The 115,343-nt window shown below is 72.9% G+C and carries 81 protein-coding genes and 2 pseudogenes (1 of these 83 running past the window's edge); 56 read left to right on the top strand and 27 right to left on the bottom strand.

Annotation, left to right across the window (positions count from 1 at the left end; genetic code table 11):
• The 3 genes from AB0399_RS02245 to AB0399_RS02235 form a co-directional block, all read left to right on the top strand.
• On the top strand, positions 1–113 hold the 3' end of the coding sequence (locus AB0399_RS02245) for a response regulator transcription factor (RefSeq protein WP_329363989.1). 547 nt of this gene lie to the left of the window's left edge; the window shows 113 of its 660 coding nt (coding positions 548–660); its start codon lies off the left edge, out of view; it ends in the stop codon at positions 111–113.
• A 94-nt stretch (positions 114–207) separates the two neighbouring features.
• Positions 208–711, top strand: a complete 504-nt coding sequence (locus AB0399_RS02240; protein WP_366409969.1) for a DUF485 domain-containing protein — start codon at positions 208–210, stop codon at positions 709–711.
• 41 nt (positions 712–752) lie between these two features.
• Positions 753–2,396, top strand: a complete 1,644-nt coding sequence (locus tag AB0399_RS02235) for a cation acetate symporter (RefSeq protein ID WP_366409968.1) — start codon at positions 753–755, stop codon at positions 2,394–2,396.
• Between the two features lie 40 nt (positions 2,397–2,436).
• Here the strand turns inward: AB0399_RS02235 and AB0399_RS02230 are convergent, their stop codons facing one another.
• Together AB0399_RS02230 and AB0399_RS02225 are read right to left on the bottom strand one after the other, a co-directional pair.
• Positions 2,437–3,402: a sucrase ferredoxin gene (locus AB0399_RS02230; protein ID WP_366409967.1), complete on the bottom strand. Its 966-nt coding sequence runs from the start codon at positions 3,400–3,402 to the stop codon at positions 2,437–2,439.
• A gap of 185 nt (positions 3,403–3,587) precedes the next feature.
• Positions 3,588–6,035, bottom strand: a complete 2,448-nt coding sequence (locus tag AB0399_RS02225; protein ID WP_329363982.1) for a DNA topoisomerase IV subunit A — start codon at positions 6,033–6,035, stop codon at positions 3,588–3,590.
• 429 nt (positions 6,036–6,464) lie between these two features.
• Between AB0399_RS02225 and AB0399_RS02220 the strand changes: the two genes are divergently transcribed.
• From AB0399_RS02220 to AB0399_RS02210, 3 genes are all read left to right on the top strand, one after another.
• Positions 6,465–7,844 carry a pitrilysin family protein gene (locus AB0399_RS02220; RefSeq protein ID WP_329363980.1) on the top strand — a complete coding sequence of 460 codons (1,380 nt, stop codon included), beginning with the start codon at positions 6,465–6,467 and terminating at the stop codon, positions 7,842–7,844.
• Positions 7,841–9,226, top strand: coding sequence for a pitrilysin family protein (locus AB0399_RS02215; RefSeq protein WP_366409966.1), 1,386 nt, complete (start codon positions 7,841–7,843; stop codon positions 9,224–9,226). Before AB0399_RS02220 ends, AB0399_RS02215 begins: the two co-directional genes overlap by 4 nt.
• Positions 9,227–9,536: 310 nt before the next feature.
• Positions 9,537–10,211 carry a GntR family transcriptional regulator gene (locus tag AB0399_RS02210; RefSeq protein ID WP_329363976.1) on the top strand — a complete coding sequence of 225 codons (675 nt, stop codon included), beginning with the start codon at positions 9,537–9,539 and terminating at the stop codon, positions 10,209–10,211.
• A 317-nt stretch (positions 10,212–10,528) separates the two neighbouring features.
• On the opposite strand, the gene AB0399_RS02205 is transcribed toward AB0399_RS02210, so the two are convergent.
• Complete coding sequence (locus AB0399_RS02205; RefSeq protein WP_328470289.1) at positions 10,529–10,810, bottom strand: HPr family phosphocarrier protein; 282 nt, start codon at positions 10,808–10,810, stop codon at positions 10,529–10,531.
• Between the two features lie 184 nt (positions 10,811–10,994).
• On the opposite strand from AB0399_RS02205, the gene AB0399_RS02200 reads away from it, so the two are divergent.
• The 4 genes from AB0399_RS02200 (at position 10,995) to AB0399_RS02185 (ending at position 16,564) form a co-directional block, all read left to right on the top strand.
• A complete protein-coding gene (locus AB0399_RS02200) occupies positions 10,995–13,832 on the top strand; it encodes a GNAT family N-acetyltransferase (RefSeq protein WP_366409965.1) in 2,838 nt (945 codons plus the stop codon).
• Positions 13,833–13,986: 154 nt separating this feature from the next.
• Entirely contained in the window at positions 13,987–14,598 is a 612-nt protein-coding gene (locus AB0399_RS02195; RefSeq protein ID WP_328470292.1) for a DUF5998 family protein, read from the top strand.
• The gene (locus AB0399_RS02190) at positions 14,598–15,806 is read left to right on the top strand and encodes a nucleotide pyrophosphatase/phosphodiesterase family protein (RefSeq protein ID WP_329363971.1); all 1,209 of its coding nucleotides are present in this window, start codon (positions 14,598–14,600) and stop codon (positions 15,804–15,806) included. Before AB0399_RS02195 ends, AB0399_RS02190 begins: the two co-directional genes overlap by 1 nt.
• A gap of 110 nt (positions 15,807–15,916) precedes the next feature.
• On the top strand, positions 15,917–16,564 hold the full coding sequence (locus AB0399_RS02185; RefSeq protein WP_328470297.1) for a thymidine kinase: 648 nt from the start codon (positions 15,917–15,919) through the stop codon (positions 16,562–16,564).
• A 212-nt stretch (positions 16,565–16,776) separates the two neighbouring features.
• Here AB0399_RS02185 and AB0399_RS02180 read toward each other — a convergent pair whose 3' ends face one another.
• The 6 genes from AB0399_RS02180 to AB0399_RS02155 all read right to left on the bottom strand — a co-directional run bounded on the left by AB0399_RS02180 (position 16,777) and on the right by AB0399_RS02155 (position 25,281).
• Positions 16,777–19,866 (bottom strand): glycoside hydrolase family 38 C-terminal domain-containing protein, encoded by a 3,090-nt coding sequence (locus AB0399_RS02180; RefSeq protein WP_366409964.1) that lies wholly within the window; start codon positions 19,864–19,866, stop codon positions 16,777–16,779.
• A 100-nt stretch (positions 19,867–19,966) separates the two neighbouring features.
• Complete coding sequence (locus tag AB0399_RS02175; protein WP_366409963.1) at positions 19,967–21,112, bottom strand: glycoside hydrolase family 99 protein; 1,146 nt, start codon at positions 21,110–21,112, stop codon at positions 19,967–19,969.
• Entirely contained in the window at positions 21,112–21,963 is an 852-nt protein-coding gene (locus tag AB0399_RS02170; RefSeq protein WP_329363962.1) for an NAD(P)-dependent oxidoreductase, read from the bottom strand. The genes AB0399_RS02175 and AB0399_RS02170 overlap by 1 nt, the downstream gene beginning before the upstream one ends.
• Entirely contained in the window at positions 21,963–22,889 is a 927-nt protein-coding gene (locus tag AB0399_RS02165) for a carbohydrate ABC transporter permease (RefSeq protein WP_329363961.1), read from the bottom strand. The genes AB0399_RS02170 and AB0399_RS02165 overlap by 1 nt, the downstream gene beginning before the upstream one ends.
• Positions 22,886–23,893, bottom strand: a complete 1,008-nt coding sequence (locus AB0399_RS02160; RefSeq protein ID WP_329363959.1) for a sugar ABC transporter permease — start codon at positions 23,891–23,893, stop codon at positions 22,886–22,888. The genes AB0399_RS02165 and AB0399_RS02160 overlap by 4 nt, the downstream gene beginning before the upstream one ends.
• Positions 23,890–25,281 (bottom strand): sugar ABC transporter substrate-binding protein, encoded by a 1,392-nt coding sequence (locus tag AB0399_RS02155; RefSeq protein ID WP_366409962.1) that lies wholly within the window; start codon positions 25,279–25,281, stop codon positions 23,890–23,892. Before AB0399_RS02155 ends, AB0399_RS02160 begins: the two co-directional genes overlap by 4 nt.
• 205 nt (positions 25,282–25,486) lie before the next feature.
• Here AB0399_RS02155 and AB0399_RS02150 point away from each other — a divergent pair, with 205 nt between their 5' ends.
• From AB0399_RS02150 to AB0399_RS02115, 8 genes are all read left to right on the top strand, one after another.
• Positions 25,487–26,281, top strand: a complete 795-nt coding sequence (locus AB0399_RS02150) for an IclR family transcriptional regulator (protein ID WP_328470311.1) — start codon at positions 25,487–25,489, stop codon at positions 26,279–26,281.
• Between the two features lie 332 nt (positions 26,282–26,613).
• Positions 26,614–27,906: an enolase C-terminal domain-like protein gene (locus tag AB0399_RS02145; protein ID WP_366409961.1), complete on the top strand. Its 1,293-nt coding sequence runs from the start codon at positions 26,614–26,616 to the stop codon at positions 27,904–27,906.
• A complete protein-coding gene (locus AB0399_RS02140) occupies positions 27,903–28,571 on the top strand; it encodes a ThuA domain-containing protein (RefSeq protein WP_328470315.1) in 669 nt (222 codons plus the stop codon). Before AB0399_RS02145 ends, AB0399_RS02140 begins: the two co-directional genes overlap by 4 nt.
• A complete protein-coding gene (locus tag AB0399_RS02135) occupies positions 28,556–29,629 on the top strand; it encodes a Gfo/Idh/MocA family oxidoreductase (RefSeq protein WP_329363954.1) in 1,074 nt (357 codons plus the stop codon). The genes AB0399_RS02140 and AB0399_RS02135 overlap by 16 nt, the downstream gene beginning before the upstream one ends.
• A 232-nt stretch (positions 29,630–29,861) precedes the next feature.
• On the top strand, positions 29,862–32,960 hold the full coding sequence (locus AB0399_RS02130; RefSeq protein ID WP_366409960.1) for a glycoside hydrolase family 38 C-terminal domain-containing protein: 3,099 nt from the start codon (positions 29,862–29,864) through the stop codon (positions 32,958–32,960).
• 161 nt (positions 32,961–33,121) lie between these two features.
• Positions 33,122–35,479, top strand: a complete 2,358-nt coding sequence (locus AB0399_RS02125) for an ROK family protein (protein WP_366409959.1) — start codon at positions 33,122–33,124, stop codon at positions 35,477–35,479.
• A 280-nt stretch (positions 35,480–35,759) separates the two neighbouring features.
• Positions 35,760–39,404, top strand: coding sequence for a glycoside hydrolase family 3 C-terminal domain-containing protein (locus AB0399_RS02120; protein ID WP_366409958.1), 3,645 nt, complete (start codon positions 35,760–35,762; stop codon positions 39,402–39,404).
• A 193-nt stretch (positions 39,405–39,597) separates the two neighbouring features.
• Positions 39,598–43,605, top strand: a complete 4,008-nt coding sequence (locus tag AB0399_RS02115; RefSeq protein ID WP_366409957.1) for a sugar-binding domain-containing protein — start codon at positions 39,598–39,600, stop codon at positions 43,603–43,605.
• Positions 43,606–43,674: 69 nt separating this feature from the next.
• On the opposite strand, the gene AB0399_RS02110 is transcribed toward AB0399_RS02115, so the two are convergent.
• Entirely contained in the window at positions 43,675–46,308 is a 2,634-nt protein-coding gene (locus tag AB0399_RS02110) for a fibronectin type III domain-containing protein (RefSeq protein ID WP_366409956.1), read from the bottom strand.
• Between the two features lie 65 nt (positions 46,309–46,373).
• Entirely contained in the window at positions 46,374–48,749 is a 2,376-nt protein-coding gene (locus AB0399_RS02105; protein ID WP_366409955.1) for a glycoside hydrolase family 95-like protein, read from the bottom strand.
• A gap of 242 nt (positions 48,750–48,991) precedes the next feature.
• Here AB0399_RS02105 and AB0399_RS02100 point away from each other — a divergent pair, with 242 nt between their 5' ends.
• Positions 48,992–50,347, top strand: a complete 1,356-nt coding sequence (locus tag AB0399_RS02100) for a glycoside hydrolase family 27 protein (RefSeq protein ID WP_366409954.1) — start codon at positions 48,992–48,994, stop codon at positions 50,345–50,347.
• 75 nt (positions 50,348–50,422) lie between these two features.
• Here AB0399_RS02100 and AB0399_RS02095 read toward each other — a convergent pair whose 3' ends face one another.
• Positions 50,423–51,430, bottom strand: a complete 1,008-nt coding sequence (locus tag AB0399_RS02095; protein ID WP_328470333.1) for a sugar phosphate isomerase/epimerase family protein — start codon at positions 51,428–51,430, stop codon at positions 50,423–50,425.
• A gap of 88 nt (positions 51,431–51,518) precedes the next feature.
• On the bottom strand, positions 51,519–52,664 hold the full coding sequence (locus AB0399_RS02090) for a Gfo/Idh/MocA family oxidoreductase (RefSeq protein ID WP_366410001.1): 1,146 nt from the start codon (positions 52,662–52,664) through the stop codon (positions 51,519–51,521).
• Between the two features lie 244 nt (positions 52,665–52,908).
• Between AB0399_RS02090 and AB0399_RS02085 the strand changes: the two genes are divergently transcribed.
• Complete coding sequence (locus tag AB0399_RS02085) at positions 52,909–54,114, top strand: ROK family transcriptional regulator (RefSeq protein ID WP_328470335.1); 1,206 nt, start codon at positions 52,909–52,911, stop codon at positions 54,112–54,114.
• A gap of 108 nt (positions 54,115–54,222) precedes the next feature.
• The gene (locus AB0399_RS02080; protein WP_366409953.1) at positions 54,223–55,050 is read left to right on the top strand and encodes a sulfurtransferase; all 828 of its coding nucleotides are present in this window, start codon (positions 54,223–54,225) and stop codon (positions 55,048–55,050) included.
• Positions 55,051–55,173: 123 nt separating this feature from the next.
• On the opposite strand, the gene sepH is transcribed toward AB0399_RS02080, so the two are convergent.
• The 3 genes from sepH to AB0399_RS02065 all read right to left on the bottom strand — a co-directional run bounded on the left by sepH (position 55,174) and on the right by AB0399_RS02065 (position 59,293).
• Positions 55,174–56,220 carry a septation protein SepH gene (gene sepH / locus AB0399_RS02075; RefSeq protein WP_329363937.1) on the bottom strand — a complete coding sequence of 349 codons (1,047 nt, stop codon included), beginning with the start codon at positions 56,218–56,220 and terminating at the stop codon, positions 55,174–55,176.
• A 516-nt stretch (positions 56,221–56,736) separates the two neighbouring features.
• Positions 56,737–58,089 (bottom strand): D-arabinono-1,4-lactone oxidase, encoded by a 1,353-nt coding sequence (locus tag AB0399_RS02070; RefSeq protein ID WP_366409952.1) that lies wholly within the window; start codon positions 58,087–58,089, stop codon positions 56,737–56,739.
• A complete protein-coding gene (locus AB0399_RS02065) occupies positions 58,016–59,293 on the bottom strand; it encodes an MFS transporter (protein WP_329363935.1) in 1,278 nt (425 codons plus the stop codon). The genes AB0399_RS02070 and AB0399_RS02065 overlap by 74 nt, the downstream gene beginning before the upstream one ends.
• Before the next feature lie 158 nt (positions 59,294–59,451).
• Here AB0399_RS02065 and AB0399_RS02060 point away from each other — a divergent pair, with 158 nt between their 5' ends.
• Positions 59,452–60,621, top strand: coding sequence for a ferrochelatase (locus tag AB0399_RS02060; RefSeq protein ID WP_366409951.1), 1,170 nt, complete (start codon positions 59,452–59,454; stop codon positions 60,619–60,621).
• A 14-nt stretch (positions 60,622–60,635) separates the two neighbouring features.
• Entirely contained in the window at positions 60,636–61,502 is an 867-nt protein-coding gene (locus AB0399_RS02055) for an inositol monophosphatase family protein (RefSeq protein WP_366409950.1), read from the top strand.
• A 131-nt stretch (positions 61,503–61,633) separates the two neighbouring features.
• Here the strand turns inward: AB0399_RS02055 and AB0399_RS02050 are convergent, their stop codons facing one another.
• Positions 61,634–61,807, bottom strand: coding sequence for a hypothetical protein (locus AB0399_RS02050; RefSeq protein ID WP_328470349.1), 174 nt, complete (start codon positions 61,805–61,807; stop codon positions 61,634–61,636).
• 286 nt (positions 61,808–62,093) lie between these two features.
• Here AB0399_RS02050 and AB0399_RS02045 point away from each other — a divergent pair, with 286 nt between their 5' ends.
• The 4 genes from AB0399_RS02045 (at position 62,094) to AB0399_RS02030 (ending at position 65,602) form a co-directional block, all read left to right on the top strand.
• Positions 62,094–62,747, top strand: coding sequence for a response regulator transcription factor (locus AB0399_RS02045; RefSeq protein WP_328470351.1), 654 nt, complete (start codon positions 62,094–62,096; stop codon positions 62,745–62,747).
• 5 nt (positions 62,748–62,752) lie between these two features.
• Entirely contained in the window at positions 62,753–64,015 is a 1,263-nt protein-coding gene (locus AB0399_RS02040; protein WP_366409949.1) for a HAMP domain-containing sensor histidine kinase, read from the top strand.
• A 447-nt stretch (positions 64,016–64,462) separates the two neighbouring features.
• Positions 64,463–64,762 carry a DUF4193 domain-containing protein gene (locus AB0399_RS02035; protein ID WP_103884889.1) on the top strand — a complete coding sequence of 100 codons (300 nt, stop codon included), beginning with the start codon at positions 64,463–64,465 and terminating at the stop codon, positions 64,760–64,762.
• A 12-nt stretch (positions 64,763–64,774) separates the two neighbouring features.
• Positions 64,775–65,602, top strand: coding sequence for a hypothetical protein (locus AB0399_RS02030; protein WP_366409948.1), 828 nt, complete (start codon positions 64,775–64,777; stop codon positions 65,600–65,602).
• Between the two features lie 62 nt (positions 65,603–65,664).
• Here the strand turns inward: AB0399_RS02030 and AB0399_RS02025 are convergent, their stop codons facing one another.
• Positions 65,665–66,132 carry a DUF3093 domain-containing protein gene (locus AB0399_RS02025; RefSeq protein ID WP_329363928.1) on the bottom strand — a complete coding sequence of 156 codons (468 nt, stop codon included), beginning with the start codon at positions 66,130–66,132 and terminating at the stop codon, positions 65,665–65,667.
• 228 nt (positions 66,133–66,360) lie between these two features.
• Here AB0399_RS02025 and AB0399_RS02020 point away from each other — a divergent pair, with 228 nt between their 5' ends.
• From AB0399_RS02020 to AB0399_RS01995, 6 genes are all read left to right on the top strand, one after another.
• Positions 66,361–66,966, top strand: a complete 606-nt coding sequence (locus AB0399_RS02020) for a PaaI family thioesterase (protein WP_328470359.1) — start codon at positions 66,361–66,363, stop codon at positions 66,964–66,966.
• Positions 66,963–67,487, top strand: coding sequence for a dUTP diphosphatase (gene dut / locus AB0399_RS02015; RefSeq protein WP_329363926.1), 525 nt, complete (start codon positions 66,963–66,965; stop codon positions 67,485–67,487). The genes AB0399_RS02020 and dut overlap by 4 nt, the downstream gene beginning before the upstream one ends.
• A 2-nt stretch (positions 67,488–67,489) precedes the next feature.
• Positions 67,490–68,260 (top strand): DUF3710 domain-containing protein, encoded by a 771-nt coding sequence (locus AB0399_RS02010; protein WP_329363925.1) that lies wholly within the window; start codon positions 67,490–67,492, stop codon positions 68,258–68,260.
• Positions 68,261–68,559: 299 nt separating this feature from the next.
• Positions 68,560–69,312, top strand: a complete 753-nt coding sequence (locus AB0399_RS02005) for an ABC transporter ATP-binding protein (protein ID WP_366409947.1) — start codon at positions 68,560–68,562, stop codon at positions 69,310–69,312.
• Positions 69,313–69,501: 189 nt separating this feature from the next.
• Complete coding sequence (locus AB0399_RS02000; protein ID WP_328470367.1) at positions 69,502–69,900, top strand: OB-fold nucleic acid binding domain-containing protein; 399 nt, start codon at positions 69,502–69,504, stop codon at positions 69,898–69,900.
• Between the two features lie 4 nt (positions 69,901–69,904).
• Positions 69,905–70,723 (top strand): DUF3159 domain-containing protein, encoded by an 819-nt coding sequence (locus AB0399_RS01995; RefSeq protein WP_366409946.1) that lies wholly within the window; start codon positions 69,905–69,907, stop codon positions 70,721–70,723.
• A 169-nt stretch (positions 70,724–70,892) separates the two neighbouring features.
• Here the strand turns inward: AB0399_RS01995 and AB0399_RS01990 are convergent, their stop codons facing one another.
• Together AB0399_RS01990 and AB0399_RS01985 are read right to left on the bottom strand one after the other, a co-directional pair.
• On the bottom strand, positions 70,893–71,570 hold the full coding sequence (locus tag AB0399_RS01990; RefSeq protein WP_329363920.1) for a TrkA family potassium uptake protein: 678 nt from the start codon (positions 71,568–71,570) through the stop codon (positions 70,893–70,895).
• The gene (locus AB0399_RS01985; protein WP_329363918.1) at positions 71,567–72,235 is read right to left on the bottom strand and encodes a TrkA family potassium uptake protein; all 669 of its coding nucleotides are present in this window, start codon (positions 72,233–72,235) and stop codon (positions 71,567–71,569) included. Before AB0399_RS01985 ends, AB0399_RS01990 begins: the two co-directional genes overlap by 4 nt.
• Positions 72,236–72,482: 247 nt before the next feature.
• Between AB0399_RS01985 and AB0399_RS01980 the strand changes: the two genes are divergently transcribed.
• The 3 genes from AB0399_RS01980 (at position 72,483) to AB0399_RS01970 (ending at position 78,587) form a co-directional block, all read left to right on the top strand.
• The gene (locus AB0399_RS01980; RefSeq protein ID WP_329363916.1) at positions 72,483–74,549 is read left to right on the top strand and encodes an APC family permease; all 2,067 of its coding nucleotides are present in this window, start codon (positions 72,483–72,485) and stop codon (positions 74,547–74,549) included.
• Positions 74,550–74,789: 240 nt separating this feature from the next.
• Positions 74,790–76,139 carry a class I SAM-dependent RNA methyltransferase gene (locus tag AB0399_RS01975; protein WP_366409945.1) on the top strand — a complete coding sequence of 450 codons (1,350 nt, stop codon included), beginning with the start codon at positions 74,790–74,792 and terminating at the stop codon, positions 76,137–76,139.
• Positions 76,140–76,697: 558 nt separating this feature from the next.
• Positions 76,698–78,587 (top strand): exo-alpha-sialidase, encoded by a 1,890-nt coding sequence (locus AB0399_RS01970; RefSeq protein WP_366409944.1) that lies wholly within the window; start codon positions 76,698–76,700, stop codon positions 78,585–78,587.
• On the opposite strand, the gene AB0399_RS01965 is transcribed toward AB0399_RS01970, so the two are convergent.
• Together AB0399_RS01965 and AB0399_RS01960 are read right to left on the bottom strand one after the other, a co-directional pair.
• Positions 78,556–79,671 carry an acetylxylan esterase gene (locus AB0399_RS01965; RefSeq protein WP_366409943.1) on the bottom strand — a complete coding sequence of 372 codons (1,116 nt, stop codon included), beginning with the start codon at positions 79,669–79,671 and terminating at the stop codon, positions 78,556–78,558. The genes AB0399_RS01970 and AB0399_RS01965 overlap by 32 nt on opposite strands.
• A gap of 270 nt (positions 79,672–79,941) precedes the next feature.
• Positions 79,942–80,619, bottom strand: a pseudogene (locus AB0399_RS01960) (FCD domain-containing protein); the annotation flags it as partial.
• Between the two features lie 227 nt (positions 80,620–80,846).
• On the opposite strand from AB0399_RS01960, the gene AB0399_RS01955 reads away from it, so the two are divergent.
• The 7 genes from AB0399_RS01955 to AB0399_RS01925 all read left to right on the top strand — a co-directional run bounded on the left by AB0399_RS01955 (position 80,847) and on the right by AB0399_RS01925 (position 89,340).
• Positions 80,847–82,451 carry an ABC transporter substrate-binding protein gene (locus AB0399_RS01955; protein WP_366409942.1) on the top strand — a complete coding sequence of 535 codons (1,605 nt, stop codon included), beginning with the start codon at positions 80,847–80,849 and terminating at the stop codon, positions 82,449–82,451.
• 79 nt (positions 82,452–82,530) lie between these two features.
• A complete protein-coding gene (locus AB0399_RS01950; protein WP_328470385.1) occupies positions 82,531–83,481 on the top strand; it encodes an ABC transporter permease in 951 nt (316 codons plus the stop codon).
• A gap of 1 nt (position 83,482) precedes the next feature.
• Entirely contained in the window at positions 83,483–85,696 is a 2,214-nt protein-coding gene (locus tag AB0399_RS01945; RefSeq protein WP_366409941.1) for a dipeptide/oligopeptide/nickel ABC transporter permease/ATP-binding protein, read from the top strand.
• Entirely contained in the window at positions 85,693–86,691 is a 999-nt protein-coding gene (locus AB0399_RS01940) for an ABC transporter ATP-binding protein (protein ID WP_328470389.1), read from the top strand. Before AB0399_RS01945 ends, AB0399_RS01940 begins: the two co-directional genes overlap by 4 nt.
• Positions 86,688–87,617, top strand: coding sequence for a dihydrodipicolinate synthase family protein (locus AB0399_RS01935; RefSeq protein ID WP_366409940.1), 930 nt, complete (start codon positions 86,688–86,690; stop codon positions 87,615–87,617). Before AB0399_RS01940 ends, AB0399_RS01935 begins: the two co-directional genes overlap by 4 nt.
• Positions 87,614–88,516, top strand: coding sequence for an ROK family protein (locus tag AB0399_RS01930; protein WP_329363904.1), 903 nt, complete (start codon positions 87,614–87,616; stop codon positions 88,514–88,516). The genes AB0399_RS01935 and AB0399_RS01930 overlap by 4 nt, the downstream gene beginning before the upstream one ends.
• An 80-nt stretch (positions 88,517–88,596) precedes the next feature.
• Positions 88,597–89,340, top strand: coding sequence for an N-acetylmannosamine-6-phosphate 2-epimerase (locus AB0399_RS01925; RefSeq protein WP_366409939.1), 744 nt, complete (start codon positions 88,597–88,599; stop codon positions 89,338–89,340).
• Between the two features lie 87 nt (positions 89,341–89,427).
• Here the strand turns inward: AB0399_RS01925 and AB0399_RS01920 are convergent, their stop codons facing one another.
• A complete protein-coding gene (locus AB0399_RS01920) occupies positions 89,428–90,117 on the bottom strand; it encodes a DUF1697 domain-containing protein (RefSeq protein ID WP_366409938.1) in 690 nt (229 codons plus the stop codon).
• 176 nt (positions 90,118–90,293) lie between these two features.
• Here AB0399_RS01920 and AB0399_RS01915 point away from each other — a divergent pair.
• The 13 genes and pseudogenes from AB0399_RS01915 to AB0399_RS01855 all read left to right on the top strand — a co-directional run.
• Positions 90,294–91,436, top strand: a pseudogene (locus AB0399_RS01915) (ATP-binding protein); the annotation flags it as partial.
• A gap of 1,301 nt (positions 91,437–92,737) precedes the next feature.
• Positions 92,738–93,112, top strand: a complete 375-nt coding sequence (locus tag AB0399_RS01910; protein WP_366409937.1) for a nucleotide pyrophosphohydrolase — start codon at positions 92,738–92,740, stop codon at positions 93,110–93,112.
• A gap of 132 nt (positions 93,113–93,244) precedes the next feature.
• On the top strand, positions 93,245–93,703 hold the full coding sequence (locus tag AB0399_RS01905) for a DUF6099 family protein (protein WP_366409936.1): 459 nt from the start codon (positions 93,245–93,247) through the stop codon (positions 93,701–93,703).
• A gap of 35 nt (positions 93,704–93,738) precedes the next feature.
• Complete coding sequence (locus AB0399_RS01900; protein WP_328470401.1) at positions 93,739–94,659, top strand: LLM class F420-dependent oxidoreductase; 921 nt, start codon at positions 93,739–93,741, stop codon at positions 94,657–94,659.
• Positions 94,660–94,792: 133 nt separating this feature from the next.
• A complete protein-coding gene (mmuM, locus tag AB0399_RS01895; RefSeq protein ID WP_366409935.1) occupies positions 94,793–95,668 on the top strand; it encodes a homocysteine S-methyltransferase in 876 nt (291 codons plus the stop codon).
• A gap of 165 nt (positions 95,669–95,833) precedes the next feature.
• Positions 95,834–97,375: a 3' terminal RNA ribose 2'-O-methyltransferase Hen1 gene (locus AB0399_RS01890; RefSeq protein ID WP_366409934.1), complete on the top strand. Its 1,542-nt coding sequence runs from the start codon at positions 95,834–95,836 to the stop codon at positions 97,373–97,375.
• On the top strand, positions 97,372–100,029 hold the full coding sequence (locus tag AB0399_RS01885) for a polynucleotide kinase-phosphatase (protein WP_366409933.1): 2,658 nt from the start codon (positions 97,372–97,374) through the stop codon (positions 100,027–100,029). The genes AB0399_RS01890 and AB0399_RS01885 overlap by 4 nt, the downstream gene beginning before the upstream one ends.
• Positions 100,030–100,282: 253 nt before the next feature.
• Positions 100,283–101,524 (top strand): arginine deiminase, encoded by a 1,242-nt coding sequence (locus tag AB0399_RS01880; RefSeq protein ID WP_366409932.1) that lies wholly within the window; start codon positions 100,283–100,285, stop codon positions 101,522–101,524.
• Positions 101,525–101,613: 89 nt separating this feature from the next.
• Positions 101,614–102,612, top strand: coding sequence for an ornithine carbamoyltransferase (gene argF / locus AB0399_RS01875; protein ID WP_329363889.1), 999 nt, complete (start codon positions 101,614–101,616; stop codon positions 102,610–102,612).
• 94 nt (positions 102,613–102,706) lie between these two features.
• Positions 102,707–105,061 carry a DUF4139 domain-containing protein gene (locus AB0399_RS01870; RefSeq protein ID WP_366409931.1) on the top strand — a complete coding sequence of 785 codons (2,355 nt, stop codon included), beginning with the start codon at positions 102,707–102,709 and terminating at the stop codon, positions 105,059–105,061.
• 3 nt (positions 105,062–105,064) lie between these two features.
• Complete coding sequence (locus tag AB0399_RS01865; RefSeq protein WP_366409930.1) at positions 105,065–106,882, top strand: mucoidy inhibitor MuiA family protein; 1,818 nt, start codon at positions 105,065–105,067, stop codon at positions 106,880–106,882.
• Between the two features lie 331 nt (positions 106,883–107,213).
• Positions 107,214–107,957: a polysaccharide lyase family 7 protein gene (locus tag AB0399_RS01860; RefSeq protein ID WP_329373823.1), complete on the top strand. Its 744-nt coding sequence runs from the start codon at positions 107,214–107,216 to the stop codon at positions 107,955–107,957.
• 219 nt (positions 107,958–108,176) lie between these two features.
• The gene (locus AB0399_RS01855) at positions 108,177–110,114 is read left to right on the top strand and encodes a phosphocholine-specific phospholipase C (RefSeq protein WP_366409929.1); all 1,938 of its coding nucleotides are present in this window, start codon (positions 108,177–108,179) and stop codon (positions 110,112–110,114) included.
• A 90-nt stretch (positions 110,115–110,204) separates the two neighbouring features.
• On the opposite strand, the gene AB0399_RS01850 is transcribed toward AB0399_RS01855, so the two are convergent.
• From AB0399_RS01850 to AB0399_RS01835, 4 genes are all read right to left on the bottom strand, one after another.
• On the bottom strand, positions 110,205–111,038 hold the full coding sequence (locus AB0399_RS01850) for a methyltransferase domain-containing protein (RefSeq protein WP_366409928.1): 834 nt from the start codon (positions 111,036–111,038) through the stop codon (positions 110,205–110,207).
• A gap of 37 nt (positions 111,039–111,075) precedes the next feature.
• Complete coding sequence (ccrA, locus tag AB0399_RS01845; protein ID WP_366409927.1) at positions 111,076–112,431, bottom strand: crotonyl-CoA carboxylase/reductase; 1,356 nt, start codon at positions 112,429–112,431, stop codon at positions 111,076–111,078.
• 6 nt (positions 112,432–112,437) lie between these two features.
• Complete coding sequence (locus AB0399_RS01840; protein ID WP_366409926.1) at positions 112,438–114,789, bottom strand: type I polyketide synthase; 2,352 nt, start codon at positions 114,787–114,789, stop codon at positions 112,438–112,440.
• On the bottom strand, positions 114,786–115,343 hold a 558-nt coding region (locus AB0399_RS01835; protein ID WP_366409925.1), incomplete at its 5' end, for an acyl carrier protein. The genes AB0399_RS01840 and AB0399_RS01835, both read right to left, overlap by 4 nt.

The raw sequence follows: 115,343 nt of genomic DNA, 5'->3' as shown, positions 1-115,343 counted from the left end.
TGCACGTGAGCATGGCCACCGTAAAGACGCACATCAACAACCTGTTTGCCAAGACCGGGGCACGCGATCGGGCTCAGGCCGTGGGATACGCCTACCGGCACGGGATCACCTGATGGTGTGAAGGTTTCGGCTTGTTGGGCCTGGATCTTCCCGCTCTGTCCATGATTGGCCGCACGGCCGACCGGCCGGTGGATCGAGGAGAGTTCGGTGGACGAGCACGGCGGGGGAGACCCGGGGACGCTGGGGGTGGACAGCCCGTGGCGGCAGACCGCGGTGGCACGGCAGTGGCTGCCGGAGCCGGATGCCGGTCCGGGCGCGGACAGAGAACAGGCCGAGGCGCCCGCGGAGGTGCCAGGGGCGCCTCGCGAGGACGAGGCGGCGATCCGGGCGGCGGTGTACGTGGAGGTCCAGCGCAGCGCGACGTTCGGGGAAGTGCGGGACAGCTACCGGGGGTTCGCGTTTCCGGCGGTGGCGGCGTTTGTCACCTGGTACCTGGTCTACGTGGTGGCGGCGACCACCGCGCCGGGGCTGATGGCCCGGCGGGTGGCGGGTGAGCTGAATGTGGCGATGGTCGCGGGGCTGGCGCAGTTCGCGACGACTTTCCTCCTGACGTGGGCGTATGCGCGGCACGCGCGGCTGCGGCGGGACCGGGCGGCACTGGACCTCCGGTGGACGTTGGCCACCAGGACCGGGCAGGAGCGGGTGCGGTGACAGGGCAGTTGACGAGTCGGCCGGCGGGACAGCCGACGGGCGTGGCGTTTCTGGCGGACGGGACCGGGGATCACCAGGGGCTGGCGATCGTCCTGTTCACGGTGTTCGTGTCGGTGACGCTGGCGATCACGGCGTGGGCGGGGCGGCGGCGCACCTCGTCGGAGGAGTTCTTCGCCGGCGGGCGGCTGTTCACTCCGGCGGAGAACGGCTTCGCGATCGCCGGGGACTACATGTCGGCGGCGTCGTTCCTCGGCATCTCCGGGCTGATCGCGCTGTTCGGGTACGACGGGCTGCTGTACTCGGTCGGGTTCTTCGTGGCGTGGCTGATCGTGCTGATGCTCGTCGCCGAGCTGGTGCGGAACGTCGGGCGGTACACGCTGGCGGATGTGCTGTCGGCGCGGATGCGGCACCGGCCGGTGCGGATCGCGGCGGGGACGGCGTCGGTGACGGTGTCGATCCTGTACCTGGTGGCGCAGATGGTCGGCGCGGGCAGTCTGGTCGGGCTGCTGCTCGGCGGGACCGGGTCGGCCAGGACCTGGACGGTGATCGGGGTCGGGGCGCTGATGGTGGTCTATGTGTCGTTCGGCGGGATGCGGGCGACCACGTGGATTCAGATCGTGAAGACCGTGCTGCTGATGGGCGGGACGGTGGCGCTGACGGTGATGGTGCTGGTCAAGTTCCATGGAAACGTGGACTGGTTGCTGCGGTCGGCGGTGACGGGCAGCGGGCAGGGTGACGCGTTTCTCGCGCCGGGGCTGAAGTACGGCGCGAGCGGCACGTCGCGGCTGGACTTCATCAGCCTGGGGCTGGCGCTGGTGCTGGGCACGGCCGGGCTGCCGCACATCCTGTCGCGGTTCTACACGGTGCCGACGGCGCGTTCGGCGCGGCGGTCGGTGGTGTGGGCGATCGGGCTGATCGGGGCGTTCTACCTGATGACGATCGTGCTGGGCTTCGGGGCGGCGGCGATGGTCGGTTCGGACACGGTGCGGACGTCGAACGAGGCGGGCAACACGGCGGTGCCCCTGCTCGCGGAGGCGCTGGGCGGCGGATCGGGCACGACCGGCGGCGCGGTGCTGTTCGCCGTGGTGGGGTCGGTGGCGTTCGCGACGATCCTGGCGGTGGTGGCGGGCATCACGCTGGCGTCGTCGGCGTCGGTGGCGCACGACCTGTATGCGACGGTGCGGCGCAGGCCCCGCCATGCGGCCAGGCGTGACGCGGGCAATCCCGGCGGGCACATGGAGGAGGACGAGGTACGGGTGGCGCGGTTCGCGGCGGTCGGGATCGGTGCGGTGGCGATCGCGCTGAGCCTGCTGGCGCAGGATCAGAACATCGCGTTCCTGGTCGGGTTGGCGTTCGCGGTGGCGGCGTCGGCGAACCTTCCCTCGTTGCTGTACTCGCTGTTCTGGCGGCGGTTCACCACCAAGGGCGCGGTGTGGTCGATCTACGGCGGACTGGTTCCGGCACTGACCTTGGTGGTGCTGTCTCCGGTGACGTCCGGGCAGGCCGACTCGCTCTTCCCCGGGGTGGACTTCCACGTCTTCCCGTTGGAGAACCCGGGGCTGGTCTCGATCCCGCTGGGCTTCTTCGCCGGCTGGCTGGGCACGGTGCTGACCCGGGAGCCCGCGGATGAGGCGGCGTTCGCGGAGACGGAGGTGCGGTCGCTGACGGGAGCGGGCGCGGTGTAGCCGGCCGGAGGGCTGGTGCAGGGAGCCGCGGGGGCCGGCGTCAGCCTCCGGGTACGGCTACGGCGGGGTCGATCGGTTCGACGGATTCGACGTCCATGCGGGCCGGGGTGCCGAGCGCGGCGCCGCAGCTCTCCGGACGCGGGGGAGTGGCGGCGTGCTGGGCGACCAGGACCCGCCAGGCCCGCCCGTCGGTGTGGTGGACGTGTACGGTCCAGGCGGTTCGTGCGTCGGGGCCGGAGCCGGATACGGGTTCCGGCTCGACGGGGTCGGTGCCGCGCACGGTCAGCGCTGCCGCGCGGTCCTCGTCGATCAGGGCGCGGACCGCCAACTCGGCCGCCTGGCCGGGCCGGGACCAGGTGGAGCGGCCGCGGCAGCCATCGAGGGCGACCCGGCCGGAGTGCGCGGCGCTGAGCGCGTCCTTGGCGGTGGCGGCGTCGAGCCGGCCGTAGGAGTAGCCGTGCGGGAGGACCAGCATGGTCGGGGCGAAGCGGTGGCCACCGAGGTGCGTGGTCTCCCAGACGTCGAGGCCGCCGTCGGTGGCGAGTTCGGCCGCGAGCGGGCGGCCGTGGAGGGCGCAACAGCGGTCGCGGGTGCCGTTGGTGCAGATGAGGGCGATGGGTGGGCCGTCGTAGCGGATGCCGAAGTCGGCGGGGTGGCCGGCGCCGAGGGCCGGGAAGTCCAGGGTGGCCAGTTCTGCGGGATCGGCGAGGGCGGCGGTGCGAATCCATGAGCGGTCGGGCGCGGTGTGGGCGGCGATCACTTGGCGGCGGTGCGGCTGATGGGTGTCGGCGTGCCGGCCAGGGCGGCGGATGAGGCCGAGCCGGACGCCGGTGCCGTCGGCGAGGCGTTCCAGTTCGCGGCCGAGCGCCGGGTCGAGGTGGCTGGACCGAAGGGCCTTGGCTCCCCACGGACCCGGCTGCTCGATCAGCAGCCAGGTCCGTGCGGTCGCCGCGGTGGCGGCCACCGGTTCGGCGAGTTCGATCGAGGCACGCGTGCAGAGGCTCACCCCGCCGAGCCTAGTGCGCCCGGCGGGGCGGACCCGTACGCGTACCGCCGGACCCCGTAGCCGTAGGTCCGCGCCCGCGCCCGCTTCCGTACCCGTACCCGTACCCGTACCCGCGCCCGCCCGCTTCCGCACTTGCACCCGCTTCCGCACCCGGGCCTCGTGGGGGCCCGGGCGCGGGACTTCCGTCAGGCCGGGCCCGCGATGGACGTGACCGGCTTCGCCAGCGGGACACCGGAGCCGTCGCGGCGCGGGTCCTTCGGCGGGAGTTCGGCGGGCGCGCCCGTCGAGGTGGCCGCGCGGGCGGGGGCGGGGCCTGCCCAGGCGAGCGACAGCCCGCTCTCGCCCCGCAGGAAGCGCTGGCAGCGCACCCCGCCGGTGGCCCGGCCCTTGCGCGGGTACTGGTCGAACGGCGTCAGCTTCGCGGTGCCCTCGCCGGCGCCGTCCAGGGTGCCCTCGGAACGGGCCACGGTGAAGACCACCGCGTCCACGGCCGGGTCCACCGCGGTGAAGGAGATCACCTGGGCGCCGTCCGCGAGCTTGATGCCGGCCATGCCGCCCGCCGGGCGGCCCTGCGGACGCACCTGGGCGGCCGGGTAGCGCAGCAGTTGGGCGTCGTCGGTGATGAAGACCAGATCCTCCTCGCCGGTGCGCAACTCCACCGCGCCGACGATCACGTCGCCCTCCTTGAGGGTGATGACCTCCAGGTCGTCCTTGTTCGACGGGTAGTCCGGCACGACCCGCTTGACCACCCCCTGCGCGGTGCCGAGCGCCAGCCCGGGCGAGGACTCGTCGAGCGTGGTCAGGCACAGCGCCCGTTCCCCGTCGTCGAGCGCGAGGAACTCCGTCAGCGGCGCCCCGCCGGCCAGCGACGGCGGGCCCGCGGTGTCCGGCAGCATCGGCAGGTCGATGACGGTCAGCCGCAGCAGCCGCCCGGTCGAGGTCACGACGCCGAGGTCGGAGCGCGCGGTGGTCGGCACCGCCGACAGGATCACGTCGTGCTTGGCCCGCTTGCCCGAGCCGTCGGTGAGCGGCTCGCCCACCCCGGTGCGGGCCAGCAGCCCGGTCGAGGAGAGCAGCACCCGGCACGGGTCGTCGGCGACCTCGAGCGGCACCGCGGCGGCCGGCGCGCCCGCCGACTCCAGCAGCACGGTGCGCCGTTCGGTGCCGTACTTCTTCGCGACCGCGGCCAGCTCCGCCGACACCAGCTTGCGCAGTTCCGCGTCCGACTCCAGGATGCGGGTCAGCTCGGCGATCTCCTCGTTGAGCCGGTCGCGTTCGGCCTCCAGCTCGATCCGGTCGAAGCGGGTCAGCCGGCGCAGCGGGGTGTCGAGGATGTACTGGGTCTGGATGTCGGACAGGCCGAACCGGTCCATCAGCCGTTCCTTGGCCTGCGCCGCGTTGTCGCTGGACCGGATGATGGAGATGACCTCGTCGATGTCGACGAGCGCCACCAGCAGGCCGTCCACCAGGTGCAGCCGGTCGCGGCGCTTGGTGCGCCGGAACTCGCAGCGCCGCCGCACCACCGTGAAGCGGTGGTCGACGTAGACCTCCAGCAGCTCCTTGAGGCCGAGGGTGAGCGGCTGGCCGTCCACCAGGGCCACGTTGTTGATGCCGAAGGAGTCCTCCATCGGCGTCAGCTTGTAGAGCTGTTCGAGCACGGCCTCGGGGTTGAAGCCGTTCTTGATCTCGATGACCAGCCGCAGGCCGTGCTCGCGGTCGGTGAGGTCCTTGACGTCGGCGATGCCCTGGAGCTTCTTCGCGCCGACCATGTCCTTGATCTTGGCGATGACCTTCTCGGGCCCGACGGTGAAGGGCAGTTCGGTGACGACCAGGCCCTTGCGGCGCGGGGTGACGTCCTCCACCGCGACGGTGGCACGGATCTTGAAGGTGCCGCGGCCGGTCTCGTACGCGTCGCGGATGCCGGACAGCCCGATGATCCGGCCGCCGGTGGGCAGGTCGGGACCGGGGACGTGGCGCATCAGCGCGTCGAGGTCCGCGTTCGGGTACCGGATCAGGTGCCGGGCGGCGGCGACGACCTCGCCCAGGTTGTGCGGCGGCATGTTCGTGGCCATGCCGACCGCGATCCCGGACGAGCCGTTGACCAGCAGGTTCGGGTAGGCGGCCGGCAGGACGTCGGGTTCCTGCTCCTGGCCGTCGTAGTTGGGCGCGAAGTCGACGGTGTCCTCGTCGATCGACTCGACCATGAGCTGGGCCGGGCCCGACATGCGCGCCTCGGTGTAGCGCATCGCGGCCGGCATGTCGTCCAGCGAGCCGAAGTTGCCGTGCCCGTCGACCAGCGGCAGGCGCTGCGAGAAGGGCTGCGCCATCCGGACCATCGCGTCGTAGATCGACGCGTCGCCGTGCGGGTGCAGCTTGCCCATCACCTCGCCGACCACACGGGCGCACTTGACGAAGCCGCGCTCGGGGCGCAGGCCCATCTCGTTCATCTGGTAGACGATGCGGCGGTGCACCGGCTTCATGCCGTCACGGGCGTCGGGCAGCGCGCGGGCGTAGATCACCGAGTAGGCGTACTCAAGGTAGGAGCCCTTCATCTCGTCCACGACGTCGATGTCGAGGATGCGCTCCTCGAAGTCGTCGTCCGGGGGCGGGCTCTTCGTCGTGCGGCGGGCCATCTCGGCGGCGCTCCTTTGCCTTGCGTGGTGCCTTCGGGTGCGTTGCGTGTGCCTTGCGTGCTGCTGCGGTGCTGCGGTGCTGCGGTCCTGTGTCTGTCGTGCCGCGGTGCCGCGTGAGTCGTGCCGCGGTCCCGCTTCGGTGCTGCGTCTGTCGTGCCTCGGTCGTGCCTCGGTCGTGCCTGGGTCGTGCGTCCGTCCTGCGTGTGCCTGCTCGTCAAACGTCCGCCCGCGTGCCTCGCGGTCGTGCACGGGCGGCGGGCGTACGCCGCGATGCGGCGCGGTCCATTGTGGACCGCGGCACCGACAACACCGACCGCGACCCGGCACGAGCGCGTTCCGGGCGGGAACTTCGCGCGGCGCGGGCACGCTTGCCTAGAGTGGCAGCACTCTACGCAGTCACGCAGCAGCGACCGGAAGGACAGCTTGCCCATGGGTCACACGGCCACGCCGGAGGCACACTCCAGCGGCCTGACAGCCACCGAGCACCGCTTGGCGAACGGCCTGCGAGTGGTGCTCTCCGAGGACCACCTCACGCCGGTCGCCGCGGTATGCCTCTGGTACGACGTCGGTTCACGCCATGAGGTCGAGGGCCGCACCGGTCTCGCCCACCTCTTCGAGCACCTGATGTTCCAGGGCTCCGCCAGCGTCAAGGGCAACGGGCACTTCGAACTCGTCCAGGGCGCGGGCGGTTCGCTCAACGGCACCACCAGCTTCGAGCGCACCAACTACTTCGAGACGATGCCCGCCCACCAGCTCGAACTGGCCCTGTGGCTGGAGGCCGACCGCATGGGCAGCCTGCTGACCGCACTGGACCAGGAGAGCCTGGACAACCAGCGGGACGTGGTGAAGAACGAGCGCCGCCAGCGGTACGACAACGTGCCCTACGGCACTGCCTTCGAACGGCTCAGCGCGCTCGCCTTCCCCGACGGCCACCCGTACCACCACACGCCGATCGGCTCGATGGCCGACCTCGACGCGGCCTCCCTGGAGGACGCCCGCGCCTTCTTCCGCACGTACTACGCGCCCGGCAACGCGGTGCTGTCCGTGGTCGGCGACATCGACCCGGAGCAGACCCTCGGCTGGATCGAGCGGTACTTCGGCACCATCCCCGCGCACAACGGCAAGCCCGAGCCGCGCGACGGCTCGCTGCCCGACGTGGTCGGCGAGAACGTCCGGGAGGTGATCGAGGAGGACGTGCCCTCCCGCGCCCTGATGGCGGCCTACCGGCTGCCCCAGGACGGCACCCGTGAGAGTGATGCTGCCGACCTGGCGTTGACGGTGCTGGGCGGCGGCGAGTCCTCCCGGCTGCACAACCGGCTGGTACGGCGGGACCGTTCCGCCGTCACCGCCGGGTTCGGCCTGCTGCGGCTGGCGGGGGCGCCCTCGCTCGGCTGGCTGGACGTCAAGGCGTCCAGCGGTGTCGAGCTGGCCGCCATCGAGGCGGCCGTCGACGAGGAACTGGCCCGTTTCGCCGAACAGGGCCCCACCGCCGAGGAGATGGAGCGGGCGCAGGCCCAGCTGGAGCGCGAGTGGCTGGACCGGCTCGCCACGGTGGCCGGCCGCGCCGACGAACTGTGCCGCTTCGCCGTGCTGTTCGGCGACCCGCAGCTCGCCCTCACCGCGGTGCAGCGGGTGCTGGACGTGACCGCGGAAGAGGTCAAGGCGGTCGCCGCGGCGCGGCTGCGCCCGGACAACCGGGCCGTCCTCGTCTACGAGCCCACCGCGGCCGCCGAGCAGGACGACGACCAGGACGACGACCAGGACGAGCGGAACCAGCAGGACGAGCAGGGAGAAGGTGCCGAGGCATGAGCGACACCGCCGCCACCATGACGTTCCACCCGCAGCCGCAGGCCGGGGAGCCCAAGCCGTGGGCGTTCCCCGCGCCCGAGCGGGGCACCCTGGCCAACGGCCTGACCCTGCTCACCAGCCACCGCCCCGGCCAGCAGGTCGTCGCGGTCGAGGTGCTGCTCGCGGCCCCGCTGGCCGCTGAGCCGAAGGACCTCGACGGCGTGGCCACCATCATGGCCAGGGCGCTGTCGGAGGGCACCGACCAGCACTCCGCCGAGGAGTTCGCCGCCGAGCTGGAGCGCTGCGGCGCGACGCTCGACGCGCACGCCGACCACCCGGGGGTGCGGGTCTCCCTCGAAGTGCCCGCGTCCCGGCTGGACAAGGCGCTGGACCTGCTCGCCGAGGCGCTGCGGGCGCCGGCCTTCCCGGACGACGAGATCAAGCGGCTGGTCGCCAACCGGCTCGACGAGATCCCGCACGAGCTGGCCAACCCCGGCCGCCGCGCCGCGATGGCGCTGTCGAAGGAGCTGTTCCCGGCCGAGGCGCGCAACTCGCGGCCCCGCCAGGGCACCGAGGAGACCGTGCGGCGGATCGACGCGGCCGCCGTGCGCGCCTTCTACGCCGCGCACGTACGGCCGGCCACGGCCACCGCCGTGGTGGTCGGCGACCTGACCGGCATCGACCTGCCCGCGCTGCTGGACGGCACGCTCGGCCGCTGGACCGGCACCAAGGCCGAGCCGCCGGCCCGCGCGGCGATCACCTCCGACGACACCGCCCGGGTGGTGATCGTGGACCGGCCCGGCTCGGTGCAGACCCAGCTGCTGATCGGCCGGACCGGTCCGGACCGGCAGGCCCGGGTGTGGGCGGCGCAGGTGCTGGGCACCTACTGCCTCGGCGGCACCCTCACCTCCCGGCTGGACCGGGTGCTGCGCGAGGAGAAGGGCTACACCTACGGGGTACGCGCCTTCGGCCAGGTGCTGCTCTCCTCCGCCGACGGCACCGGTGCCGCGCTGCTGGCGATCAGCGGCTCGGTCGCCACCGAGGTGACCGGCCCGGCGCTCGCCGACACCTGGCGGGTGATCCGCGAGCTGGGCGAGGGCGGGCTGACCGACGCCGAGCGCGACGTCGCGGTGCAGAACCTCGTCGGGGTGGCGCCGCTGCGCTACGAGACCGCCGCCGCGGTGGCGGGCACCTTCGCCGACCAGGTCGAGCAGGAGCTGCCCGACGACTTCCAGGCCGCGCTGTACGCCCGGCTCACCGAGACCGGCACGGTGGAGGCGACGGCCGCGGTGGTCAACGCCTTCCCGCTCGACCGCCTGGTGGTGGTCCTGGTCGGCGACGCGGCCGCGATCACCGAGCCGGTACGGGAGCTGGGCATCGGCCCGGTGACCGTCGTCTCCTGACCCACCGGCCCCCGGCCCACCGCACCGACCGGAACCCCGGCCCGCCCGCGCGGCGCGCCGGGGTTCCGGCACTCCCGGGCCCGCACGGCGCGTGCCCGTACCGCCGCACCCCTCCGCGCCCCGCCGCACCCCCGCTCCTCCGTAACCCCTCGTACGGGCCCCCGCTTCTCCGTTCCGTGGTCCGCGGCCGGCTGTCCAAAAACGATCCAAGAATTCAGGGGCTGCTTTCCCGCCCGCACTCGTGCTGGAATAGAGTCGCGACAGAATGAATTCGGGGACGGAACGGAGTTCTTACGATGCGGAAGCGGATGTGAACGGCACGGAGGGCACCGGTCGGCGTATCTCGGCCCAGGTGGTGTGTACGGCGATCCGCGACGACATCGTGGGCGGTTTCTATCCGCCCGGGAGCCGGCTGACCGAGGAGTTGCTCGCGCAGCGCTACGGGGTGTCGCGGGTGCCGGTGCGCGAGGCGCTGCGCACGCTGGAGTCCGAGGGCTTCGTCCGCACCCGCAGGCACGCCGGCGCCTCGGTGGCCGAGCCGACCGAGCAGGAGGCCGCGGACCTGCTGGAGATCCGCGAGCTGCTGGAGCCGCTGGGCGCGGCCCGGGCCGCGCAGCGGAGGGGCGAGTCGCATCTGAAGGTGCTGCGCGGCCTGGTCCGGCTCGGGCAGGAGCGGGCGGTGCAGGGCCAGTTGTCGGACCTGCCGTCGCTCGGCGGCTGGTTCCACGAGACGCTGGCGCAGGCGTCCGGCAGCCCCACGCTGGCCGCGCTGCTCACCCAGCTGCGGCACAAGATCGCCTGGGTGTACGCCGACGACGGCACCGCGCGGGCCGCGCAGGCGTGGGAGGAGCACGCGGCGATCGTGGACGCGGTGGCCCGCGGTGACGCCGAGCGCGCCCGCCGGCTGGCCGCGCTGCACGTGGAGCGGGCCACCGCGGTGAGAACCCTGAAACACTCCGTACACGCGGGGCGCCGCCGCGCTTAACAATCACACCGTATACAAGAACGTGAATTGTTGTTTCGGGTATTCCGGAATAGCGGGGCCGGGCATTCCGTGGGGGCTGTCCGGGTCCGCCGGGTTCCGCTGCGCGGGATTTCCGTACGGTGGTCGGTATTCCCGCGCGGCGACCGGCGCGCCGCGGGCGTGAAAAGGCGTGCCCGAAAGAGCCGCGGGAAAGGCGCGCGGGTGAGCCGCGTACGGAAGGGCCGCGTACCGAAGGTCCGCGTACCGAAGCCAGGCGCGGCCGGGGCGGTCCCGGGTCCAGACCGCCCCGGTGGGTCCCGGGTCGGACGCTCCCAGGCTCAGACGGTCTCGGGCAGCTCTTCCAGACCCTCGGCGACCAGCTTCGCCAGCCGGTCCAGCGCCGCGTCGGCGCCGTCGGCCTGCGAGGCCAGCACGACCTCCTCGCCGCCCTGCGCGCCCAGGCCGAGCACGGCCAGCATGGAGGCGGCGTTGACCGGGTCGCCGCCGGCCTTGGCGATGGTCAGGGGCACTCCGGCGGCCGTCGCCGCGCGGACGAAGATGGACGCGGGACGGGCGTGCAGGCCCTCAGCCCAGCCGACATTGACGTGCCGCTCAGCCATGGTGAAGTCCTTCGGGTCGGTGCGGTCTGCGCAGGTGGTTCCAGTTGTCTAGACCAGTTAAGCACGCCCGCGGTGCTGCTCCCGCACGTCGGCCCGCGCTTGAACGGGTCCCCCCAGACTGCCCCCTGCGCGTCGGCGGCGCGAGCAGACACCCCACGCCGGTGCGGCCGCATACGCTGGGGCCATGAGCGAGCAGCCGTACCCCGTCCACTGGGAGGCTGACGTCGTCCTGCGCGACGGCGGCATCGCCCGCATCCGGCCGATCGGCCCGGAGGACGCCGGACGGCTGGTCGACTTCTACGAGCAGGTCTCCGACGAGTCGAAGTACTACCGGTTCTTCGCGCCCTACCCGCGGCTGTCCGACCGGGACGTGCACCGCTTCACCCACCACGACTACGACGACCGGGTCGGCCTCGCGGCCACCGTCGGGGGCGAGTTCATCGCCACCGTCCGCTACGACCGCACCGACGAGCAGGGCCGGGCCGCCTCCGGGCCGGCCGGCACCCGCGCCGAGGTCGCCTTCCTCGTCCAGGACGCGCACCAGGGCCGCGGCGTCGCCTCCGCGCTGCTCGAACACATCGCGGCGGTCGCCCGCGAACGCGGCATCCTGCACTTCACCGCCGAAGTCCTGCCCGCCAACCGCAAGATGGTGAAGGTCTTCACCGACGCCGGCTACACCCAGCAGCGCAGCTTCACCGACGGCGTGGTCCACCTCGACCTCGACCTCGAACCCACCGTCGAGTCGGTGCGCGTGATGCGGGCCCGCGAGCACCGCGCCGAGGCCCGCTCCGTCCAGCGGCTGCTGCGCCCGGAGTCCGTGGCGGTGGTGGGCACCGGGCGCCGCCCCGGCGGCCTCGGCCGTACGCTGCTGCGCAACATCGCGGCCGGCGGCTTCACCGGCCGGCTCTACGCGGTCAACCACGCCTTCCCCGAAGGCGGCACCGACGTCGGCGGGGTGCCCGGCCACCGCTCGGTGCGGGAGATCGCCGAGGGCGGTGCGAGCGTCGACCTCGCGGTGATCGCGGTGCCCGCCGAACGGGTGCCCGAGGCGGTGGCCGACTGCGGCGCCGCCGCCGTGCGCGGCCTGGTCGTGGTCAGCGCCGGCTACTCCGAGACCGGACCCGAGGGCAGGGCCCGGCAGCGCGAACTGGTCCGGCAGGCCCGCGCGCACGGCATGCGGGTGATCGGCCCGAACGCCTTCGGGGTGCTCAACACCGCGCCCGACGCCCGGCTGAACGCCTCGCTGTCGCCGGACATGCCGCGCCGCGGCCGGCTCGGGCTGTTCACCCAGTCCGACTCCATCGGTATCGCGCTGCTGTCCGGGCTGCACCGCCGGGGCCTGGGCCCGTCCACCTTCGTCTCCGCGGGCAACCGCGCCGACGTCTCCGGCAACGACCTGCTGCAGTACTGGCAGGACGACCCGGACACCGACGCCGTGCTGATGTACCTGGAGTCGTTCGGCAACCCGCGCAAGTTCACCCGGCTCGCCCGCCGCACCGCCGTCGACAAGCCCGTGGTCGTGGTGAAGGGCGCCCTGCACTCCGGGGCGGTGCCGGCCGGCCACGAGGTGCCGGTCACCCGCATCCCCGACTCCACCGTGTCCGCGCTCTTCCGCCAGGCCGGCGTGATGCGGGTCGACACGGTCACCGAACTCCTCGACGCCGGGCTCTTCCTGGCCCTCCAGCCGCTGCCGGCCGGCGACCGCGTCGCCGTCCTCGGCAACTCCGAGTCGCTCGGCCTGCTCACCTACGACGCGGCGCTCACCGCCGGGCTGCGCCCCGCCGCCCCGATCGACCTCACCACCGCCGCCGGCCCCGACGACTTCGCCGCCGCGCTGACCGCCGCGCTCGCCGACCCCGGCAGCGACGCGGTGGTGGTCACCGCCATTCCCCGGGTCGGCACCGACCTGCTGACCGCCGATCCGAGCGATCCCAGCGACGGGAGCACCCGCCCCGCCGCGGCCGATCCGGGCGATCCGGGCGATCCGGGCGATCCGGGCGACCCCGAGGCCGGCGACGACCCGGCGCTGGCCGCCGCCCTGCGCGCGGCCGCCGCCGGCGCGGACAAGCCCGTCGTCGTGGTCCACCTCGCCCTCGACGCCATGGCCGACCGGCTCGGCGCCCCCGCGGAGGGGCCCGGCGCACCCGTCGGCCGTATCCCCGCCTACCGCGCGCCGGACCGGGCGGTCGGCTCGCTCGCCGAGGCCGCCTCCTACGCCGCGTGGCGGGCGAGCGTCGCGGAGCCCGGCCGGGTGCCTGACCTGGACCGGATCGACGAGGCCGGCGCGGCCGAGGACGTACGCCGGCTGCTGCCGCCGGGGGCGCCCGCGGGAGAGGGCGTCACCCTCGACGACGCCGACACCGCGACGCTGCTCGGCCGCTACGGCATCGAGGTCCGCCGGGCCCGGCCCGCGCCCGACCCGGACACCGCCGCCGAGGCAGCCGCCGCGCTCGGCTACCCGGTGGCGCTGAAGACCACCGCGCCCCACCTGCGCCACCGCGCCGACCTCGGCGGCGTACGGCTCGACCTCGCCGACGAGGGCGACCTGCGGCGGGCGTACGGCGAGCTGACCGCGCGGCTGGGCGGACCGGCGGAACTGCGCCCGGTGGTGCAGGCGATGGCCCCGCGCGGGGTGGACACGGTGGTACGGGCCGGGGTGGACCCGGCGGCCGGGGCGGTGCTCTCCTTCGGCCTGGCCGGCGCGCCCTCGGAACTGCTCGGCGACATAGCGCACCGGCTGGTTCCGGCCACGGACCGGGATGCCGCGGAGCTGGTGCGCTCCATCAAGTCCGCGCCGATGCTCTTCGGCTGGCGTGGCGCCGAACCGGTGGACACCGCCGCGCTGGAGGAACTGCTGCTGCGGGTGTCGATGCTCGCCGACGACCTGCCGGAGGTGGTCGCGGTGGACCTGGAGCCCGTGGTGGTCTCCGCGCACGGCCTGAGCGTGCTGGGCGCCCGGGTGCGGCTGGCCACCCCGCCGGCCCGCACCGACCTGGGCCCGCGCGCGCTCACCTCGTACTGAACGCGGCGGCCGGGCGGACCCGGGCGGAGCGCGGGCGGCGCGGCGCGGCGGACCGTGAGCGGCGTGCGGCGGGAACCGGGTCCGCGACCGAGTTCGCGGTCACCTCACGACCCGGGTCGCGATCGCGTTCTGACCGCCCCGGAGCGCGCATAGGATGGACGGCATGGCGAAGACCGGTACGACGACACAGGGCCTGCGCACAGCCATCGAGCGCAGCGGCTACTACCCGGCTCTGGTGGCCGAGGCCGTCGAGGCCGCGGTGGGGCGCGAGCCGGTCACGTCGTACCTGGTCCACCAGGAGACCACCTTCGACGCCAACGAGGTGCGGCGGCATGTGACGGTGCTGGTGCTCACCGACAGCCGGTTCATCGTCAGCCACACCGACGAGCAGGCCGCCGACGACACCTCGCCGAGCCCCTACGCCACCACCTCCACCGAGTCGGTGAAGATCGGCCGGATCTCGTCGGTCGTGGTCAGCCGGGTGGTGGCCAACCCCGAGTCCTACACGCCGGGTGCCCCCGGCACCCCGGGCACCCTGCCGCGCGAGGTCGTGCTGACCATCGGGTGGGGCGCGGTCTCCCGGATCGACCTGGAGCCGGCCGCGTGCGGTGACCCCAACTGCGAGGCCGACCACGGGTACACCGGCTCCTCGACCGTCGACGACCTGTCGCTGCGGGTGAGCGAGGCCGGCGACGGCCCCGACACGGTCCGGCAGGCCCTCGCCTTCGCCCAGGCCCTCTCCGAGGCGACAGCGGCAACGGACTGATGGGCGGACCGCACCCCGGCACGCCGTACCCCGACGCGTACGACCCCGAGCCGCTCGACCCCCGCACCGCCCCGGTCCCCGCCTACGGCACGGGCGCGCTGTGCGACGTGATCCCGGCCGCGCTCGCCGGGTTCGGCATCCCCGGGATGCCCGCCACCGGCCTCGCCCTCGAACCGGCCGACCGGGTCTGCGTGTTCCTGGTGGACGGGCTCGGCTGGGAGCTGATCCTGCGCCACCCCGACGAGGCGCCGTACCTGACGTCGCTGCTGGGCAGCTCGGTCGGCGGCAGCGGGCGCCCGCTCACCGCCGGCTTCCCGTCCACCACCGCGACCTCGCTCGCCTCCGTCGGCACCGGCCTGCCGCCGGGCGCGCACGGCCTGGCCGGGTACACCACGCTCAACCCCGGCACCGGCGAGCTGATGAACCAGCTGCGCTGGCAGCCGTGGACCTCGCCGAACGTCTGGCAGCCGCACCCCACCGTCTTCCGGCTCGCCGAGGCCGCCGGCATCGCCACCTGCCAGGTCTCCTCGCCGACCTTCGCGCAGACCCCGCTGACCAAGGTCGCGCTCTCCGGCGGCACCTTCCACGGCCGGCTGGCCGGCGAGGAGCGGATGGACCTGGCCGCGGACCGGCTCGCCGCCGCCGACCGCGCGCTGGTCTACACGTACTACAGCGAGCTCGACGGCATGGGCCACCGGCACGGCGTCGACTCCGACGCCTGGCGCGGGCAGCTGGCGATGGTCGACCGGCTGGCGCAGCGGCTCGCCGAGCAACTGCCGCCGCGCAGCGCCCTGTACGTCACCGCCGACCACGGCATGATCGACATCCCGTTCGACGAGGAGTCCCGGATCGACTTCGACGAGGACTGGGAACTGCGCGCCGGGGTCGCGGTGCTGGGCGGCGAGGGCCGGGCCCGGCACGTGTACGCGGTGCCCGGTGCGGCGGCCGACGTGCTCGCGGTGTGGCGCGAGGTGCTGGGCGACCGGATGTGGGTGGCGAGCCGCGCGGAGGCGGTCGCCGCGGGCTGGTTCGGGCCCGACCCCGAGCGGCGGGTGCTGGGCCGGATCGGCGACGTGGTGGCCGCGGCCTGCGACGACATGGCGATCGTGGCGAACCGCACCGAGCCGGGGGAGTCGAAGATGATCGGCCTGCACGGCTCCATGACCCCCGTCGAGCAACTGGTGCCGCTGCTCCAAGTACGCTCCTGAAGCGTTCGCCTCCGCCGTTCGTCTCTGCCGTTCGTCTCTGCCGTCCGCCTCCGCCGTCCGCCTCCGCCGTCCGCCTCCGCCGTCCGTCCCGAAAGGCCGTCGTCCTTCCCATGTCCGAGCTGGTCTTCTTCTCCGGAACGATGGACTGCGGCAAGAGCACCCTCGCGTTGCAGATCATCCACAACCGCACCGCCCGCGGCCTGCAGGCGGTGATCTTCACCCGGGACGACCGGGCCGGCGAGGGCAAGCTCTCTTCCCGGCTCGGCCTGGTCACCGACGCCGTCGAGGTGGCCGACGACATGGACCTGTACGGCCATCTGGTCGGCGTGATCAGCCGCGGCGGCCGGGTGGACTACGCGGTCGTCGACGAGGCGCAGTTCCTCGCCCCCGGGCAGATCGACCAGTTGGCCCGGGTGGTGGACGAACTCGACCTGGACGTCTACGCGTTCGGGATCACCACGGACTTCCGCACCCGGCTCTTCCCGGGCTCGCAGCGGCTGATCGAGCTCGCCGACCGGATCGAGGCGCTCCAGGTCGAGGCGCTGTGCTGGTGCGGCGCCCGCGCCACCCACAACGCCCGCACGATCGGCGGCGTCATGGTAGTCGAGGGCGCCCAGGTGGTGATCGGCGACGTGGACCGTGCGGCGGAGGTCGGCTACGAGGTGCTGTGCCGCCGCCATCACCGGCGGCAGATGACCAGCGCGTCCGCCGCCGCGGGCACCCTGTCGCCTGACGTGCTGCCGGTCAACCACTCCTGACGGCGGCCCGTTCGGTCGCCGGGAACGCGCGGACGACAAGGGGGCGGGTCCGGGCGGCCGCCGGCGAGGACGGCCGCCCGGACCCGCTCGCGGCCGGGGCGGTGCCGGTGTCAGGCGTCGGACACCGGCCCGGACCGCGCGACGACGGTACGATCAGCGGTCACCGGCACCGTGATCGCCCGTGCGCCGTCAGGGGGGGCGGAAAGCGGGGGTCAGGCCCGGCGCAGCCGGACCGTCAGGATCTGGAACGGCCGCAGCTCCAGCGGCAGCCCGCCGTCGGCCGTGGCCGGCAACTCCTCCGCCGGGGCCTCCAGCAGGTCCGTGAGGTGCGCCGCCGCCACCGGGAAGTCGGCGCGCAGCGTGCCGCGGGCCGATCCGCCGCGCGACTCGTACAGCCGGACCACCACGTCCCCCGACCGGTCGTCCGCGAGCTTCACCGCCTCCACCACGATGTCCGGGTTGTCCACGGCGATCAGCGCGGGCCCGCCCGCGGGCGCCGAACCGGCCGGCCGCAGCGGCAGGTTGAGGGCGTAGCCGGCCGCGATCGCGCCGTCCACGTCGGTGCCGACCACCAGGCCGTAGGCGAAGGAGTGCCGGCCGCGGTCGGCCTGCGGGTCGGGGCTGTGCGGGGAGCGCAGCAGGGACAGCCGCAGCGTGGTGGTGGTGCCGCCGTCCGCGCGGACCTGCCGGGACACGTCGTGGCCGTAGGTCGAGTCGTTGACGACGGCCGCGCCCCAGCCGTGCTCGCCGACGTGCACCCAGCGGTGCGCCCACAGCTCGAACCGGGCCGCGTCCCAGCTGGTGTTCTCGTGGGTGGGCCGGCGCACATGGCCGAACTGGATCTCGGCGCTCTCGTGCTCCGCGTGCACCCGGATCGGCCAGGCCGCCTTGAGCAGGGTGTCCCGCTCCTGCCAGTCGATGTCGGTGCGGACGGTCAACTGGTCGCTGCCCGCGGTCAGTTCGAGATGCTGCACCAGGTGCGAGGCGCCGAAGGAGCGTGTCACGCGGACCGAGCCGAGCAGCGGCCCGGCCTCGGCGACCTCGACCGCGTCGGCCTGCGTGAGGTCGCGCACGGTGTCGCGGTAGTAGCTGTCGATGTTCCAGGCGCTCCACAGGTTCGGGTCGTCCGGGTGGAGTTGGAGCAGGTTGCCCGGCCGGTCCGGGTCGATCGCCTCGCGCGCGGCGCGCTGGTCGTACACCGAGCGGACCAGGCCGCTGCCGTCGATCAGGACCCGCAGCACTCCGTTGTCCAGGGTGATGCCGTCGCCGTCCTGGCGCACCTGGACCGGCGCGGTGCCGGCGGCGGCCACCGCGCGGCCGGCGCCGAGCGCGGGCGCCTCGACCAGCACTGCGCGCCGCCCGTCGGCGAGCGGCTGGCCCTCGTCGGTGGCGCCGGCCGGCACCACCGCGACCTCCCGGCGGGCGTACGGGCCGGCGTTGAAGAACGCCAGGCCGTCGCCGCCGGCCAGCGCGGTGCCGATCAACCCGGCCAGTTCCGCCTGGAGTTGGGCGTGCACCGCCTCGGCCTCCTGGTGCACCCAGGCGATGGAGGAACCCGGCAGGATGTCGTGGAACTGGTGCAGCAGCACCCGCTGCCAGATCGACTCCAACTCCTGGTACGGGTAGGGGGCGCCGGTGCGGACCGACGCGGCGACCGCCCACAGCTCGGCCTCCCGCAGCAGCGCCTCGGCCCGCCGGTTGCCGTGCTTGGTGCGGGCCTGGCTGGTGTAGGTGCCGCGGTGGTTCTCCAGGTACAACTCGCCCCGCCACACCGGCGGTCGGGGGTACTCGGCGCGGGCCGCCGCGAAGAACGCGTTCGGGTCCGCGACCTCGACCTTCACCGAGCCCTCCAGGTCGCGCAGCCGGCGGGCCTTCTCCATCATCTCGCGGGTGGGGCCGCCGCCGCCGTCCCCGAAGCCGAACGGTGCGAGCGACCGGGTCGCCGCGCCCTTGTCGGCGAAGTTGCTCTCCGCGTGGGCGAGTTCGGCGCCGGTCAGGCTCGCGTTGTAGGTGTCGACCGGCGGGAAGTGGGTGAAGATCCGGGTGCCGTCGATGCCCTCCCAGTCGAAGCTGTGGTGCGGCAGCCGGTTGGTCTCGTTCCAGGACAGCTTCTGGGTGAGGAACCACTTCGCGCCCGCGAGCACCGCCAACTGCGGGTAGGCGGCGGTGTAGCCGAAGGAGTCCGGCAGCCACACGCCGTCCTGCGCGAGGCCGAACTCCTCGGCGAAGAACCGCCGGCCGAAGACGAGTTGCCGGGCCAGCGCCTCGCCGCCGGGCAGGTTGCCGTCGGCCTCCACCCACATGCCGCCGACCGGCGCCCAGTTGCCGTCGGCCACCGCCTTCTTGATCCGCTCGAAGATCTCCGGACGGCGCTCCTTGATCCACGCGTACTGCTGCGCGGAGGAGCAGGCGAAGACCAGCTCCGGGTACTCCTGCGCGAGCGTGGTCATGTTGGTGAAGGTGCGGGCGCACTTGCGGACCGTCTCGCGGATCGGCCACAGCCAGGCGGAGTCGATGTGCGCGTGGCCGACCGCGGCGATGGTGTGCGCGGAGGCGTGCGCCGGGCGGGCCAGCACGTCGGCGAGCCGGTCCCGGCCGAGCTGCGCGGTGCCGGCCACGTCGGCGACGTCGACCGCGTCCATCGCGTGCTGGAGCGCGCGCAGGATCTCGTGCCGCCGCGAACTGCCCACCGGCAGCTCGCGCATCAGCTCGTCCAGCACCTCCATGTCGTGCGTCAGGTGCCACACCGCGTCCTCGCGCACCGCGATCTCGGCCACCCGCAGCTCGTACAGGTGGTCGGTGCCGGCGGTCTCCTTGGAGCCGAGGTGGGTGCCCCGGCCCGCGGAGCCCACGATCATCGGGTTGGCGGCCAACTCCACCAGCAGGTCCACCGGTTCGCCGCCGGTGGCCGACTCGGCCAGCAGCACGCTGCGGTGGTACGGGTGCAGCCCCTGCAGCGGCGTGCCGGAGGCGTCGTGCACGAAGCCCTCCGCCTGTCCGCCGGGCCCCTTGGTCAGGTCGAAGCCGAGGTCGAAGACGGCCTCCACCCGGCGGCCCGCCCACTCCTGCGGCACCCGGCCGGTGGCCTTCAGCCAGGTCGTCGACCACGGGCCGCCCCAGCTGTCGCCGATCCGCACCGGTTCGTACGCCGCCGCCAGCGCGTCGGCGACCGGCACGGGTTCGCCCGGCACCTGCCAGGCGGCCAGCTCCAGGGTCAGCGGGTGGCTGTAGAGGGCGGGCCGCACCACGTGCGAGAGGAACTTGGTGATCCGCTGTTCGACGATGGGACGGTCGTCATGCACAGGAGTGCTCTTTCTGCTGGGGTATCGGCAGGGAGTCGGTCGTGCAGCGGGGGCGGGCGGCGGCGCCCGCCCCCGTCCGGGCCGGTGGCGGGAGCGGGGCTCAGCCGCGGCGGTGCCGGGCTCGCTCCGCCTCGAACCGCGCGGCCCACTGGGCGGTGCGGTCCAGGTACGCGGTCTGCGCGGACCGGCCGTGCCGCCCGTAGGCGCCCTCGTAGTCGAGGTAGTCGAACGTGCCGGGGGTCTGCGCGGTGGCGGGCTCGATCATGCTGCCCTCGTGCCACTCGTTGAACGACGTGATGCTCACCCAGTCCGGCGGCGCGTCGCCGTTGCCGGAGGACAGGGCGTACGCCCACTCCTGGTCGTAGGTCGCGCCGTCGGCGCGGTCCAGGATCGGGGTGGTGCTGCCGGGCTTCGCGCGGTGGTCGATGTAGCCCGGACCGAGCGACGGCGCCCACACCATGCCGCGTTCGGCGCAGAACGCGGCCACCTCGGTCCAGTCCGGCTCGTTGTGGGTGGCGATCGCGTCGTAGGTGTACGCGCCGCCGAAGTCGCTGATCCGGGTCAGGTCCCAGGTCTGCGCCATCACGATCGCCTGGTCGTCCACCTGGTGCAGTGCCGACCAGTCCACCGTGAGCAGGCTGTTGAAGATGTAGTACGCGGTGCGGTGGCCGTGCTCCGGGTCGCGGTGGAAGGCCGGGTGGTGGCCGTACTTGCCGCTGATGTACCGGATGTCGGCGACCACGGAGTCCGCGTCGCGGCCGTCGTACGGCTCGATGTGCCAGGCGACCTGGAGGCCCTCCTTGGCGGCGGCCTCCAGCACCACCTCGGCCCGCTGGTCCTCGTAACTGCCCTGCCCCCACCAGCTGCTGACCAGCACGCCGGTGCCGGCCTGCCGCAGCCAGCGCATGTGCTGGGCGACCGTGCCGTGCAGGTCGCCGGAGTCGTAGGGGCCTTGCACCGGGTAGTAGTTGGAGCCGATGTCCTCGGGCGGGGTGACGTCGCCCTGCTGCCAGTGCCGCCAGTCGCCGTAGAAGTCCGGGTTGCCGTACCACGGGTAGTAGAAGATGTGGGTGTGCCGGGAGACCGGCCTCGATCCGTGGGCCGCGCCGGGTCCGGGTCGCCCGGCCGGTGCCGGGGTGGCCGCCTGAGCGCTGTGGCCGCTCAGGCCGACCAGCGCGGCGGCGCCGGCGGCGGCGGCACCGGTGAGCAGGGTGCGGCGGGAGGGGGGCGTGAGTTCGGGTGACATCAGCTCTCTCCTTCGGTCGTACGCCAGGTGCGCCGGGGGGTGAACCCCAGCAGATCGGTGCAAGCGGTCGTGTCGAAGAGCGTGGCGTGCCCCGTGACGGCGGAGCGCAGGGGCACACCGGGGTGGTGCGTGGCCATCAGCGCGGCCGAGGGCAGCGCCGAAGTGGTGTCGGGCGCGGTCACGTTGACCACGTGCGCGCCGGTGATGTCGGCCTCCAGGGCGATCCGGATCGCGGTGGCCGCGTCGAGGGTGTGCAGCCAGCCCCACAGGTCGTGCCGCTGCCCGGCCGGGTCGGCGGCGCAGGCGCGGACGAACTCGTCCAGCCGGTCGCCGGCCCCGGTGAAGGGGAAGCGCATGCTCACCACGTCCGTGCCGTGCCGGCGGTGCGCGGTGCGGGCCACCTCCTCCAGCACCACCTTGGACAGCCCGTACGGGTCGCGGACCAGGCTCGGGTGCTGCTCGTCGAGCGGCACGTACGCGGGCGAGGCCGGGACCGGCGACCAGGCCAGGCCGACCGCGGACATGCTGGAGGCGGCCACCACCCGGCGCACCCCGGCCCGGCCGGCCTCTTCCAGGACCCGGTGCGCGGTGTGGCAGTTCTCCGCGAACAGGGCACTCGGGTCGGGCACGTTGGGGTGCGGGATGGCGCCGAGGTGGACCACCGCGTCGACGCCGTCCATCGCCTTGCGCACCAGGTCCGGGTCCTGGAGGTCGCCGGTGTGCACCCGTACCGCGCGCGGCTCGTCCACCGGCAGCAGGTCGGTGAGCACCACGTCGTGGCCGGCGCCGAGGAGTTCCGCGACGGCGTGGCCGCCGATGTGCCCGGCGGCCCCGGTGACGAGGACCAGCATCAGCCCTTCACCGCCCCGACCAGGCCGTTGACGAAGTAGCGCTGGAGGGAGAGGAAGAGCAGCACCACGGGCACGACGACGATCAGGGCGCCGGCCATCATCTCGTTGTAGTGCGGCACGTTCTCCGACGACAGCGTCTGCAGGCCCAGCGGCAGGGTGTAGGAGCTCGGGTTGTTCAGCGAGACCCGGGTGAGCAGGTACTCGTTCCAGGTCGGGATCGCGGTCAGCAGGCCGACGGTGATCAGCGCGGGCCGGGTCAGCGGCAGGTAGATCCGGGTGAAGACGTGGAACTCGTTGGCGCCGTCCACCCGCGCGGACTCCCGCAGTTCCTTCGGCACCGCCGAGAACGCGCCGGTCATCAGCAGGATCGACAGCGGCGCGCCGCCGTTGACGAAGGGCAGCACCAGACCCATGTGCGTGCCGAGCAGGTGGAGCTTGTTCTCCAGCAGCACGATCGGCAGCATCACGGTGACGCCCGGCACGAACAGCAGCGAGATGAAGAGCTTCTGCAGTATGCCGCGGCCGGGGAAGTCCAGCACCGCGAAGGCGTAGCCGGCCGCCGCGTACACCACCAGCGTCAGCACCACGGTCAGCGCGGTGACTTCGAGGCTGTTGACGAAGTACCGGAAGAAGTGGAGCTGGTTCCAGGTGCTGGTCAGGGTGTGGAGGGTCGGCGAGTGCGGGATCAGGTGGCCGCCGCGCACCACCTCGATGTTGTTCTTGAACGCGGCCGAGATCATCCACAGGAAGGGGTAGAGGCTCACCAGCCCGTAGACCGCCAGCAGGACGCCGATGACGACCTTCGCGCTGATCCGGCGGGCCAGCTTGCCGCCGCCGGAGCGGGGTCCGGCAGCGGGCCCGGGCCGGCCGGAACCGTTCTTCGCGGGGGCGGTGTCGTCGGCCGGTCCGAGGGGAATCGTTGTCATGTCCTGCTCCGCAGTACTCGGAGGTTGATCAGGGCGATCACCAGCGCGGCGGCGAACAGCAGCCAGCCGAGCGCACTGGCCAGGCCCAGGGTCGGGTCGAGTTGCATGAGGAAGGCCAGCCGGTACGACTCCAGGCCGAGCACGTTGGTGTGGTCGCCGGGGCCGCCGTTGGTCATCACCAGGAAGGTCTGGAAGCCCTGGAGCGAGTCGCGCAGGTTCAGCAGCACCACGATCAGGGTGATCGGCCGGACCAGCGGCCACACCACCGAGAAGTTGGTGCGCCACCAGCCGGCGCCGTCCAGTTGCGCGGCCTCCAGCACGCTGCGGTCGATGGTCTGCAGCCCGGTGAGGTACATCAGCATCGCCACCGGCACCGCGCCCCACACCGTCACCACGATCATGGTGGGCAGCGCGGTGTGCGGGTTGCCGAGCCAGCCCTGCGGCTGGGCGAGCGAGCCCATGCCGACGCTCTTGAGCAGCGTGTTGATCGCGCCGTCCGGCTGGAGGATGTACTGCCAGGCGAAGAACACCGCGATGCCGCTGGTCACGTAGGGCACGAAGTACACCGAGCGCAGCAGGGTCTGCATCCGGCGGGCGGAGTTGAGCAGTACCGCCAGCGGGAAGGACACCAGGACGGTCAGCACCGGCACCGCGATCATCACGTACAGGGTGTGCACGGCGGCGTGCTGGACCCGGGGCGCGTACCGCGGGTCGGCCCACAGCAGGTCCTTGTAGTTCTGGATGCCGACCCAGGTCCAGTGCGCGGCGAAGCCGTTCCACTGGGCGAAGCTCAGCAGGAAGCCGTAGCCGACGGTGTACAGGCCCATGACCGCGAAGAGCACCACGGCCGGGGCGACGAACAGCCAGCCGGAGAGGGCTTCGTGGCCGCCGCGCCGGCTGCGGCGGCGGGCCTTGGTGGCGGGGCCGGCGCCCGGCCGGGGGTCACCGGGACCCCCGGCCGCGGCTGCCTCCGCCGTCAGTGCGGGACGGGGAGCGGTGGTCACTTCGCCAGCTTCCAGAAGGAGTTGTTGAGCTTCGCCATCGCCTTGCCGGTCGCCTCCACGCTCTTCTGGTGCAGCGGGGTCAGGTCGGCGAGGATCTCGCTGATGGAGTCCTGGTCGTAGCCGGGCGGCCGGAAGCTGGCGTCACTCGGGTCGTAGGTGTTCTCCGGAGTGCCGGTGAAGGTCGCCGTCAGGCCGGCCAGGGTCGGGCCCATCACCTTGGCGGCGTCGGCGCCGAGCTGGGTGGCGGGCACCTCGGTGGCGTCCTTGGCGAACTGCGAGGCGACCGACGGCTGGGAGAGGAACTTCATCCACTTCTCGGCGTTCGCGGTGTGCGAGCTGGTCGAGGTGACGGTCAGCCCGGTCAGCGCCAGCGGGGCGAGCGCGGGCTTGGGCACGGCGCCGTCGGACGGGCCGGGGATGCCGAAGGCCATCACGTCGTCGGGGTTCATGCCGTTCTGCTGGAGGAAGGCCAGCGTGAAGGTGCCGCCGATGTCCCAGGCGGACTTGCCCTGCGCGAACGCCTGGTCGGCGGAGTCGATGTCGAGGATCTGGGTGCCGGGCATCCAGTAGGGCTGCAGCTTGGCGTACTCGCTGAGCGCCTTCTGGCCGTCGGGCGAGGAGAAGTCCTCGGACGCGTTCTGACCCCAGAGCGCCTGGTACTTGGCCTTCCCCAGCTCGGCGAAGGCCAGCGGCTGCATCGTCCAGGTCATGCCGGTCGCCTTGACCTTCAGGCCCAGGCTGACCCCGCCGGTGGTGGGGCTCTTCGTGGTGGTCGCCTTCAGGTCGGCGAGCCACTCCTCGTAGGTGGCCGGGGGCTTGGTGATGCCGGCCGCGGCGAGCACCTTCTTGTTGCCCATCACGATGCCGAAGGTGCCGGAGGTGAAGGGCACGCTGAAGCGCTGGCCCTTCTGGACGCCGTGGTCCTTGGAGTCGGCGGGCAGCGACTCCCGGTAGAACTCGGGGGTGACCGTGCCGGAGCCCTGCACGCCCTTCTGGTACAGGCCGCTCCAGCTCGCGTCGACGTCCTTGGAGATGTCCTTGGCGATGCCGGTGGAGCCCAGCGCGAAGTCCTCGCCGTCGGAGTGCGTCTCCAGCACGTCGGGCAGGTCATGGGTCTTCGCGGCGGCCTGCACCTTGGTGGTGTAGGCGTCGTCCGGGCCGTACGCCTGGATCTTCACGGTGATGCCGGTCTGCTTCTTGAACTCGGCGGCGGCGTTGCGCAGGCCCGCGACGTGGGACTGCTTGAAGGTCCACATCTCCAGGGTCTTGCCGCCCCCGGACGACCCGCCCGACCCGCCGCAGGCGGCGACCGGCGCCAGCGACATGACCGTCACGACGGCCGCTGCGGCGAATCGGGTCCGGCGGTTCTTGGTGCTGCTTCTCGTCACAGATCCTGCAACAGGTCCGACAAATGGTATCCGCATAGCCCCTGCCTAGGGTTCGATCGTTCAGAAGACCGAATGACGTTGGAGTCCCTGAACTTACGGTGGTGTTTGATATAGCGTCAAGGCGTGCGTTGCGATTGGGTGTGCACCCAGGGGCCGTCAGGTGTCGGCGCAGGGGAGCGCGGGGAGCGGAGGATCGGTGGAATCGGTGGCAGCAACAGCGCGCGGGCGCGGGCCCGAACGCAAACCTGAAGAGGTCAAGTCCGCGGCGCGGGTGCTCGAGGTGCTCGAACTGCTCGGCGCCGACGGCGCCCGGATGTCGCTGGCCGAGATGGCCGCGGCGATGGCCGTGCCCAAGAGCAGCCTGCACGCGATCCTGCGCACCATGCAGGCCCGCAGATGGGTGGATCTCGACCCGTCGGGGACCCGCTACAGCCTGGGCCTGAAAGCCCTGTTGACCGGGACCGCGTACCTGGAGGGCGACGACGTCACGAGCCTGGCCGGGCCGGTGCTCGACGCGCTCGCGGAGGAGACCGGCGAGTCCGTCCACCTGGGCAGGCTCGACGGCACGCACGTCGTCTACCTGGCCAAACGCGAGTCCCGGCACGCCTTGCGGATGTACTCCGCGGTCGGCCGCCGGCTGCCGGCGCACGCCACCGGCCTCGGCAAGGCGGTGCTCGCGCAGTACGACCCCGCCGAGGTGCAGCGCCGATTGGCCTGGCCGCTGGAGCGGTTGACGCCCGACACCGTCGTGGACCCCGACGAACTCCTGGCGCAGCTCGGCGAGGCCAGGCTGCGCGGCTGGGCGATGGACGACGGCGAGAACTCCGTCGACATCCGCTGCGTCGCGGTCGCGCTCGGCAGCGGCCAGGGCGAGGACGCGATCAGCTGCTCGGCGCCCAAGAGCCGGATGGACGACGCGCGGATGGAGGAGATCGCGCAGGCCGTCACCGAGGCGGCGCACTCGCTGAGCACGCTGCTCAAACGGCTCGGCCAGCAGTGAGGACCGGGCCCGGGAGCCGTCCGGGCCCTGATCCGCGGCTCGCGCCGTAACCGCCGCCGTCGCCCCACCCGGCCCTGCCGGGACCCTCCCGCCCCGGCCCAACCGCCTTGCCGCCGTGGCCCGTTGCGCACCAGCCGGTCCGAGTTTGTCAGACCTCTTGACAAACTCGGACCGGCTTTCATACGTTCGTGAGTCGGTACGGCATTCTGTTATCTGTACGTGCCGTGCGTGACGTCGTCGTCCTCTCCAAGGGATAGCACACGCTGCTGTCCGGAACCGGTCGGCGACGGCTTCGCGCTGACCGAACCGCCTTCCTGCACGTGGGAGTTCGCATGGCTTTGCCTGATGCCGGCCCCGCTCCGCTCGCCCCCGCACCCTGGGTCGACGAGCGCGGTGCCAAGATCCGCATCACGGCCGTCCGCACGTTCCTGACCGCCCCCCACGGCTGTCCTCACCTCATCGTCCGTATCGAGACCAACGACCCGGGCCTGTACGGGCTGGGCTGCGCGAGCGATCCGCAGCGCACCCTCGCGGTGCGCTCGGTGCTCGACGACTACCTCGCCCCGCTGCTGGTCGGCCGGGACCCCGACGACATCGACGACATCCACCGCCTGCTGCTCAACAGCGCCTACTGGCGCGGCGGCTCGATCAACGGCAACGCGCTCGGCGGCATCGACGTCGCGCTGTGGGACCTGAAGGCCAAGCGGCTGGGCGCCCCGCTGTACTCGCTGTTCGGCGGCAAGGTCCGCACCTTCGCCGAGGCGTACACCCACGTCGACGGCCTGGACGCGGCCGAGCTGGCCGACAAGGTGCAGGCCGCCCGCGAGCGCGGCTACCGCCATGTGCGCATCCAGGCCGCGGTGCCCGGCGCCGACACCTACGGCGCGCACGGCGGCGGCACCGACCCGGAGGCGGTACGCACCCGGCGCGCGCCCTGGGACGGCGCCGGCTACCTGCGCTACGTGCCGGAGGTGCTGCGCCAGGTGCGCGAACGCGTCGGCGACGACGTGGAACTCCTGCACGACGTGCACGAGCGGCTCGACCCGCGGCAGGCCAGGGAGTTCCTGCGGCGGGTGGAGGACGCCCGGCTGTACTTCGTGGAGGACCTGCTCGCGCCGGAGGACGCCGGCCACTTCAAGCGGCTGCACGACGTCTCGCCGGTGCCGCTGGCGGTCGGCGAACTGTTCCACGACCCGGCCCAGTTCGCCGACCTGATCGCCGGCGGCGACGGCCCCGACATCGACTTCGCCCGGATCAGGGTGCCCACCCTGGGCGGGCTGACCCCGGCCCGCAAGATCGCCGTGCTGTGCGAACTGCGCGGGGTGCGGCTGGCGCCGCACGGCCCGGCCGACGTCAGCCCGATCGCCCAGGCCGCCACGCTCGCCATGGACATCTCCAGCCACGCCTTCGGCGTGCAGGAGGCCGCGGTCTTCAGGCCGCCCGTCCACGAGGTCTACCCGGGCACCATCACCGCCACCGACGGCGGCCTGGTGCCCCACGAAACCCCCGGCCACGGCGTCGACTTCGACGAGGCCGCGGCCGCCCGGCACCCCGTGCCGGAACCCTTGGCCCACGACCGGTGGGCCCTGCTGCGCAACACCGATGGGAGCGTGCAACGCCCGTGACCGATCCGAACCGTCCGCACCGCAGGGCCCTGGTGGTCAGAGGCGGCTGGGAGGGCCACTCACCCGTCCAGATCAGCGACCTGTTCGTGCCGTTCCTGAAGGACAGCGGCTTCCAGGTCGACACGGCCGAGTCGCTGGAGGTCTACGCCGACGCCGAGCGGCTGGCCGCCACCGACCTGGTGGTGCAGTGCTGGACCATGGGCGAGATCACCGCCGAGCAGACCAAGGGCCTGGTCGCGGCGGTCCGGGCCGGCACCGGCTTCGCCGGCTGGCACGGCGGGATCGTCGACTCCTTCCGCGGCGACGTCGACTACCACTTCCTGACCGGCGGCCAGTTCCTGCACCACCCGCACGGGTTCGTGGACTACACCGTGCACCTCGTGCCGGAGCGCGCCGACCACCCGCTGCTCGCCGGGCTCGGTGACTTCGCCGTGCACACCGAGCAGTACTGGGTCTCCACCGACCCGGACATCGACGTGCTGGCCACCACCGTCTTCCCGGCCGGCGAGGAACGCGACCACCCGGTCGTGATGCCGACCGTCTGGACCCGGCAGCAGGGCGCCGGCCGGGTCTTCGTCAACGCCATCGGCCACAAGGCCGACGACTTCGACGTGCCCGAGGTGCGGGCACTCACCGAGAGGGGACTGCTGTGGGCGAGCCGCTGAGGGTCGGCATGGTCGGTGCGGGCAAGATCAGCGGCCAGTACCTGGACACCATCGCGAAGCTGGACACGCTGCGGCTGACCGCCGTCACGGACCTGGACGCCGGCCGGGCCGCCGAGGCCGCCGAGCGCTCCGGCGCCCAGGTGGCCGGCAGCGTCGCCGAACTCGTCGCGCGCGACGACGTGGACGCGGTGCTCAACCTGACCATCCCCGCCGTGCACGCCGAGGTCGCGCTCGCCGCGATCGCCGCGGGCAAGCACGTCTACGGCGAGAAGCCGCTGGCCACCACCCGCGAGGAGGCCGCCGCGATCCTGGCCGCCGCGCGGGCGGCGGGAGTCCGGGTCGGCAGCGCGCCCGACACGGTGCTCGGCACCGGCACCCAGACCGCCCGAAAGGCCGTCGACGACGGGCTGATCGGCCGCCCGGTCGCGGCGACCGCGTTCATGACCACCGCCGGCCACGAGGCGTGGCACCCGGACCCGGAGTTCTACTACCGGCCCGGCGGCGGCCCGTTGCTCGACATGGGCCCGTACTACCTGTCCGCGCTGGTGCACCTGCTCGGCCCGGTGGTCAAGGTCACCGGCGCCGCGTCCACGCCGCGCGCCGAACGCGAGATCGGCAGCGGTCCGCGGGCCGGGGAACGCTTCGCGGTCGAGGTGGACACCCACGTCACCGGGGTGCTCGAACACGCCGGCGGGGCGCTGTCCACGCTCGTGATGAGCTTCGACATCCACGCCGCGCACCTGCCGCGGATCGAGGTGCACGGCACCGCAGGGTCGCTGTCGGTGCCCGACCCGAACGGCTTCGACGGACCGGTCGAACTCTTCGCGGCGGGCGGCTCCTGGCAGCCGCTGCCGGTGTCGGCCGGCTACCGGGGCGCCGGGCGCGGCACCGGGCTCGCCGACCTCGCCGACGCGGTCGCGGGCGGCCGCCCGCACCTGGCGTCGGCCGAACTCGCCGAGCACGTCCTGGACGTGATGCTCACCCTGCTGGACTCCGCGCACGCCGGCCAGGCGCTGCCGGTGGCCAGCAGCTGCGAGCGGCCCGCGCCGGTCGCGTAGCGCAGCGGCGGGGCGGCGGGCGCGGCCACCAGGGACCGCGCCCGCCGCCTTTTGCCGTCCGCATTGTCAGGCGAATTATCTTCCGGATCGGGGTCGCAATGACCTGGAAATAGCCTGACAATTACGTTCTCGCAGGTCACGACCTGCGAGAAGGCTGAATTCGTGAGAGGCGTTGACTTGATAACACACATGGTTTTACATAGCGGGAACCCGCTGGACAGAAAGGCTGCCCATGCATGACCGGATCGCCTCGGGCGAGGAGCGGATAGCCGCGTTCCTCACCGAGAAGCTGCGCCCAGCGCTGTATCCGCAGCGGCTGCCCATGGACATCGGCGCCTGGCACATCCCGGGCGAGCCGGTTCCGGCGGAGGTGGCGCTGCGCGCCGAGTACACCCCGTTCGCGGTCGGCGAGCCCTGGGGCAAGCCCTGGGCCACCACGTGGTTCCGGGTGCACGCCACCGTGCCCGAACGCTGGGCGGGCCGCCGGGTCGAGGCCCTCGTCGACCTCGGCTCCGACCCCGACGGCGGCCGCGCCGAAGGGCTCGTGCACGACGAGCGGGGCCTGCCGCTGCAAGGGCTCCACCCGCACCTGCCGGCCGTGCCGGTGGCGGTCAGCGCGGTCGGCGGCGAGCCGGTGCGCCTGCTGGTCGAGGCCGCCGCCAACCCGCAGATCGAGGGCGGCAGCGGGGCCGGCAGCCGCTACGGCGACCCGGCCACCGCCGGCGACACCCCGCTGTACCGGCTGCGCCGCGCCGACATCGCGGTCCGCGACGAGGATGTCTGGCAGCTGATCCACGACTTCGAGGCGCTGGACGGCCTGATGCGCGCGCTGCCCGACGCGCTGCCGCGCAAGCACGAGATCCGCGCCGCCCTCGAAGCCGCCGTGGACGCGGTCGACCCGCGCGCCGTCGCGCGCACCGCGGGCCGCGCCCGTACGGTGCTCGCCCCGGCGTTGAGCCGGCACGCGCACGACTCCGCGCACACCTTCGCCGCGGTCGGCCACGCGCACATCGACTCCGCCTGGCTGTGGCCGGTGCGCGAGACCGTACGCAAGTGCGCCCGCACCTTCAGCACCATGGCCGCGCTCACCGAGGAGTACCCGGGACTGGTCGTCGCCGCGTCCTCCGCGCAGCACTACGCCTGGATGAAGGAGCACCACCCGCACGTCTTCGAGCGGATACGCAAGGCCGTCGCGGACGGCAACTGGGTGCCGGCCGGCGGCATGTGGGTCGAGGCCGACGCCGAACTGCCCGGCGGGGAGGCGCTGGCCCGCCAGTTCGTGCACGGCCGCCGCTTCTTCCGCGACGAACTCGGCGTCGACGGCGACGGGGTCTGGCTGCCCGACGTCTCCGGTGCCTCCGCCGCCTTCCCGCAGCTCGCCGCGCTGGCCGGGGCCCGCTGGGTGGCCGCCCGCCGCCCCGAACCGGGGCTGGCCGCCGCGCCCCCGCACCACACCTTCCGCTGGGAGGGCATCGACGGCACCCGCCTGTTCACCCACCTCGTGCCGGGCGCCGCCGAGGGCACCAGCCTGACCGGGCCCGAACTCACCGGCACCGTCGCGTCCTTCGCCGAACTCGGCGCCGCCGGCAGCTCGCTGCTGCCCTTCGGCCGCGGCGACGGCGGCCCCGACCGGGCCATGCTGGAGCGGGCCCGCCGCTTCGCCGACCTCGAAGGCGCCCCCCGCGTCACGCTGAGCACCCCCGCCGCGTTCTTCCGCGCCGCCGAGCAGGAGTACCCGCAGGCACCGGTCTGGCGCGGCGAACTCGACCTCGCCGCGCACCGCGGCGCGTACACCAGCCAGGCCCGCACCAAGCGCGGCAACCGCCGCAGCGAGGCCCTGCTGCACGAGGCCGAGCTGTGGTCGGCGACCGCCGCCGTACGGCACGGAATTCCCTACCCCTACGCCGAGTTGGAGCGACTGTGGCGGCAGGTGCTGCTCCAGCAGTGCCACGACATCCTGCCCGGCACCTCCATCGCCTGGGTGCACGAAGAGGCCGAGCAGGCCCACCGCGACGTGCAGCGCCGGCTGGAGCGGCTGATCCGGCGGGCGACCGGCGGCCCGGGCACCGACCCGGACGGCACCGGGGTGCTCAACTCCGGCCCGCGCGAGCGCCGCGAGGTCGTCGTGCTCGGCCCGGACGCCCGCCCGCTGCCCGGCGGGCAGCAGCTCGCCGACGGCCGCACCGCCGTCCTCGCGCAGGCGCCCGCCCTCGGCGCCGGCCGGGCCGGACTGCCGCTCGGCGACCTGTCGCCGGTCACCGTCGAAGCCCTCGCCGACGGTGGCCACGTCCTGGACAACGGCCTGCTGCGGATCGTGGTGGACCGGGACGGCCTGGTGCGCTCGGCCGTCGAGTCGGGCACCGGCCGGGAGGCCATCGCGCCCGGCGCGGCCGGCAACCTGCTCCAGCTCCACCGCGACGAGCCCGCCGACTGGAGCGCGCTGCGGCTCGACCCGCGCGGCGGGCGCGACCTCGACACCGCCGAGTCGGTCGAACTGCTCGACGCCGGACCGCTGCTGGCCACCGTCCGGGTGGTGCGCGGCACCGGCCGCTCCACCGTCGTCCAGCACCTCGGCCTCGGCGCCGGCAGCCATGCCCTCACCATCGACACCGAGATCGACTGGCGCGAGCAGGACACCATGCTCAAGGCCGCCTGGCCGCTGGACGTGCACGCCGAACACACCAGCGCCGAGACCCAGTTCGGGCACGTCACCCGGCCCACCCACGAGAACACCGGCTCCGACGCGGCCCGCCGCGAGGCCGCCGCCCACCGCTGGCTGCATGTCGGCGAGCACGGCTGGGGCGTGGCGCTGGCCTCCGACGCGACCTACGGCTACGACACCACCCGCCACACCCGGCCCGACGGCGGCACCACCACGGTGGTGCGCAGCACCCTGCTGCGCGCCCCGCACAGCCCCGACCCGCACGCCGACCGGGGAGTCCAGCGCTTCCGGCACACCCTGCGGCCGGGCGCCTCCGTGGCGGACGCGATCACCGAGGGCTACGCGCTCAACCTCCCGCTGCGCACCGGGCCCGACACCCCCGAGCCGGTGGCCGACCTGCCGCTGGTCGCCGTCGACCACCCGGACGTGCTCATCGAGACGGTCAAGCTCGCCGACGACCGCGGCGGCGACGTCGTGGTCCGGCTCTACGAGTCGCGCGGCGGCCGCGCGCGCACCACCCTCACCGCGGGCTTCCCGGTCGCCGCCCTGACGGAGACCGACCTGCTCGAAGCGCCGCTCGCCGCCCTTTCCCCCGCCGACCCGCTCACCTTGCGCCCGTTCCAGATCCTCACCCTCCGCATCACGCCCAAGGACCGGCACCGTGCCTGACGCAACCCCGCCCCCCACGCCCGCCGTTCCGCCGCGCCGCGCCGCTCAGCCGAGACGCGCCACCCGGTGGCGGCGGCCGAGCGGCCCGCCACCGCCCGGCTCGACGTGCGCGGCAACCGCGCCGGCGGCGTACCGCGCCGGCATTCCCGCGGAGGTGCGCCGTGGCTGACCTCGACGTGGTGCAGGAGAGCGGACCGGTGGCGGTGCTGCGCGAGTGGGCTCGCGGCGGCGGCCCCCTGGCGGTGCGGGCGCGGGTGGTGCTGCTCGCGATCGAGGGACTGCGGGACGCCGAGATCGCGCGGCGGCTGGGCGTGTCCCGGCAGACCGTGGGCACCTGGCGGCACCGCTGGCAGAGCGCCGGCCTCGCCGGGCTGGAGCAGCGCCCGCGCACCGGCCGCCCGGCCACCGTGGACGAGGCGGAGGTCGTCGCCCGGGCGCTGCTGGCCCCCGGCGGCTCCGGCGCGAGCCGGGCGATCGCCCGCGAACTGGGCCTGTCGCACGCCACGGTGGCCTCGATCCGGCGCCGCTGGGCGGTGGGCGGCGACATCACCCGCGGCCCGCGGGTCCCCGCCCGCCCGCCGCTGCCCGGCGCCGACATCTGGGTGATGGGCGTCTACGTGGACGACCGCCGCGCGGTCCTGCTGGCCGGTACCCGCCCGGACGTGCCGCCGTCGGCCGCCGTCGCCACGGTGCTCGGCGAGGACGTGCTGTCAGGGCTGGCCGGCGCGATGGACGCGCTCCACCCGGGCGGGTCACCGTCAGGCGGGACGCACCCGGACGGGACACCCGCGGACCCGCACCACCTGGACGGGACGCTGCCGGACGGGCCCCGCACCGGCGCCGACCGCGACCCGGAACTCGCCGGCTACCTCGCCGAGGCCACCGCCCACCACCCCGACATCGCCCTGCACGCGGTGACCTTGTGGGACTCCGCCCCCGCCGACTCCGCCTCCGCCGACTCCGCCTCCGCCGACGCCGTTCCGGCCGGGGCCGCGATCGGCGGGGTGACCTCGCACCGGTTGCCCGCCAACGCCTCCTGGCGCAGCTTCCTGCGCGCCATGGCCGCGCTGGACAGCACCAGCCACCCCGAGTCCTCGCGCCGCGTCTACCTCGACCTGGTCGCGGAACTCGGCCGCGGCGGCACCCCCGTACGGTGGCTGCGCGAGAGCGTCGCCGGCCATCTGCGCAGCAGCGTGGCCGTACCGCCGGCGCAGGCCGCGCCGTCCGCCGCGCCTTCCACCTCCAAAGCGGCGGCCACGGCGGCCCCTTCGAGCGCGGCCGCCCCCGCGGAGCCGATCGCCTCCAGCGGGGTGAACCAGATCGACCTCGGCTCGTTCAACGAGTGCGTGGTGATCGAGTCGGTGCGGCTGTCGGGCACCATCACCCGCGGCGAGATCGCGCACCGCACCGGCCTGACCCAGCAGTCCGTCTCGCGGATCGCCCGTTCGCTGATCGACCGCGGCATCCTCGTGGAGGACGCGCAGCGCCGGGCCACCTCGGGCAAGCCGCGCACCCCGGTCCGGCTGTGCGGCACCGCCGCGCACGCGCTCGGCCTGCACATCGACCCCGAGGTGCTGACCGCCGTGGTGATCGACCTCGACGGCGCGATCGTCTGCACCTGCACCCGGCCGGTCGGCGCGGAGGGCGACCCGACCGAATTCGTCGCGCAGGTCGTCGCGTTGGGCCGCGAGGCGCTGGAGAAGGCGCAGGGCTCGGTGCCGGAGGAGGGCTTCCTCGGCATCGGCGTGGCGGTGCCGGGCCCGGTGGACATCGCCTCCGGTACGGTGCTGGGTCCGCCGCTGCTGTCGGCGTGGAACGACATCCCGCTGCTGTACCTGCTCAAGGACCACTTCCCCTGCCCGGTGATCATCGAGAAGGACTCGCTGGCCGCGGCGGCCGGCGAGCGCTGGATCGGCCGCGACCGCAGGGCCCGCGACTTCGCCTACCTGTACCTCGGCACCGGGGTCGGCTCCGGCCTCTACCTCAACGGCGACCTCTACCGCGGAGTGAGCGCCAACGCGGGGGAGTTCGGCCAGCTGTGCGCGATATCGCTCGGCCGCACCGGTCCCGACGGGCGGCCCGAGATGGTGCCGGAGTGCAACCCGCCCGGTTCCGTACCGGAGTTCGCCGCCCGGCACGGCTTCCCCGCCTCCGGCGCGGCCGCCGGCAGCACCGCGGCGTACCGCGAGGTCGGGCGGGCCGCGGCGGCCGGCGACGCGGCGGCCACCGCCGCGCTGCGGGAGGTGGCCGGCGCGGTCGGCCGCGGCGCCCTGGGCCTGGTCGACCTGCTCGACATCGACCTGATCGTGCTGGGCGGGCCGTTCTTCACCGAGGACACCGCCGGCTTCTACCTCGACGAGATCCACCGGGTGGTCAACGACTTCCCGACCGCGCGCCGGCTGCGACGGGTCGAGGTCGAGCCGTCCGTGCTCAGCGCCGAGGCCGCCGCGGTGGGCGCCGCGTCCACGATCTTCCACGCCACCTTCACCCCGCGGCTGCGCACCCGCGCCCGGGCGTAGGGACGTCCGGCGCCCGGCCGGAAGCCGGCCGTCCGGGCGCGGCGCCCGCCGCCGGGCGGAGCCCGTTCATCGTTGTTTCGTCGTCATCAGTCAAAACAATGCCATCCTGTCCGGTCAGAACTCTTGACTCGACGTCAAACCTGGCAACAAACTGCCGCATTGAGAACGCAAGGCCCGGACTTTCTTCGGACTTGCACCAAAGTTCGTCGCAAGGGTCGTAGCCGGCCCGGGTGTTCCGCTTGATCACGCTTGATGACACTCCCCGGACGACGGAGGCAGGATGGACAAGCGAAGGCGTCGGCGCGCAGGCCTGGCCGCGGTGTGCGCGATGGCGTGCGCGGTGGGGCTGAGTGCCACCTACGGCGGCACCGCCGTGGCACAGGCCCCGCATGCGGCCGCGAGCACGCCGATCTACCTGGACACGCACTACTCCTTCCAGGAGCGGGCCGCCGACCTGGTGTCGCGGATGACGCTCCAGGAGAAGGTGCAGCAGCTCAGCACCAACAGCGGCCCGGCGATACCGCGGCTGGGGGTGCAGCAGTACACGTACTGGAGCGAGGGGCAGCACGGCGTCAACAGCCTCGGCGCCGACCAGAACAACGGCGGTGCGCAGGGCGGGGTCCACTCCACCAGCTTCCCCACCAACTTCGCCTCGTCCATGTCCTGGGACAAGAGCCTGATGTACCAGGAGAGCACCGCGATCTCCGACGAGGCCCGCGGGTTCGTCGACAAGTCGCTCTTCGGCACCGGCCAGAACAACCTCGGCCCGTCGGCGGACGACTACGGTTCGCTGACGTACTGGGCGCCGACGGTCAACCTCGACCGGGACCCGCGCTGGGGCCGCACCGACGAGGCGTTCGGCGAGGACCCGTACTTCGTCGGGCAGATGGCCGGGCAGTTCATCGACGGCTACGAGGGCAACAACCCGGACGGCACCTCGCAGACCGGCTACCTCAAGGTCGCCGCCACCGCCAAGCACTACGCGCTGAACAACGTCGAGGACAACCGCACCGGGATCAGCTCCGACGTCAACGACACGGACCTGCGCGACTACTACACCGCCCAGTTCCGCGACCTGATCGAGGACGCGCACGTCGCCGGCCTGATGACGTCGTACAACGCGATCAACGGCACCCCGTCCACGTCGGACACCTACACCACCAACGAACTCGCCCAGCGCACCTACGGGTTCGACGGCTACATCACCTCCGACTGCGGCGCGGTCGGCACCAACTGGAAGCAGTTCCCCGGCGGCCACGACTGGGCGCCGCCCGGCTGGACCACCGACCACGACGCGAACAACCCGACCTGGACCCAGACCGCCACCGGCAAGACCATGTCCGGCCAGGCCGGCGGCCAGGCGTACTCCCTGCGGGCCGGCACCGACCTGAACTGCACCGGCGACGAGGCCACCACCGCCAACATCGAGCAGGCCATCGAGGCCGGCGCGCTGAGCGAGGGCGTCATCGACAACGCGCTGGTGAAGGTCTTCACCGTCCGCATGGAGACCGGCGAGTTCGACCCGGCCGGCAGCGTGAAGTACACCTCGATCACCAAGGACCAGATCGAGAGCCCGGCCCACCAGGCGCTGGCCACCAAGGTCGCCGACAACTCGCTGGTGCTGCTGAAGAACTCCGCGCCCGCCACCGGCACCAGCCCGCTGCTGCCGGTCGACCCGGCGAAGGCGAAGAAGATCGTCATCCTCGGCGACATGGCGAACACCACCACGCTGGGCCTGTACTCCGGCGAGCCGGACCACACCACCAGCCCGGTGCAGGGCATCACCGACGAGGTGAAGGCCGCCAACCCGGGTGCCGACGTGGTCTTCGACGCGGCCGGCAGCTCCTCGACGGCCACCGCCGCCGCGACCCTCAGCGACCAGACCAAGGCCGACATCCAGTCCGCCGACCTGGTGGTGCTCTTCGTCGGCACCAACAAGGCCAACGCCGACGAGGGCAAGGACCGCACCAACCTCGACATGCCCGGCAACTACGACTCGCTGATCGACCAGACCGCCGCGCTCGGCAACAAGAAGCTGGCGCTGGTCATCCAGTCCGACGGTCCGGTGAAGATCGACGACGAGCAGGGCAAGGTCTCCTCGATCGTCTTCAGCGGCTTCAACGGCCAGTCCCAGGGCGCCGCGCTCGCCGACGTGCTCTTCGGCAAGCAGAACCCGGCCGGGCACCTCAACTTCACCTGGTACAAGGACGACTCGCAGCTCCCGGACAAGTCCGACTACGGCCTGACCCCCGGTGAGACCGGCGGACTCGGCCGCACCTACCAGTACTTCACCGGCACCCCGACCTACCCCTTCGGGTACGGCCTGAGCTACAGCTCCTTCTCCTACACGCACGTCACCGCCGACCACTCGCAGATCACCCCGGACGGCTCGGTGAAGATCGGCGTCGACGTCAAGAACACCGGCAAGACCGCCGGCGCGACGGTCGCCCAGCTCTACGCCGCCACGCCGTTCACGGTCAAGGGCGTCCAGCTGCCGAAGAAGCGGCTGGCCGGCTTCGCCAAGACCGGCGTCCTCCAGCCCGGTCAGAGCCAGCACCTGACGATCTCCGTCAAGGCCGCCGACCTGTCGAGCTGGGACGCGAAGAACTCCCGGCAGACGGTCTACAACGGCCGCTACCAGTTCCAGGTCGCCGCGGACTCCTCGCACGTCGCCGGCACCGCGAACGTGCGGATCAGCGGACGGCTCACCCCGAAGGTGCAGACCGTCACGGTGCAGCCGGAGAACGTCGTCTACAACGCGGGCGACACCTTCAGCCTGACCGGCAAGAACCAGTGGATCAAGGACGACACCGACCACTCCAAGGAGCAGCGCGACACGTCCATCACCGCGGACAACGTGGTGGAGGCGGTCAACAACGACCAGTCGTTCGCGGACCTGAAGCACACGGGCGTCAGCTACCGCAGCAGTGACCCGAAGGTCGCCACCGTCGACAAGAACGGCACCGTGCACGCGGTCGCCGACGGCGTCGCCACCATCTCCGCGAAGGTCGGCGGGGTCACCGGGTCCGCCCCGATCGTGGTGCGCAACTCGCTGACGCTCCAAGCGGTGCCGATCGCCGCGGCCGGCAGCACGCTGACCGCGACCACCACCTACACCAACGGCAGCGCCGCGGCGGTCAGCGGCATCACCGTCGGGCTCAAGGCGCCCGACGGCTGGACCGCCACCGCCACCACCCCGGCCACCTTCGACCAGGTCGGCCCGGGCCAGAAGGCCACCACCACCTGGTCGGTGAGCATCCCGGCCGGCACCGACCCGGCGTCCTTCACCCTGGACGCCACCGTCGGCACGCCCGGCGGCGACCACACCGCGCAGACACCGGTCACCGTGCCGTACGCCTCGCTGACCGCTGCCTACAACAACGTCGGGATCAGCAGCGACGACAACACCAAGGCGGCCAGCTTCGACGGCGGGGGCGCCAGCTACTCCAGCGACGCCCTGGTGGCGGCCGGCTGGACTCCCGGCAAGAGCACCGACCACGACGGGGTGAGCTTCCCGTGGCCCGCCGCCGCGGGCACCGGCGCCCCCGACAACGTGGTGGCCGGCGGCCAGGCGATCGAGATCACCGGCAGCGGTACCAAGCTCGGCTTCGTCGGTTCGAGCGCCTTCGGCAGCTCGTCCGGCAGCGGCACCATCCTCTACACCGACGGCACCACCCAGACGTACGCGCTGGCACTCGCGGACTGGTGGTCGAAGACCGCCTCCCAGGGCAGCGACATCGCCGCCAGCCTGCCGTACCTCAACAACGGCGGAGGGCAGTCGCAGCAGCCCGTGCACACGTACGCCGCGACGGTGAACCTGCAACCCGGCAAGACCGTGCAGGCCATCACCCTGCCCGACGTGAGCCAGACGGCGGCCAACAACCAGTTGGCGATGCACGTCTTCTCCGTGGCCATCGGCGGCTGACCCGCCGGCGCGGGGGGCCGGCCGCCCGTCGGGACCGGCCCCCCGCGCATGCCTCGCACACCCGCGTACGCCTGAGGCCGCGCGTGCTCCTTGACGCGCGCGTGCCCCCGCCCGCGTGCTCCCACGCCCTCAAGTCCTCATGTCCCCATGCCCTCATGCCGGCGCCCGCCCCTGGGCGCCCATGGAAGGAACCATGAACAACCAGCATGAACAGCGCAGTTCGGCCCTGGTGCCGACCCGCCGCCAGCTGCTCACCCTCGGTGCCGCCACCGCCGCCGCGGTCGGCCTCCAGCGGATCGGCGCCGCCCAGGCGGCCGCTCCGGGCGACGGCGGTTTCGCCGCGCCCAGGACCGGCGGCGCCCAGGTGCTCCAGTCGCTCAACGGCACCTGGGACTTCCTGCCCGCGGCGGCCGGCGCCGCCTACCCGCCGGCCGACTCCGGCTGGGCCGACATCCCCGTGCCGGCCGAATGGAACATGGCGGCCGGGCCGTTCGCCACCGGTTGGGACGCCTACGACCTCTTCGAGACCCCCGACGACTGGAACACGGTGGACACCGCCTGGTACCGGCGGACCGTCCGCGTACCGGCGGCGGCCAAGGGGCAGCGGATCGTGCTGCGCTTCGAGGCGGTCAACTTCGAGGCGACCGTCTGGTTCAACGGCGCCCAGGTCGCCCACCACCAGGACGGGCTGCTGCCGTTCGAGGCCGACGTCACCGACCACGCGGTCTTCGGCGGCAGCAACACCGTTCACCTGCTGGTGCGTTCACCCGGCTCGGCCCGGCAGTCCGACGGCTACCACTTCCCTGGGGGCTCCTGGTGGGGCCAGGAGGCGGCCGGGATCTGGCAGGACGTGTGGCTGCTGGCCCGCAACCCCGTCTCCACCGCCGACACCGCGATCGTCACGTCGGTCACGGACAAGAAGCTCACCGCCACCACCGTCCTGCGCAACGACTCCGCCGCCGACGCCACCGTCCGGGTGGACCACACCGTGTGGGACGGCGCCCGCCAGGTGCTGCGGCTCAGCCGCCAGGTCACCGTGCCGGCCGGCGGCACCACCGCCGTCGAGGAGTCCGCCGGCTGGAGCAAGCCCCGGCTGTGGAACCCGGCCGACCCGCACCTGTACGAGCTGCGGGTCGACATCCGCGCCTCCGGCACCGGCCCGGTGCTCGACTCGACCACCCAGCGGTTCGGCTTCCGCGAGGTCACCGTCGACGGCCCGGCGCTGCTGCTCAACGGCGAACCGCAACTGCTGCGCGGCGACTCCTGGCACTACATGGGCTCCGTCCAGAACAGCCGCGCCTACGCCGAGATGTGGATGCGGATGGCGATGGCCGCGGGCGTCAACTACATGCGCCTGCACGCCATGCCGTACCCGCCGGTCTACTACGACGTGGCCGACGAACTCGGCATGATGATCGTCGGCGAGTCCGGCATCTACGGCTCCTCGGGCAACTACGCGATGGGCGCCGACGACTTCTGGGCCAACTGCGCCACCCACCTGAAGGACCGGGTGGTCCGCGACCGCAACCACCCCTCGATCATCGCCTGGAGCGCGGAGAACGAGATGCTGGCCGCCTTCGGCCAGAGCTACGTGCCGCAGGTCGCCGCGCTCAAGCCGCCGGTGCTCGCCGAGGACACCAGCCGCCCGGTCTACTTCGAGGGCGACGGCGACCCGCAGGGCGCCGGCGACCTGCGCAGCACCCACTACCCGGTGGAGATCACCACCAAGAACACCACGATCCCCGAGTCCGGCCGGGTGCTGGCCGTCGGCCAGCCGCGCGGCGACGAGTGGGACCGCAAGAAGCCGTTCCTGATCAGCGAGTTCAGCTCGATGTACTACGCCAACCCGTCCGACGTCAGCGCGCTCGGCGGCCCGGCGGCGTACGCGGACCTGGACGGGTTCTGGTCGGCGCACGCGCTGACCGTCCGCGCCCAGATCGAGGGCTTCCGGTACGCGGGCATCACCGCGATCTCGCCGTGGAACACGGTCTGGTACGGCATGCAGCCGCTGCCGTTCGACGGCACGTCGGTGCCGAAGCCCGATCCGAGCGGGTCCGGGCCGCGGCTGAAGCGGGTCGGGCCGTTCGCGGCGACCCTCAACCCCGGCTTCCAGAAGGGCCTGCCCGACTGGCGGCCGAACCCCATCCACGGCTCCGTGGCGCGGGTCTTCCAGCCCGTCGCCGCGCTCGCGCTGGACTACCGCACCCACTACTTCGGCGGCAGCACGCTGGCGAAGGACCTGATGGTCTGCAACGACACCGCCGGAAAGGTGAAGTTGACGGTCGGCTGGACGCTGAGCGGCAAGGGCATCCCGACCGGCAAGGGCTCGGCGAAGGTGACGGTCGCGGCCACCGACCGCGGCAGCGTGACCGCGAAGCTCGCGCTGCCCAAGGTCAAGAAGGCCACCGCGGCCACCTTGCGGATCACCGTCTCGGGCGACGGGACGTTCACCGACGACATCGCGCTGACCTTGTACCCGGCTCCCGCGGGCAAGCTCGGCACCCCGCTCAAGGCGGCGGTGCTGGAGGGGACTTCGGGTGCCGCCACCACCAAGGCGCTGACCGCGCTGGGTGTGACGGCCCGCACCGTCGCCGACTTCGGCACGCTGCCCGACCCCGCCTCCGGCGAGGTGCTGGTGGTCGCCGAGGGCGCCGAACCGGCCGCCGACACCGACGCGGGCAAGAAGGTCACCGCGTTCGTCGCCGCCGGCGGCCAGGTGCTGGTGCTGGCGCAGAGCGCGTTCCCGCAGATCCTGCCGTGGCCGCAGTTCAGCACGAGCAGCCCGCAGACCGTCACCCACGTCGCCGCGCCGCACCACCCGGTGCTGGCCGGCATCGGCGCCGACGACCTGCGCTGGTGGCAGACCGCCGACGAGACCGTGGTGTCCACCGTGCTGCTCAAGCCGCGCTTCGGCAGCCTGCTCTCGCTCGCCGACGCCGGGTCCGCGCTGGCCGCCACCGCGCTCGCCGAGACCAGGTTCGGCAAGGGCCGCTACCTGATCTGCCAGTACCCGGTGGTGGCCGCGCAGGCCGCCGAGCCGATCGCCGCCGCGCTGCTGCGCAACCTGCTCGGGTACGTCGCCCGGCCGGCCGCGGCCACCGGGCGGTTCGGGGTGCTCGCCGCCGACGACAAGAGCGCGGCGGCGGTCACCCTCAAGGCAGCCGCGGCCGATCTGACGGTGCTCGGCACGGTCGACGCCGACGCCCTCGCGGCGCTGGACATCCTGCTGGTGGACGCCTCGCCCGGCAACGACGCGCCGCTGGCGTCGCTCAAGGCCGCCGCTTCCGCGGTCACCGCGTGGACCGGCCAGGGCGGCACCCTGTGGATCAGCGGTGCCACCCCGGACACCTGGGCGTCGGTCGCGCCGTTCCTGCCGTCCGGCGCCAAGCTCACCGCCGTGGACGCCGACCACGCGCACGGCGCCGTGACCACCGGAAACTCCGCCCTGACCACCGGCGTCAGCAACGCCGACCTGGACTGGCCGGGTGCGGGCGCGCCCTTGGTGGCGTACACCGTGCAGGCCAAGGGCGGCACCAGCGCGGTGGACACCCGGGCGGTCGCCTGGAGCCTGTTCAGCGCGGGCAACGAGCAGACCAAGTACGGCAAGGCGGCACACAGCACGCTCGGCTTCACCGCCGGCAGCGCGCTGTGGCAGACGGCCGCGGGCCAGGGGTCGGTGATCGTCGACCAGTTGCTGTGGCCGGACAAGAACGCCCTGCCCACGCAGGTCGGCCTGGCCGCGCTGCTGGCCGCGAACGTCGGCACCGCCTTCGCCGCGGGCGCCGGCTCGGGCGAACTGCCCACCGACGGCTGGAAGGGCTTCACCAACCCGGCCGGCGGAACCCCCGCCAACGCCTACGACCGCAACCCCAGCACCCGCTGGACCAGTTCGACGGCCCGCCAGCCCGGCATGTACTACGGCCTCGACCTGGGGGCGTCGCACACCATCGACAAGATCGTGTGGGACGCGTCGGCCTCCAGCGGCGACGTACCCAGCGGCGCCGACCTGCTGGTCTCCACGGACAACTCCACCTGGACCACGGTGCTCAGCCTCGCCGACACCGCTCCGTACACCTCGGGCGGCGTGATGACGCTGAACTTCGACCCGGTGGACGTCCGGTACTTCAAGGTCGTCAACACCAAGGCCGCCGGGAACTACCTGTCCGTGCACGAGATCTACGTGTACACGGCGACGCAGTGACCCGGTGAAGCGGTGAGCCGGCCGGACGGGTCGTGGGGCCCGTCCGGCCGGCTCGGTATCCGCCCTGGCCTACGCGGCCGGGGTCGTGCCGGTGACCGTCGCGGCCGGGCCGGTGCCCGCGCCGGTGACGGCGGCGACGCCGACCGTGTACGGCGTGCCGGGCGTCAGATCGCCGAGCACGCGGAACATCGCGTGCGCCGACGGCTGGGTGACCAGCACGTCCCGGCCGGCCACGTCGACCGTACGGCTGCCCGAGGGGTCGGTGACCGTGATCCGGTAGCCGATGACGGGGGAGTCGCCGACGACGGTCGGGGGCGTCCAGTCCAGGGTCGCGGCGGTGGCCTGGGCCTTCAGCTTGAGTCCGGTCGGAGCCGCGGCCGGCGCGGTGGCGGCCTTCGGGGCCAGCGGCGCCGACGGCAGCGAAGGCGCGCTGTCGCCATGGGAGTTCACCGCCGTGACCGTCACGGTGTAGGGGACACCGTCGGTGAGGCCGGTGAGCCGGACCAGCGCCGTGGCGGCGAAGTCGGCGGCGGAGACGAAGGCGGTCGCAGCCGTGTGCCCGGCGGGGTCCGCGGCCGTCACCCGGTACCCCAGCAGCGGCGAACCGCCGTCCGCCCAGGTGGGGTTGAAGGCGGTGTACAGCGTGCCGGAGGCACCGACGGCCGTCGCGACCCGGGTCGGCGCCACCGGCACCGACACCGGGGCGAACCGCCGTGCGAGGACGCTCCGGTAGGCGGGCTCCAGGCCCGCGTCGGCGACCACGCCGGCGGGGGCGTCGGACGCCGAGGCGATCAGGTGGTTGCCCTGCGTCACCACGCCCTTGTTGCTGCCGTCGGCGTCACCCTGCTCCCACCAGTTGCCGGAGATGAGGGTCGGGTCGTTGTTGTGGAGGGCGTCGCGGTAGTCGACGTGGGTGCTGGCGACGTTGGCGTACGACGCGCCGTAGAGCACGTTCCCCGACACGGTCTCGTAGGTGCAGCCGTTGTCGGTGTAGACGCTCTTGCCGAGGCCGAACTGCGTGTGGATGACGTTGCCGGTGACCTTCTCGCCGGTGGCCATCGAACTGCCGGTCAGGCCCTGGGTGTAGATGCCGCCGCCGTCGTCCAGGCCCTGCATGTAGTCGGTGATGAGGTTGTCGCTGACGGTGTTGTCGTGGCTGTCGTTGGGCGTGGCGGGCGAGCCGATCTTGTCCGGCCAGCCGCCCCAGCCCATCGAGATCCCGGAGTAGCCGACGTGGTCGATCTGGTTGTGGGAGATCAGGTCGTGCTGCGTGTAGCCGTTGACGATGGGCACACCGCCGGTGAACTCCCTTGGCAGCGCGTAGAGATGGTTGTCCGTCAGCTGGACGTCGCGGGTGACGTCGGCGTCGTCGGTGGGCAGCGCCTGGTCCACGCCGCCGACCTCCACGCCGTTGCCCGAGATGTCGGTGAAGACGCTGCCGCGCACGGTGGTGTGCTGCGTGCCGTCACCCAACTCCAGTCCGGCCGCGCCGAGATGGACGAACGCGTCGTCGCTGAAGTCGAGGTCGCGGCCGTGGTCGATCGCGACGTTGCCGGGTTCCTTGGTCCAGGCGCCGAACGGGCACTGCCCGCCGGCCTGGAAGCCGCACAGGCCCTCGGTGGCGTAGCCGGTCGGGCCCGAGATGGTGTAGCCGGCCTGGATCTCGGAGAAGCCCTCCGGGGAGGAGGGGGTCAGCCAGGTGGCGTAGGAGAACTGCAGGCCGCGGAAGGCCACGTCGTGCAGGGGCGCGGCGGCGGTGCCCCGCCCGTCGACGAGCTTCTCCAGCGCGGGCGCCTCCACGTCGGCGCGGTGCAGGTCCTCGCCCTTGCGCGGCATGTAGTACACGGTGTGCGCGGCGCGGTCGAGGTACCACTCGCCCGGGGTGTCCAGGAGTTCCCTGGCGTTCTCCATGTACGTCACGTGGGCGCCGTTGGTGAGCGCGCCGGGGCCCACCATGCTGACGGTGCGGCCGGGGATGTCCGGGAACTCCACCCGCTTGTTGGAGTTGTCCCAGCACGGCTGGACCATGGTGACGGTCGTGCCGGACGCCGAGGCGACGTCGCAGCGCGGCTGCGTCCACTGGCCGAGGCCGTCGCGCACCATGTTCCACAGCGTCTCGCCGCTGGTGTAGACGAACTCGGCGCCGGCGATGTCGGGCCACTTCGCGAGGGTGTCACTGGCGGCGGTGTAGCCGGTGGCGGTCTTGGTGAGGGTGACCGGGACCTGGCCGGCGGCGCGGGTGGCGCGCACGCCGTCGACGTACAGCTGCCGGGTGTCGGAGAGCCCGCGGGGTGCCGGGGCGGCCCACAGGCCGCTGTGCCCCGTGACCTGGTGCCAGCCGGTGACCTGCTTGCCGCCGCTGATCACGGCCTTGCCGCTGCCCTGCCAGACCACCTGGTGGCCGCCTGACCCTGAGTCGCGCGAGTCGAGCGTGAGCGGATGGTCCAACCGGTAGGTGCCGTCAGCCAGATGGACGGTCAGATCCGCGGCCAGGTGGTGGTCCCGCTGCCGGACGAGGTCCTGGGCGCGCGCCAGGGTGCGCACGGGGTGGCGCGCGTCGCCCGCGGCGTGGTCGTTGCCGTGGGGCGCGACGTAGACGTCCTGGGAGGGGGGAGCGGCGTCGGCCGCCGGGCCGGTGGCGGCGATGCCGCCGATCGCCACCGCGGTGGCGGCGAGTATCGGCCACAGTCTTCTTCTGAGCACGGTCATCGTCCTTCGGGTCGGGAGCGGGGAGTGCGACGGCGCCTTGTCCGCGCCGCGCGGGGCGATCACGCCGGCAGGCCCCAGCGCGGGGCGGGGGCGTTGGCGGGGACCGGGGCGAGGCCGGTCGAGGGGCGGGTGCCGCGCGGGTGGACCCATGCCTCCTGGCCGCGGGCCAGCTCGATCCGCAGGGTGCCGCCGCCGAGGTCGGTGTACGGCAGCGCGCGGCCGGCGCCGTCGCTCACCTCCAGCGGGCCGGCGATGTCGGTGCGCAGCACGCAGGGCGCCCCGGCCTCGCTGCGCAGCCGGGCCCATCGGGTGGTGCCGCCCTGGCGGGACGCGCTGAGCAGGAAGGCGCCCTGGGTGCGGAAGTCGTGCAGCGCGACGTCCTTCCAGGTCGAAGGGACCGCCGGGAAGAGCCGGATGACGCCGCCCCAGCTCTGGCAGAGCATGTCGTGCAGGGACTGCGCGGCCGACAGCGGCGTCTCGATGACCGGCCCCGACTCCTTGTAGAGGGTGTTGGGCTGGACGTAGAGCCGCAGCAGGTCGGAGAGGTACCCGGCCGCCGCGTCGCCGTCGAGCATCTGCGCGGAGAAGGAGGCCGCGCCGGTGTAGCTGTAGCCCTGGAGCGCGCCGGTGAAGCTGATCCAGTGGTCGACCGAGGTCCTGATCAGGTCCCGGTTCTCCGGCTGCTCCCAGTTGACGAGGTACAGCGGGTAGACCGACAGCATGTGCGAGTAGTGCCGGTGCGACATCGCGAACGGCTGCCCGGCGCCGATCATGAAGCCGTCGGCGTCGACGGGCGGCGGCACGAGCCGCAGCAGCACCTCGCGCCAGCGCGGCGCCAGCGGGTCGTCGACGCCGAGGGTCTGCGCGGACTCCAGCAGCGTGGTGCAGCCCCAACGGATCAGCGCCAGGTCGAAGTTGGTGTCGGGGGTGTCCACGCCGTACTCCGGCGAGAAGGTCTTCGGCAGGTGCAGCCGGCCGTCGCTGCCGGGCTCCAGGAAGTGCAGGTAGTAGTTGACCGACTTGCGCAGCAGCGGGAAGACGACGTCGCGGAGGATCGACTCGTCCATCGTGTGACGGTAGGAGAGCCACACGTTGTGCAGCGCCCAGGTGAGGTTGCCGATCTCGGGTGTGGGCGGGTCCTGCCCCGGGATGCCGCCGCCGGTGCCGCCGGGGCCGCTGTCCAGGCCGTGGCTGAGGGTGATGTCGTTGGAGCGGGCGATGACCAGGGAGTCGGAGCGGTAGGCGGGCGCGGTCTGCGCCTTGACGTTCTCCCGGAACTCGCTCAACGAGCGGGTCAGCCCGTCCAGTTCGAGGTGGTTGGAGCCGTGGATGAGCCAGTACTCCAGCTGGACGTTGAGGTTCCACCAGGACGCGGGCCACGGCGTCGGCTCCAGCCAGGGGCCGGTGGTCGCCATCACCGGGGCGTCGCGGCGCGCGGCCGAGGCGACCTTGTACAGCTGTATCCAGTAGAAGCTCTGCAACCGCGCGTCCGGGACGGACAGGAAGCTCTTGCGGTAGTAGGCGTGCCACCACGCCCGATGGTCCGCGGTGAGCGCGGACATCGGCAGCGGCGCCGTCTCGCGCACGCTGCGCAGCGCCGCCTGGGTGGCGCCCGTACCGGGGAAGGAGTGCGCGACGGCCGCGTACAGGGTGCGGGCCCCGCCGCGTCGGACCTCCCGCCACGCGGTGACGTGCCGGCCGCCGGAGAGCAGGGACTGCACCGCGGCCCGCTCCGTGCCGTGGTCGCTCACGACGGCGGGCGGGTTGCCGGTGTAGCCGTCGGGCAGCGGCTTGAAGGCGGCCCGCGGGCTGATGGCGTCGGCGGGGTGGAACGTCCAGACGAGGTCGCGCTCCCCCGTGGACGATGTCACCTCGACGGCCAGTACCGAACGGGAGTTGTGGACGATCGCCCGCAGCCGCAGCGTGCCCGCGGTGGTGGTGACCGTGCCGGACAGCTCGCTGTTCCACAGGTCGAGCCGCCAGTCGACGGCGGTGACGGTGCCGACCGGCTCCAGCGTGAAGTACCCGATGGGTAGCCGGGCCAGGCCGAAGATGGAGCCGAACTCGGGGCGGTGGTCCTGCACTTCGCTGTGCTGGACGTTGAAGCGGATCGCGTTCGCGCCCGGTTCCGCGTAGATACCGGAGCCCAGGAAGCCGTTGCCGAGGAACGGTCCCTCCTCCCAGGTGGCGGGCATCTTCTGCCAGACCAGGTCGGAGTCGGCGAGGATCTCGGTCCAGGGCCGGTCGCCGTGCGTGTCGACGGACAGTCCCGCGGCGGCGGCCGGGCCGGGCGCGTCCGCGGACCCGGTCGCGGTCGCCGGTTCCGCCGCTGCCGCAGTTCCGCTCACCCCGGCGCTGACCCCCGCGCCCACCGCGGCACCCGCCAGCGCACCGCCCAGCACCCTGCGGCGGGACACCCCGCCCTTGTCCTGCATAACGCCTCCTGAGTATCTGAGTGGAGTTCATGTATGCACACACTCATCGGATCTATTCGCAGCGGGACGCTAAGGCGGCGCGGGTTCTACGTCAAGGAGGTGCGCAGAGGTCCTTCCCTACTTGCTTGGTGAGAGGTAGTCATCGGATCAATCTGTTGACGCGTGCACGGCAGGGGTGTATCACCAATCCTGTTCACCACCGTGAACCTGATTCAGTGACCTGAGTCCCGAGGAGCCGCACGATGCGTCTGACGAGTCGTCACCTGATCCCCGCGCTGGCCCTGATCCTGGCGGGCACCGGAACGCTGCTCGCCGCCCCGGCGAGCGGCGCGACGGATGCCGCCGCCCACCCGCCGGCCGCCCACCCGCCGGCCGTCCGCACCGCCGCCGTCCCGCCGATGGGCTGGAGCAGTTGGAGCTTCATCCGCAGCAAGCCCACCGCGCGGAACATCGAGGCGCAGGGTCTGGCCATGCACACCAGCGGCCTGCAGGCGCACGGTTACCGCTACGTCAACATCGACGCCGGCTGGTCGGACCACCTCGACGACTACGGCCGCTGGGCCTGGAACACCGCGAGCTTCCCCGACGGCATCCCCGCCGTCGCCTCGTACCTGCACCGCCTCGGCCTGAAGTTCGGCATCTATCTCACGCCCGGCATCCCCAAGGCGGCCGTCGCCGCGAACCTGCCGATCGAGGGCACGCCGTACCACCTCGCCGACATCGCGGACACCACGCAGCCCGGCAACACCCACGACGACTCCTGGCGGATCGACTTCAGCAAGCCGGGCGCGCAGGAGTACGTCCAGGGCTACGCGAACCTCCTCGCGTCCTGGGGCGTGGACTACATCAAGATGGACTTCGTCGGCCCGGGCGGCGGCCTCGTCCCCGGCGACCAGCGGCCCGACATGGCGGCCTGGCACCAGGCGATCCAGCACACCGGCCGCTCGATCGATCTGGAGCTGTCCAACTCGCTCAGCATCGCCGACGCCGACTTCTGGAAGGCCAACAGCAACGGCTGGCGGATCGACGGCGACATCGAGTGCTACCACTGCACGACGGTCGGGCTGACCGACTGGCCGCACGTGCTCAAGCGGTTCACCGACGAACCCGCGTGGGTGCCCTACGGCAGCCGCGGGGGCTGGAACGACCTGGACTCCCTGGAGCTCGGCAACGGCGCCGACGACGGCCTCACGCCCGACGAGCGACAGACCACGATGACCCTGTGGGCGATCTCCGCCGCGCCGCTGCTGCTCGGCACCGACCTCACCAAGCTCGACCCGGACGACCTCAAGGCGCTGACCAACGACGAGGTGCTCGCGGTGGACCGGGCCGGGCACCCCGCCCGGCCGGTGTCGCAGGCGACGCCGCAGCAGGTGTGGTTCAGCAGGAACGGCGACGGCAGCTACACGGTGGCGCTGTTCAACCTCGCCGACAGCCCCGCGCAGGTCACCGCCGACTGGAGCGACCTGGGAGCCCACGGCCGGCGCGGCCGGGTCCGCGATCTGTGGACGCACCAGAACCTGGGCGTCGAGCAGGGCGGCGTCTCAGCGACCCTGCCCGCCCACGGGTCGCGCTTGCTGAAGGTGTTCGTCGACTGACGGCTGGGTGCGCCTGTCGCCGCCCCCCTGACCAGGACGGCGGCAGGCGCACCGGTACTCGGGTTGCCCGCGGGGTCAGGACGACGAGCTGAACGCCGAGTCGAAGGACGACTCCGGCGGCTCGATCGCGGCCAGCGCCCTGACGTGCGCGAGCGCCTGCGGGGCGCCCAGCAGGCGGTCCATCCCGGCGTCCTCCCACTCCACCGAGATCGGGCCGTCGTAGCCGATGCTGTTGAGCATCCGGAAGACCGGCTCCCACGGCACGTCGCCGTGGCCGGTGGAGACGAAGTCCCAGCCGCGCCGCGGGTCGCCCCACGGCAGGTGCGAACCGAGCCGGCCGTTTCGCCCGTTCAGCTGCTTGACCGACTCCTTGCAGTCCACGTGGTAGATGCGGTCCTTGAAGTCGTAGAGGAAACCGACCGGGTCGAGGTCCTGCCACACGAAGTGGCTCGGGTCGAAGTTCAGCCCGAACGCCGGGCGGTGGCCGATCGCCTCCAGGGTGCGGACCGTGGACCAGTAGTCGTAGGCGATCTCGCTCGGGTGCACCTCGTGGGCGAAGCGCACCCCGACCTCGTCGAAGACGTCGAGGATCGGGTTCCAGCGGTCGGCGAAGTCCTGGTAGCCGCGGTCGATCATCTCCGGCGGGACCGGCGGGAACATCGCCACGGTGTGCCAGATCGACGAACCGGTGAAGCCCACCACGGTCTTGACCCCGAAGGCCGCGGCGGCCCGCGCGGTGTTCTTGATCTCCTCTGCGGCGCGCTGCCGCACGCCCTCGGGCTCGCCGTCGCCCCAGATCCGGGCCGGCAGGATGCCCTTGTGCCGCTCGTCGATCGGGTGGTCGCACACCGCCTGCCCGGTGAGGTGGCAGGAGATCGTCCAGCTGCGCAGCCCGTGCTTCTCCAGGGTGTCGCGCAGCCGCGGCAGGTAGGAGTCGTCGCTCAGCGCCGCCTCCACGTCGAAGTGGTCGCCCCAGCAGGCGATCTCCAGGCCGTCGTAGCCCCACTCGGAGGCGAGCCGGCACACCTCGGTGAACGGCAGGTCGGCGAACTGGCCGGTGAAGAGGGTGACGGGTCGGGCCATGGCGTGGGTCCTCCTGCGGTCGGTCGTGAGGGTCGTGAGGGTGGTGGGAGTCGTGACGTTCGTGAAGCCGGGGCGGGGGCGGCGCGGGTCAGGACGCGACCGGGATGTGCACGCCCAGTGCCGCGGCGCTGGACTCCACGGCCGCCAGCACCCGCTGCACCTGGAGCCCGTCGGCGAACGACGGCCGCGGGTCGGTCCCCTCGGCCACCGCCGTGACGAAGTCCCGCACCTGGTGGGTGAAGGAGTGCTCGTAGCCGATCAGATGGCCCGGCGGCCACCAGGCGGCCATGTACGGGTGGGTCGGCTCGGTCACCAGCAGCTTGCGGAAGCCCGCGGTGGCGGCGTCCTCGGTGCGGTCGTGGAAGGCCAGTTCGTTCATCGACTCGGCGTCGAAGGCGAGGCTGCCCAGCGAGCCGCTGATCTCGATCCGCATCGCGTTCTTGTGCCCGGTGGCGAACCGGGTCGCCTCGAACACGCCGATCGCGCCGCCCTCGAACCGGGCGGTGAACACCGCCGCGTCGTCCACGGTCACCGCGCCGCGCTCGCTGGAGGCGGTGCCGGACAAGCCGCTGGAGCTGGCCGGCAGCGGCCGCTCGGCCACGAACGTCTCCAGCAGCGCGCCCACCGAGGAGATCCGCTGCCCGGTCAGGTACTGCGCCGCGTCGATGCTGTGCGCGCCCAGGTCGCCGAGCGCGCCCGACCCGGCCCGGTCCTTGCGCAGCCGCCAGGCGAGCGGGAACTCCGGGTCCACCAGCCAGTCCTGGAGGTACTGCGCCCGCACCTGGTGGATACGGCCAAGCCGGCCGTCCGCGACGATTTGCCGGGCCAGCGCCAGCGCGGGCACCCGGCGGTAGTTGAAGGCGACCATGGAGCGCACCCCGGCCGCCCGGGCCTCCTCCGCCGCGACGGCCATCTCCTCGGCCTCCTCGACCGAGTTGGCCAGCGGCTTCTCGCACAGCACGTGCTTGCCCGCGGCGAGCGCCGCCAGCGCGATCTCGGCGTGGCTGTCGCCGGGCGTGCAGATGTCCACGACATCGATGTCCGGACGCGCCACGAGCGCGCGCCAGTCGGTCTCGTAGGACTCCCAGCCGTACCGCTCGGCGGACGCGCGGACGGACTCGGCGTCGCGCCCGCAGACGGCCGCCATCTCGACCCGGCGCGGCAGGTCGAAGAAGCGGCCCGCGGTGCGCCAGGCGTGCGAGTGGGCCGCGCCCATGAAGGCGTGCCCGACCATGCCTACGCGCAAGCCGGGCGCGGGTGCCGCCGCGTCCGTGGGCGGCGGGGGTGTTGACGTCAAGGTGGTTCCTCCTGGCGGCCCGTCTCCATCGTCGTTCTTCCGGCATCGACTGAAACTCAGCGCGCCGGATGGAACAGTTTGCGAGTTTCTGCCTGAACTTTGTCATAAGTCAAGGCTCTTGACGGGAGGAACCCCAAGAAGGCACGGTGCGGTGGACCGCTCGTCCACACCCCTGGGGGTCATGATCGAAACTCCAGTCAACCTGCGCGAGGTAGGAAGGCTACGGGTCCTGGAGGCCCTGCACACCTCCGTGCGCAGCAGTCGTCCGGAACTGGTGCGGGTCACCGGGTTGTCCAGGGCCACGGTTTCGTCGTTGATCGCGGATCTGATCGCGGTGGGCCTGGTGACGGAGGACGAGGGCCCGGAGGAGCCGGAGCCGCGGCGTACCGGGCGCCCCGCGCAGTCGTTGTCGTTGGTGCCGACCGCGGGGTACGCGATCGGTGCGGACATCGGGCACCAGCATGTCCGGGTGATCCTGTGCGACCTGTTCGGGGCGGTGTTGTGGGAGCACTGGGTGGCCAAGGAGGTGGACCGGGCTCCTGAGGAGACGCTGGACCTGGTGGCGGTGCTGGTCGGGCGGGCGTTGCAGGAGACCGGGGTGGGCCGGGAGCGGGTGCTGGGGATCGGTGCGGGGATCGCGTCGCCGGTGGAGAAGGGCAGTGGGGCGCTGGGGGCGGAGGGCATCATGCCCGGGTGGGTGGGGATGCGGCTGACGGACGAGTTGCGGCGGCGGACGTCGTTGCCGGTGCGGGTGACCAACGACGCGAACGCGGGCGCGCTGGCGGAGCGGATGTACGGCGCGGGGCGGCACGCGAGCGACATGGTCTACGTCCGGCTGTCCGCGGGGATCGGCGCGGGCATCGTCAGCAACGGGAAGCTGCTGCTCGGCGCGCGGGGCCTGGCCGGGGAGATCGGGCACCTGCCGCTCACCGCGGACGGCCTGATCTGCCGCTGCGGCAACCGCGGCTGCCTGGAGACCGTCGCCAGCCCCGTCGCCATCGCCCGCCTCCTCTCCGACAGCTGGGGCCAGCACGTCGTCCCCCGCGATCTGCCCGCGCTGATCGAGCAGCGCAACACCGGTGCGCTGCGCGCGGTGCGCGACGCCGGGGACGCGGTCGGCCGCGCGCTGTCCACGCTGGTCACCCTCCTCAACCCCCGCCTGATCGTGGTCGGCGGGGACCTGGCGGGCGCGGGCGAGGACATCCTCGAACCGATGCGGTCCGGGGTGCGGCGGCACACGCTGCCGTCGGCGGTGGAGAGCGTCGAGATCGTCACCGGGGGACTGGGCGACGGCGCGGAGGTCCGCGGCGCCGCGGGCCTGGTCCTGGCCGACGCGCCCCAACTGCTGTCCGCCGCACCGGGCGCACCGCAGGAGGAGCCCGCGTAGCGGCCCGGCCACGCGCCCGCGCTCGCGGCCAGGCGCTGCGGTCGGCCGTGCGCCGCGGTCGGCCGGCCGCGCTGACGCGACCGTGGGTGACCACCCACAATGGGTGCCATGGAACCCATCATCACCGCGGCCGAACTGGCCGCGGCGCCCGCCTCGACCGCCGTGCTCGACGTCCGCTACAAGATGGGCGGCCCGCCCGGGCACGGCGAGTACGCCGCCGGCCACATCCCCGGTGCCCGGTACGTCGACCTGGACACCGCGCTGGCCGGCCCGCCCGGGCCGGGCGGGCGCCACCCGCTGCCCGACACCGAGGTGTTCGGCGCGGCGATGCGCGCGGCGGGGGTCGGCGCGGACACCGACGTGGTGCTCTACGACGACTGGAACGGCTGGGGCCCGGCCCGGGCCTGGTGGCTGCTGCGCTGGGCGGGCCACGAGCGGGTCAGGGTGCTGGACGGCGGGCTGGCGGCGTGGAAGGCCGCGGGGCTGCCGCTGAGCACCGAGGAACCGGCGCCGGGCGACGGGGACTTCGTGCCGCACCCCGGCGCGCTGCCGGTGCTCGACGCGGCCGGCGCCGCCGAACTGGCCCGCCGCGGGCTGCTGCTGGACGCCCGCGCGGGGGAGCGCTACCGCGGTGAGACCGAGCCGATCGACCCGGTCGCCGGCCACATCCCGGGCGCGGTGAGCGCGCCCACGACGGAGAACGTCACCGCCGACGGCCTCTTCCGCACGCCCGCCGAACTCGCCGCCCGCTTCGCCGCCCTGGGCGCGACGCCCGACGCCGAGGTGGGCGTCTACTGCGGGTCCGGCGTGTCCGCCGCCCACCAGATCCTCGCGCTGGCCGCCGCGGGCGTTCCCGCGGCGCTGTACGTGGGCTCCTGGAGCGAGTGGGGCGCCGACCCGTCCCGGCCGGTGGCGACGGGCGAGCAGCCGGGCTGACCCGCCGCCGGAGACACGCGTAAGGGGCAGCCACCCAAGTGGCTGCCCCTTACGGCCGTCGGCTCCCGGTCAGTGTCCCGATTCCCCTGACGAGGTCGGGCTACTCCTGTCCGCGCGCAGTCGCTACTCCTGCTTCTTGCGGCGGCTGCCGAAGACGATCTCGTCCCAACTGGGCACCGTGGCACGCCGTCCCGGGCGGACGCCGTCCGCCTCGGCCTGGCGGTCGGTGGTGCCCTTCAGGCGGTCGCGGTGGCCGGCCACCGCGCGCGGCATCAGCACGTCGGCGTAGGCGGAGCCCGCACCGGCGCTGGCCGCGGGTGCGGCCTCCTCCGGCTCCTCCTGCGGCACCTCCGCCGCCGGAGCGGCGTCCGGCGGGGCCGGCGGAGCGGGCACGACCATGTCGCCACGGAAGCTCGGCACCGCTTCCAGCAGGCTGGTGAGCGAGTCGCGCTCCTCCGGCTGCTCCTCGGCGCGCGCCTCCCGGTCCTGGCGGTCGGGCCGCTCCGGGCGTTCCGTGCCGGGGCGGTCCAGCGGCCGGTCCCTGGGCAGCCGGGCGATCCGGGGCACGAACGGGAAGCTCGGCTCCTGGCCCTGGGTCTGCGTGGTCTCGCCGATCAGCGCGCGGGCCTCGTCGTCGACCGCCTGCACCAGGCGGCGCGGCGGGTCGTAGGTCCAGCTCGCCGAGTGCGGCTCACCGGCCACCCGGTAGACCAGCAGCACCTCCCAGGTGCCGTCGTCGCGGCGCCAGGAGTCCCACAGCACGGTGTCCTTCTCCGCGCCGCGCAGCAGCAGGCGTTCGGCGACCGCCTCGCCCAACTGCGGCCCGGTGGTCTCGCCCTGGCGGCGGACCGGGGTCTTCCTGGCCCGCTCGGCCATGAAGGCCCGCTCGGCCAGCACCGGCCCCTCGAACCGCCGGACCCGCTCCACCGGGATGCCGCCGAGCTGGGCGACCTCCTCGGCCGAGGCACCGGCACGTATCCGCGCCTGGATGTCCCGGGGCCGCAGATGGCTCTCGACCTCGATCTCGATCTGGCCGAGCCGGGCCCGGTCGTTGCGCACGGCGGCGCGCAGCCGCTCGTCGATCGGGAGGGTGTACTCCGTGCTGTCGGCAGCTTTGAGCACCAGTCGGGTGCCGTCGTTGCTGACGGCCACGACCCGCAGTTCGGGCACGGTTACCTCCCGGGTGGTGCCTGCCGACGTCACGTGCGTCGCTGCTCCCGTTGAACGAGTGTGGCCTGCCCGGGTGCAGCGTGCCACAACCTTGCGGAGTTACCCGGCGTGTCGGGACAAGATGGTGACACGCCGTTATGGGACGGTAGTCGTTTGGCCACCCAGCGTGACCAACTGCGGCACCCCGGGACGAGCGCCCCCCGACTCCCCTCCACGGGTTCCTTGGCGACCGGCCGGGCACCGGAAGCCAGGATTCGTCACGGTACTCCATTCGGGCCACCGCGGGGCGGCTGCCGCGCCGTCGAATGTCGTGCAGGGGGCGGGAGTTGGGTGACCCGGCTCACATCCGGGGGTTCCACGCATCACCCAAAAGGGGACGTAGTCCACGAAGTCGCCGTCACCTGGCCGCCGACCCGGCGCCCGGCCACCGGCCCCGCCAACGGCCGGCGACCTGGCATCCGGCGGCGAACTCGCGCCCGCCCGACGGCCTTCCCCGGTCGGCAACCTCGCGCCCGGCTACGAACCCAGCACCCGCCGCAGGTAGTCGTTCCCGAACAGCCGCTCGGGGTCGAGCCGGTCGCGCAGCGCGGTGAACTCCTCGAAGCGGGGGTACGCCGCCCGCAGGTACTCCGCGTCGCGGGTGTGCATCTTGCCCCAGTGCGGCCGCCCCTCCGCCGCCGTCATGATCCGCTCGACCGCGGTGAAGTACTCCTGGTAGCGGCTGCCCCGGTACATGTGCACCGCCACGTAGGCGCTGTCCCGGCCGGACGCCGTGGACAGCGCGATGTCGTCGGCCGGCGCCACCCGCACCTCCACCGGGAAGCTGATCCGCAGGTCGGACCGCTCCACGGTGGCCTTCAACTCCCGCAGCACCTGCACCGCCGCCTCCCGCGGCACCGCGTACTCCATTTCCACGAACCGCACCCGGCGCGGGCTGGTGAAGACCTTGTACGCGATGTCGGTGTACGTCCGGGCGGACAGCGCGCGGCTGGAGAGCTTCGCGATCCCCGGGATCGCCGACGGCGCCACCCTGCCGAGCGCGCACGCGGCCTGGAAGACGCCGTTGGAGAGCAGCTCGTCGTCGATCCAGCCGCGCACCGCGGGCACCGGCGCGGCCGGGCCCGTACTGCGGTTGTTGCGCTTGGTGTTGCAGCCCTCGGTGTGCGGGAACCAGTAGAACTCGAAGTGCTCGTTCTCCGCGACGAGCCGGTCGAAGTCCGCGGTCACCCGGTCGAAGGTCATCGGCTCCTCCCGCGCGGTGAGCAGGAACATCGGCTCCACCGCGAAGGTGAGGGTGCTGACCACGCCGAGCGCGCCCAGCCCGAGCCGGGCGGCGGCGAACACCTCGGGGTTCTGCTCGGCCGAGCAGGTCAGCACCGACCCGTCGGCGGTCACCAGGTCGAGCGCGACGATCTGCGCGGCGATCGAGGCGGAGTCGCGACCGGTGCCGTGCGTGCCGGTGCTGGTGGCGCCGGCCACCGTCTGCTCCATGATGTCGCCCATGTTCCGCAGCGACAGGCCCGCCGCGGCCAGCGCCGCGTTGAGCTGCCGCAGTTGGACCCCGGCCTCCACGGTGACGGTGCCGGCCGCCGCGTCGATCGACCTGATCGCGGTGAGCCCCTCGGGCCGCACCAGCAGCCCGTCGGTGGCCGCCGCCGCGGTGAAGGAGTGGCCGGAGCCGACCGCCTTCACCCGCAGCCCGTCCGCGGCGGCCTTCCGTATCGCCGCGGCCAGTTCGTCCACGGACGCGGGCGCGGCGACCCGCCCGGGCCGCGCCGAGACGTTGCCCGCCCAGTTACGCCACTCCCTCGCCTTCGCGGGTGCCGTCGTGCTGCTCGTGGCCGTGGGTGCTGCTCCGGTCCGGCTCATCGTGGTCCTGCTCCTCCCGATCCGGTGCCGGCCGCAGCCGGCGATAGCCGAGGAACGCCACCGCCGCCGCGAAGACCGCGGCGAAGGTGCACACCCAGAAGGCGGCCGAGGCACCGTGCGCGTCGATCACCCGACCGGCGAGCGCGGCACCGGCGGCGACGCCGACCGCGAGACCCGTGCTGGTCCACGTGATGCCCTCGGTCAACCGCCCCCGGGGTACCAGCTGTTCGACCAGGCCCATGGCGTTCACCATCGTGGGGGCGATGGTCAGGCCGGAGAAGAACAGCGCCAAGGCCAGGAACCACAGGTTCCCGACCAGTAGTGGCGGGATCATACTCACCGCCATCAGCGCGATGCCCAGCCGGAACCGCCCGGCGATCGTCCCGCGCGGCCGGCTCAGCCCGAACACCAGCCCGGCGACGCACGAACCGAGCGCGTACGTCGCCAGCACCACACTGGCCAGCGCCTTGTGGCCGCGCTCGTCGGCGAACGCGACCGTGACCACCTCCACCGCGCCGAACATCGCGCCGGTGCCGACGAAGACCCCGACCAGCACCGCCAGCCCCGGCGCGGCCAGCACCGACCCGCCGGACTGGTGCGCGTCCGCGTGCGGAACCGGCTCGGTGCCCCGCAGCGCGGTCAGCGCCAGCACCCCGACGGCCAGGAACACCGCCGCCAGCAGCGGCCCGGCCTCGGCGAACCAGCCGGTGCTCAGCCCCACCGACAGGATGGGGCCGACGATGAAGACGATCTCGTCCACCACCGCCTCGACCGAGTAGGCGGTGTGCAGCTTCTCCGGGGTGCCGCGCAGGATCTCCGACCAGCGGGCCCGCACCATGGCGCCGGTGCTCGGGGTGGTCCCGGCGCCCAGCACGCACACGAAGTACGCCCAGTCCGGCGCCCCGGCCCGGACGCACGCCAGCAGCCCGGCCACCGAGACCACGCTCACCGCGCAGACCGGGCGCAGCACCCGCCGCTGTCCGTACCGGTCCACCATGCGGGAGATGCGCGGGCCGCTCACCGCGCCGGACAGCGCCAGCGTCGCCGACAGCGCGCCCGCCAGGCCGTACCGCCCGGTCACCTGGGAGACCATCGTCACTATGCCGATGCCCAGCATCGACAAGGGCATCCGGCCGACCAGTCCGGCCAGGCTGAACGCCACCGCTCCCGGGGTCCGGTAGATCGCTCGGTAAGGGCTGGTCACGTGGAGCTCCCCGGCGTCGTCGCCGTCGGCACGGGCAGGACGGATCGGGGTCCCGCGTAAGGAACATGGCTGGCGAGTACAGCTTACGGATCGGGGCAAGTCGTTTTCCGCCGGAGCCGGGCGCCGGGGACGTCGGACCGAAGTGGCAGGATCGGAGCATGCCTGATCAGCGTGACCCGCTCGCCGCGCCGGACCGACCCGCCCGACCGGAGCCGCCGGACGCCGGCCCGTACGACGCCCTGCTGCTGCTCTCCTTCGGCGGACCGGAGGGACCGGACGACGTGGTGCCGTTCCTGGAGAACGTCACCCGGGGTCGTGGCATCCCGCGCGAGCGGCTGAAGGAGGTCGGCAAGCACTACTTCCTGTTCGGCGGGGTCAGCCCGATCAACGCGCAGAACCGCGAGCTGCTGGACGCGCTCCGCAAGGAGTTCGCCGACCACGGCCTGGAACTGCCGGTGTACTGGGGCAACCGGAACTGGGCCCCCTACCTGACGGACGCGCTGCGCGAGATCGCCGACGCCGGGCACCGCCGGGTGCTGGTGCTGGCCACCAGCGCCTACGCCTCCTACTCCGGCTGCCGCCAGTACCGGGAGAACCTGGCCGCCTCGCTCGCGGCGCTCGCCGAGGAGGGCCGCCCCGCGCTGCGGGTCGACAAGCTGCGGCACTACTTCAACCACCCCGGCTTCGTCGGACCGATGACCGACCACACGCTCGCCGCGCTCGCCGAACTGCCCGAGGAGGTGCGCGGCGGCGCCCGCCTGGCCTTCACCACGCACTCCATCCCGACCGCCGCGGCCGACACCTCCGGCCCCGTCGAGGGCCACGGCGACGGCGGCGCGTACGTCGCCCAGCACCTCGACACCGCCCGGCAGGTGGCCGAGCGGGTCCGCGCGGCCACCGGCGTGGACCGCCCGTGGCAGCTCGTCTACCAGTCCCGCAGCGGCGCCCCGCACATCCCCTGGCTGGAGCCGGACATCTGCGACCACCTGGAGCGCGAGCACGCCGACGGCGCCCCCGCGGTGGTCATGGTGCCCATCGGCTTCGTCTCCGACCACATGGAGGTCAAGTACGACCTCGACACCGAGGCGGCGGCCAAGGCCGCGGAACTCGGACTGCCGGTCGCCCGCGCCGCCACGGTGGGCGCCGATCCGCGGTTCGCCGCCGCCGTGCGCGACCTGGTGCTGGAGCGCGCCGCGACCGAGCGCGGTCTGGCCCCGGCCCGCTGCGCGCTCGGCGCGCTGGGCCCGAGCCATGACGTGTGCCCCGCGGGCTGCTGCCCGGCCGCCGGCCGGCAGCCGTCGCGGCCCGCCGCCGCAGGAACCGACTGAGGAGACCGGAACAGATGAGCACACCCGCCAACGGCCCGGCCGGCCCGAACCAGCCGCCCGCCAACGGCCCGGCCGGCCCCGTCGCCACCGGCGAGGACGCCGAACTCCTGGGCATCGCCCTGGAGGCCGCCCGCAGGGCCGGCGCCCTGCTGCGCGACGGCCGCCCCGCCGACCTGGGCGTGGCCGCCACCAAGTCCAGCCCGATCGACGTCGTGACCGAGATGGACATCGCCGCCGAGAAGCTGATCACCGCCTACATCGGGCGGCTGCGCCCCGAGGACGGCTTCCTCGGCGAGGAGGGCGCGAGCAGCGAGGGCACCAGCGGAGTGCGCTGGGTGATCGACCCGCTGGACGGCACCGTGAACTACCTCTACGGCCTGCCCTCCTGGTCGGTGAGCATCGCCGCGGAACGGGACGGCGAGACGGTGGTCGGCGTCGTGGCGGCCCCGATGCGCCGCGAGACCTACCAGGCGGTGCTCGGCGGCGGCGCCTACGTCGAGGGCGTGCGGGCGCGCTGCCGCCCCGCCCCGGACTTCGAGCACGCGCTCGTCGCCACCGGTTTCAGCTACCTGCGCGAGCGCCGGGTCGCGATGGCCGAGGTGATCAAGGGGCTGCTGCCGCAGGTCCGCGACATCCGGCGCGGCGGCTCGGCGGCGATCGACCTGGCCGACGTCGGCTGCGGCCGGCTCGACGCGTACTACGAGCGCGGCCTGAACCCGTGGGACCTCGCCGCCGGGGACCTCTTCGCCCGCGAGGCCGGCGCCCTCACCGGCGGCCGCCCGGGCGAGGCGCCCTCCGGCGAGCTCACCCTGGCCGCGCCGCCCGGCCTCTTCGAACCGCTCCAGCGCCGCCTGGACGAGCTGGGCGCCTGGCACGACTGAACCGGCACCACTCCGGCACCACCGACCCGGCCGGCGGGCCCGCAGCGGGCCGCCGGCCGGCCTCCTCGCGGCATGCGAACGCCCCGGCACCTTCGTGGTGGCCGGGGCGTGCGGCTTTGGGGGCCGGAGGTTCAGGCGACCTTGGGCCGTACGTCCACCCCGTGCTCCGCGGCGAGGCGGCGCAGATCGTCCAGTTCGCCCTCTTCGACATCGGCGAGGAAGTCGTCCCCGGTTTCGCGGGCCCGGCGCAGATCGGACTCCGTGCTGTGTATGCGCTGGAGGATTCCATTCGTGAACGCGTCCATTGTGCGCCCCCTCGTCGTCTCCGTTGACACGCGAGTGTCAAGCCCGCTGTCCTCGCGCGGGAAGCGCGGGACAAGGCGTGGTGGGTGGGTGTAAAGCCGTCCTCCCCACCCCGCCCGAGTCGGAAACCTCACCGACCCGAAGGAAATTCCGGCGGTCCCCGACGTCCCGTTCTCCGGTCCTCGGCGTACCGCCCCTCGGACCACGGGCGCTCCCCTTACCGCCGATTTACGGGGGTCCGGTGCAGGATGGAGGTGGATTCCCACAGCTCACGGAAGGAACAGCGCCTTGCGCGTACTGGTCGTCGAGGACGAGCAACTGCTCGCCGATGCGGTTGCCACCGGCCTGCGCCGCGAAGCCATGGCCGTCGACGTGGTCTACGACGGCGGTGCCGCCCTGGAGCGCATCGGCGTCAACGACTACGACGTGGTGGTGCTCGACCGCGACCTGCCGGTGGTGCACGGCGACGAGGTGTGCCGCCAGGTGGTCAGCCTCGGCCTGCCCATGCGGGTGCTCATGCTCACCGCGGCGGGCGACGTCAGCGACCGGGTCGAGGGCCTGGAGCTGGGCGCCGACGACTACCTGCCCAAGCCCTTCGCCTTCACCGAGCTGACCGCACGGGTGCGCGCGCTCGGACGCCGTACGACGGCCGCCCTGCCGCCGGTGCTGGAGCGCTCCGGCATCCGGTTGGACCCCAACCGCCGGGAGGCGTTCCGCGACGGCAAGGAGGTCCACCTGGCGCCCAAGGAGTTCGCCGTCCTGGAGGTCCTGATGCGCAGCGAGGGCTCGGTGGTCTCCGCCGAGCAGCTGCTGGAGAAGGCGTGGGACGAGAACACCGACCCGTTCACCAACGTGGTGCGGGTCACCGTGATGACGCTGCGCCGCAAGCTCGGCGAGCCGCCGGTGATCGTCACGGTGCCCGGCTCCGGCTACCGGATCTGACCGCCATGGCCCACCTGTCCTCCCAGACCCCCGCGAGCCCGCCGCCGGCCCGGCCGTCCACCCCTCCGCGCCCGGCCTGGGACCCGCCGCCCGCCGAGTCCCCGCCGCCCTGGCTGCGGCCCACGATCCGGATACGCCTCACCGTGCTCTACGGCGGGATGTTCCTGATCGCCGGCGTCGTGCTGCTGTGGATCATCTACCTGCTGGCCGCCCAGGCCATCAGCAAGGGCTCCCAGCTGCCCTTCCAGATCGCCACGATCAACGTGACCCCGGGCAGCTGCATCACGGTCGACCAGAGCACCACCAGCGAACAGCTCCACCAGATGGTCAGCTCCTGCATGCAGCACCAGCGGGACATCGCGCTCAACACGCTGCTCAAGCGCTCGCTGCTGGCCCTCATCGGCCTGGCGGTGGTCGCCTTCGCCTTCGGCTACGTGATGGCCGGGCGGGTGCTGGCGCCGCTGGGCCGGATCACCCGCGCCGCCCGCGGGGTGGCCGGTTCGGACCTGACCCGGCGGATCGAGCTGGACGGCCCGGACGACGAGCTGAAGGAGCTGGCCGACACCTTCGACGAGATGCTGGAGCGGCTGGAGCGGTCCTTCACCGCCCAGCGCCGCTTCGTCGCGAACGCCTCGCACGAACTGCGCACCCCGCTGGCGATCAACCGCACCCTGCTGGAGGTGCAGCTCGCCGACCCGGACGCCTCGCCGGACCTCCAGCAGCTCGGCAAGACCCTGCTGTCCACCAACGAGCGCAGCGAGCAGCTCGTGGAGGGCCTGCTGCTGCTCGCCCGCAGCGAGAACGAGATCGTGGACCGCAAGGCCGTCGACCTCGCCGAGGCGGCCTCCAGAGCCCTGGAGCAGACCCGTGGGGAGGCGGAGGCGAAGGGCGTGGCCCTGCGCGAGTCGCTGGCCCCCGCGGTCGTCCAGGGCAACGGAGTGCTGCTGGAGAGGATCGCGCTGAACCTGGTGCAGAACGCCGTGCGCTACAACGTGCCGGCGGACGGCTGGGTCGATGTGACCACCAGCGCGGAGCACGGCCAGGCACTCCTGGTGGTGGCGAACACCGGACCGGTCGTTCCCGCTTACGAGGTGGACAACATGTTCGAACCCTTCCGCCGGCTGCGCACCGAGCGCACCGGCAGCGACAAGGGCGTCGGGCTCGGACTGTCCATCGCCCGCTCGGTCGCCAGAGCGCACGGCGGGGTGATCACCGCCGAGCCGCGCGAGGGAGGCGGCCTGGTCATGCGGGTCGCGATCCCGATGTGAGACCCGGTGAACTCCTGTGACAGGCTGTGAACCGCGTCACGCCCGGCCGAGCCCGACTCGCCGCGCCGACCGGGGCGCTGTTCGCTTTGCGAGTAATCGGCACTTCTGGTGCGCTCGGCGCACACCTGTGATCGATTGCACACGGCTCTCTCACAGTGTGTACGCTCGGTGATCGCGGATCGGGGAGAAACGACCGTAAATTCCATGTTTCCGCAGGTCATGATCACGGGAAGTACACGGAGAGGCATCCATGGCGGATGACTTTCGGACCGCCACGGACCATGATCGGCCACCCTTGCACTCACCTCTTCGGGGGCGTCCTCGGGTGTCGATTGAGTAACGGGCCTTGATGTGAGGCAAAATCTCCGCCTCGGGTCGGGCACAAGTCCGGCCTCCCGCGCGTTACGGCGCTGGAGACACCACAGACACCCACAGGGGGAGAGCGAAATGGCTACGGATTACGACACCCCACGCAAGACCGACGATGACGTCAATGAGGACAGCATCGAGGAACTGAAGGCACGGCGGAACGAGAAGTCGACCTCCGCGGTCGACGTCGACGAGTTCGACCAGGCCGAGTCCCTGGAGCTGCCCGGCGCCGACCTCTCCAACGAGGAGCTGTCGGTCCGTGTGCTGCCCCGCCAGGCGGACGAATTCACCTGCATGAGCTGCTTCCTGGTCCACCACAGGAGCCAGCTCGCTGCCGAGAAGAACGGAAACCCCATCTGCCGCGACTGCGCGGCCTGACCGGCCGGCGCCGTGACCGGCTCACCGGATGAGCGTAGGAACGTCGAGCGGGGCCGTGCGGCCTCGCTCGCGGCCGCGACCGCCCGCGGGGTCACCCGGGGCGTCGGCGGCGGTGCCCGCGCGAGCGGGCGGCTGGCCAAGGCCGGCGCAGGGTCCGTCGCCGAGCGGCTGCTGGAGACCGCTCCGCGCATCCCCGTGCGCGATCTCGGCACGCTGCGCGCCCAGTTCCCCGGGCTCGGCCCCGACGAGATCGCGGACCGGCTGATCTCCGCCGCCGTGAAGGGCACCATGACGGTCGGCGCCGGTGTGGGCGCGGCCGCCATGCTGCCGGTCCCGCCCGCCATGCCCACCGAACTGGCCACCGAGACCCTGGGCGTGGCCGCCGTCGAGTACAAACTCATCGCCGAACTGCACGAGGTCTACGGCCTGCGCGTGCCCGGCAACGTCAGGGAGCGCGCCACCGCCTACCTGTGGTCCTGGACCGAGCAGCGCGGTATCGACGCGCTGAAGCTGTCGACCCTCAACGTGGCGCTCGGCACCAGCATGAAGCGGGAGATGCGCCAGCGCCTCCTGCGCCGCAGCCTCAGACACATGCCCGCGCTGACCCCGTTCATGATCGGCGCCGCTGTCGGCGCGGTGATGAACCGGCGCGACACCCGCAAGCTCGCCAAGCGGGTCCGCAAGGACCTGCGCGCGCACCAGTTGCCCTGGCCGCTGCTCGTGGAAAGCTCCGCGACCGCCGGGACCTCCGCGACCTCAAGGATCGACGGCGACGCCGAGGAGCCCGGCCTGCCCGGCCGCACCCCGCCGCCCGAACTCCCCGGCCCCTCCGGGCTTTAGGCCCCGCGGGCCCGCACGCGGCCCTCCGCGGGCCGAGTCCCCCGCACCGGGCGGGGAAACCCCTAGCTCGCCTGGTCGGCCGTCCTGAGGGCGCCCAGTGCCTCGGCCAGCCGCTGCGGCGAGCGGGTCGACAGGTAGACGTACGGCGTCGGGTCCGCCGGATCGGTCACTTCCACCTTCACCGCGGTCGGCACGTAGGACCGCAGCAGCATGAAGGCCCGCGGGTCCGCCTTGTACGACCGCCAGGCCACCGCCTCCGCCGGGTCCAGCACCAGGGCGTCGCCCAGCGCCTCCAGCGGGATGCGCGCCTTGCCCGCGACCAGCGAACCGGCCACCACGCGGATGCGCGCGGACCCGTAGGAGCTGACCGTCATCATGGCCAGCGCCCCGCCCGCGACCAGGCCGCCGAGCATCGGGAGCAGGCCGAAGGGGAAGAAGACCAGGGCCAGGCCGACGCCCGCGCCGATGGCCATGAACCACCAGGAGCGCGGCACGGTGAGGCGTTCGTCGTAAGGCTGCGAAGCGGGCATGGCATAAGCGTGCCATGCCCGTCTGTGCCCGCGGGGCCGGGTGCGCGGGCGCGGTGGGGCGCCGTCCTCACGGCTCCCGGGAGAGCCCGGGACCGCACCCTCGCCTGCTCCGCGTGCGCCCCGCGTGTCCCGGCCGCCGGCTTCGCCGGGGAGCACCGTCCGGCGCCCGTTCGCGGGCGGCACCGTCGGACAGGGGCGCCCACACCTTCGCGCGATAAGGTCTGCGGCGTGAGTGCAGCCACAACACCCCCCAACGCGGGCCGACCGAGCCTGGCGCCGCCGCCCGGTGCCGTCGCGCCCGTACGCCATCCCGAGGCGCCCGCGCCCGGCGAACTGCTCGGCGCGCACTACGACCAGTGCTTCGGCTGCGGCGAATCCCAGCCGTACGGCCTGCGCCTGGCGGCCCGGGCCGGTGAAGGCGTCAGCGTCACCGCGGAGTTCACCGTCCAGCCCGCCCACCAGGGCGCGCCCGGCCTCGCGCACGGCGGGGTGCTGGCCACCGCGCTGGACGAGACGCTGGGCTCGCTGAGCTGGCTGCTGCGGGTCATCGCGGTGACCGGGCGGCTGGAGTCGGACTTCGTCCGGCCGGTCCCGGTCGGGGCGACCCTGCATCTGTCCGCGCGCTGCACCGCGGTGGACGGCCGCAAGATCTACAGCAGCGCCGAGGGCCGGATCGGTGGCCCGGACGGCCCGGTGGCGGTCCGCGCCGACGCCCTGTTCATCGAGGTGAAGATCGACCACTTCACCAGCAACGGCCGCGCCGACGAGATCCAGGCCGCGATGTCCGACCCCGACCAGGTGAAGGTCGCCCGCGCTTTCGAGGTGAACCCATGAGCAGGCCGCCGGTGGACGTGCTGCTGCGCCGGCTCGACGAGTCGGTGCCGGTCCCCGCGTACGCGCATCCCGGCGACGCGGGCGTCGACCTGATCACCACCGAGGCCGCCGAACTGGCGCCCGGCGAGCGGACGGTGCTGCCCACCGGCATCTCCCTCGCGCTGCCGGACGGCTACGCGGCCTTCGTCCACCCCCGCTCCGGCCTTGCCGCGCGGTGCGGGGTGGCGATGGTGAATGCCCCGGGAACGGTCGACGCCGGGTACCGTGGGGAGATCAAGGTGATCGTGGTCAATCTCGACCCGCGCGAGACCGTCAGGTTCGAGCCGGGCGACCGGGTCGCCCAACTGGTCGTCCAGCAGGTCGAGCGGGTCCGCTTCCACGAGGTCGCGGAACTGCCGGGATCTGCCAGGGCCGCGGGGGGCTTCGGCTCCACGGGGGGTCACGCCGCGGTGCAGACACCGTCGGCGGGCACGTCCAGCAACGGATACGCATCGGTCCTCAGCGACCGGGAAGGACAGTGACCGTGTTCCGTCGTCGCAAGGAGCGCGAAGACGCCATCGACGAGCTCGACGAGGCCGAAGGCCCGGAGGACTCGGCCGAGGACACCGCGGAGCCGGACGACTCCGAGGAGTCGTCCGACTACAACCTTCCGCCCGCCCCGCGGCCCGACGGCCCGTGGGACGTGAGCGAGGTCCAGGAGCCCGGCGAGGGCCGGGTGGACCTCGGTGGCCTGTTCGTGCCCGGTGTCGAGGGCATGGAGCTGCGGGTCGAGGTGGCCGGCGAGTCCATCGTCGCCGCGACCGTGGTGCTGCGGGACAGCGCCGTCCAGCTCCAGGCGTTCGCCGCCCCGAAGTCCGAGGGCATCTGGGGCGAGGTGCGCGAGGAGATCGCGTCGGGCATCACCCAGCAGGGCGGCATCGTCGACGAGGTCGAGGGCCCGCTCGGCTGGGAGCTGCGCGCGCAGGTGCCCGTGCAACTGCCCGACGGCACCAACGGGGTGCAGCTCGTGCGCTTCGTCGGCTGCGACGGCCCGCGCTGGTTCCTGCGCGGGGTCATCTCCGGCCAGGGCGCGGTGCAGCCCGCCGCCGCCGGCGTGCTGGAGTCGGTCTTCCGCGACACCGTGGTGCTGCGCGGCGAGGCGCCGATGGCGCCCCGCGACCCGATCGTGCTGAAGCTCCCGAACGACGCGCAGATGGTGCCGGACGGCGCCACGCCCGAGCAGAGCGAGCCGTCGAAGTTCGGTGACGGTATCGACCCGATGCGGCGCGGCCCGGAGATCACCGAGCTGCACTGAGCCGTCGCGGCCCGACCGCCGCCCGCCGTTGCCCGCTCCGGTCGCACAACTTCCCTGCGGGCAGGCGCGGTTCGGGGTTCGCCGCGTCAAGCACCCGCATCCACCCGGTCGTCGGCAGGTTCGACGGCCGGGTCGCTGCGTTCTCGGCCCCGCCCGCGCGGCGCCGCCGCGATCGTTATCCGGCGACCGGCTGGTTTCCGGGTGCCCGCGGCGTACCGTACGGATACGCGACGGCCGGGGATGATGACGGCGCGGCCCGGCACGGCCGGGAGACGGGCCGGCACGGGGGAGGAAGAGACATGAGCGAGCAGTCCGCCGACCAGGCGGGTACGGCGACCGCGATCGCCGAGGGGCCGGACGGCGGTGACATGGTCGTCGTCGAGGACCTGCGCCGCACCTACGGCTCCGGCGACACCGCGGTGGCCGCTCTGCGCGGGGTGTCCTTCCGGGTGCCGCGCGGCGAACTGGTCGCCCTCAAGGGCCGTTCCGGGTCCGGGAAGACCACGATCCTCAACCTGGTGGGCGGCCTGGACAGCCCGGACGGCGGCCGGATCAGCCTGGACGGCACCGACCTCGCCGGACTCGGCGACGACGACCTGCTGGCGCTGCGCCGGGACCGGATCGGCTTCGTCTTCCAGTCCTTCGGGCTCATCCCGATCCTGACCGCCGCCGAGAACGTCGGCGTGCCGATGCGGCTGCGCAAGGCCCCGGCGCGCGAGCGCGAGGAGCGGGTCGAGCTGCTGCTCGCCCTGGTCGGCCTCGCCGACCACGCCGCCCAGCGGCCGGGGGAGATGTCCGGCGGCCAGCAGCAGCGGGTGGCCATCGCCCGCGCGCTCGCCAACCGCCCGGTGCTGCTGATCGCCGACGAGCCGACCGGCCAGCTCGACGCGGACACCGGACTGGCGGTGATGGAGCTGTTGCGCGCGGTGGTGCGCAGCGAGGGCGTGACCGCGCTGGTCGCCACCCACGACACGCAGCTGCTGGCGCTGGCCGACCGGGTGCTGGAGCTGCGGGACGGGCAGATCGTCGACGCGGAGCAGCCGGAGCCGTAGCCGCAGCCGCAGCGGCAGCCGTGGCCAGGGCCGGCCGGGGCAGCAGGGGCAGCCGTGGCCAGGGCCGGCCGAGGCAGAAGGGGCAGCCGGGGCGTGGGCGGGACGGGCCCCGGCGGGCCCCGGGACGGCCGCTCGCGCCCCTGCGTCGGGCCTCTGGTCCCGCGCGGGCATCCCGGTACCCTTGGCGTTATGAGTGGTGCCATCCGTTCCGACCGACCCGCGGGTCGCTTCCGTCGCATGCTCGACCGCTTGTCCTCCTCCCAGGAGGAACTGCACTCCGAGGAACTGCAACAGGACGCCCTCGCGGTCGGCTGCACACGGATCTGCGACTGCTCCGACCGACAGATCGTGTCCGTGACCGGTACGCTGCGTACGGTCACGCTCCGTCCTCGGGCCGGCGTGCCCGCACTGGAAGCCGAGCTGTTCGACGGTTCGGCCGCACTCGACGTGGTGTGGCTGGGGCGCCGCAGCATCGTCGGCATAGAACCCGGGCGCATGATCATCGCGTCCGGCCGGATCTCCATGAACCGAGGCCGTCCGGTGCTGTTCAACCCCAAGTACGAACTGCGTCCGGTCGGACAGGAGTAACCAGGTGACGTCGATCGACAACACGGATCAGACGGTGGGCGCCGATCCGGCGGCTCCGGACGGCTCCGGCGGGTCCCAGCGGCTCGACGGGGCGGCCGGAGCCGACGGCGGAGCGCAGGGCACCGAGGAGGCGGCCCGCGCGGTCACCGAGGCGGCGCTCTTCGAGGCGTTCGGCGGGGTGCGCGGCATGGTGGAGACCACCGTGCCCGGGCTGGTCTTCGTGGCGATCTACACGGTCAACCACGACCTCAAGAGCTCCGCGATCGCCTCGCTCGCGCTGTCCGTGGTGATGGGCGTGGCCAGGCTGCTCAAGCGCGACACCCTCAAGCACGCCTTCAGCGGCGTGTTCGGGGTCGCCTTCGGCGCGGTCTTCGCGATGATGTCGGGCAACGCGAAGAACTTCTACCTGCCGGGCATGCTCTACACCCTCGGCCTCGCGCTCGCCTACATCGTCACCGCCGCCGCCAAGGTGCCGCTGCTCGGCCTGATCCTCGGGCCGATCTTCAAGGAGAACCTCTCCTGGCGCACCCGCAACCCGGGCCGGCTGCGCGCGTACACCAAGGCGAGCTGGGCGTGGGGGCTGATCCTGCTCGCCAAGTCCGCGATCCTCTTCCCGCTCTACTGGTGGGGGAACGCCACCCAGCTCGGCTGGGTCAAGGTCGCGCTCGGCATCCCGCCGTTCCTGCTGTCGGTCTACCTGACCTGGATCTTCCTGGTGAAGGCGCCGCCGCCGATCGACGTGATCGCGGAGATGGAAGCGGCGGAGAAGGCCGAGAAGGCGGAGAAGGCCGAGAAGGAGCGCCAGGCGTCCGCGTCGTCCTGACCACCGGACAGCCCTACCGCCGGTAGCACTACCGCCGACCGTCCTGACCGTCGGCCGTCCTGCCCTTCGGCGACACGGCCGAGCACCGCACGTGCGCGGGCCCCGACCACCAAAGGTGGCCGGGGCCCCTGCACATGCCTGCGGGTCTACGCCCGCGGTCCGGTCCCGGCTACTCCTCGGCGGAGCCGTCCTGGACCGACAGCAGGTCCTCCAACTGCTCCTCGCGGTGCGGCGCCGCCACGAACAGCAGCTCGTCGCCGGCCTCCAGGGCGTCGTCCTTGGACGGCGTGAGCACCCGGTTGCCGCGGATGATCGTCACCAGCGAGGTGTCGGTCGGCCACTCCACGTCACCGACCCGGGTGCCGACGAGCGCGGCCTCCTCGGGCAGCGTCAATTCCACGAGGTTCGCGTCACCCTGGCTGAACCGCAGCAGCCGGACCAGGTCGCCGACGCTGACCGCCTCCTCGACCAGCGCCGACATCAGGCGCGGCGTGGAGACCGCGACGTCGACGCCCCAGGACTCGTTGAACAGCCACTCGTTCTTCGGGTTGTTGACGCGGGCGACGACCCGCGGGACGCCGTACTCGGTCTTGGCCAGCAGCGACACGACCAGGTTCACCTTGTCGTCGCCGGTGGCGGCGATCACGACGTTGCAGCGCTGTAGCGCGGCCTCGTCGAGCGAGGTGATCTCGCAGGCGTCGGCGAGCAGCCACTCCGCCTGCGGGACCCGCTCCACCGAGATGGACGTGGGGTTCTTGTCGACCAGCAGCACCTCGTGGCCGTTCTCCAGCAGTTCCCCGGCGATGGAGCGGCCGACCGCGCCGGCCCCGGCGATGGCGACCCTCATGACTGCGCCTCCTCGGGCCCCTTGGCGAACGCGGCCTCGACGTCGGCGACACCGTCGGTGCGCATCATGACGTGCACGAGGTCGCCTTCCTGGAGCACCGTCTGCGAGGTCGGGAGCATGGCCTCGCCGAGCCGGGTGAGGAACGCCACACGGACGCCGGTCTCGTCCTGGAGCCGGCTCACCTTGTGGCCGATCCAGGCGGCGGACGTGTGCACCTCGGCGAGCTGCACCCCGCCGCTGGGGTCGCGCCACAGCGGCTCCGCGCCCGACGGGAGCAGCCGGCGCATCATCTGGTCGGCGGTCCACCGCACGGTGGCCACCGTCGGGATGCCCAGGCGCTGGTAGACCTCGGCGCGCTTGGGGTCGTAGATCCGCGCCGCCACGTTCTCGATGCCGAACATCTCGCGGGCCACCCGGGCCGCGATGATGTTGGAGTTGTCGCCGCTGCTCACGGCCGCGAAGGCACCCGCCTCCTCGATTCCGGCCTCACGCAGCGTGTCCTGGTCGAACCCGACTCCGGTCACCCGGCGCCCGCCGAACCCGGAGCCGAGGCGGCGGAACGCCGTCGGGTCCTGGTCGATCACCGCGACCGTATGACCATGCTGTTCGAGGGAGTGCGCGAGAGCTGAACCCACTCGCCCGCATCCCATAATCACGACGTGCACGACCGTCCTTCCGGCTGCCAACATTTGACGACTGAGTCTGACGACTGCTGAGTCCGACTGATGCGACTAGGACCGTGAAACCAGGAGCCGTCGTCGTAAAAGTTGGTCCAAGACTCTCAGACCGGGGGCCCAAGCTCCACACGCGCGGGGTGGCGTGGAAGTTCCGTGGGAGCGGGGGCGCAGGTTCTTCACACTCGGTCCGGTACTCGGGCGCACGGGTGGCATGCCCATCCCTTAACATCGCGGGGTGTCCAAACTGACCGACCTGCCGAAACGGATTCTGATCGGCCGGGCGTTGCGCAGCGACAGGCTGGGCGAGACGCTGCTGCCCAAGCGGCTCGCGCTCCCCGTCTTCGCCTCCGACCCGCTCTCCTCGGTCGCCTACGCGCCCGGTGAGGTGCTGCTGGTCCTTTCGATCGCCGGCATCTCCTCCTACCACTTCAGCCCGTGGATCGCGGTCGCGGTGGTGGTGCTGATGTTCACCGTGGTCGCCTCCTACCGGCAGAACGTGCACGCCTACCCCTCCGGCGGCGGCGACTACGAGGTCGCCACCACCAACCTGGGGCCGAAGGCGGGTCTCACCGTCGCCAGCGCGCTGATGGTCGACTACGTGCTCACCGTCGCGGTGTCGGTCTCGTCCGGCATCGAGAACCTGGGCTCGGCGGTGCCGTTCTTCGTCACCCACAAGGTGCTCGGCGCGGTCGGCATGATCGTGGTGCTGATGCTGATGAACCTGCGCGGGGTACGGGAGTCGGGCACGATCTTCGCGATCCCGACCTACGCCTTCGTCTTCGGCGTCTTCTGCATGATCGCCTGGGGCATCTTCAAGATCGCCACCGGGCACGACATGAACGCGCCGACCGCGCACTACACGATCCACGCCGAGTCACCGGGCATCGGCGGATTCGCCCTGGTCTTCCTGCTGTTGCGGGCCTTCTCCTCCGGATGTGCCGCGCTCACCGGCGTCGAGGCGATCAGCAACGGCGTGCCGGCCTTCCGGAAGCCCAAGTCGAAGAACGCCGCCACCACGCTGGCGGCCATGGGCCTGCTGGCGGTCACGATGTTCTGCGGGATCATCGCGCTGGCGATGAACACCCATGTGCGGATGGCCCAGAACCCGGCCACGGACCTGCTCGACCACGGCAAGCCGCTGGGCAGCCACTACACCCAGGACCCGGTGATCGCGCAGGTCGCCGAGGCGGTCTTCGGGCACAACTCGATCCCGTTCATCTTCCTGGCCGCGGTCACCGCGCTGGTGCTCTTCCTCGCCGCGAACACCGCCTACAACGGCTTCCCGGTGCTCGGCTCGATCCTCGCGCAGGACCGCTACCTGCCCCGGCAGCTGCACACCCGCGGCGACCGGCTCGCCTTCTCCAACGGCATCGTGCTGCTGGCCGGCTTCGCCGCCGTGCTGGTCTACATCTACGGCGCGAACTCCACCCGGCTCATCCAGCTCTACATCGTCGGCGTCTTCGTCTCCTTCACGCTCAGCCAGACCGGCATGGTGCGGCACTGGAACCGCCATCTGCGCACCGAGACCGACCCGGCCAAGCGTCGCCACATGCACCGCTCCCGCGCGATCAACACCTTCGGCGCCTTCCTCACCGGCCTGGTGCTGGTGATCGTGCTGCTCACCAAGTTCACCCACGGCGCCTGGGTGGCGGTGCTCGGCATGGTGGTCTTCTTCGCCACCATGACCGCGATCCGCCGGCACTACACCCGCGTCGCCGAGGAGATCGCCGCCGACGACGAGCCCGGCGACGACTACGTCCGCCCGTCCCGGGTGCACTCCATCGTGCTGGTCTCCAAGCTGCACAAGCCCACCCTGCGCGCCCTGTCCTACGCCAAGTTGATGCGCTCCGACAGCCTCGAAGCCCTCAGCATCAACGTCGACCCCCAGGACACCAAGGCGCTGCAGGCCGAGTGGCAGAGCCACGGCATCGATGTGCCGCTGAAGGTCCTCGACTCGCCCTACCGCGAGATCACCCGCCCGATCATCGACTACGTCAAGGGCCTGCGCCGCGACAGCCCCCGCGACGTGGTCAGCGTCTACATCCCCGAGTACGTCGTCGGCCACTGGTACGAGCACCTGCTGCACAACCAGAGCGCGCTGCGGCTCAAGGGCCGGCTGCTGTTCAGCCCCGGCGTCATGGTGACCTCCGTGCCCTGGCAGCTCGACTCCTCCGAGGTGGCCCGCGCGCGGGCCCGCCGCCGTGCGGACTGGAGCGCGCCCGGTTCCATCCGCCGGGGTCCGGTCGGGCCGCCGCGGTCCGACCACCGCGAGCACACCACCCCGGGCAGCGGGCAGAAGTAGCCCGCGGCCCGACGACGGCCGCGGGTGGTCGGCCTGGGTGCCCGCGGCGGGTGGGGCCGGCCCGGGTGGTCGGCTGGGGTCGGTCGCGGTCGGTCGGTCGCGGTGGTCGGCGGGTCATCGCGGTCCCTCGGCCGTGAGCGGTCAGCGGCGGGTGGGCGCGCACGTAGACTGGGCGGTCGCCGTCCCCCGCCGACCAGACCGGCGACCCGCCTCGCCGTCCACCCCAGGAGCAGCGCCGCCATGCAGACCGATTCCGCCCCCTCGCTGGTCGGCCACGAGTTCGAGGTCGAGGTCGGGCCGGTCGCACACGGCGGCCACTGCGTGGCCCGCACCGAGGCCGGACAGGTGCTCTTCGTCCGGCACGCCCTGCCCGGCGAGCGGGTCGTGGCCCGCGTCACCGAGGGCGACCAGGACTCCCGCTTCCTGCGCGCCGACGCGGTACGCGTCCTGGAGCCCGGCAAGGACCGCGTCGAGCCGCCGTGCCCGTTCTCGGGACCGGGCCGCTGCGGCGGCTGCGACTGGCAGCACGCCACCCCCGGCGCCCAGCGACGGCTCAAGGCCGCCGTACTCACCGAACAGCTCGCCCGGCTGGCCGGCCTCACCCCCGAGGAAGCGGGCTGGGACGGCACCGTCGCGCCCGCGCCCGGCGACAAGGTGAGCCAGGCCGACCTGGACGCCGGCGCCCCCGCCGTGCCCGCCTGGCGCACCCGCGTGCAGTACGCGATCGACGCCGAGGGACGGGCCGGGCTGCGCAAGCACCGCTCGCACGACGTCGAGGTGATCGACCACTGCCTGATCGCCGCGCCCGGGGTCAGCGAACTCGGCGTCGAGGCCCGCGACTGGCCGCAGATCGCCACCGTCGAGGCGATCGCCGCCACCGGCTCCCACGACCGCCAGGTCGTGCTCACCCCGCGGCCCGGCGGCCGGCTGCCGATCGTCGAACTCGACAAGCCGGTGTCCGTCCAGCGCATCGGCGAGCGGGACCACGCCGTGCACCGGGTGCACGGCCGCCCGTTCGTCCGGGAGCGCGCCGCCGGCCGCACCTGGCGGGTCGGCGACGGCGGTTTCTGGCAGGTGCACCCGAAGGCCGCCGACGTCCTGGTCGAGGCCGTCATGCAGGGCCTGATGCCGCGCAAGGGCGACATGGCGCTCGACCTGTACTGCGGAGTCGGCCTCTTCGCCGGCGCGCTCGCCGAACGTGTCGGGGAGCGCGGCGCGGTGCTCGGCGTCGAGTCCGCCAAGCGCGCGGTCGAGGACGCCCGGCACAACCTCCAGGACCTCGACCGGGTCAGGATCGAGCACGGCAAGGTCGAGCAGGTGCTGCCCCGTACCGGCATCACCGAGGCCGACCTCGTGGTCCTCGACCCGCCACGGGCCGGGGCCGGCCACGCCACGGTCCGGCAGATCGCCTCGCTCGACGCCCGCCGGATCGCCTATGTCGCGTGCGACCCCGCGGCCCTGGCCCGGGACCTGGCGTGGTTCGCCGAGGAGGGCTACCGCCCGTTGCGGCTGCTGGCCTTCGACCTCTTCCCGTTCACCCACCACATGGAGTGCGTGGCGATCCTGGGCCCGGCCGCGAAGACCTCCTGACCCGCGGGTCGCGCGGGCGCGGACGCCGGGCGAGGCCGGAGCGGCGCGGGGGCGCAGGCACATCAGCCGCGTGTTCCTCAAGCTCGGCCTGCCGCGGAGCGACAGCGGCCACCGCAGGGTGCTCACGATCTCCGTGGTCCGCGCGGCCTCGCGATCTCCGTGGTCCTCGCGGCCTTCGCCTGCCTGAACACGAGAACCCTCACACGAGGGATGAGCGCCGGACCGGCGAGCCGCCCCGTACGGCCGGGGGAGTCCACGGCGCCAACTCCCCTTTGGCTCACGCGTGTTGTGGCGAAGGGTCGGAGTCTCGCAGGGCTTGACGCCGGGCTCGCGCGGGCTCCCGAACCGTGGATCTGCCTGCCGTGCGCGCCGTGCCCGCGCGGAAACCCTTGCTGCCCGGTGCTCTTGACGGGGCACCACCTCACTCGTAGGGTCCCGGACAACCGACATCTGATGTCGTTCATCAGTTATCAGATGTTGTCCGGGAGTTCGCGCTGTTCCGGCGCCGTGCACCTGCCGTCCGTCGATCCAGCACCCCCACCCCCCGAGGAGCCCGCTGTGACCGAAAGATCCCCGCACCTCCGTCCGCCGCGCCGGAAGGAGCGGCCGGCGCGGACCGCGCACCGGAAGGCGTCGCCGCAACGGCTGTTGCTGCTGCTGGTCGCCGTACTGGCAGCCCTGGTGGCGCCGTTGGCCACCGCGGCGCCCGGCAGTGCCGCCTCCGGAACCCAGTCGGCGGTGGGCAGCCAGGACTGCAACAGCAGCAGAATCCGGTTGGAGCTGCTCAACCCGACCGCGTCGGCGACCACGTTCACCGTGACGTGGAGCGGGTACGGCAGCTGGACGCCCTCGGTCGCGGCAGGCGACCGCACCGACCTGTTCTTCACCAAGACCAGCGGTACCGCGTACTCCTTCCACGTCACCACCCCGCAGGGCCTGGACACCACGGTGGCCGGCACGCTCGACTGCGGTACGGCCCTGGGGGCGCAGGTCAGCCTGGACTGCCCGCGCAACACGGACGGTTCGCAGCCCGCCACCCATGTGCTGCGGATGACGCTGGTCAACCACTCCGCCGCCGCTCAGGTGTTCACCGTCGCCTGGCCCGGCCGCAGCGGCAGCGCCTGGACCCGGACGGTCGCGGCCGGCGCTTCGGACGCCACGCTGCTGTGGACGGTGCCGAACGGCACGCCGTACTCGTTCACCACGACGACGGCGAGCGGCTTCAGCCGTACCGAGTCGGGCGCCGCGACCTGCGGCCTGGCGGCCGGCACGCCGGGGATGAACGCGCAGACGCTCTTCAGCACGACGACCCCGATCGAGGGGCTCAACCGGCTGTCCGCCGACGGCTCGACGTACGAGACGTACACCGGCACGGCGGCCTCGGTCCGTATCCCCGCGATGGCGGTCACGAACTCCGGCACGGTCCTGGCGATGGCCGACGCCCGGGTGGACGGCAACTCCGACCTCGGCGGCGGCACCAACAACATCCAGACGGTCATGCGGCGCAGCACCGACGGCGGCGCGACCTGGTCCACGCCGAAGGTGGTGCTGCACGCGCCGACCACCAGCGAGGGCTACGGCGACGCGAGCCTGCTGGTCGACCGGACCGCGGGCCCGCACGGCACGGTCTACCTCTTCGACAACTACTCGCCCGCCCCCGGGGTCGGCTACTACGGTTCCGCGGCCGGCTCCAACTCGGCGACCGACACCACCGCCATGCACATCCGCTACATCACCTCGACCGACGACGGTCTGACCTGGAGCGCTCCGATCGACCTCAACCCGCAGGTGAAGAGCGTGAGTTGGGCGGGCATGTTCGCCTCGTCGGGGCACGGCATCCAGCTGGCGAGCGGCCGCCTGGTGCAGCCGATCGTCTACCGGGAGGGCGGCGCCGACCACGCCGCCGACATCTACTCCGACGACCACGGCGCCACCTGGCACGCCGGCCCCGCGGCCGCGACCGGCGTCAACGAGAGCAAGGTCATCCAGCGCGGCGACGGCAAGGTGGTGCAGAACCTCCGCTCGAACAGCGGCGGCAACCGCTGGTACGCCACCGCCGGTGACGCCTCGCCCGCCGGTGCGACCGACGTGGCCAGTGACTTCGGCCCGGCCTGGAACTCCGGTCTGGTCGACCCGGGTTGCAACGCCGACGAGATCTCCTACCTCAAGCCGACCCAGGTGGGCTCGACCGGGGCCCCGCTCACCACCCCGGTCACCCTGGCGAGCAACAACGCCTCGGCGAGCAGCCGTTCGGAGCTGACGGTGCGGGTCAGCCAGGACGACGGGGCGAGTTGGCCGTACCAGGCACTGGTCAAGTCCGGGGACGCGGGCTACTCGACGCTCGCCGTGCTGGGCAGCGGCGCCGCCGCCGACCTCTACGAGATCGGCGACACCGGCGGCATCGTCTACTCCGACTTCACCCTCGACTGGGCGAAGCAGGACCACTGACGGCCGCTGCGTGAGCGCTTCCGGCGGCCGGCTCGGCCGGCTCGGGAGGTTCGGGAGGTTCGGGAAGTTCGGGAAGTTCCGGAGCGAGAGCACGCGGTCCGGGAGCGGCGGGGCCAGGGCCCAGCCGCTCCCGGACCCACACCAGTTGCCGGGCCCGGTGGAACTCCCCGCCGCCCTCATGCCCGTTGAAGGGGTAGACCGCCAACTCCTTGGGGCCGGCGTACGCGTGGTAGGCCGCTATACAGGTGGACGGCGGGCAGATCTGGTCCATCATCGCCACCGAGAACAGGGCCGGGGCGGTGGCGCGGGGTGCGAAGTGCAGGCCGTCGAAGTGGTCGAGTTCGGCGAAGAGCTCCTCCGCGCGCTCCCGGTGCAGGGCGAGGTAGGAGGCGATCTCGGTGTACGGCGGCAGGGCGGCGCGTTCGGCGCCGCGCCGGATGTGGCACAGGAAGGGGACGTCGGCCATGACCCCGGCGAGTCCCGGTACCAGGCCCGCCGCGGCCAGCGCGATGCCGCCGCCCTGGCTGAAGCCGGTGATCACGATCCGGTCGGGGTCGATCTCCGGGTGGCTGCGGGCGGCTTCCACGCAGCGGGCCGCGTCGGTGAACAGCCGCCGGTAGTAGTGGTCGTCCAGCCGGCCGGTGCCGCGGGTGAGGAAGCCGGGCACGGGACCGTGCCCGGTGCCGCCGCCGTCGGGGGTCGCGCCGGGCGCCGCCGACCAGCCCTGGCCGCGGGTGTCCATGACCAGGTGGGCGTAGCCGGCCGCGGCCCAGGTCAGGTTCTCGTGCGGCAGTCCGCGGCCGCGCCCGTAGCCGAGGAACTCCACGACGCAGCCGAGCGGTCCGGCCGGGGCGGCGGGCAGCCGCAGCCAGCCGCGGACCGGTTCGCCGTCGTATCCGGTGAAGGTGACATCGCTCACGCGGATCGCGGGCAGTCCGGCGTCGACGGCGTCGAACCGCGGTGGCCGTGCGGCCCGCGCGGCCTCTTCCAGGGTCCGGGTCCAGAACGCGTCGAAGCCGGCGGGCGCGGGCTGCTCGGCGCGGTACTCCAGGCATTCCGCCAGGGTGAGGTCGGTCAGGGGCACGCCGGGCTCCTCGCAGGGGCAGGGTGGGACATCTGATGTCTGATGTCCCTCTCCGGCGGGAATCTAGGCGGAGTCCCCGGCGGCGTCAAGGCGGCGCCCCACCCGGCGGGGTGCGATGACGGCGGTCTCCCGACCTGCGGACCTGTCGCCGTCGCCGCCCTTGCCGCGCTTCCCCGCGCGGGTCCCGGTGCCCGTCCCGGCGCCGGCCGCGGCCCCCGCTCCGGGCGCCGTTCCGGCCGCTGCCCCGGCGCCGTCCTCCTGCGGCCCGGCGGAGCGGGCGTCGGCGATCCGGCGGCGCACCGGCGCGTAGTGGTCGGAGACGGCCGCGGCGAAGGCCGCCGCGTCCCGGGCGCGGGCGGCCTCGACGATCCGGCGGTGGTGGTGCACCGTCTCGACCTCGTCGGCCCGGCTGATCCCGTTCAGGTGCGGGGCGACGATGATGTAGACGTCCCAGAACGCGGCGGAGAGCTGCCCGATCAGCTCGTTGCCCAGCGGGGCGACCAGGAGCGCGTGGAAGGCGCGGTCGGCCTCGACGAAGCCGGTGCCGTCGCCGCTGCCGGACGCCTCCATGTCGTCGACCAGGGTGTCGAGGGTCTCCACCTCGGCGGCGTCGAGCGCGGCCACGATCCGGTCGGCCATGCCGCGCTCGAACAGCTCGCGCATGTCGGCCAGCTCCAGCATGAGCTGCATGTCGTCGTCGCGGTCGAGCAGGCCACGGAACGTGAGGCTCTCCACCAGCGCGGACAGCCCGAGCCGTCCCACGTAGGTGCCGTGGCCCCGGCGGACCTCCACGATGTCGAGGACGTCCAGGGTCTTGACGGCCTCGCGGACGCTGGACCGGCTCGCGTCCAGTGCCTCGCAGAGCTCGTTCTCGGTGGGCAGGAGGTCGCCCGGACGGAGCCCATTGTCCAAGATGTAGCGTTTGATGCCTTCGCTGACCTCGTGCATCAGCAGGCGGCGGCCCCGCCCGTTGCCGGAGTTACGACTTGCGTCCACCCCTTGACCCCTCTCGTCCTGACGACTACGGTCCACCCTACCAGGCATCAGACATCTGATGTCGTATGTTGCGCAGAGTGTTCCCGACGTTCGGCCTACCCTTACCGAAAATCCGTTCGGCAGACACCCCGGCGTCCAGCCTCGTCACCGTCCATTCCTTCCTTGTTCCGGAGGTTCCTGTGTCTTCTCGACGGACACCCGCCAGAGTCGATCGCCGTGCTTTCCTGCGGTATTCCGGTGCGGTCGGCGCGGCGGCCGCCTTCACCGGCACCCTCGCCGCGTGCGGCGGACCCTCCTCGACCACGGACAGCGGCTCCGGTTCCGGCAGCGGAACGGCCGGCAACACGATCACCGCGGGTATCTCGTACGCCCTGTCCACCGGGTTCGACCCGATGACCTCCTCCGGCGCCACCCCGGTCGCGGCCAACTGGCACGTCTTCGAGGGGCTGGTGGACCTCAACCCGGTCACCCTGTCGGCCCGACCGGCGCTGGCCACCGCGATGCCGACCAAGGTCGACGCGACGACGTACCGCGCCACCCTGCGCGAGGGCGCGACCTTCCACGACGGCTCCGCCGTCACCTCGGACGACGTCGTCTTCAGCGTCCAGCGCATCCTGGACCCGAAGAACGCGTCCCTGATGGCGCAGTTCCTGCCGTTCCTCGACTCCGCCCGCGCGGTGGACACGCACACGGTCGAGTTCAAGCTGAAGTACCCGTTCGCGCTCTTCCCCTCCCGGATATCGGTCGTCAAGGTCGTGCCGAAGAAGATCGTGCAGGCCGACGAGAAGGCGTTCGACGCCAAGCCGGTCGGCTCGGGCCCGTACGCGCTGGTGTCGGCGACCCGTGAGGACAAGATCGTCTTCAGGAAGTACGCCAAGTACAACGGACGTTACCCGGCCAAGGCCGCGACGATGACATGGAACCTGCTCTCCGACGCCTCCGCGCGGGTCAGCGCGATGGAGTCCGGCCGGGTCGAGGCCATCGAGGACGTGCCGTACATCGACATGGCCGGCCTGAAGCGCAAGTCGACCGTCGAGTCGGCCTCGTCCTTCGGCAACCTCTTCCTGATGTTCAACTGCCGGAAGAAGCCGTTCGACGACCCGCGGGTGCGCCAGGCCCTGCACTACGCGCTGGACACCGAGAAGATCATCGCCACCGCGATGTCCGGCCAGGCCACCCCGGCCAGCGGCTACCTCCAGCCCAGCCACCCCGACTACGTCAAGGCCAGTACCGTCTACGGCCACGACCCGGCCAAGGCCAAGGCGCTGCTGAAGGCCGCCGGCGTCAGCGGCCTGAAGGTCACCGTGCTGACCACCGACACCTCCTGGGTGCAGGACATCGCGCCGCTGGTGAAGGAGAGCTGGGACGCGGCCGGCATCAAGACCACCCTGAGCATCGGTCAGTCCTCGGCCCAGTACGCGAAGATCGACACGGGCGACTACGACCTGCTGGTCGCGCCCGGCGACCCGTCGGTGTTCGGCAACGACGTCGACCTGCTCATGCGCTGGTTCTACGTCGGCACCTGGCCCGAGACCCGCTACCACTGGTCGGGCACCGCCAAGGGCAAGCAGGTCGTCTCGCTGCTGGACCAGGCCGCCCGCAGCGACGACGCGAAGGCGCGCGCCGCCCTGTGGTCCCAGGTCACCGACATCGTCGCCGACCAGGTGCCGCTCTACCCGATCCTGCACCGCAAGCTGCCCACCGCGTGGAACGGGCACGCCCTGACCGGGTTCAGCCCCGTGCCGACCACGGGCCTGTCGTTCCTCGGTGTGTCCCCGGCCTGAGCCGCCGGGCCGGCGCCTGTCCCGCCAGTCGTCGGCCCCGCACCACCAGTCGTCCAGGACCTACCGCTAGGAACACCCGATGTTCGCTTTCCTCCGGCTCGCGCTGCGCCGCGTGGCGATCATGCCGGCGATGATCCTCGGCATCACCCTGCTGGTCTTCGTCGTGCTCCAGTTCTCTCCCGCGGACCCCGCCTACAACGCGCTGGGGGAGAACTCGACCGCCGCGGCCCGCGCGGCGTTCGCCCAGGCGAACGGGCTCAACGACCCGCTGCCCGTCCGCTACTACCACTTCATCGTGCAACTGCTGCACGGCAACCTCGGCGTGACGGTGCCGCCGAGCCAGCCGGTCGCGCACCGCATCGCCGTCGCGTTCCCGCTCACCTTGCAACTGACGCTGCTGGGGCTGCTGATCGCGATCGTGCTCGCGGTCCTGCTCGGCGTGATCGGCGCGGTGTACCGGGACCGCTGGCCCGACCACGTCTTCCGCGTGGTGTCGATGGCCGGTGTCGCGGTGCCCTCCTTCTGGCTGGGCGTGCTGCTGATCCAGCGGTTCGCCCTGGACAGTTCGTGGTTCCCGACCGGCGGATACGTCAACCCGGGCGACTCCTTCACCGGCTGGCTGCGCTGCATGACGCTGCCGTCGATCTCGCTCGCGGTCCCGGTCGCGGCCTCGCTGGCCCGGCTCATCCGCACCTCGATGGTCACCGAACTCGACCGCGACTACGTGCGCACGGCCACCGGCAACGGCCTGCCACCGACGCTGGTCATCCGCTCCGTGCTGCGCAACGCGCTGGTCACGCCGCTCACCGTGCTGGGCGTCAAGGTCGGCTACCTGCTCAGCGGCGCGGTCGTGATCGAGACGATCTTCGACCTTCCGGGCATGGGCAAGCTCATCCTGGAGGGCGTCACCGGTGGCGACGTCGCCCTGGTGCAGGGCACCGTCCTGACGATCGCGCTCGCCTTCCTGGTCGTCAACGTCGTCGTCGACCTGCTCTACCTGCTGGTCAACCCGCGCATCAGGACGGTGTGAGATGTTCCTGTTCACTGGCCCCCAACGCATCGTGGCCAAACTCTCCCGCCCGGGCATCCGCTTCCGCGCGCTGCCCCTGGCCTCGCGGATCTCGCTCGTCGTCCTGCTCGTCGTGGCGCTCGCCGCGGTGTTCGCGTCCTTCATCGCGGACAACCCGCTGACCACCGGCATCCCGGTCCAGGCGCCGAGCGCCCACCACTGGTTCGGCACCGACCGGGTCGGCCGCGACATCTTCGCCCGGGTCGTCTACGGCTCCCGCTACTCCCTGGTCATCGGCCTGGGGTCGACGGCCGTGGCCGTCGTGGTCGGCGCGATCCTCGGCTCGCTGGCCGCCACCTCGCCCAAGTGGGGCGACGAGACGGTCATGCGGGTGCTGGACGTCGTCATGTCCTTCCCGCCGATCGCGCTGGCCGCGGTGCTGGTCACCGTCTTCGGCTCCAGCGTGCCGGTCCTGATCTTCACCATCGCGTTCGTCTACGTGCCCTCGCTCGCCCGGGTGGTGCGCGCCAACGTGCTCGCGCAGTACGGCGAGGACTACGTCGCCGCGGAGAAGGTCATCGGCGCCCGGCGCGCGTACATCGTGCTGCGGCACGTGGCCGTCAACTGCGCCGCGCCCGTCATGGTGTTCGCCACCGTCCTGGTCGCCGAGGCGATCATCTTCGAGGCGAGCCTCTCCTTCATCGGCGCCGGTGTGCAGGACCCCGAGCCGAGTTGGGGCAACGTGCTCTCCTACGGCCGGCAGATTCTGCTCTCCGGCGGCTGGTGGGCCACGTTCTTTCCCGGGCTGGTGCTGCTGATCACCGTGCTGGCGCTGAACATCCTGTCCGAGGGGCTGACCGACGCGTCCGCGTCGCCGGGTGCCGCACGGGTGGAGCCGGTGGCGACGGCGGTGGTCGCGGGGGGCGACGCGTCGCAGGCATCGGTGGAGGTGCCGGCGGAGGAGTCGGCGGAGCCGGTGGGGTCGGTGGCGGGTGCGGCGGGTGCGGCGGGTGCGGCGGGTGCGGCGGGTGCGGCGGGTGCGGCGGGCTCTGCGGGCTCTGCGGGCTCGGCGGACGGGTCGGCGGACGGGTCGGCGAAGGGCGGGGTGTCCGAGGCGGGCACCGTACCCGCGGCGAAGGGCGGGGCGTACGACGACCGTGCCGACGTCGAGCGCAGCCTCGTCCTGCTCGCCGAACGCATGACCACCCATCCGCCGGTGATCCGGCCGATCCCGGCCGACGCCCCCGACCTGCTGACCGTCCGCGACCTGTCGATCCGCTTCCCCGACCGCTACGGCGACGTCCCCGTCGTCGACGGCATCTCGCTGACCGTCCGCGAGGGCGAGACCCTCGGCCTGGTGGGGGAGTCCGGCTGCGGCAAGAGCATCACCAGCCTCGCCGTGATGGGCCTGCTGGCCCGCAACGCCGAGGCGAGCGGAACCATCGAGTACCGCGGCCAGGACCTGCTCGGCCTCGCCCCCCGGCAGCGCCGCGCGCTCGCCGGCAGCGAGATCGCGATGGTGTACCAGGACGCCATGTCCTCGCTCAACCCGTCGGTGCTGGTCGGCCGCCAGTTGCGCCAGCTCACCTCGCGCGGCGGCACCCGTACTCCGGCCGAACTCCTCGAACTGGTCGGGCTGTCCCCCGAGCGCACCCTGCGCAGCTACCCGCACGAGCTGTCCGGCGGACAGCGCCAGCGGGTGCTGATCGCGATGGCGCTGTCCCGCAGCCCCCGGCTGCTCATCGCCGACGAGCCGACCACCGCGCTCGACGTGACCGTGCAGGCGCAGATCGTCGAACTGCTGGTCCGGCTCAGGGACGAGCTCGGCTTCGCGATGATCCTGGTCTCCCACGACCTGGCCCTGGTCAGCGGGCTCGCCCACCGGGTCGCGGTGATGTACGCGGGGCAGGTCGCCGAGACCGGCGACACGCGCGCTCTGCTCACCGACCCCGCCCACCACTACACCCGCGGGCTACTCGGCTCGGTCACCTCGCTGGAGTCGGGCGCGGCCCGGCTGCACCAGGTGCACGGTGTGGTCCCGGCGCCGCAGTACTTCGGCGCCGGCTGCCGGTTCGCGTCCCGCTGCGAGGCGGCGACGGAACTGTGCCGCACCCAGGCGCCCGGGCTCGGCGGACGGCCTGGCGCGGACGAGGAACCCGGCGGCGAGGCGGGACGGCACGGCTTCGCCTGCCACCACCCGGCCGAACCCGTACTGCTGCAAAGGAGCGGACGATGATCCGGCTCGAAGACGTCCACGTCCGGCACCGGGCCCGGGGTGGCGGCCTGTTCAAGCACGACGCCGTGCACGCGCTCACCGCGGCCGAACTGACCGTGGAGCGCGGTGAGATCGTCGGCCTGGTCGGCGAGTCCGGCTGCGGGAAGTCCACGCTGGCCCGCGTCCTGATCGGACTGCAGCGGCCCACCGAGGGCCGGGTGCTGTTCCGCGGCGAGGACCTGTGGGACATGCCCGCCGCCCGGCGGCGCACCGAGTTCGGATCGTCGGTCGGGGTGGTCTTCCAGGACGCCTCGACCGCGCTGAACCCGCGCATGCCGGTGGGCCGCATCCTGCGCGACCCGCTGGACGTGCACCGGCGCGGCACGGTCCGCGACCGGGAGCGCCGGGTCGTCGAACTCCTCGACCTGGTCGGGCTGCCCAGCCACACCCTGCACGCGTTGCCCGGCCGGCTCTCCGGCGGGCAGCGCCAGCGCGTGGCCATCGCCAGGGCACTGGCCCTGGGCCCCGAGCTGATCGTCGCCGACGAACCGACCAGCGCCCTGGACGTGTCCGTACGCGCCCAGGTGCTCAACCTGCTGATGGACCTGCGCGCCGAACTCGGCCTCGGCATGGTCTTCATCTCGCACGACATCCAGACCGTCCGGCACCTGTCCGACCGGCTGGCCGTGCTCTACCTCGGCCGCATCGTCGAGGAGGGCCCGGCGGAGCAGGTCTCCAAGAAGCCGGCCCACCCGTACACCGAGTCGCTCTTCTCCGCCACGCCCAGCCTGCTGGAGACCACCGAGCGGATCGTGCTGAACGGTCCCGTCCCCTCAGCCACCCGCCCGCCGAGCGGTTGCCCGTTCCGTACCCGCTGCTGGAAGGCGGACGACGCCTGCGCCGACGTCTTTCCGGCGCCGACCGCGGACGGCTCGCACCGCTGGCACTGCGTACACCCCCAGATCCCCGCACCGGCGGCCACCGCCACGCGGCCCGCTACAAGGAGCAGTTCGTGAAGCCCCGCACCACCCCCTTCTCGGGGGTCATCCCGCCCGTCGTCACCCCGCTCGCCGCTGACGGCACGGTGGACACCGTGTCGTTGGAACGCGTGGTCCGGCACCTCATCGACGGTGGTGTCGACGCGCTGTTCGCGCTGGGCAGCTCGGGCGAGGTCGCCTACCTGACCGACGACCAGCAGGACATCGTCCTCGACGTGGTGGTCAAGACCGCGGCCGGGCAGGTCCCGGTGCTGGCCGGCGCCATCGAGACCACCACCAACAAGGTGATCGAGCGCGCCAGGAGCGCGACCGCGAAGGGTGTCTCGGCGATCGTCGCGACCGCGCCCTTCTACACCCGCACCCACCCCACCGAGATCGACCGGCACTTCCGGCAGATCGCCGCGGCCTGCGAACTGCCCGTGCTCGCCTACGACATACCGGTGTGCGTGCACAGCAAGCTCTCCCGCGAACTGGTCCGCACCCTCGCGGCCGACGGCGTCCTCGCGGGTGTGAAGGACTCCAGCGGCGACGACGTGTCCTTCCGTCAGCTCGCTCTCGACCTGCGTGACCAGTCCGGCTTCGCGCTGCTCACCGGGCACGAGGTCGTCGTCGACGCGATGCTGCTGGGCGGCGCCGACGGCTCGGTCCCGGGCCTGGGCAACGTCGACCCGCACGGCTACCGGCGGCTGCACGACGCCGCCGCGCGCGGTGACTGGGCCGCCGCCCGGGCCGAACAGGACCGGCTGGCCCGGCTCTTCGAGATCGTCGCCGTGGCCGACCCGGCCTCCGCCTCCGGAACGGCCGCCGGGCTCGGCGCGTTCAAGACCGCGCTCGCCGTCCTCGGGGTGATCTCCGCGAACACCGTCAGCCCGCCGATGCGCCCGCTGACCGCCGAGGAGACCGACCGCATCACCGCCATCCTCGAGCAGGCGGGGCTGCGATGACGCTGCTCGCCGGGGTGGACATCGGCGGCACCAAGACGGCCGCCGCCCTGATCACCCCCGAGGGCACGCTGCTGGAACGCACATCCCTCGCCACCCCCGCCGCCCAGGGCCCCGCCGCCGTCCTTGACGCGGCGGCCCGGGCGGTGGCCCAGCTGGGCCGGCCGGTGGCGGCGGTCGGCGTCGGCAGCGCGGGCGTCATCGACCCGCACACCGGCCGGGTCCGGTCGGCCACCTCCGCACTGCCCGGCTGGGGCGGCACCGACCTGCGCGGGCTGCTCGCCGGCCGGCTCCAGGTCCCCGTCGCGGTGGACAACGACGTCAACGCCCACGCGCTCGGAGAACACTGGCTCGGCCTCGCCGCCGGCCACGCCTGTGTCCTGCTGCTCACCGTCGGCACCGGGGTGGGCGGTTGTCTCCTTGTCGACGGCCGCGTCCACCACGGCGCCGGCGGCGCGGCCGGTGAAGCCGGCCACCTGCCGGTTCCGGCCGCAGCCGGTCTGCCCTGCCCCTGCGGCGGCCACGGCCACGCCGAGGCCGCCGCCTCCGGACCGGCGATGACGGCCGCCTACCGGCAACTCGCCGCCGCACCGGACGCGACCCTTCCCCGGATCAACTCCCTCGCGGAGGAAGGCGATCCGACCGCCCGGACCGTGCTGCGCACCGGCGCCACCGCGCTCGGCGAGGCCATCGGCGGTCTCGTCAACGTCCTCGCCCCCGACCTCGTCATCCTCGGCGGCGGCGTCAGCCGCTCCGGCCCCGTCTGGTGGGACACGCTCCGGGAGACCGTGGCCGCCCACCTGTTGCCCGCGGTGGCCGACACCCCGGTGCGCGCGGGCGCGCTCGGCGACGACGCGGCGCTGTACGGTGCCGCGTTCCTCGGGCGGGAGGTGCTGGCATGAGCGGGCACGACCGTCCCGCCCCTGCGCCCGGGAGCGCCGGGAGTGCCGGGAGCGCCGAGGGACCCGGGGGGCCCGCAGCCATGGGTGGGGCCGCGGCGACCGCCGGAGCCGGCACCGGGAGCGCCGACCGTACGGGTCCGGCCCGTGCCGGCATCCTGGAACGGCTGCGCGGACGGCTGATCGTCTCCTGCCAGGCGTACCCGGGGGAGCCGCTGCGTGACCCGCTGATCATGCGTCAGATGTCGCTCGCCGTACTGGAAGGCGGTGCGGCCGGCATCCGCGCCCAGGGGCTCGACGACCTGCGCGCCATCCGCGCGGTGACCGACGTCCCGCTGATCGGCCTCTGGAAGGACGGCACTTCAGGGGTCTACATCACCCCGACTGCGCGGCACGCCCGCGAAGTCGCAGCGACCGGGGCGGACATCGTGGCCGTGGACGCGACCTTCCGTCCGCGTCCCGGCGGCGAGACGCTGGAGCAGACCGTCACCGCCGTACACCAGGCCGACCGGCTCCTCATGGCCGATGTCTCCAGCTACGAGGAGGGCATCGAGGCGGCCGCCCTCGGTGCCGATGTGGTCGGCACCACCCTGTCCGGTCACGTCGGCGGAACTCCCCACCCGCAGGGTCCCGACCTCGACCTCGTCGCCCGGCTCAGCGCGGCGCTCTCCGTCCCGGTGCTGGCCGAGGGGCGTATCCACACTCCCGCGCAGGCCCAAGCCACCCTGGACGCGGGTGCATTCGCGGTCGTCGTCGGCACGGCCATCACCCACCCGACCAGCCTCACCCGGTGGTTCGCCGAGGGGATGGGGCAGGCCGGCGGATAGCCCGGTCGACAGCCCGGCGAGCGGTCGGCTCCGCCGGTCCCGCGCCGAGAGGTGCCGCGGGCACTCCGGTCCACCCGGGGTGCCCGCTCACCCACCGCTCAGCTCCAGGAGCTTGACGACCGTGTTCCAGTTGCGCGAGGTCGCGGTCAGACCCAGCCAGCGGTCGGAGAAGCGGGCGGCCAGCTTGGAGTTGCGGATCGAGTCCGGGAAGTGGGCGTAGATCTCCCGCTCACCGGCCCGGAACTCGTCGGGGGCGTAGACGGCCGGGTCCAGGGCCGCCAACTTGTCCCGGGGCGGGGGCCCGGACAAGAAGACGACCACGAACCGCGAGCCGTTCACACCCTCCATCGCGAACGGGTTGGCGTTGACCACGCGTCGCAGGTCCGTCCCCGTCCGGACCAGGCACGCGATGGTCAGCCCCAGCTCGTCGGCGATGCGTTGCTCCAACTCCGCTGCCAGGCGCTGCGGTTCCTCCTCCTTTCCGTGGGTGAAGACGGCGTTGCCGCTTTGCAGGTAGGTGCGCACCGCGGTGCCGCCCATGTCGGTGAGCAGGCCGCGCAGTGTCTCCATGGGGACTCGTGAGTGGCCCCCGACATTGATGCCGCGCAGAAGTGCGACATAGCTGGTGGCGGGCGGGTCCGCGCTGTCTGCGGTGGCCGCGGGGCCCGCACTCTTCGGTGAACGTGGCGTATTGGTACTGGGTTTCGTCACCTCCGTAAAGGTAGTGGTGGTGGGCCGCGGCGGGCGGGCGCGCGCGGGTGCGTAAAGAGGGGTCATGCGTGTGGGGGGGTGTGCGGCTCGGGCCGGTGGTGATTCGGGCACCGCCGCGATTCGATCCGCTGTAGGTCTGTTTCTCCTGAATCCATGCGGGTTATGCCGGATGTCCCTCTTTCGAGGGACGAAACGTACGCTGGAACGGTTCGGCACGATCGACGGTCATTAACTTCGCGCCCATGAGCAGCAGCCCGCAGCGCCCGATCGTCACCGAACTCCGGCTGTCGGCCTTCAAGTCACATCGCGGCGCCACTTTCCCGCTCGAACCGCTCACACTCCTCGCCGGGGCCAGCGGCACGGGCAAGTCGAGCGTCCTCGAAGGTCTGGCCGTGCTCGGCCGGCTCGCGTCCGGAGCAGATCTGCAAGAGGTGTTCGCGGTGTCCGGCACCGGCCGGTCGTTCGTGCGCGGGGGAGCGGCGGCATGCGTGCCGCAGGGCGCGAGGGCCGATGCGCAGGGGCGGCGCGGCTTCCGGATCGGCTGCACCACCAGTGGGCCGCTCGGCCCGGTCCGCCTCGACCTGGCCGTCCAGGTCGAACCCACCCTGCGGATCGTCGGTGAACGGCTCACCGGCTCGGGCGAGACTCTTCTGACCACCGCTCTGCGTGACCCGACCCGGCCGACCGTGCAGGCCGCCTGGCACACCGCCGGCGCCGTCGCGGTCACCCGCGCGCCCCTTCCCGACGACCGGCTGGCCACGTCGTTGCTGCCGTTGCGGGTCTCCGGGCATACGGAGGGGCAGCGGCTGGTGCTGTCCGCGGCCGAGCAGCTCGTGGTCGCGCTGCGCGGGGTCTTCCCGATCGCGCCGCGGCCGGAGTTGATGCGCGGCCCCGTCCGGGTCGGCGACGGGCGGCTGCGCGGTTCGTGCGACAACCTGTCCGCGGTGCTGGCCAGGACCGAGCACGAGTGCAGCATCCGGCACGGGATGCTGGTCGGCGCGGTACGCGACGTGTGCAGCGGGCCGGTGCGCGGCCTGACCGCGCTGCCCGCGCTGATGGCGGGCGACGGCCGGGAGCCGCTGGTCGAGGCGGTGATCGCCGCGGTCGACCGCGGCGCGCTCGGTATGGTCCCGGTCGACCGGCTCGGCGACGGGGAACTGCGTTTTCTGGCGATGGCGTTGGTGCTGCTGACCGGACCCGGGGTGCTGGACGTCGACACCAGTACCGAGCATCTGCCGGCCGGGCAGGTGCTGACCGTGGTGGCCGACGGGCTCGACGTCGGTGTCGACCGGCGGCAGGCCCGGGAACTGCTCCGGCTGGCGGGGATCGCCGCCGCGCGGGGCCACATCAGGTTGCTGTGCACCGTGCAGGACCCGGCGTACGCGGAGGGGATCGACACGGCGGGCGGGGTCGCGCTCACGGTGCTCGGGGCGGGGTCGAAGGTGACGAAGTTGATGAAGAAGAAGGGGAGGGCGGGGGACGGCGCGGAGCAGAGCGGCGGGGAGAGCGCGGGCGCTGGGGGCGGGGCGGGTGCGTCAGGCTCCGAGGGTGTGGGGGGCTCTGCGGGTGCGTCAGGCTCCGAGGCTGGCGGAGACGTGGCGGATGCGGCGGAAGTTGGGGGCATGGCGGACGTGGCCGAGGCGGCGGCGGACGTGGCCGAGGTGGCGGACGTGGCGGACCTGACGGGAGCCGCCGGTGTCGGGGACGTGGTGAGCTCTGCTGGTGCGACGGGTTCGGTGGAGGCGGAACTCTCAGGCGATGGGGTGTCCGCGGCTGGCGCGACCGGCTCGGTTGATGAAGACGGTGTGGCCGGTGCGGTGGATGACGTCGGCGGTGCGGGCGCCGGGAGGGGAGCGGGCGATGCCGAGGACCCGGACCCGGGTGATGAGTCGGCGGTAGGCGGGGCGGAGAGGCCGTGCGCGTCCGGACCGGGTGGAGTCGAACGGCGGGACACGGGCGGGTTCGCGGGGGAGGGAGACGGTGCCTTCGACAGCGCGTCGGCGAGGGCTGAGTCGACGACGGGGCATGCGGTGGCGCGGGACACCTGGGCTGAGGCCGTCGACGACGAGCGAGGACCGGCCCAACCCGCTCCGAGCGGTGCGGTTTCCCCGGATGTCCCCGTCGCGCCGTCGGCGTCCGGAGCCTCTCGTTACGGTGAAGCGCCTTTCGACCAGGCGGGATACGACGACTTCGGGTACGGCGGTCTGGCGTACGACGACTCCGAATTCGACGACTCCGAGTATGAGGCCCCCGACTACCGCGGCTTCGATCGAGCCGACTACGTCTACACCGAATCCGTCGACGACGTGCCCGGGCACGCGGAACCAGCGTGGTTCGATGCCGCGTTCGCGCAGCCGGTGCCGCCCGAGCCCGCACCGGCAGGGCCGCCTGCACAAGCAGGTCCACCTCTACCGACAGGTCCACCCGTACAGACGGGCCCGCCCTCGTCGGCAGGCCCGTCCTCGACGGCCGCCGTGCCCGTACCGGCGCCCCGCACCGGCCCCACGCGCTCGCCCGCGCCCCGTACCGGCCTCACACCCGTCCCCGCGCCCACGCCACAAGCGGGCTCCGTGCCGCCCGCCCGCAACGAAACCGGAGTTGCCGGCTCCCACCCCCCTTGTACATGCGCGCACGGTGAACCGCTCCCCGCCGCGGCCGAGGGTGAAGATGAGGTAGACCAGTCCGAGTGACGGACACACACGATCTCGCCGAACTGCAGCAACGCCTCGTGGACTTCGCGGCCGCGCGCCGCTGGGAGCCCTTCCACACCCCGAAGAACCTCGCCGCCGCGCTGAGCGTGGAAGCCTCGGAACTTCTGGAGATCTTCCAGTGGTTGACTCCCGAGCAGTCGGTGGCGGTGATGGACGGGGACGATGACGCGGACCGGGTACGGGACGAGGTGGCGGACGTACTGGCGTATCTGCTGCAGTTCTGCGCCGTGCTCGACATCGACGTGCTGGCCGCGCTTGCCGCGAAGATCGACCGCAACGAACTGCGGTTTCCCGTGCCCGGACCGGCCGAGGACGGGGTTTCCGGGCGCGACCATCCCTCGAAAGAGTGATCGAGTTATCCACAATCGGAGAGTTATCCACAGCTTCGAATCCGCCCCTCGCTGACCGCTTGCGCCGTGTCACTCTGGGTGACATGAGGACGGCGGCACCGAGTCGCCGCGCTGACGCGGAGGGTGCAGAAGATGGATGCGGCACGGCTTGTAGCGGAGGCGGAACGGGCGATGGGCCGCGATCCGCAGCCGGACGACGTCATCGCCGAGGCATGGCAGGCGTATGAGCTGACGGAGGCGATCGGACGGCTGCTGGCGGAGGTGTGGGGGCGAGAGGCGGAGGGTGGCCGACCCGGCGAGCGTGGGGCGGCGCGCGATCCGGGGCGTACGGTGTCGCGGGCCGGGCCCGCGCCGGTGGTCTCGGCCACGCGGGTCGGCCCGCCCCGGGCCGCCCGGTTGAGCACGGTCCGTGAGCCCGGGGGCACACTGCGGGCGCTGCGGGCTCTCCTCGGTGAGATCGGGCTCGCCCTGGTCGAGCTCATCTCCTCCGCCTGCGACGAGAAGACCTACTGGGAGTGCGTCGAAGCGCTGGACGCGGTGGACGAGGCCAAGGACCGAGCGCAAGTGCTGGCGCGCGCCGATTCGGGGTGACGCGGTCGGCCCCGCACCTGATGCAGGATGGAGGAATGGATCTACGTATCTTCACCGAGCCCCAGCAAGGGGCGAGCTACGACACGCTGCTGGCCGTCGCCAAGGCCACCGAGGACCTGGGCTTCGACGCCTTCTTCCGCTCCGACCACTACCTGACGATGGGCGGGGACGGTCTGCCCGGACCCACGGACGCGTGGATCACACTGGCCGGCCTCGCGCGGGAGACCAGCCGGATCAAGCTCGGCACGCTGATGACCGCGGGCACCTTCCGGCTGCCTGGTGTGCTGGCCATCCAGGTGGCGCAGGTCGACCAGATGTCGGGCGGCCGCGTCGAGTTCGGGCTCGGCGCGGGGTGGTTCGAGGCGGAGCACACCGCGTACGGAATCCCCTTCCCGAAGGAGAAGTTCGGCCGGCTGGAGGAGCAGCTGGCCGTCATCACCGGACTGTGGGGGACACCTGCGGGGCAGACCTTCGACTTTGACGGCAAGTTCTACCAGCTCAAGGACTCGCCGGCGTTGGCCAAGCCCGCGCAGCCGTCGCTTCCGGTGATCATCGGCGGGATGGGTGTCAAGCGCACGCCGGAGCTGGCGGCGCGCTACGCGGCGGAGTTCAACGTGCCGTTCGCGTCGGTCGAGGACAGCGGCAAGCAGTTCGAGCGGGTGCGGGAGGCGGCGCGGTCGGCCGGTCGGGCGGCGGACGACATCGTCCTGTCCAACGCTCTGGTCGTCGCGGTCGGCAAGGACGACGCCGAGGTGAGCCGGCGGGCGGCGGCGATCGGCCGGGAGGTGGACGATCTGAAGGCCAACGGGTTGGCCGGGTCGCCTGCCGAGGTCGTCGACAAGATCGGGCGGTACGCCGAGACGGGCGCCACGCGGTTCTACCTCCAGGTTCTCGACCTGAAGGATCTGGACCACCTGGAGCTGATCTCCGCGCAGGTCCAGTCGCAGGTCGGGTGACGGCGCGGTGACGCCGCCCGTGCCCGCGGCGGAGCCTGGCCCCGCCCGCGGGCCGGGCGGACCGGCCGCCGGAGAAGAGCGCACCGCGGAAGCAACGGAGAAGAGAGGTGAGGCGATCGGAGGAAGGCCGGTCGTGCCGGACGAAGGGGCGCTGGTACTGGACGGCGGGTTGTCCAACCAGCTTGCGGACCAGGGCTGCGACCTGGCGGACCCGCTGTGGACGGCACGGCTCCTGGCGGACGAGCCCGAGCAGATCCTCGCGGCCCACACCGCATACCTGGAAGCGGGCGCCCAGGTGCTCACCACGGCCAGCTATCAGGCGACGTACGAAGGGTTCGCGCAGCGCGGTGTCGGCCGCGCGGAGGCGACACGACTCCTGCGCCGCAGCGTCGAGCTGGCCCGGCGGGCGGCAGCGGGCCGGCCCGGGGCGCGGGTGGCGGCTTCGGTCGGACCGTACGGCGCGATGCTGGCGGACGGGAGCGAGTACCGCGGGCGGTACGGGCTGAGCGTGCGGGAGTTGGAGAGGTTCCATCGACCGCGGATGGAGGCGCTGGCGGCGGCGGGGCCGGATGTCCTCGCGTTGGAAACGGTTCCGGATGTCGACGAAGGGGAGGCGATGCTGAGGGCGGCCGAGGGCACCGGGGCGCCGGTGTGGCTGTCGTACACGATCGAGGGCGGCCGGACACGGGCCGGGCAGCGGTTGGAGGATGCCTTCGCGCTGGTGGCGGGCCGGGACGAGGTGGTCGCGGTGGGCGTCAACTGCTGCGCCCCGGGTGAGGTGACGGATGCGGTGCGGTTGGCCGCGGAAGTCTCGGGCAAGCCGGTGGTGGCCTATCCCAACAGCGGAGAGCAGTGGGACGCCGAAGGCCGGCGCTGGGTGGGGGGTTCGGTGTTCGATCCGGGGCTGGTGACCGGGTGGCGGCAGGCGGGCGCGCGGTTGGTCGGCGGCTGCTGCCGGGTGGGCCCGGCCGGGATCACCGGTGTCGCGGCGGAGTTGCGGGGCGGCTGAGCCGGCGGGCGGCTTCGGCGGGCGGTGGTTCGGGAAGCGGCCAGGCAGTCCCGGGGCAGGCGGTCCCGGGGCAAGGCGTCCCGGGATGGGCGGTCGGGGGCAGCAGAGCGCGGGCGGTCGGTAATCCGGTGTCGGCCGGGAGCCCGGCCGTCGATACTCGGATATGTGTTCATGACGATCACTGCCACCGGCAGCACCGAAGTTCCGGCCACTGACCTGGGGTTCTTGCTTCACAAGCATCCGGACAAGGCACAGGCGTTCTCGACGGCGTACGGCGAGGCGCATGTGTTCTACCCCGAGGCGACCGCTGAGTCGACCACCGCTGCGTTGCTGCTGGAGGTGGATTCGCCCGCGCTGGTGCGGCGCGGGAAGGGCCGAGGTCGTGGTGGCGCGCCCGATGCCGCGCTCGCCCAGTATGTGAACGACCGGCCGTATGCCGCGTCGTCGTTGCTGGCGGTGGCGTTGCGGACGGTGTTCTCCAGCGCGCTGCGCGGGGAGTGCCGGACACATCCGGAGCGGGCGGCGGCGCCGATGCCGCTGCGGGTCGAGGTGCCCGTGCTGCCCGCGCGGGGTGGGCCGGAACTGGTGGCGAAGCTGTTCGAGCCGCTGGGATGGCGGGTGGCGGCCGAGCCGATCCCGCTGGACGCGAGGTTTCCGGAGTGGGGCGAGTCGCGGTATGTGGCGCTGACGTTGGAAGGGGAGTTGCGGCTGGCCGACGCGTTGCGGCACCTGTATGTGCTGCTGCCGGTGCTGGACGACGCCAAGCACTACTGGGTGTCGGCGGACGAGGTGGACAAGCTGCTGAGGTTCGGCGAGGGGTGGCTGCCGCGGCACCCGGAGCAGAAGTTGATCACCAGCCGCTACCTCTCCCGGCGCTGGTCGCTGACGCGGCAGGCGATGGAGCGGCTGGAGCTGGTGCGGCTGGCCGACGCCGATGACATCGAGGTGGAGGAGATCGACAACGCGGTGGAGCCGGAGGTGCCCGAGGAGGTGGCGGAGCGGCCGGCGCCGCTGGCGGTGCAGCGCAGGGAGGCGATCCTCGCCGAGCTGCGTGGGGCGGGCGCGGCGCGGGTGCTGGACCTGGGCTGCGGGCAGGGGCAGTTGGTGGCGGCGCTGCTGAAGGAGGTGCGGTTCACCGAGATCGTGGGTGTGGACGTGTCGGTGCGGGCGCTGGACATCGCGGCGCGCCGGTTGCGGCTGGACCGGATGGGGGAGCGGCAGGCGGGGCGGGTCGCGCTGCTCCAGGGATCGCTGGCGTACACCGACGCGCGGCTGAAGGGATACGACGCGGCGGTGCTCAGCGAGGTGGTCGAGCACCTGGACCTGCCGCGGCTGCCGGCACTGGAGTACGCCGTGTTCGGGGCGGCTCGGCCGCGGACGGTGGTCGTGACGACGCCGAACGTCGAGTACAACGTGCGGTGGGAGTCGCTGCCGGCCGGGCATGTGCGGCACGCGGACCACCGGTTCGAGTGGACGCGGGCGCAGTTCGGCGCGTGGGCGGACGGGGTGGCGGAGCAGTACGGCTACCAGGTGCGGTTCGTGCCGGTCGGGCCGGACGACCCCGAGGTGGGGGCGCCCACGCAGATGGCCGTCTTCGCTCTCGCCGGGGGCCCCGACGCGGATCACGGCGCCGGGACCGGTGAAGACCGTAGGCAGGGCCGCGAGCAGGACCAGGACAACAAGGACGAGAAGGAGGCCGTCGCATGACCGAGCACCGTATGAACCCGGGCGCCCCGGACACCCCGGACAACCCGGACACTCCGGACACCTCGCAGATCCAGGACACACCGGCTTCCGCGGCCGCGCCGGACGCGGTGAAGCCGCCGCGCGAGCTGGCCGTCACCGACCTTTCGCTGGTCGTGCTGATCGGGGCCACCGGTTCGGGCAAGTCCACGTTCGCCGCGCGGCACTTCAAGCCGACCGAGGTGATCTCGTCGGACTTCTGCCGCGGCCTGGTCGGCGACGACGAGAACGACCAGAGCGTGACGCGCGACGCGTTCGACGTGCTGCACTACATCGCGGGCAAGCGGCTCGCGGCGGGGCGCCGCACCGTGATCGACGCGACCAGCGTGCAGATCGAGGCGCGCCGCCAGCTGATCGCGCTGGCCCGCGAGCATGACGTGCTGCCGATCGCGATCGTGCTGGACGTCCCGGAGCGGGTGTGCGCCGATCGCAACGCGACCCGCCCGGACCGCGCCGGGATGCCCCGCCACGTCGTCCAGCGCCACACGCGCGAGCTGCGCCGCTCGCTGCGCGGCCTGGAGCGCGAGGGTTTCCGCAAGGTCCACATCCTGCGCGGCACCGAGGAGGTGGACACCGCGCGGGTGGTCACCGAGCGCCGGTACAACGACCTGACCCACCTCACCGGCCCCTTCGACATCATCGGGGACGTGCACGGATGCAGCTCGGAGCTGGAGACGCTGCTGGCGAAGCTCGGTTACCGCGACGGCACCCACCCCGAGGGCCGCACCGCCGTGTTCGTCGGCGACCTGGTCGACCGGGGTCCGGACAGCCCGGGCGTGCTGCGCCGCGTGATGGGCATGGTCGAGGCGGGCACCGCCCTGTGCGTGCCGGGCAACCACGAGAACAAGCTCGGCCGCTACCTCAAGGGCCGCAACGTGCAGCACACCCACGGCCTCGCCGAGACCATCGAGCAGTTCGAGCGGGAGGACGAGCGCGACCCCGGGTTCCGCGCGAAGGTGAAGACCTTCGTCGAGGGCCTGGTCAGCCACTACGTGCTGGACGGGGGCAAGTTGGTGGTCTGCCACGCCGGGCTGCCCGAGAAGTACCATGGCCGCACCTCCGGCCGGGTCCGCTCGCACGCCCTGTACGGCGACACCACCGGCGAGACCGACGAGTTCGGCCTGCCCGTGCGCTACCCGTGGGCCGAGGACTACCGCGGCCGCGCCGCCGTCGTCTACGGCCACACCCCCGTGCCGACCACGTCGTGGATCAACAACACCCTGTGCCTCGACACCGGCGCCGTCTTCGGCGGCCGGATGACCGCGCTGCGCTGGCCGGAGCGGGAGATCGTCGACGTGCCGGCCGAGCAGGTCTGGTACGAGCCGGTGAAGCCGCTGGCCACGCCCGCGCCCGGCGCGAAGGACGGCCGTCCGCTCGACCTCGCCGACGTCGCCGGCCGCCGTACCGTCGAGACCTCCCGGATGGGCCGGCTCGCCGTCCGGGAGGAGAACGCGGCCGCGGCCCTGGAGGTGATGAGCCGCTTCGCGGTCGACCCGCGCCTGCTCGGCTATCTGCCGCCGACCATGTCGCCGTGCGCCACGTCCACCCAGGAGGGGTACCTGGAGCACCCGGCCGAGGCGTTCGCCGCCTACCGGGACGACGGCGTCGCACAGGTCGTCTGCGAGGAGAAGCACATGGGCTCGCGCGCGGTCGCCCTGGTCTGCCGCGACGAGGCCACCGCCAGGGACCGCTTCGGCGTCACCGCCCCCGGGGTCACCGGCGCCGTGCACACCCGCACCGGCCGGCCCTTCTTCGACGACCCGGCCGTCACCGAGGAGGTGCTGGCCCGGCTGCGCGCGGCCGTCACCACCGCCGGCCTGTGGGAGGAGCTGGGCACCGACTGGCTGCTGCTCGACGCCGAGTTGCTGCCGTGGTCGCTGAAGGCGTCCGGTCTGCTGCGCAAGCAGTACGCCGCGGTGGGCGCCGCGTCCGGCGCCGCCTTCCCCGCCGCCCTCGCCGCGCTGGAGGCGGCGGCCAAGCGTGGCACCGACGTCTCCACGCTGCTGTCCCGGCAGGGTGAGCGGGCCGCCGACGCGGCCGCGTTCACCGAGGCGTACCGCCGCTACTGCTGGAGCACCGACGGTCTCGACGGGGTGCGGCTGGCACCGTTCCAGCTGCTCGCCGTCCAGGACCGCAGCCTCGCGGACGTGCCGCACGACCGGCAGCTCGCCCTCATCGACCGCCTGGTCGAGGCCGACACCAGCGGCCTGCTCCAGCCCACCCGCAGGTTGCACGTCGACACCGGCGACGAGCAGTCGGTGGCCGCCGGGGTGCGCTGGTGGCTGGAGATGACCGAAGAGGGCGGCGAGGGCATGGTGGTCAAGCCGCTGGCCGCGCTGGTACGCACCGAGTCCGGCCGACTGGTGCAGCCCGGGGTGAAGTGCCGCGGCCGGGAGTACCTGCGGATCATCTACGGTCCGGAGTACACCCGCCCCGAGCACCTGGCCCGGCTGCGCGGCCGTACGCTCGGCCACAAGCGGTCCCTCGCCCTGCGCGAGTACGCCCTCGGCCTGGAGGCGCTGGACCGGCTCGCCACCGGTGAGCCGCTGTGGCGGGTGCACGAAGCGGTCTTCGCGGTGCTCGCGCTGGAGTCCGAGCCGGTCGACCCGCGGCTGTGAACCCGGGGCTGTGAACCCGCTGTGAACCCGCGGCGGTGAACCCGTCCGCCCCCGTCGGGCCGTACGCGTACGGTGCCGTGCCGCACACCGCGGTACGGCACCGCCCGTCGTACGGCACCGCCGGTGCCCGTAGCCACCCGCACCCACCACACCCCCCGCACCCGCCACGCCCCGGCCCCCGGCACACCACCGACCCGGCACAACGGGCGCGCTGCCGTGTTGAGCCGTCCCCGACGTGGGAAGCTCTTCTTCCATGGCTTCCATGGCGGACAACGGCTTCCACGTCGACTCCGAGACCGGGCGGCTGCGCCGCGTCATCCTGCACCGCCCCGATCTCGAACTGAAGCGTCTGACCCCGACCAACAAGGACGCGCTGCTCTTCGACGACCTGCTGTGGGTCCGACGGGCCAGGGCCGAGCACGACGGGTTCGCCGACGTGCTGCGCGACCGCGGCGTGCAGGTCCACCTCTTCGGCGACCTGCTGTGTGAATCGCTTGAGGTGCCGGCGGCGAAGCGGCTCGTCCTGGACCGGGTCTTCGACGAGAAGGAGTACGGCCCGCTGGCCACCGGGCACCTGCGGGCGGCGTTCGACGAGTTGCCGGCCCCGGACCTGACCGAGGCGCTGGTCGGGGGCATGACGAAACGGGAGTTCCTGGAGCGGTTCGCCGAGCCGGTCTCGGTCCGGTTCCACGCCATGGACCTGGACGACTTCCTGCTCAACCCGCTGCCCAACCACCTGTTCACCCGCGACACCTCCGCCTGGGTCTACGACGGGGTGAGCATCAACGCGATGCGCTGGCCGGCCCGGCAGCGCGAGACCGTGCACTTCGAGGCGATCTACCGGCACCACCCGCTCTTCGCCGACGGGGGCTTCCACGTCTGGTCCGAGGGCCAGAACGCGTACCCGTCGACGATCGAGGGCGGCGACGTGCTGGTGATCGGCCGCGGCGCGGTACTGATCGGGATGAGCGAGCGCACCACCCCGCAGGCCGTCGAGATGCTGGCGCGCGGGCTGTTCCAGGCCGGTTCGGCCCGCACCATCGTGGCGCTGGACATGCCGAAGGGGCGGGCGTTCATGCACCTGGACACGGTGATGACCATGGTCGACGGCGACACCTTCACCCAGTACGCGGGCCTGGGGATGCTCCGGTCGTACACCATCGAGCCGGGCGCGGAGGAGGGCGAGCTGAAGGTCACCGACCACGCGCCCGAGCACATGCACCGGGCGATCGCCGCCGCCCTCGGCCTCGACGCGATCACCGTGCTCACCGCCACCCAGGACGTGCACGCCGCCGAACGCGAGCAGTGGGACGACGGCTGCAACGTCCTGGCGGTGGAACCGGGTGTCGTGGTGGCCTACGAGCGGAACGCGACCACCAACACGTTCCTGCGCAAGCGCGGCATCGAGGTGATCGAGATCCCCGGCAGCGAACTGGGCCGGGGCAGGGGAGGGCCGCGCTGCATGACCTGCCCGATCGAGCGCGACGCGGTGTGACCGGCGGCCTACCTCAGGGGGCTGTATAAGAATGCCGATCATCGTATAGGGTTCCAGTATTCGATGACGCCGCACGCTAGGAGTTCCGCATGGCCGTCGACCTCAAGGGCCGGCACTTCCTCAAGGAGCTGGACTTCACTCCGGAGGAGTTCCGCCACCTCGTGGAGCTGGCCGCGGAGCTGAAGGCGGCCAAGAAGGCGGGCGCCGAGGTGCAGCGGCTGCGCGGGCGGAACATCGCGCTGGTCTTCGAGAAGACGTCCACCCGGACCCGCAGCGCCTTCGAGGTCGCCGCCGCCGACCAGGGCGCCGGCACCACCTACCTCGACCCGTCCGGCTCGCAGATCGGCCACAAGGAGTCGATCAAGGACACCGCCCGGGTGCTGGGCCGGATGTTCGACGGCATCCAGTACCGCGGGCACGCCCAGACCGCCATCGAGGAACTGGCCGCGCACGCCGGAGTACCGGTGTGGAACGGCCTCACCGACGAGTGGCACCCCACCCAGATGCTCGCCGACGTCCTCACCATGACCGAGCACAACCCCAAGCCGCTGTCCGAGATCTCCTACGCCTACCTCGGCGACGCCCGCTACAACATGGGCAACTCGCTGCTGGTCACCGGCGCGCTGCTCGGCATGGACGTACGGATCGCCGCGCCCGAGGCGATGTGGCCGCAGGCCGACGTGGTCGCTCAGGCCCGCGGGTTGGCGGCGCGGACCGGGGCGCGGATCACCCTCACCGAGAGCGTCGAGGAGGGCGTCCGGGGCGTCGACCACGTGCACACCGACGTGTGGGTGTCGATGGGCGAGCCCAAGGAGGTCTGGGACGAGCGCATCCGGCTGCTCTCCCCGTACGCCGTCACCGCCGACGTGATGCGGGCCACCGGCAATCCGCAGGCCACCTTCCTGCACTGCCTGCCCGCGCTCCACGACCTCGGCACCACCGTCGGCCGTGAGATCCACGAGCGGCACGGCCTGGACTACCTCGAAGTCTCCGACGAGGTCTTCGAGTCCGAGCGGTCCGTCGTCTTCGACCAGGCCGAGAACCGCATGCACACCATCAAGGCGATCCTGGTCGCCACCCTCGCCTGAGCCCCGCGCCTGCGGGCGCCCGGCCGAACTCGGCTAGGGTACGGACGAGTTCCGGTCCCCGTGACCGGAAGCACGCCGGCCGGCAGGGGGAGGCATGGAGAACGGCGAGAGCGCGCCGCCCAGCACCGCGGACAGCGGAAGCGGGCCGGGAGAGGCGCGGTCCGTGCTGACAGCGGTCGTGGTGCACGCCGAGGGCGCGATGTGCACGCGCCGAGCCTCGGTCGTCCTGCCTACGGCCGTGACCGCGGCTGGGCCGGCGTCCACGGCCGCACCCGAGTCCGCTCCCGGCGGCGACGGTACGGTCCGGGTCCGGATCGGCGGCCTGCCACCGACCTTGAGCGCGGGCTCGCTGCGCGGGAGCGTGGTGTCGGGGCCGCCCGGGCTGCGGGTGGCGGACATCCGCGTCGATGTCGCGGCCACGCTGCGGCGCGGCGAGGAGGCCCCCGGCCTGCGGCTGGACCTGGAGGACGCCGAGGACCGCCTGGCGAGGCTGCGGGACCGGCGCGAGCGGCTGGCGGGCGAGATCGAGGAGGTCGCCGGGTTCCGGGCCGAACCGCCCCAGACCCGGCGCGGCGACCCGCCCCGCTGGGCGCCCGTGGAGTCCATCCTCGCGCTGGCCGGGTTCGTCGACGCGCGGCTGGCCGTGCTGCACACCCGACTGCGCGCCACCGAGGACGAGTTGGAGCAGGCCGAACACGACGCCGACATCCTCAGGCACCGGCTGAACGAGTCGTCCGGCGCGCTGCTCGCCGACCGGGTGGAGCCGTCCGTGTACGCGGTGGTGACCCTGGTGTCCGACGGTGCGGGCCCGGCCGACGGCACCGTCTTCGTGGACGGTTCCGACTCCTCCGACGGCGCCGACCTCTCCGATGACGGTACCGGCTTCTCCGACGGTACCGACCCCTCCGATGACGCCGCCGACTCCTCCGCGGCAGCCGAGGTGGAACTGGAGTACCACGTACCCGGCGCCACCTGGGCCCCCGTCTACCAACTGCGCCTGGACGGCGACAGCGGCGCCGGCACCCTGGTGCTGCGCGCCTGCGTCGCCCAGCGGACCGGCGAGGACTGGACCGGCGTACGGCTCGGCCTGTCCACCGCCGACCTGCTGCGCCGCGCCGACCTGCCGGAGCTGCGCAGCCTGCGGATCGGCCGCAGCCAGCAGGAGCCCGCCGGCCCTGGCTGGCGCGAACCCCCGCCCGGCCTCGACGAGTTGTTCACCGGCTACGACACCGCGAAGGCCGCCGAGGACGCGCGCCACCCCCAACTGCCGGCGGCCGGTCACGCATTGGCCTCCGCCCCCGTCGTGCCGCCCGCGCCGGGAGGCGCCCTGACCCGGTCCCCGTCCTTCGGGCCGCTGGGCGAGGGCCACGGCGCGGCGCAGGAGGAGGCCGACTTCGGCTACGGAGGCGCGGCCGAGGTCACCCGCTCGTTCTCCGGGTCCGCGCCGCCCGCGCCGGCGCCCCCGTCCGCGCAGCCCCGGCACCGCGCCGCCGCCCGCCGGCCCAAGGTCTCCGCGGACATGGGACCCGCCCCCGGGGCCCCGCCGCTGCCGACCGCACCGCTGCCGGCCCTGGCCCCGCAGCCCGCGCCGCCTGCCCACCTCGCCCCCGCCGCCGAACTCCTCGACTACGCAAGCCTGGTGATGGCCGGCCCGCAGGCGCCCGAGGGCCGCGGCACGTTGCGCACCGCCGGTGAGGGCACGGACGCGGTCGTCACGGAGTACCGCCGCCGGGCCGCGGCCGTGGCGCGCCTGGCCCGCCCCGCGCACGCGGTGGACGTCCGGCTGTCGGCCGGCTCGTTCGACTACCGCTTCGACACCGCGGCACCGGCCGACGTCGAGGCGGACGGCCAGTGGCACACGGTGCCGGTGAGCGAGATCCCGGTCCGCACCGAGTTCGAGTACGTCTGCGTCCCGGCGCAGGACACCGCCGTGTTCGGCACGGTCCTGGTCACGAACACCTCCGCGCACCCGCTGCTCGCCGGCCCCGCCGACGTCATGGTCGACGGCGACTTCGTGCGCACCGCGGCCCTGCCGACCCTCGCCCCGGGGCAGCGGCAGGCGGTCGGCCTCGGGGTGGCCGAAAGCGTCCAGGTGGCGCGGCGGGCCCACATGCGCGAGTCGACCGCCGGGCTGCGCGGCGGCACCACCGTGCTCGACCACACCGTGGAGGTGGAGGTCGCCAACCGGCTGCCGTACCCGGCGCTCGTGGAGGTGCGCGAGCGCATACCGACCTCGGCCGACAAGGACGTCCGCATCGAGGAGCGTCGGGCCGACCCGCGCTGGACCGACCCCGGCGCGCCACTGGACGGCCAGGAGGGGACCTACGTCGCCGGGGCCCGGGTGTGGCGGGTCACGCTGGAGCCGGGGCGGACCGCGACCCTCACCGGAGGGTTCGAGATCCGGCTGCCGGTGGGGAAGTCGGTCGTCGGCGGAAACCGGAGGAACTGAACCATGTCTGCCGCCCAGCACCCTTCGCCCGCCCAGGACCCTTTCCCCGCAACGGACTTCCCGTCCACCCGGAACTCCTCGTTCGCCCGGGAGACCCCGGCCGCTCCGGACTCCGCTCCTGCCGGCGCCGGTGCGGACGCCGCCGCTCAGCGGGACCTGCTCCACCTGCCCATCACCGCGGTGACCTGCCTGGAGGACCGCGCCCAGGTCGAACGCACCGGCACCGTGCCGCTCGTCGCCGGTGTGCAGCGGCTGCGGGTCGGCCCGGTCACGCCGCTCGCCGTCGACCGCTCGCTGCGCGCGGACCTCTCCGCCCGCCCGGCGGACGGCGATCGCGCGGACGGTGCGCCCGCCCCCGGCGAACCCGCCCCCGCCGCCCGCGTCGTGGACGCCCGCGTGGTCCGCGCGTACACGCCCGCGCCGCCCGGCGAACCCGGCCTCGACGCCTCGCAGTTGCGCCGCGACGTACACGAACTGGAACGGGAGCTGTACGACGCGCGGCAGCTGAAGCAGCGTCAGGAGAACGCGCTCGCCGTGATCGACCAGGCCAGGACCGATCTGCACCGTGACATCGTGCAGGGTGCGGGCGCGGGCTCCGCCGATCCGGAGCGCTGGGCCGACCGGCTGGACCGGGTGGACCAGGAGGCCGAGACCCGCATCGGCGAACTGCACCGGCTGCGCCGCCGGTTGCACGACATCGGCGAGGAACTGGGCGAGGCCCGGGCGGCGTTGGCGGCCACCGAAAGCGAACCGCAGGTGCTGACCGCGCACGTCGAACTCGTCGTGGAGGCGGAGGGCGCCGGCCCGGCGGACGTCCGTGTCACGCATCTCGTCCCGTGCGCGCTGTGGCGGCCCGCCTACCGGGCGACGCTCGGCGCGGACCGGGACTCCGTGCGGCTGGAGACCGACGCGTTCGTGTGGCAGGCCACCGGCGAGGACTGGCACGGCGTCGCGCTGTCGCTGTCCACCGCGCGGCCCACCCTCGCCGCGAACCCGCCGGCCCTCACCGAGGACGTGCTCACGCTGCGCGAGCGCTCGGCGGAGGAGCGGCGCACCGTGGAGGTGAACCTCCGGGAGGAGGAGATCCGTACGGTCGGCGACGACTCGGCCGGCGACGCGGGAGCACCCGGCACCGGTGCCGCGGACGGGGGCGGGGCCGGGGCCGCACGTCTGCCGGGGCTCGACGACGGCGGTGCGGTACGTACGCTGGCCGCCCCGCACCCGGTCGACGTCCCCTCCGACGGGCGGCCGCACCGCGTGCACCTGTCCTCCTTCACCGCGCCCTGCCGCGCGGAGCGCACCTGCGCCCCCGAGCTGTCGCCGCTGCTGGTGACGACCGCGCACTTCACCAACGCGGCCGGCCATGTGCTGCTGGCCGGACCGGTGGACCTGGTACGGGGCAGCGGCTTCGTCGGCCGCGGCGAGCTGGCGTTCACCGGCGTCGGCGCCCAGGTCCGGCTGGCGTTCGGCAGCGAGGACACCTTCCGGGTGGTCCGCCAGGTCGAGGAGACCCGCGACACCGCGGGGCTGGCCGCCATCAACCAGCGTACGGTGATCACCCGTCAGGTCCGGCTGTTCGTGTCCCGGCTCGACGCACCGTACGGCGGCGGCGCGCAGGAACTGGTGATCCGCGAGCGCGTCCCGGTCTCGGAGGTCTCGGCGGTCGAGGTACGGGTGCGGGCCGAGTCCTCGTCACCCGCCCCCGACGAGCCCGACGACGAGGGCATCGTCCGCTACGCACTGGCCCTCGGCCCGGGCGAACGGCGCGAGATCACCCTCGTCTACGAGCTCACGGCGTCGAGTTCGGTGACGGGTCTGTAGCGGCCGGCCCGCCGCCGAACCGCCCGGACCCCTTCCGTGCCGTTCCGCCCGCATCCGCTCGCCCGTACCCGGTGCCCGTCGCCTGTGCCCGCTCGCCCGTGCCGTTCCGCCCGCACCCGTTCCGCTCGCCCCGATCCCGCCGCACGCCGTCGAGTTGACGTTCAGCGACATGAACTCCATTCCTATACAGGGTCATTGACGGCCCGCTCCGCCCGTGCTATCCAAGTGAACGTCCAAAAGACTAGACCTAGTTCACGTAACTGAACAACGAGCACGGAAGGTTCCCCCCCACATGAGAATCCGCTCCAAGCTCCTCGTCGCGGCGACCGCCATGGGCGTCGCCGCGACCCTCGGGCTCCTCGGCACCACCAGCGCGAGCGCCGCGTCCCCCACCAAGGCGCCTGGCGGCAACTTCAACCTGTCGGTCTGGGAGTTGCAGGAGCCCGTCGGCTCCCCGGGCTCGCCGACCACCATCCCGTCCTCCCAGCTCCAGGGCGACGACGGCTTCCAGGACTCGTACTTCTACACCGACACCCGCGACGGCGCGATGACCTTCTGGGCCCCGGAGAAGGGCGTCACCACGCCCAACTCCAACTACGCCCGCTCCGAGTTGCGCGAGATGAACTCCAACGGCAGCGCCGCGGACTGGTCGCTCGGCGGCAGCCACAAGCTCAACGCGACGCTGCGCGTGGTCTCCGTGACGTCGAACGTCTGCGTCGGGCAGATCCACCTCGGCAGCGGCGGGTCGTCCACCAAGCCGCTGATCGAGCTCTACTACCACGCGAACGGCGACATCGTGGCCGGCGTGGAGAACTCGCCGTCCGGCGGCCAGACCACGCACACGGTCGGCCACGTGTCGATCGGCAAGACCTGGAGCTACACGATCGCCGTCTCCGGCGGCGACACCATCGACCTGACGGTCAACGGCAGCACCACGCACTACGCCATCGCGTCGTCCTTCGACGCCTACAAGCAGTACTTCAAGGCCGGTTCCTACAACCAGTCCTCCTCCGACAGCACCACCAACGGCGCCCGCGTCGCCTTCTACGGGCTCACCGTCTCCCACAGCAGCTGAGCCCTGGCCCCGCGAACTCCCGCCCCGCCGCGCCGGGTTGACCCGACGCGGCGGGGTTCGCCGCGGATGGCGCCGGTATCGCCCCGACGGAAATCACAAAAGAATAACGGGTCTGGTCCAAACTTGACGACTTGTTCACTCCCGGGCAGGTATCCCTTCGAGGCGCCGTCACCGGGCCTCGACACGCTCCTACGGCCCCCACACGACTGAGGAGAAGCTGTGACGCCTCTGACCCGCCGTACGTTCCTCGGCGCAGCTGCCGGCACATCCCTCGCCGCCGCGCTGCCTGCCGGTATGCAGCAGGCGATGGCCGCGTCGCCGACCGCCGGCACGCTCGACGACGTCGAGCACGTGGTGATCTTCATGCAGGAGAACCGGTCCTTCGACCACTACTTCGGCACGCTCAAGGGCGTGCGCGGATACGCCGACCGCTCGCGCCTGCGCTTCCCGAACAACTCCGACGTCCTCCACCAGACCAGTTCGGGCCCCTCCGGCGGCAACCTGGTGCTGCCCTGGCACCTGGACACCTCGACGACCGACGCGCAGCGGGTGGTCGACCTCGACCACGGCTGGTCCGGCACCCACAGCGCGTGGAACAACGGCCTGTACAACAACTGGGTCCCGGCCAAGAGCGCGTACTCCATGGGGTACTACCAGCGCGCCGACATCCCGTTCCAGTACGCACTCGCGGAGGCGTTCACCGTCTGCGACCAGTACTTCTGCTCGGTGCAGGGCCCGACCAACCCCAACCGGCTCTACCAGTGGTCCGCCACCATCGACCCGGCGGGGACCAAGGGCGGCCCGGTCACCGACAACTCCGAGAAGGGCTACAGCTGGACGACCTACGCCGAGCGGCTCCAGGCGGCCGGCATCTCCTGGCGGGTCTACCAGCAGCAGGACAACTACGACGACAACCCGCTCGCGTGGTTCAAGAGCTTCCAGCAGGCGGCCACCACGTCCCCGCTGTACGTCAACGGCATGCAGCGCCGTACCGCCGGCGCCTTCGCCGCGGACGTCGCCGCCGGCACGCTGCCCTCGGTGAGCTGGATCGTCGCCCCGGCCAGCCAGTCGGAGCACCCCGACTACCCGCCGGCCTACGGCGCCGACTACACCTCGCAGTACGTCCTCCAGGCGCTCGCCGCGAACCCGGCGGTGTGGGCGAAGACGGTGGTCTTCCTCAACTTCGACGAGAACGACGGCTTCTTCGACCACGTGGCGCCGCCGGTGCCGCCGTCGGGGACGGCCGACGAGTTCGTCGGCGGCGCGCCGATCGGCCTCGGCCCGAGGGTGCCGATGATCGTCATCTCGCCCTGGAGCCGCGGCGGATACGTCAACTCCCAGGTCGCCGACCACACCTCGCCGCTGCGCTTCCTGGAGAACTGGACGGGCGTGAAGGAGACGAACATCTCCGCGTGGCGCCGGCTGGTCTGCGGCGACCTGATGTCGGCCTTCGACTTCACCACGGCCAACACCTCCTTCCCGTCGCTCCCGGACACCAAGGCGCTCGTCGCCGCCTGCGACGCGGAGAACTCGCTGCCCGACGCCGCGCCGCCGGCCACGCCGGTGGCACCCGTCCAGGAACAGGGCACCCGGCCGGCCCGCCGGATCGACTACTTCTTCGACACCACGTCGTGGACGGACACCTCGACCGGGCGGATCTGGTTCAAGACGGTCGGCACGGGCTCGCTGGGCGCCGCGTTCTCCGCCTACGCCGTCAACCACCGCACCTACGGCAGCTGGCAGTACACGCTGCCCGCGGGCGGGAACATCTCGGACTACTTCAGCGCCCAGACCTACGGCGGCGGGCCGTACGACTTCGACCTGCACGGCCCCGACGGCTACCTGCGCGGCTTCCAGGGCGACGTGCGGACCTGGAGCGACACCACCAAGGGCCACCCGGAGGCGGCGCTGTCGACAGCCCCGGCATCGCCGCGCTCCCTGGTGCTGACCTTGACCAACGGCGGCACCGTCGCCGTGCGGTTCACCGTCGGCGCCAACGGCTACTCCGGAAGCGGCGCCACGTCCGCCTCCGTCCCGGCCGGCGGCTCCAAGACGCTCACCCTCGCACCGGCCTCCGACGGCCAGTACGACTACACCGTGACGGCCGACGTCGGCGACGGCTTCGCCCGGCGCTTCGCGGGCCGCACCTACCCGTAGCACCCCCGACCCGCCCGCGCCTCTCGCCCGGTCCCCGCTCGGAGGCCGGGCGAGCGGCCGGGCGAGCGGCCGGGCCGCGGGGCGGTCGCCTCAGGGGCGCACCGCCGCCACCAGCAGGCAGCCGAACTCGTCCACGCCCAGCATGTCGGACGGCTGGAACAGATCCGGCAGGTTGGTCTGGCCCAGCGCCTCGGGGCGCTCCCCGCCGGCGGCCGGCCGGGACAGTTCCTGGAAGGTGCGCTGCTGGGTGTGCTCGGTGATGTCCAGCAGCCCGCGCAGCCGCAGGCCCGAACGGTGCAGCAGGGCGACGTAGTCGTCGGCGTCGGCGAGGGTCACCATGAAGTTGCGGCAGAACTTCTGGATCGACGGGTGCGGCACCTCCTTGCGCGGCGCCCGCTCGAAGATGTCGGTCAGCACCAGCCGCCCGCCCGGCCGCAGCACCCGGGCCGCCTCGGTGAGCACCTGCTGCCGGTCGGGCATGTGGATGATCGACTCCAGGGCCATCACGGCGTCGAACGAGCCGTCCGCGAAGGGGAGTTTCATGGCGTCGCCGTGCGTGAACACGGCCCGGTCGGCGAGCCCGGCCTCCTCGGCCAGCCGGTTGGCCGTCTTCACCTGCTCCTGGCTGATGCTGATCCCGGTGACCCGGGCCCCCGTCCGCCGCGCCACCCGCAGTCCCGGGCCGCCGACCCCGCAGCCCACGTCGAGGACGCTGGAGGAGTCGTCGACCGCCAGCCGCTCGGTCAGCACGTCGGTGAGCCGGTCGACCGCCTCCTCCAAGGTGGCCTCGGAGTCCGGGGTGTCCCAGAAGCCGATGTGGATGTTGGGGTTGAACGTGCCGTCTTCGAGCGCGGTGAGCGTGAGCCGGTCGTACAGCTTGCCGACGGCCTCGGGGACGGGGGCGGTCGATGCGGAGTCGGTCATGGAAACTTCCTCTCGGTAGCGCGATGGTGACGGGGAGTCAGTCAATCGCAGTCGACGGGTGGGCGGCGAACTCCCGCAGCGGGTTCAGCGCCTCCGCGCCGATCCGGGCCCGCAGTTCGGGCGCGGTGACGCCGAGGCCGGGCGAGGGGGCGAGGCAGAGCACGCCGACCTTGCCGATGTGCCGGTTCAGCTGCACCAGCCGGGTCGCCTCGCCGATCTCGTCGAGCGGGAACACGGAGGACAGCGCCGGTACGACCCCGCCGAGCGTGAACAGGCGGGCGCACTCGACCTGTTCCTGGAGGTTGGCGACATGGCTGCCGATGACGCGCTTGAGCCGCATCCACAGGTAGCGGTTGTCGAACTGGTGCGCGTAGCCGGTGCTGGACCCGCAGGTGACGACCGTGCCACCGCGCTTGACCACGAACACCGAGATACCGAAGGTCGACCGGCCCACGTGCTCGAACACGATGTCGGGGTCCGCGCCCACCGCGTCCCTGATGATCCGCCCGAGCCGCTTGCCCGCCTTGAGCGTCAGCTCGGGGTCACCGCCTTCGTCGTCGCCGACACCGATCTCCCGCCGGTTCACGACCACGTCGCAGCCCAGTTTCCGGGCGGCGGCGGCCTTCTCCTCCGAACCGACCACGCCCACCGCGATGCCGCCGCCGTTCCTGACGAGCTGGACCGCGTACGCGCCGAGCCCGCCGGAGGCGCCCCAGATCAGGACCACGTCGCCCTGCTTCATCCGCGCCCCGCGATCGCTGACCAGCATGCGGTACGCGGTCCCCGCGCACGCCGGGATCGTCGCGGCCTCCTCCCATGTCAGGTGCGGTGGCTTCGGGATGAGCTGGCTGGCGCGCGCGACCGCGTAGTGGGCGAGCCCGCCGTAGTTCGTCTCGTACCCCCAGGCCAGCTGGTGCTCGCCGAGCATGCCGTCCGCCTGGTTGGCCGGCTCCTGGTCGTCCACCCGGGCCGCGTTCACCAGCACGTGGTCGCCGATCCGCCGGCGCCGCACGCCCGAGCCCATCCGCACCACGACCCCGGCGGCGTCGGAGCCGAGGACGTGGAAGGGCTGGTCGTGCCGGGTCGCCCAGCCGCCCTGCCGGGCGTAGGAGCGCAGGAAGCGGAAGGTGGACACCGGCTCGAACTTCGCCGACCACACGGTGTTGTAGTTGACGGAGCTGGCCATCACGGCGACCAGCACCTCGTCAGGGGCCAGTTCGGGCATCGGCACCTCGCCGACGCGCAGCGTACGGCGGACGTCCTTGTCCTCGGTGTCACCGAAGGTTCCCTCGTCCTCCACGCGCAGGTGCGCGGCGGTGAAGTGCGAGGGCGGTGTGGCACGTTCCAGGTCGTCGGGGCAGGCCCCGGACAGGACGGCGTCGGTCAACGACATGGTGGTTCACCTCTGTTCGGGGTCGGGGGCAGCCGGCGGGAGCCACCAGTGGTGCGCTCCGGCGAACGCGTAGGTCGGCAGCGGGACACGGCGCACGTCCGGTCCGCCGAAGGCCGCCTCCCGGTCCAGCCGGATACCGGAGACGAACGCGGCGCCCAACTGGCAGGCGAAGGAGGGCGACTGGGCGTCGGGCGCGACCGGCAACGCGATCGTCGCGGGACCCGATCCCGTCGCGCGGCCCGTTCCCGTGGCGTGATCCGTTCGCGCCGGGGAGGGCTCGACCGGCGGTTCGCCACCGCCCGTGAGCCCGGCGAGCGCCGCTTCCAGGGTGCGGTCGCCGCGCAGATGCGCGGCGGCCCAGCCCCCGGCCCGGCCCTCGCCGATCACTGTCGTGGGCCGGACGCCGCAGGCCCGCCACAGGCAGGCGTGTGCCACGACCACGGCGAACCCGGCGAGCGACGCGTCCTCGTCCGTGGCCCGCGCCTCCGCCGTGTCGAGCAGTTCCGTCAGGGAACGTCCGCCCGCGTACGGGGTCAGCGCCTCGTCGAGATCGGCGACGGCGTCCCTGAAGGCGGTCCACTCCCACGGGAGACGGCCGTGGGACGGCAGCGCGGTGGCGGCGGGGCCGGTGCAGACCAGCGCGGTCCGGCCGGTGCGGGCGAGTCCCGACCTGACCCACGGCGACGGCTCCCCGTCGGCCAGCGCCCGAAGCCCCGCCAGGTACTGCCCCCGGTCGGCGCCGACCAGGGCCGCCCGGTGCGCGAACGCGCTCCGCGTGACGGCCAGGGAGTACGCGATGTCCGCGTCGGACCAGCGCGCCGGGTGCGCGTCGAGGTGGGCGAGGAGCTTGTGCGCCTGCCCCCGCAGCGCGGCGGGGTCCTTCGCGGACAGCAGCCACGGCAACGGCCGTACCCGGGCGGGCGCGGGCCGCTCCCACGGCGGACGCGCGGGCCGCTCCAGGACGACGTGCCCGTTGGTGCCTCCCGCGCCGAGCGCCGTCACGGCGGCCCGCTCGGGCCGGCCCGTCCTCGGCCACGGCAGGGCGGTCGGTACGGGTTGCAGCACCCCGGCGGACCGCTCCACCGTCTCCAGCGACGGTACGCAGTTCAAGGTCGCGGGCACGGTGCCGTGCCCGAGCGCGAGCACCGCCTTCATCACGCCCGCCATCCCGGCCGCCGACTGCGGATGGCCCAGGTTGGACTTGATCGAGCCGAACAGCAGGGGCCGCCCCGGCCGCCGCTCCCGGCCGTAGACGGCGAGCATCGCCTCCGCCTCCATCGCGTCGCCCAGCGGGGTGCCCGTGCCGTGCGCCTCGACGTAGTCGACGTCCGTGCCCGGCAGCCCGGCGTCCGCCAACGCGCTCATCATCACCCGCCGTTGCCCCGGGCCGTTGGGCACGGCCAGCCCGTTGCTGATCCCGTTCTGGCCCACCGCCGACCCGCGCACCAGCGCCAGCACGGGATGCCCGAGCCGCTCGGCGTCCGACAGCCGCTCCAGCAGCAGCACGCCCACCCCCTCGGCCCAGTTGCCGCCGTCGGCCCGCGCCGAGAACGGTTTCGTACGACCGTCCCGCGCGAGAGCGCTGAACCTGCTGTGCTCCAGGAACACATCGGGTACGGCCATCACCGTGACGCCCGCCGCGAGCGCGAGCGCGCACTCGCCCGACAGCAGCGAGCGGCGGGCCAGGTGCAGCGCGGACAGGGACGAGGAGCAGGCGGTGTCGACGGTGAGCGCCGGACCGTGCAGGCCCAGGACGTAGGCGATACGCCCCGACGCGGCACTGGGCAGGGTGCCGACGGCCAGATGGTCCGTGCCCTCCTGCGGCCGCTCCCGCCCGCCGCCGCTCCCCGCGTACCCCTGCGGCGTGAGTCCCACGAAGACGCCGGTGGCCGACCCGGCCAGCGTCGACGGATCGATTCCGGCGCTCTCGACGGCCTCCCACGCCGTCTCCAGGAGCAACCGCTGCTGCGGGTCGGTCCCGGCGGCCTCCTCGGGGGTGTAGCCGAAGAACTCCGCGTCGAACGACGCCGCGCCCGGCAGGAAACCGCCCTCCCGCACGCTGCACCGGCCCGAGACGCCCGGTTCCGGGTCGTACAGGTCGGCCACGTCCCAGCCCCGGTCGGTGGGGAACGGCGACAGGCAGTCCCGTTCCTCCACCAGGGCACGCCACAGTTCGTCCGGGGTGTCGATGCCGCCGGGCCAGCGGCAGCCCATGCCGATCACCGCCACCGGATCGTGCCGCCGGGACTGCTCCGCCTTGGCGAGCCGGTCGCTGAGTTCCTCCACCTTCCGGCGCTGCTCCTGGAGCGCGGAGGTGGCCTTGCGCAGATACTCCCGCAGCGTGGTCTCGTCGCTCATCTCGCCTCCTCGGCTCCGTCCGCGCCGTCGGCGTCGATCAGCGCGAACAGTTCGTCGTCCGTCGCGTCGGTCAGCTCCGAGTCGTCCCCGCCCGCCGGCTCCGCTTCGTCCTCGGCGAGCAGGCCGGCGAGGTGCTCCGCCAGCAGCGTGGGTGTCGGGTGGTCGAAGACCACGCTCACCGGCAGCTCCAGACCGGTCTCCGCGACCAGCCGCCGGCGCAGGGCGACCGCCGTCAGCGACTCGAACCCCAGCTCCTGGAAGGCACGGTCGGCCACGATGGGCTCCGGCGAGTCGTGCCCGAGAGCGACGGCCGCGTGCACGCGGACGAGGCTCAGCACCTCGTCGAGCAGGTCGTCCCCGGACAGGCCCGAGAAGCGGTCCCGGGGCGAGCCGTCGCCGGTTTCCACCGAGTCCGGGACCACGGGCGGGGCAGCGGTCGCCGCCACGGTCACGCTTGATCGCAGCCAGTAGCGTTGGTGTTGGAAGGGGTAGGTGGGGAGGGTGGGTTGGGTGGTGGGGGTGGGGAGTTGGGTGGTCCAGGTGGGGGTGGTTCC

This window comes from Streptomyces sp. NPDC088194 (assembly GCF_040702025.1).
Taxonomy (GTDB): domain Bacteria; phylum Actinomycetota; class Actinomycetes; order Streptomycetales; family Streptomycetaceae; genus Actinacidiphila.
The sequence above is the reverse complement of the archived record's forward strand: the minus strand, read 5'-3'. Positions and strand labels throughout refer to the sequence as shown.

Coding starts and splice junctions, on each gene's coding strand:
- AB0399_RS02000 (WP_328470367.1), top strand. CDS start 69,502: ATGAGTGGTGCCATCCGTTCCGACCGACCCGCGGGTCGCTTCCGTCGC.
- AB0399_RS01865 (WP_366409930.1), top strand. CDS start 105,065: ATGTCTGCCGCCCAGCACCCTTCGCCCGCCCAGGACCCTTTCCCCGCA.
- AB0399_RS02090 (WP_366410001.1), bottom strand. CDS start 52,664: ATGGTCGGGCACGCCTTCATGGGCGCGGCCCACTCGCACGCCTGGCGC.
- AB0399_RS02115 (WP_366409957.1), top strand. CDS start 39,598: ATGAACAACCAGCATGAACAGCGCAGTTCGGCCCTGGTGCCGACCCGC.
- AB0399_RS01870 (WP_366409931.1), top strand. CDS start 102,707: ATGGAGAACGGCGAGAGCGCGCCGCCCAGCACCGCGGACAGCGGAAGC.
- AB0399_RS02095 (WP_328470333.1), bottom strand. CDS start 51,430: ATGGCCCGACCCGTCACCCTCTTCACCGGCCAGTTCGCCGACCTGCCG.
- AB0399_RS02100 (WP_366409954.1), top strand. CDS start 48,992: ATGCGTCTGACGAGTCGTCACCTGATCCCCGCGCTGGCCCTGATCCTG.
- dut (WP_329363926.1), top strand. CDS start 66,963: ATGAGCAGGCCGCCGGTGGACGTGCTGCTGCGCCGGCTCGACGAGTCG.
- AB0399_RS01885 (WP_366409933.1), top strand. CDS start 97,372: ATGACCGAGCACCGTATGAACCCGGGCGCCCCGGACACCCCGGACAAC.
- AB0399_RS02070 (WP_366409952.1), bottom strand. CDS start 58,089: ATGAGCCGGACCGGAGCAGCACCCACGGCCACGAGCAGCACGACGGCA.
- AB0399_RS02025 (WP_329363928.1), bottom strand. CDS start 66,132: ATGCCCGCTTCGCAGCCTTACGACGAACGCCTCACCGTGCCGCGCTCC.
- AB0399_RS01945 (WP_366409941.1), top strand. CDS start 83,483: ATGTTCCTGTTCACTGGCCCCCAACGCATCGTGGCCAAACTCTCCCGC.
- AB0399_RS01905 (WP_366409936.1), top strand. CDS start 93,245: ATGGATGCGGCACGGCTTGTAGCGGAGGCGGAACGGGCGATGGGCCGC.
- AB0399_RS02085 (WP_328470335.1), top strand. CDS start 52,909: ATGATCGAAACTCCAGTCAACCTGCGCGAGGTAGGAAGGCTACGGGTC.
- AB0399_RS02175 (WP_366409963.1), bottom strand. CDS start 21,112: ATGTCACCCGAACTCACGCCCCCCTCCCGCCGCACCCTGCTCACCGGT.
- AB0399_RS02130 (WP_366409960.1), top strand. CDS start 29,862: ATGCATGACCGGATCGCCTCGGGCGAGGAGCGGATAGCCGCGTTCCTC.
- AB0399_RS02080 (WP_366409953.1), top strand. CDS start 54,223: ATGGAACCCATCATCACCGCGGCCGAACTGGCCGCGGCGCCCGCCTCG.
- argF (WP_329363889.1), top strand. CDS start 101,614: ATGGCCGTCGACCTCAAGGGCCGGCACTTCCTCAAGGAGCTGGACTTC.
- AB0399_RS02005 (WP_366409947.1), top strand. CDS start 68,560: ATGAGCGAGCAGTCCGCCGACCAGGCGGGTACGGCGACCGCGATCGCC.
- AB0399_RS02225 (WP_329363982.1), bottom strand. CDS start 6,035: ATGGCCCGCCGCACGACGAAGAGCCCGCCCCCGGACGACGACTTCGAG.
- AB0399_RS01850 (WP_366409928.1), bottom strand. CDS start 111,038: ATGACCGACTCCGCATCGACCGCCCCCGTCCCCGAGGCCGTCGGCAAG.
- AB0399_RS02165 (WP_329363961.1), bottom strand. CDS start 22,889: ATGACAACGATTCCCCTCGGACCGGCCGACGACACCGCCCCCGCGAAG.
- AB0399_RS01920 (WP_366409938.1), bottom strand. CDS start 90,117: ATGACCCCTCTTTACGCACCCGCGCGCGCCCGCCCGCCGCGGCCCACC.
- AB0399_RS01930 (WP_329363904.1), top strand. CDS start 87,614: ATGACGCTGCTCGCCGGGGTGGACATCGGCGGCACCAAGACGGCCGCC.
- AB0399_RS02215 (WP_366409966.1), top strand. CDS start 7,841: ATGAGCGACACCGCCGCCACCATGACGTTCCACCCGCAGCCGCAGGCC.
- AB0399_RS02195 (WP_328470292.1), top strand. CDS start 13,987: ATGGACGGCATGGCGAAGACCGGTACGACGACACAGGGCCTGCGCACA.
- AB0399_RS01925 (WP_366409939.1), top strand. CDS start 88,597: ATGGGTGGGGCCGCGGCGACCGCCGGAGCCGGCACCGGGAGCGCCGAC.
- AB0399_RS02190 (WP_329363971.1), top strand. CDS start 14,598: ATGGGCGGACCGCACCCCGGCACGCCGTACCCCGACGCGTACGACCCC.
- AB0399_RS01940 (WP_328470389.1), top strand. CDS start 85,693: ATGATCCGGCTCGAAGACGTCCACGTCCGGCACCGGGCCCGGGGTGGC.
- AB0399_RS02060 (WP_366409951.1), top strand. CDS start 59,452: ATGCCTGATCAGCGTGACCCGCTCGCCGCGCCGGACCGACCCGCCCGA.
- AB0399_RS02170 (WP_329363962.1), bottom strand. CDS start 21,963: ATGCTGGTCCTCGTCACCGGGGCCGCCGGGCACATCGGCGGCCACGCC.
- AB0399_RS02200 (WP_366409965.1), top strand. CDS start 10,995: ATGAGCGAGCAGCCGTACCCCGTCCACTGGGAGGCTGACGTCGTCCTG.
- AB0399_RS02145 (WP_366409961.1), top strand. CDS start 26,614: ATGGCTTTGCCTGATGCCGGCCCCGCTCCGCTCGCCCCCGCACCCTGG.
- ccrA (WP_366409927.1), bottom strand. CDS start 112,431: ATGTCGTTGACCGACGCCGTCCTGTCCGGGGCCTGCCCCGACGACCTG.
- AB0399_RS02055 (WP_366409950.1), top strand. CDS start 60,636: ATGAGCACACCCGCCAACGGCCCGGCCGGCCCGAACCAGCCGCCCGCC.
- AB0399_RS02120 (WP_366409958.1), top strand. CDS start 35,760: ATGGACAAGCGAAGGCGTCGGCGCGCAGGCCTGGCCGCGGTGTGCGCG.
- AB0399_RS01950 (WP_328470385.1), top strand. CDS start 82,531: ATGTTCGCTTTCCTCCGGCTCGCGCTGCGCCGCGTGGCGATCATGCCG.
- AB0399_RS02185 (WP_328470297.1), top strand. CDS start 15,917: ATGTCCGAGCTGGTCTTCTTCTCCGGAACGATGGACTGCGGCAAGAGC.
- AB0399_RS01880 (WP_366409932.1), top strand. CDS start 100,283: ATGGCTTCCATGGCGGACAACGGCTTCCACGTCGACTCCGAGACCGGG.
- AB0399_RS02050 (WP_328470349.1), bottom strand. CDS start 61,807: ATGGACGCGTTCACGAATGGAATCCTCCAGCGCATACACAGCACGGAG.
- AB0399_RS01975 (WP_366409945.1), top strand. CDS start 74,790: ATGCAGACCGATTCCGCCCCCTCGCTGGTCGGCCACGAGTTCGAGGTC.
- AB0399_RS01900 (WP_328470401.1), top strand. CDS start 93,739: ATGGATCTACGTATCTTCACCGAGCCCCAGCAAGGGGCGAGCTACGAC.
- AB0399_RS02220 (WP_329363980.1), top strand. CDS start 6,465: ATGGGTCACACGGCCACGCCGGAGGCACACTCCAGCGGCCTGACAGCC.
- AB0399_RS02105 (WP_366409955.1), bottom strand. CDS start 48,749: ATGCAGGACAAGGGCGGGGTGTCCCGCCGCAGGGTGCTGGGCGGTGCG.
- AB0399_RS02205 (WP_328470289.1), bottom strand. CDS start 10,810: ATGGCTGAGCGGCACGTCAATGTCGGCTGGGCTGAGGGCCTGCACGCC.
- AB0399_RS01840 (WP_366409926.1), bottom strand. CDS start 114,789: ATGAGCGACGAGACCACGCTGCGGGAGTATCTGCGCAAGGCCACCTCC.
- AB0399_RS02040 (WP_366409949.1), top strand. CDS start 62,753: ATGGCCCACCTGTCCTCCCAGACCCCCGCGAGCCCGCCGCCGGCCCGG.
- AB0399_RS01860 (WP_329373823.1), top strand. CDS start 107,214: ATGGGCGTCGCCGCGACCCTCGGGCTCCTCGGCACCACCAGCGCGAGC.
- AB0399_RS01990 (WP_329363920.1), bottom strand. CDS start 71,570: ATGAGGGTCGCCATCGCCGGGGCCGGCGCGGTCGGCCGCTCCATCGCC.
- AB0399_RS02035 (WP_103884889.1), top strand. CDS start 64,463: ATGGCTACGGATTACGACACCCCACGCAAGACCGACGATGACGTCAAT.